The 115,343-nt window shown below is 47.4% G+C and carries 117 protein-coding genes, 8 tRNA genes and 1 riboswitch (1 of these 126 running past the window's edge); of the genes, 38 read left to right on the top strand and 87 right to left on the bottom strand.

From position 1 onward, the window contains the following. The 3 genes from HAP68_RS04645 to HAP68_RS04635 form a co-directional block, all read right to left on the bottom strand. Positions 1-381 carry the start of a metallophosphoesterase family protein gene (locus HAP68_RS04645; RefSeq protein WP_014304725.1) on the bottom strand. Its footprint begins 843 nt before the window's first position, so the window shows 381 of its 1,224 coding nt (coding positions 1-381); it begins with the start codon at positions 379-381; its stop codon lies off the left edge, out of view. A 110-nt stretch (positions 382-491) separates the two neighbouring features. Continuing rightward, complete coding sequence (locus HAP68_RS04640; protein WP_014304724.1) at positions 492-1,751, bottom strand: ABC transporter permease; 1,260 nt, start codon at positions 1,749-1,751, stop codon at positions 492-494. Further along, on the bottom strand, positions 1,744-2,640 hold the full coding sequence (locus HAP68_RS04635) for an ABC transporter ATP-binding protein (protein WP_003155257.1): 897 nt from the start codon (positions 2,638-2,640) through the stop codon (positions 1,744-1,746). Before HAP68_RS04635 ends, HAP68_RS04640 begins: the two co-directional genes overlap by 8 nt. Before the next feature lie 105 nt (positions 2,641-2,745). Between HAP68_RS04635 and HAP68_RS04630 the strand changes: the two genes are divergently transcribed. Beyond that, positions 2,746-2,931 (top strand): YhzD family protein, encoded by a 186-nt coding sequence (locus HAP68_RS04630; protein WP_003155259.1) that lies wholly within the window; start codon positions 2,746-2,748, stop codon positions 2,929-2,931. A gap of 24 nt (positions 2,932-2,955) precedes the next feature. Here HAP68_RS04630 and HAP68_RS04625 read toward each other — a convergent pair whose 3' ends face one another. Continuing rightward, entirely contained in the window at positions 2,956-3,723 is a 768-nt protein-coding gene (locus tag HAP68_RS04625) for an enoyl-CoA hydratase (RefSeq protein WP_007409232.1), read from the bottom strand. Between the two features lie 185 nt (positions 3,724-3,908). Between HAP68_RS04625 and HAP68_RS04620 the strand changes: the two genes are divergently transcribed. The 3 genes from HAP68_RS04620 to HAP68_RS04610 are packed head-to-tail and all read left to right on the top strand — an operon-like array spanning position 3,909 to position 6,009. Further along, positions 3,909-4,262, top strand: a complete 354-nt coding sequence (locus tag HAP68_RS04620) for a hypothetical protein (protein WP_007610381.1) — start codon at positions 3,909-3,911, stop codon at positions 4,260-4,262. A 27-nt stretch (positions 4,263-4,289) separates the two neighbouring features. Then, positions 4,290-4,787 carry a cation:proton antiporter regulatory subunit gene (locus HAP68_RS04615; protein ID WP_003155265.1) on the top strand — a complete coding sequence of 166 codons (498 nt, stop codon included), beginning with the start codon at positions 4,290-4,292 and terminating at the stop codon, positions 4,785-4,787. A gap of 7 nt (positions 4,788-4,794) precedes the next feature. Beyond that, positions 4,795-6,009 (top strand): cation:proton antiporter, encoded by a 1,215-nt coding sequence (locus HAP68_RS04610; RefSeq protein WP_024085079.1) that lies wholly within the window; start codon positions 4,795-4,797, stop codon positions 6,007-6,009. Between the two features lie 26 nt (positions 6,010-6,035). Here the strand turns inward: HAP68_RS04610 and HAP68_RS04605 are convergent, their stop codons facing one another. From HAP68_RS04605 to HAP68_RS04595, 3 genes are all read right to left on the bottom strand, one after another. Continuing rightward, positions 6,036-7,325, bottom strand: a complete 1,290-nt coding sequence (locus tag HAP68_RS04605) for a lysine N(6)-hydroxylase/L-ornithine N(5)-oxygenase family protein (RefSeq protein WP_024085078.1) — start codon at positions 7,323-7,325, stop codon at positions 6,036-6,038. 102 nt (positions 7,326-7,427) lie between these two features. Next, entirely contained in the window at positions 7,428-8,930 is a 1,503-nt protein-coding gene (locus tag HAP68_RS04600; RefSeq protein ID WP_003155268.1) for a coproporphyrinogen III oxidase, read from the bottom strand. A 112-nt stretch (positions 8,931-9,042) separates the two neighbouring features. Continuing rightward, the gene (locus HAP68_RS04595) at positions 9,043-9,909 is read right to left on the bottom strand and encodes a Cof-type HAD-IIB family hydrolase (protein ID WP_003155269.1); all 867 of its coding nucleotides are present in this window, start codon (positions 9,907-9,909) and stop codon (positions 9,043-9,045) included. A gap of 383 nt (positions 9,910-10,292) precedes the next feature. On the opposite strand from HAP68_RS04595, the gene HAP68_RS04590 reads away from it, so the two are divergent. Further along, positions 10,293-11,432 (top strand): DNA alkylation repair protein, encoded by a 1,140-nt coding sequence (locus tag HAP68_RS04590; RefSeq protein ID WP_079891867.1) that lies wholly within the window; start codon positions 10,293-10,295, stop codon positions 11,430-11,432. Positions 11,433-11,470: 38 nt separating this feature from the next. Here the strand turns inward: HAP68_RS04590 and HAP68_RS04585 are convergent, their stop codons facing one another. Continuing rightward, on the bottom strand, positions 11,471-11,821 hold the full coding sequence (locus HAP68_RS04585; protein ID WP_003155271.1) for a YlbF/YmcA family competence regulator: 351 nt from the start codon (positions 11,819-11,821) through the stop codon (positions 11,471-11,473). 85 nt (positions 11,822-11,906) lie between these two features. Next, positions 11,907-13,040 (bottom strand): DUF445 domain-containing protein, encoded by a 1,134-nt coding sequence (locus HAP68_RS04580; protein ID WP_003155272.1) that lies wholly within the window; start codon positions 13,038-13,040, stop codon positions 11,907-11,909. A 237-nt stretch (positions 13,041-13,277) separates the two neighbouring features. Here HAP68_RS04580 and HAP68_RS04575 point away from each other — a divergent pair, with 237 nt between their 5' ends. From HAP68_RS04575 to HAP68_RS04555, 6 genes are all read left to right on the top strand, one after another. Further along, complete coding sequence (locus HAP68_RS04575; RefSeq protein ID WP_014304716.1) at positions 13,278-14,369, top strand: YheC/YheD family endospore coat-associated protein; 1,092 nt, start codon at positions 13,278-13,280, stop codon at positions 14,367-14,369. Next, the gene (locus tag HAP68_RS04570; protein WP_003155277.1) at positions 14,359-15,717 is read left to right on the top strand and encodes a YheC/YheD family endospore coat-associated protein; all 1,359 of its coding nucleotides are present in this window, start codon (positions 14,359-14,361) and stop codon (positions 15,715-15,717) included. The genes HAP68_RS04575 and HAP68_RS04570 overlap by 11 nt, the downstream gene beginning before the upstream one ends. 82 nt (positions 15,718-15,799) lie before the next feature. Next, complete coding sequence (locus HAP68_RS04565) at positions 15,800-16,015, top strand: YheE family protein (RefSeq protein ID WP_012117190.1); 216 nt, start codon at positions 15,800-15,802, stop codon at positions 16,013-16,015. A 224-nt stretch (positions 16,016-16,239) separates the two neighbouring features. Continuing rightward, positions 16,240-16,446 (top strand): alpha/beta-type small acid-soluble spore protein, encoded by a 207-nt coding sequence (locus HAP68_RS04560; RefSeq protein ID WP_003155280.1) that lies wholly within the window; start codon positions 16,240-16,242, stop codon positions 16,444-16,446. Positions 16,447-16,546: 100 nt separating this feature from the next. Beyond that, entirely contained in the window at positions 16,547-16,672 is a 126-nt protein-coding gene (locus tag HAP68_RS19505; RefSeq protein WP_003155283.1) for a hypothetical protein, read from the top strand. Between the two features lie 28 nt (positions 16,673-16,700). After that, complete coding sequence (locus HAP68_RS04555) at positions 16,701-17,321, top strand: NAD(P)-dependent oxidoreductase (RefSeq protein WP_003155285.1); 621 nt, start codon at positions 16,701-16,703, stop codon at positions 17,319-17,321. A gap of 38 nt (positions 17,322-17,359) precedes the next feature. Here HAP68_RS04555 and bmrD read toward each other — a convergent pair whose 3' ends face one another. Both bmrD and bmrC read right to left on the bottom strand, forming a co-directional pair. Beyond that, on the bottom strand, positions 17,360-19,381 hold the full coding sequence (bmrD, locus tag HAP68_RS04550; RefSeq protein ID WP_024085076.1) for a multidrug resistance ABC transporter ATP-binding protein/permease BmrD: 2,022 nt from the start codon (positions 19,379-19,381) through the stop codon (positions 17,360-17,362). After that, positions 19,378-21,135 (bottom strand): multidrug ABC transporter ATP-binding protein BmrC, encoded by a 1,758-nt coding sequence (gene bmrC, locus HAP68_RS04545; protein WP_003155288.1) that lies wholly within the window; start codon positions 21,133-21,135, stop codon positions 19,378-19,380. The genes bmrD and bmrC overlap by 4 nt, the downstream gene beginning before the upstream one ends. Positions 21,136-21,555: 420 nt before the next feature. Here bmrC and HAP68_RS04540 point away from each other — a divergent pair, with 420 nt between their 5' ends. Then, entirely contained in the window at positions 21,556-22,056 is a 501-nt protein-coding gene (locus HAP68_RS04540) for a universal stress protein (protein WP_003155289.1), read from the top strand. A gap of 38 nt (positions 22,057-22,094) precedes the next feature. On the opposite strand, the gene HAP68_RS04535 is transcribed toward HAP68_RS04540, so the two are convergent. Continuing rightward, positions 22,095-22,646, bottom strand: a complete 552-nt coding sequence (locus HAP68_RS04535; RefSeq protein WP_003155290.1) for a hypothetical protein — start codon at positions 22,644-22,646, stop codon at positions 22,095-22,097. Between the two features lie 108 nt (positions 22,647-22,754). On the opposite strand from HAP68_RS04535, the gene HAP68_RS04530 reads away from it, so the two are divergent. Beyond that, entirely contained in the window at positions 22,755-23,339 is a 585-nt protein-coding gene (locus HAP68_RS04530; protein WP_015388489.1) for a TetR/AcrR family transcriptional regulator, read from the top strand. Between the two features lie 42 nt (positions 23,340-23,381). Here the strand turns inward: HAP68_RS04530 and dat are convergent, their stop codons facing one another. Continuing rightward, the gene (dat, locus tag HAP68_RS04525) at positions 23,382-24,233 is read right to left on the bottom strand and encodes a D-amino-acid transaminase (protein ID WP_003155292.1); all 852 of its coding nucleotides are present in this window, start codon (positions 24,231-24,233) and stop codon (positions 23,382-23,384) included. Positions 24,234-24,489: 256 nt separating this feature from the next. On the opposite strand from dat, the gene HAP68_RS04520 reads away from it, so the two are divergent. Then, positions 24,490-25,338 carry a polysaccharide deacetylase family protein gene (locus HAP68_RS04520; RefSeq protein ID WP_014304711.1) on the top strand — a complete coding sequence of 283 codons (849 nt, stop codon included), beginning with the start codon at positions 24,490-24,492 and terminating at the stop codon, positions 25,336-25,338. 33 nt (positions 25,339-25,371) lie between these two features. On the opposite strand, the gene HAP68_RS04515 is transcribed toward HAP68_RS04520, so the two are convergent. The 3 genes from HAP68_RS04515 to HAP68_RS04505 form a co-directional block, all read right to left on the bottom strand. After that, positions 25,372-26,142, bottom strand: coding sequence for an NAD-dependent protein deacylase (locus HAP68_RS04515; RefSeq protein WP_178091922.1), 771 nt, complete (start codon positions 26,140-26,142; stop codon positions 25,372-25,374). A gap of 24 nt (positions 26,143-26,166) precedes the next feature. Continuing rightward, positions 26,167-27,282 carry a mechanosensitive ion channel family protein gene (locus tag HAP68_RS04510; protein ID WP_003155296.1) on the bottom strand — a complete coding sequence of 372 codons (1,116 nt, stop codon included), beginning with the start codon at positions 27,280-27,282 and terminating at the stop codon, positions 26,167-26,169. A gap of 163 nt (positions 27,283-27,445) precedes the next feature. Then, the gene (locus tag HAP68_RS04505; RefSeq protein WP_003155299.1) at positions 27,446-27,550 is read right to left on the bottom strand and encodes a YhdX family protein; all 105 of its coding nucleotides are present in this window, start codon (positions 27,548-27,550) and stop codon (positions 27,446-27,448) included. Between the two features lie 169 nt (positions 27,551-27,719). Between HAP68_RS04505 and HAP68_RS04500 the strand changes: the two genes are divergently transcribed. The 3 genes from HAP68_RS04500 to crcB are packed head-to-tail and all read left to right on the top strand — an operon-like array spanning position 27,720 to position 29,190. Next, on the top strand, positions 27,720-28,436 hold the full coding sequence (locus HAP68_RS04500; RefSeq protein WP_024085074.1) for a glycerophosphodiester phosphodiesterase: 717 nt from the start codon (positions 27,720-27,722) through the stop codon (positions 28,434-28,436). Between the two features lies 1 nt (position 28,437). After that, positions 28,438-28,824 carry a fluoride efflux transporter FluC gene (locus HAP68_RS04495; RefSeq protein WP_024085073.1) on the top strand — a complete coding sequence of 129 codons (387 nt, stop codon included), beginning with the start codon at positions 28,438-28,440 and terminating at the stop codon, positions 28,822-28,824. Positions 28,825-28,830: 6 nt separating this feature from the next. Beyond that, positions 28,831-29,190, top strand: coding sequence for a fluoride efflux transporter CrcB (crcB, locus tag HAP68_RS04490; protein WP_024085072.1), 360 nt, complete (start codon positions 28,831-28,833; stop codon positions 29,188-29,190). Positions 29,191-29,203: 13 nt separating this feature from the next. Here the strand turns inward: crcB and HAP68_RS04485 are convergent, their stop codons facing one another. The 3 genes from HAP68_RS04485 to HAP68_RS04475 form a co-directional block, all read right to left on the bottom strand. After that, positions 29,204-30,592: a hemolysin family protein gene (locus HAP68_RS04485; RefSeq protein WP_003155303.1), complete on the bottom strand. Its 1,389-nt coding sequence runs from the start codon at positions 30,590-30,592 to the stop codon at positions 29,204-29,206. Positions 30,593-30,821: 229 nt separating this feature from the next. Continuing rightward, positions 30,822-32,066, bottom strand: coding sequence for a beta-ketoacyl synthase N-terminal-like domain-containing protein (locus HAP68_RS04480; protein WP_024085071.1), 1,245 nt, complete (start codon positions 32,064-32,066; stop codon positions 30,822-30,824). A 32-nt stretch (positions 32,067-32,098) separates the two neighbouring features. Continuing rightward, positions 32,099-33,283, bottom strand: a complete 1,185-nt coding sequence (locus tag HAP68_RS04475) for a pyridoxal phosphate-dependent aminotransferase (protein WP_003155305.1) — start codon at positions 33,281-33,283, stop codon at positions 32,099-32,101. Positions 33,284-33,462: 179 nt separating this feature from the next. On the opposite strand from HAP68_RS04475, the gene HAP68_RS04470 reads away from it, so the two are divergent. Both HAP68_RS04470 and HAP68_RS04465 read left to right on the top strand, forming a co-directional pair. Beyond that, positions 33,463-33,888 (top strand): MerR family transcriptional regulator, encoded by a 426-nt coding sequence (locus HAP68_RS04470; RefSeq protein ID WP_014304704.1) that lies wholly within the window; start codon positions 33,463-33,465, stop codon positions 33,886-33,888. 61 nt (positions 33,889-33,949) lie between these two features. Continuing rightward, positions 33,950-35,284: a hemolysin family protein gene (locus tag HAP68_RS04465; RefSeq protein WP_003155308.1), complete on the top strand. Its 1,335-nt coding sequence runs from the start codon at positions 33,950-33,952 to the stop codon at positions 35,282-35,284. A 45-nt stretch (positions 35,285-35,329) separates the two neighbouring features. On the opposite strand, the gene HAP68_RS04460 is transcribed toward HAP68_RS04465, so the two are convergent. Next, positions 35,330-35,929, bottom strand: coding sequence for a lysophospholipid acyltransferase family protein (locus tag HAP68_RS04460; RefSeq protein ID WP_003155309.1), 600 nt, complete (start codon positions 35,927-35,929; stop codon positions 35,330-35,332). 238 nt (positions 35,930-36,167) lie between these two features. Between HAP68_RS04460 and sigM the strand changes: the two genes are divergently transcribed. The 3 genes from sigM to HAP68_RS04445 are packed head-to-tail and all read left to right on the top strand — an operon-like array spanning position 36,168 to position 38,003. Then, positions 36,168-36,659 carry an RNA polymerase sigma factor SigM gene (gene sigM / locus HAP68_RS04455; RefSeq protein ID WP_003155312.1) on the top strand — a complete coding sequence of 164 codons (492 nt, stop codon included), beginning with the start codon at positions 36,168-36,170 and terminating at the stop codon, positions 36,657-36,659. Then, positions 36,649-37,725: an anti-sigma factor gene (locus tag HAP68_RS04450; protein ID WP_088005355.1), complete on the top strand. Its 1,077-nt coding sequence runs from the start codon at positions 36,649-36,651 to the stop codon at positions 37,723-37,725. The genes sigM and HAP68_RS04450 overlap by 11 nt, the downstream gene beginning before the upstream one ends. Continuing rightward, complete coding sequence (locus tag HAP68_RS04445; protein WP_003155315.1) at positions 37,713-38,003, top strand: anti-sigma-M factor; 291 nt, start codon at positions 37,713-37,715, stop codon at positions 38,001-38,003. Before HAP68_RS04450 ends, HAP68_RS04445 begins: the two co-directional genes overlap by 13 nt. 36 nt (positions 38,004-38,039) lie before the next feature. On the opposite strand, the gene HAP68_RS04440 is transcribed toward HAP68_RS04445, so the two are convergent. From HAP68_RS04440 to HAP68_RS04425, 4 genes are all read right to left on the bottom strand, one after another. After that, positions 38,040-39,395, bottom strand: a complete 1,356-nt coding sequence (locus HAP68_RS04440; RefSeq protein ID WP_024085070.1) for a sodium-dependent transporter — start codon at positions 39,393-39,395, stop codon at positions 38,040-38,042. Positions 39,396-39,509: 114 nt separating this feature from the next. Further along, complete coding sequence (gene bcaP, locus HAP68_RS04435) at positions 39,510-40,913, bottom strand: branched-chain amino acid transporter BcaP (RefSeq protein ID WP_014304702.1); 1,404 nt, start codon at positions 40,911-40,913, stop codon at positions 39,510-39,512. 330 nt (positions 40,914-41,243) lie between these two features. Further along, complete coding sequence (locus tag HAP68_RS04430; protein ID WP_024085069.1) at positions 41,244-42,113, bottom strand: SDR family oxidoreductase; 870 nt, start codon at positions 42,111-42,113, stop codon at positions 41,244-41,246. A gap of 79 nt (positions 42,114-42,192) precedes the next feature. After that, positions 42,193-43,296 (bottom strand): citrate synthase/methylcitrate synthase, encoded by a 1,104-nt coding sequence (locus HAP68_RS04425; protein ID WP_024085068.1) that lies wholly within the window; start codon positions 43,294-43,296, stop codon positions 42,193-42,195. A 109-nt stretch (positions 43,297-43,405) separates the two neighbouring features. Between HAP68_RS04425 and HAP68_RS04420 the strand changes: the two genes are divergently transcribed. After that, on the top strand, positions 43,406-44,281 hold the full coding sequence (locus tag HAP68_RS04420) for a LysR family transcriptional regulator (protein ID WP_003155320.1): 876 nt from the start codon (positions 43,406-43,408) through the stop codon (positions 44,279-44,281). 68 nt (positions 44,282-44,349) lie between these two features. On the opposite strand, the gene HAP68_RS04415 is transcribed toward HAP68_RS04420, so the two are convergent. Beyond that, positions 44,350-45,174 carry a C40 family peptidase gene (locus tag HAP68_RS04415; RefSeq protein WP_024085067.1) on the bottom strand — a complete coding sequence of 275 codons (825 nt, stop codon included), beginning with the start codon at positions 45,172-45,174 and terminating at the stop codon, positions 44,350-44,352. A gap of 458 nt (positions 45,175-45,632) precedes the next feature. Here HAP68_RS04415 and HAP68_RS04410 point away from each other — a divergent pair, with 458 nt between their 5' ends. Then, positions 45,633-47,012 (top strand): alkaline phosphatase, encoded by a 1,380-nt coding sequence (locus tag HAP68_RS04410; RefSeq protein WP_024085066.1) that lies wholly within the window; start codon positions 45,633-45,635, stop codon positions 47,010-47,012. 37 nt (positions 47,013-47,049) lie between these two features. Here the strand turns inward: HAP68_RS04410 and HAP68_RS04405 are convergent, their stop codons facing one another. Next, on the bottom strand, positions 47,050-48,456 hold the full coding sequence (locus tag HAP68_RS04405; protein ID WP_003155324.1) for a SpoVR family protein: 1,407 nt from the start codon (positions 48,454-48,456) through the stop codon (positions 47,050-47,052). 169 nt (positions 48,457-48,625) lie between these two features. On the opposite strand from HAP68_RS04405, the gene HAP68_RS04400 reads away from it, so the two are divergent. The 3 genes from HAP68_RS04400 (at position 48,626) to lytF (ending at position 52,339) form a co-directional block, all read left to right on the top strand. Next, positions 48,626-50,140, top strand: coding sequence for a mechanosensitive ion channel (locus tag HAP68_RS04400; RefSeq protein WP_024085065.1), 1,515 nt, complete (start codon positions 48,626-48,628; stop codon positions 50,138-50,140). A 131-nt stretch (positions 50,141-50,271) separates the two neighbouring features. Next, the gene (nsrR, locus tag HAP68_RS04395; RefSeq protein WP_003155328.1) at positions 50,272-50,706 is read left to right on the top strand and encodes a nitric oxide-sensing transcriptional repressor NsrR; all 435 of its coding nucleotides are present in this window, start codon (positions 50,272-50,274) and stop codon (positions 50,704-50,706) included. A gap of 178 nt (positions 50,707-50,884) precedes the next feature. Further along, positions 50,885-52,339 carry a peptidoglycan endopeptidase LytF gene (gene lytF / locus HAP68_RS04390; RefSeq protein ID WP_003155330.1) on the top strand — a complete coding sequence of 485 codons (1,455 nt, stop codon included), beginning with the start codon at positions 50,885-50,887 and terminating at the stop codon, positions 52,337-52,339. Between the two features lie 42 nt (positions 52,340-52,381). Here the strand turns inward: lytF and HAP68_RS04385 are convergent, their stop codons facing one another. Further along, positions 52,382-52,705, bottom strand: coding sequence for a DUF3889 domain-containing protein (locus HAP68_RS04385; RefSeq protein ID WP_003155332.1), 324 nt, complete (start codon positions 52,703-52,705; stop codon positions 52,382-52,384). Between the two features lie 191 nt (positions 52,706-52,896). On the opposite strand from HAP68_RS04385, the gene HAP68_RS04380 reads away from it, so the two are divergent. Beyond that, complete coding sequence (locus HAP68_RS04380) at positions 52,897-53,139, top strand: YhdB family protein (protein WP_003155335.1); 243 nt, start codon at positions 52,897-52,899, stop codon at positions 53,137-53,139. Between the two features lie 13 nt (positions 53,140-53,152). On the opposite strand, the gene HAP68_RS04375 is transcribed toward HAP68_RS04380, so the two are convergent. From HAP68_RS04375 to HAP68_RS04315, 13 genes are all read right to left on the bottom strand, one after another. After that, on the bottom strand, positions 53,153-53,677 hold the full coding sequence (locus HAP68_RS04375) for an NADPH-dependent FMN reductase (protein ID WP_024085064.1): 525 nt from the start codon (positions 53,675-53,677) through the stop codon (positions 53,153-53,155). Continuing rightward, complete coding sequence (locus HAP68_RS04370; protein ID WP_015388495.1) at positions 53,674-54,321, bottom strand: response regulator; 648 nt, start codon at positions 54,319-54,321, stop codon at positions 53,674-53,676. The genes HAP68_RS04375 and HAP68_RS04370 overlap by 4 nt, the downstream gene beginning before the upstream one ends. Beyond that, positions 54,321-55,457 (bottom strand): GAF domain-containing sensor histidine kinase, encoded by a 1,137-nt coding sequence (locus HAP68_RS04365; RefSeq protein WP_024085063.1) that lies wholly within the window; start codon positions 55,455-55,457, stop codon positions 54,321-54,323. The genes HAP68_RS04370 and HAP68_RS04365 overlap by 1 nt, the downstream gene beginning before the upstream one ends. Positions 55,458-55,602: 145 nt before the next feature. Further along, entirely contained in the window at positions 55,603-57,345 is a 1,743-nt protein-coding gene (locus tag HAP68_RS04360) for a phospho-sugar mutase (RefSeq protein WP_024085062.1), read from the bottom strand. Between the two features lie 139 nt (positions 57,346-57,484). Beyond that, entirely contained in the window at positions 57,485-59,152 is a 1,668-nt protein-coding gene (glpD, locus tag HAP68_RS04355; RefSeq protein ID WP_003155341.1) for a glycerol-3-phosphate dehydrogenase, read from the bottom strand. A gap of 138 nt (positions 59,153-59,290) precedes the next feature. Further along, complete coding sequence (glpK, locus tag HAP68_RS04350; RefSeq protein WP_014304694.1) at positions 59,291-60,781, bottom strand: glycerol kinase GlpK; 1,491 nt, start codon at positions 60,779-60,781, stop codon at positions 59,291-59,293. A gap of 16 nt (positions 60,782-60,797) precedes the next feature. After that, positions 60,798-61,625: an MIP/aquaporin family protein gene (locus HAP68_RS04345; protein ID WP_003155343.1), complete on the bottom strand. Its 828-nt coding sequence runs from the start codon at positions 61,623-61,625 to the stop codon at positions 60,798-60,800. 172 nt (positions 61,626-61,797) lie between these two features. Next, a complete protein-coding gene (locus tag HAP68_RS04340) occupies positions 61,798-62,373 on the bottom strand; it encodes a glycerol-3-phosphate responsive antiterminator (RefSeq protein WP_003155344.1) in 576 nt (191 codons plus the stop codon). Between the two features lie 16 nt (positions 62,374-62,389). Then, positions 62,390-63,742, bottom strand: coding sequence for an aspartate aminotransferase family protein (locus tag HAP68_RS04335; RefSeq protein ID WP_088005354.1), 1,353 nt, complete (start codon positions 63,740-63,742; stop codon positions 62,390-62,392). Between the two features lie 242 nt (positions 63,743-63,984). Then, positions 63,985-65,523, bottom strand: a complete 1,539-nt coding sequence (locus HAP68_RS04330; RefSeq protein ID WP_003155346.1) for a bifunctional GNAT family N-acetyltransferase/carbon-nitrogen hydrolase family protein — start codon at positions 65,521-65,523, stop codon at positions 63,985-63,987. Next, positions 65,516-66,205 (bottom strand): HAD family hydrolase, encoded by a 690-nt coding sequence (locus HAP68_RS04325; RefSeq protein ID WP_003155347.1) that lies wholly within the window; start codon positions 66,203-66,205, stop codon positions 65,516-65,518. The genes HAP68_RS04330 and HAP68_RS04325 overlap by 8 nt, the downstream gene beginning before the upstream one ends. Positions 66,206-66,332: 127 nt before the next feature. After that, positions 66,333-66,755 (bottom strand): CBS domain-containing protein, encoded by a 423-nt coding sequence (locus HAP68_RS04320; RefSeq protein WP_003155348.1) that lies wholly within the window; start codon positions 66,753-66,755, stop codon positions 66,333-66,335. Between the two features lie 130 nt (positions 66,756-66,885). Next, the gene (locus tag HAP68_RS04315; protein ID WP_007408448.1) at positions 66,886-67,281 is read right to left on the bottom strand and encodes a DUF5365 family protein; all 396 of its coding nucleotides are present in this window, start codon (positions 67,279-67,281) and stop codon (positions 66,886-66,888) included. A gap of 109 nt (positions 67,282-67,390) precedes the next feature. Here HAP68_RS04315 and HAP68_RS04310 point away from each other — a divergent pair, with 109 nt between their 5' ends. Beyond that, entirely contained in the window at positions 67,391-68,299 is a 909-nt protein-coding gene (locus tag HAP68_RS04310; RefSeq protein ID WP_003155350.1) for an RluA family pseudouridine synthase, read from the top strand. Here the strand turns inward: HAP68_RS04310 and HAP68_RS04305 are convergent. After that, positions 68,296-68,892, bottom strand: coding sequence for a class D sortase (locus HAP68_RS04305; protein ID WP_003155352.1), 597 nt, complete (start codon positions 68,890-68,892; stop codon positions 68,296-68,298). The genes HAP68_RS04310 and HAP68_RS04305 overlap by 4 nt on opposite strands. Continuing rightward, positions 68,889-70,943 (bottom strand): 5'-nucleotidase C-terminal domain-containing protein, encoded by a 2,055-nt coding sequence (locus HAP68_RS04300; protein WP_024085060.1) that lies wholly within the window; start codon positions 70,941-70,943, stop codon positions 68,889-68,891. Before HAP68_RS04300 ends, HAP68_RS04305 begins: the two co-directional genes overlap by 4 nt. Before the next feature lie 193 nt (positions 70,944-71,136). On the opposite strand from HAP68_RS04300, the gene HAP68_RS04295 reads away from it, so the two are divergent. After that, the gene (locus tag HAP68_RS04295; protein WP_014304688.1) at positions 71,137-71,802 is read left to right on the top strand and encodes a spore coat protein; all 666 of its coding nucleotides are present in this window, start codon (positions 71,137-71,139) and stop codon (positions 71,800-71,802) included. Here HAP68_RS04295 and HAP68_RS04290 read toward each other — a convergent pair. Both HAP68_RS04290 and HAP68_RS04285 read right to left on the bottom strand, forming a co-directional pair. Beyond that, positions 71,762-72,706: a hypothetical protein gene (locus tag HAP68_RS04290; protein ID WP_024085059.1), complete on the bottom strand. Its 945-nt coding sequence runs from the start codon at positions 72,704-72,706 to the stop codon at positions 71,762-71,764. The two genes, HAP68_RS04295 and HAP68_RS04290, sit on opposite strands and share 41 nt — an antisense overlap. Before the next feature lie 119 nt (positions 72,707-72,825). After that, the gene (locus HAP68_RS04285; RefSeq protein WP_024085058.1) at positions 72,826-73,365 is read right to left on the bottom strand and encodes a YhcN/YlaJ family sporulation lipoprotein; all 540 of its coding nucleotides are present in this window, start codon (positions 73,363-73,365) and stop codon (positions 72,826-72,828) included. 144 nt (positions 73,366-73,509) lie between these two features. Between HAP68_RS04285 and HAP68_RS04280 the strand changes: the two genes are divergently transcribed. Continuing rightward, positions 73,510-74,082 carry a hypothetical protein gene (locus HAP68_RS04280; protein ID WP_024085057.1) on the top strand — a complete coding sequence of 191 codons (573 nt, stop codon included), beginning with the start codon at positions 73,510-73,512 and terminating at the stop codon, positions 74,080-74,082. 68 nt (positions 74,083-74,150) lie between these two features. Here HAP68_RS04280 and HAP68_RS04275 read toward each other — a convergent pair whose 3' ends face one another. Next, positions 74,151-75,542 (bottom strand): L-cystine transporter, encoded by a 1,392-nt coding sequence (locus tag HAP68_RS04275; RefSeq protein ID WP_003155366.1) that lies wholly within the window; start codon positions 75,540-75,542, stop codon positions 74,151-74,153. 151 nt (positions 75,543-75,693) lie between these two features. Between HAP68_RS04275 and HAP68_RS04270 the strand changes: the two genes are divergently transcribed. Beyond that, positions 75,694-76,773, top strand: coding sequence for a GGDEF domain-containing protein (locus HAP68_RS04270; RefSeq protein ID WP_003155367.1), 1,080 nt, complete (start codon positions 75,694-75,696; stop codon positions 76,771-76,773). Between the two features lie 16 nt (positions 76,774-76,789). On the opposite strand, the gene HAP68_RS04265 is transcribed toward HAP68_RS04270, so the two are convergent. Then, positions 76,790-77,620 carry a MetQ/NlpA family ABC transporter substrate-binding protein gene (locus HAP68_RS04265; protein ID WP_024085056.1) on the bottom strand — a complete coding sequence of 277 codons (831 nt, stop codon included), beginning with the start codon at positions 77,618-77,620 and terminating at the stop codon, positions 76,790-76,792. Positions 77,621-78,001: 381 nt separating this feature from the next. On the opposite strand from HAP68_RS04265, the gene cspB reads away from it, so the two are divergent. Beyond that, the gene (gene cspB, locus HAP68_RS04260) at positions 78,002-78,202 is read left to right on the top strand and encodes a cold shock-like protein CspB (RefSeq protein ID WP_003155376.1); all 201 of its coding nucleotides are present in this window, start codon (positions 78,002-78,004) and stop codon (positions 78,200-78,202) included. A gap of 91 nt (positions 78,203-78,293) precedes the next feature. On the opposite strand, the gene HAP68_RS04255 is transcribed toward cspB, so the two are convergent. The 18 genes from HAP68_RS04255 to queG form a co-directional block, all read right to left on the bottom strand. Beyond that, on the bottom strand, positions 78,294-79,241 hold the full coding sequence (locus HAP68_RS04255) for an ABC transporter permease (protein ID WP_015388503.1): 948 nt from the start codon (positions 79,239-79,241) through the stop codon (positions 78,294-78,296). Further along, on the bottom strand, positions 79,234-80,151 hold the full coding sequence (locus HAP68_RS04250; RefSeq protein WP_024085055.1) for an ABC transporter ATP-binding protein: 918 nt from the start codon (positions 80,149-80,151) through the stop codon (positions 79,234-79,236). The genes HAP68_RS04255 and HAP68_RS04250 overlap by 8 nt, the downstream gene beginning before the upstream one ends. Further along, the gene (locus HAP68_RS04245) at positions 80,152-80,868 is read right to left on the bottom strand and encodes an ATP-binding cassette domain-containing protein (RefSeq protein ID WP_003155380.1); all 717 of its coding nucleotides are present in this window, start codon (positions 80,866-80,868) and stop codon (positions 80,152-80,154) included. Beyond that, complete coding sequence (locus HAP68_RS04240; protein ID WP_014304684.1) at positions 80,858-81,235, bottom strand: GntR family transcriptional regulator; 378 nt, start codon at positions 81,233-81,235, stop codon at positions 80,858-80,860. Before HAP68_RS04240 ends, HAP68_RS04245 begins: the two co-directional genes overlap by 11 nt. A gap of 2 nt (positions 81,236-81,237) precedes the next feature. Further along, a complete protein-coding gene (locus HAP68_RS04235) occupies positions 81,238-82,005 on the bottom strand; it encodes a hypothetical protein (RefSeq protein ID WP_024085054.1) in 768 nt (255 codons plus the stop codon). A gap of 118 nt (positions 82,006-82,123) precedes the next feature. After that, positions 82,124-82,495, bottom strand: a complete 372-nt coding sequence (locus HAP68_RS04230; RefSeq protein WP_003155385.1) for a hypothetical protein — start codon at positions 82,493-82,495, stop codon at positions 82,124-82,126. A 12-nt stretch (positions 82,496-82,507) separates the two neighbouring features. Further along, entirely contained in the window at positions 82,508-83,041 is a 534-nt protein-coding gene (locus tag HAP68_RS04225; protein ID WP_003155386.1) for an NAD(P)H-dependent oxidoreductase, read from the bottom strand. A gap of 24 nt (positions 83,042-83,065) precedes the next feature. Beyond that, entirely contained in the window at positions 83,066-84,661 is a 1,596-nt protein-coding gene (locus HAP68_RS04220) for an MFS transporter (RefSeq protein ID WP_003155387.1), read from the bottom strand. Positions 84,662-84,701: 40 nt separating this feature from the next. Beyond that, positions 84,702-85,367: an HlyD family secretion protein gene (locus HAP68_RS04215; protein WP_007610259.1), complete on the bottom strand. Its 666-nt coding sequence runs from the start codon at positions 85,365-85,367 to the stop codon at positions 84,702-84,704. 36 nt (positions 85,368-85,403) lie between these two features. Beyond that, positions 85,404-85,868 (bottom strand): MarR family transcriptional regulator, encoded by a 465-nt coding sequence (locus HAP68_RS04210; RefSeq protein ID WP_003155389.1) that lies wholly within the window; start codon positions 85,866-85,868, stop codon positions 85,404-85,406. A gap of 186 nt (positions 85,869-86,054) precedes the next feature. Further along, on the bottom strand, positions 86,055-87,233 hold the full coding sequence (gene yhbH, locus HAP68_RS04205) for a sporulation protein YhbH (RefSeq protein WP_003155390.1): 1,179 nt from the start codon (positions 87,231-87,233) through the stop codon (positions 86,055-86,057). A gap of 190 nt (positions 87,234-87,423) precedes the next feature. Next, positions 87,424-89,319: a serine/threonine protein kinase PrkA gene (gene prkA / locus HAP68_RS04200; RefSeq protein ID WP_003155391.1), complete on the bottom strand. Its 1,896-nt coding sequence runs from the start codon at positions 89,317-89,319 to the stop codon at positions 87,424-87,426. 358 nt (positions 89,320-89,677) lie between these two features. Further along, entirely contained in the window at positions 89,678-90,388 is a 711-nt protein-coding gene (locus HAP68_RS04195) for a hypothetical protein (RefSeq protein WP_015388509.1), read from the bottom strand. A gap of 11 nt (positions 90,389-90,399) precedes the next feature. Continuing rightward, positions 90,400-91,113: a polymer-forming cytoskeletal protein gene (locus HAP68_RS04190; RefSeq protein WP_024085053.1), complete on the bottom strand. Its 714-nt coding sequence runs from the start codon at positions 91,111-91,113 to the stop codon at positions 90,400-90,402. Next, positions 91,104-91,736, bottom strand: coding sequence for a YhbD family protein (locus HAP68_RS04185; RefSeq protein ID WP_024085052.1), 633 nt, complete (start codon positions 91,734-91,736; stop codon positions 91,104-91,106). The genes HAP68_RS04190 and HAP68_RS04185 overlap by 10 nt, the downstream gene beginning before the upstream one ends. Positions 91,737-91,874: 138 nt before the next feature. Continuing rightward, positions 91,875-92,357, bottom strand: a complete 483-nt coding sequence (gene trmL / locus HAP68_RS04180) for a tRNA (uridine(34)/cytosine(34)/5-carboxymethylaminomethyluridine(34)-2'-O)-methyltransferase TrmL (RefSeq protein WP_007610253.1) — start codon at positions 92,355-92,357, stop codon at positions 91,875-91,877. A 36-nt stretch (positions 92,358-92,393) separates the two neighbouring features. After that, entirely contained in the window at positions 92,394-93,305 is a 912-nt protein-coding gene (locus HAP68_RS04175; RefSeq protein ID WP_024085051.1) for an amidase domain-containing protein, read from the bottom strand. 76 nt (positions 93,306-93,381) lie between these two features. Further along, on the bottom strand, positions 93,382-94,542 hold the full coding sequence (queG, locus tag HAP68_RS04170) for a tRNA epoxyqueuosine(34) reductase QueG (protein WP_024085050.1): 1,161 nt from the start codon (positions 94,540-94,542) through the stop codon (positions 93,382-93,384). A gap of 84 nt (positions 94,543-94,626) precedes the next feature. Here queG and HAP68_RS04165 point away from each other — a divergent pair, with 84 nt between their 5' ends. Next, a complete protein-coding gene (locus HAP68_RS04165; protein ID WP_024085049.1) occupies positions 94,627-95,250 on the top strand; it encodes a hypothetical protein in 624 nt (207 codons plus the stop codon). Positions 95,251-95,339: 89 nt separating this feature from the next. Here HAP68_RS04165 and HAP68_RS04160 read toward each other — a convergent pair. Then, a tRNA-Gly gene (locus HAP68_RS04160) sits at positions 95,340-95,413 on the bottom strand. Positions 95,414-95,600: 187 nt separating this feature from the next. Between HAP68_RS04160 and HAP68_RS04155 the strand changes: the two genes are divergently transcribed. After that, on the top strand, positions 95,601-95,804 hold the full coding sequence (locus HAP68_RS04155; RefSeq protein WP_003155407.1) for a helix-turn-helix transcriptional regulator: 204 nt from the start codon (positions 95,601-95,603) through the stop codon (positions 95,802-95,804). After that, positions 95,801-96,268 (top strand): hypothetical protein, encoded by a 468-nt coding sequence (locus HAP68_RS04150; protein ID WP_024085048.1) that lies wholly within the window; start codon positions 95,801-95,803, stop codon positions 96,266-96,268. Before HAP68_RS04155 ends, HAP68_RS04150 begins: the two co-directional genes overlap by 4 nt. A 20-nt stretch (positions 96,269-96,288) precedes the next feature. Here HAP68_RS04150 and rpsN read toward each other — a convergent pair whose 3' ends face one another. The 6 genes from rpsN to HAP68_RS04120 form a co-directional block, all read right to left on the bottom strand. Further along, positions 96,289-96,558 carry a 30S ribosomal protein S14 gene (gene rpsN / locus HAP68_RS04145; protein WP_007610245.1) on the bottom strand — a complete coding sequence of 90 codons (270 nt, stop codon included), beginning with the start codon at positions 96,556-96,558 and terminating at the stop codon, positions 96,289-96,291. A gap of 174 nt (positions 96,559-96,732) precedes the next feature. Further along, complete coding sequence (gene ssuD / locus HAP68_RS04140; RefSeq protein ID WP_003155410.1) at positions 96,733-97,869, bottom strand: FMNH2-dependent alkanesulfonate monooxygenase; 1,137 nt, start codon at positions 97,867-97,869, stop codon at positions 96,733-96,735. Positions 97,870-97,893: 24 nt separating this feature from the next. Further along, on the bottom strand, positions 97,894-98,727 hold the full coding sequence (locus HAP68_RS04135; protein WP_003155411.1) for an ABC transporter permease: 834 nt from the start codon (positions 98,725-98,727) through the stop codon (positions 97,894-97,896). Then, entirely contained in the window at positions 98,727-99,716 is a 990-nt protein-coding gene (locus HAP68_RS04130; protein WP_024085046.1) for an aliphatic sulfonate ABC transporter substrate-binding protein, read from the bottom strand. The genes HAP68_RS04135 and HAP68_RS04130 overlap by 1 nt, the downstream gene beginning before the upstream one ends. A gap of 15 nt (positions 99,717-99,731) precedes the next feature. Continuing rightward, a complete protein-coding gene (locus HAP68_RS04125) occupies positions 99,732-100,499 on the bottom strand; it encodes an ABC transporter ATP-binding protein (protein WP_024085045.1) in 768 nt (255 codons plus the stop codon). Positions 100,500-100,721: 222 nt separating this feature from the next. Continuing rightward, positions 100,722-101,657: an amidohydrolase family protein gene (locus HAP68_RS04120; RefSeq protein WP_024085044.1), complete on the bottom strand. Its 936-nt coding sequence runs from the start codon at positions 101,655-101,657 to the stop codon at positions 100,722-100,724. A 256-nt stretch (positions 101,658-101,913) separates the two neighbouring features. On the opposite strand from HAP68_RS04120, the gene katA reads away from it, so the two are divergent. Then, on the top strand, positions 101,914-103,359 hold the full coding sequence (katA, locus tag HAP68_RS04115) for a catalase KatA (RefSeq protein WP_003155420.1): 1,446 nt from the start codon (positions 101,914-101,916) through the stop codon (positions 103,357-103,359). A 71-nt stretch (positions 103,360-103,430) separates the two neighbouring features. On the opposite strand, the gene HAP68_RS04110 is transcribed toward katA, so the two are convergent. The 6 genes from HAP68_RS04110 to HAP68_RS04085 all read right to left on the bottom strand — a co-directional run bounded on the left by HAP68_RS04110 (position 103,431) and on the right by HAP68_RS04085 (position 109,218). Next, a complete protein-coding gene (locus HAP68_RS04110; protein WP_024085043.1) occupies positions 103,431-104,396 on the bottom strand; it encodes an ABC transporter ATP-binding protein in 966 nt (321 codons plus the stop codon). Beyond that, positions 104,389-105,375 (bottom strand): ABC transporter ATP-binding protein, encoded by a 987-nt coding sequence (locus tag HAP68_RS04105; protein ID WP_014304667.1) that lies wholly within the window; start codon positions 105,373-105,375, stop codon positions 104,389-104,391. The genes HAP68_RS04110 and HAP68_RS04105 overlap by 8 nt, the downstream gene beginning before the upstream one ends. Next, on the bottom strand, positions 105,372-106,277 hold the full coding sequence (gene opp4C / locus HAP68_RS04100; RefSeq protein ID WP_003155427.1) for an oligopeptide ABC transporter permease: 906 nt from the start codon (positions 106,275-106,277) through the stop codon (positions 105,372-105,374). Before opp4C ends, HAP68_RS04105 begins: the two co-directional genes overlap by 4 nt. A 12-nt stretch (positions 106,278-106,289) precedes the next feature. Continuing rightward, positions 106,290-107,246, bottom strand: coding sequence for an ABC transporter permease (locus tag HAP68_RS04095; RefSeq protein WP_015388513.1), 957 nt, complete (start codon positions 107,244-107,246; stop codon positions 106,290-106,292). A 68-nt stretch (positions 107,247-107,314) separates the two neighbouring features. Then, a complete protein-coding gene (locus tag HAP68_RS04090; protein ID WP_024085042.1) occupies positions 107,315-109,036 on the bottom strand; it encodes an ABC transporter substrate-binding protein in 1,722 nt (573 codons plus the stop codon). 2 nt (positions 109,037-109,038) lie between these two features. Beyond that, positions 109,039-109,218, bottom strand: coding sequence for an FbpB family small basic protein (locus HAP68_RS04085; RefSeq protein ID WP_015388515.1), 180 nt, complete (start codon positions 109,216-109,218; stop codon positions 109,039-109,041). Positions 109,219-109,472: 254 nt separating this feature from the next. Here HAP68_RS04085 and HAP68_RS04080 point away from each other — a divergent pair, with 254 nt between their 5' ends. Next, the gene (locus tag HAP68_RS04080; RefSeq protein ID WP_003155432.1) at positions 109,473-110,828 is read left to right on the top strand and encodes an FAD-binding oxidoreductase; all 1,356 of its coding nucleotides are present in this window, start codon (positions 109,473-109,475) and stop codon (positions 110,826-110,828) included. Between the two features lie 40 nt (positions 110,829-110,868). On the opposite strand, the gene thiC is transcribed toward HAP68_RS04080, so the two are convergent. The 10 genes from thiC to HAP68_RS04030 all read right to left on the bottom strand — a co-directional run bounded on the left by thiC (position 110,869) and on the right by HAP68_RS04030 (position 115,260). Further along, the gene (gene thiC, locus HAP68_RS04075) at positions 110,869-112,641 is read right to left on the bottom strand and encodes a phosphomethylpyrimidine synthase ThiC (protein WP_003155433.1); all 1,773 of its coding nucleotides are present in this window, start codon (positions 112,639-112,641) and stop codon (positions 110,869-110,871) included. Positions 112,642-112,762: 121 nt separating this feature from the next. Further along, positions 112,763-112,873: riboswitch (TPP riboswitch) on the bottom strand. A gap of 49 nt (positions 112,874-112,922) precedes the next feature. Continuing rightward, positions 112,923-113,621 (bottom strand): Type 1 glutamine amidotransferase-like domain-containing protein, encoded by a 699-nt coding sequence (locus HAP68_RS04070; protein WP_024085041.1) that lies wholly within the window; start codon positions 113,619-113,621, stop codon positions 112,923-112,925. Positions 113,622-113,657: 36 nt separating this feature from the next. Then, complete coding sequence (locus HAP68_RS19755; protein WP_024085040.1) at positions 113,658-113,978, bottom strand: hypothetical protein; 321 nt, start codon at positions 113,976-113,978, stop codon at positions 113,658-113,660. A 393-nt stretch (positions 113,979-114,371) separates the two neighbouring features. Next, a tRNA-Leu gene (locus tag HAP68_RS04060) sits at positions 114,372-114,453 on the bottom strand. 246 nt (positions 114,454-114,699) lie between these two features. Continuing rightward, positions 114,700-114,788, bottom strand: a tRNA-Leu gene (locus HAP68_RS04055). A gap of 7 nt (positions 114,789-114,795) precedes the next feature. After that, positions 114,796-114,866: transfer RNA gene (locus HAP68_RS04050), tRNA-Cys, on the bottom strand. Positions 114,867-114,872: 6 nt separating this feature from the next. Continuing rightward, positions 114,873-114,947, bottom strand: a tRNA-Gly gene (locus tag HAP68_RS04045). 53 nt (positions 114,948-115,000) lie between these two features. Continuing rightward, positions 115,001-115,072, bottom strand: a tRNA-Gln gene (locus HAP68_RS04040). 9 nt (positions 115,073-115,081) lie between these two features. Continuing rightward, positions 115,082-115,157: transfer RNA gene (locus HAP68_RS04035), tRNA-His, on the bottom strand. A gap of 29 nt (positions 115,158-115,186) precedes the next feature. Next, positions 115,187-115,260, bottom strand: a tRNA-Trp gene (locus HAP68_RS04030). Positions 115,261-115,343 lie beyond the last annotated feature (83 nt).

The raw sequence follows: 115,343 nt of genomic DNA, 5'->3' as shown, positions 1-115,343 counted from the left end.
TTTAAAGAAAGATTTTTCCTCCGGTGTACCCGAGGTGAATATATGTACATTTTCCGGCCATTCAATCGGCGTCCACTTACCGCCCAAATGATCATGGTTGCCGAATATGACGAACACTTGGATACCCGCTTCCTGTAATCTCGTAAACTGTTTTCTCAAAAACAGCTGGGCTTTTAAACTTCTGTTGGCTTCGTCAAACAGATCCCCCGAAAGCAGCACGAAATCTGCCTGCTCCCGGAGTGCCCCGTCCGTCAGACGGCGGACGCTGTGAAATGTGCTTTCTTTAATACGCGCATATACCGGTTCAGGCAGATTCGAAATGCCGTAAAACGGGCTGTCCAGATGCAGGTCAGCGGCATGAATAAACGTCAGATCAGCCATCTCGCCCTCCCCTTTCTGCAGATTGAATTACCCTTATTTTAGCACCGTTTTTATACGAATGCACGTTCTGTAAAATAAAAAAACAGCCCGGCTGTTCCGGGCTGTTTCATTTATTTTTTGGAGATGCGCAGCGCTTGTTTGATCGCTTTGAATCCGCTGGCGTTTCCGTAAATCAAAACGCCGCCTTTGTAAATTTTCGCGCCGACCGCCGCAAAGATCACGATAGTGACCAGTGTCAGGGCGATCCCGGCCGCAGCCTGCCAAAACGGGATATCGAGCATCCCGACGCGTAAAAACATAATCATCGGCGTGAAAAACGGAATGTAAGATGTAACGGTAATAAAACCGGCGTCAGGATTGCCGATGCCGAACATGGCGATCATAAAACCTGCCACGACCAAAAAAACCATCGGCTGAATCGTCTGCTGTACATCCTCTATCCGGCTGACAACACTGCCGAGAAACGCGGCAAGCGTCGCGTAAAGAAAATAGCCGAGCAAATAGAAAATGACGGCATAGACTATCGTCGAGACGGGAACATCCGTAAAATTGAGGAATGCACTGATCGGCGACGACGCATCATTTTGAGGGTTCAGCTTCAGTGAGAGATAACCCGCTGCAATCAGCACTGCAAACTGTGTGATCCCCACGAGCGCGATACCGAACAGTTTGGCAAACATCTGCTGAATCGGCGGCATGCTTGAAATTAAAATTTCCATGACGCGGGACGATTTTTCCGTCGCCACTTCCATCGCAATCATGCTTGCGTACATGATAACTGAGAAGTAGATGACAAACAGCATGATGTATACAAGCCCCATTACCTGACCGAGCTCTTCCTCAGATTTCGCCCCTTTTTCCAGCGCGTCTTTACTGACTTCCGGCGGAGTGTAGAGGCTGCTGACTTTTTCTGCCGAAATGCCGAGCTTGGCGGTTTCGACAGCGGTTTTCGTCTGGGTTAAAGCCTGCTTGAGCAGTTTATACGCTGATTCATCAGAAATGGTCAGCGCCTTGTATGCTCCCGTTATCGTTCCTTTTTGATCCTGTCTGATGATAAACAGTCCGTCCCATTCACCGTCTTTGACACGCTTTACGGCATCTTTTTCGGACTCCTTCGTCTCCATTGCCTGCAGATCATTGTCTGTATCCGCCGCTTTAAGCTGTTTTGCAAACGCCGGGTACAGCCCGCCCGTTTCATCAATCACCGCGATTTGCTGCTTGCCGTCATCCGATTGAAACACGGAAATAATCGATTGCAGGTTGGTCACCGCTAATACTAATAAAACGGTAATGGCGGTCGAAATAATGAATGACTTTGTCGCGATTTTGTTTTTATATGTATGAAACAGCATAATCCAAAATTTATTCATATACGGCCCCCACCTTTTCTATAAAAATATCATGCAGTGACGGCTCTTCCAATTCGAACTTCCGTATAAAACCTTTCCCTTGCAGCGCCCGGAAAATATCCTGCGAAACCGGTTCATTCGCGACCTGCAGTCTGATTCCGTCATTTGTTTCCTTCCATTTCACGACACCTTCATGCGTTTTTAAAAAGCTGAGGTCATCATCTGAATGAACGGTGACATTTTTTTTGCCGAAAGACCGCTTAATGTCTTTCAGATTGCCTTGAACGACGGGTTTTCCCTTCTGGAGAATGCACAAATTCTCGCAAAGTTCTTCCACATGCTCCATTCGGTGGCTTGAAAAAACGATGGAAACGCCGCTGTTTTTCAAAGAAATAACCGCTTCTTTCAGCAGCTCGACATTCACCGGATCAAGACCGCTGAAAGGTTCATCGAGAATCAGCAGTTCAGGCTTATGCAGGACGGCCGAAATGAACTGGATTTTCTGCTGGTTTCCTTTTGACAGCTCTTCGACTTTCTTATTCTTGTAATCTGTAATGCCGAAGCGTTCGAGCCATGTCATGAGCTCTTTTTCCGCCTCTTTTTTGCTCATTCCTTTTAATCTCGCCAGATAGACAAGCTGGTCACTCACCTTCACTTTCGGATACAGCCCCCGTTCTTCCGGGAGATAGCCGATTTTTTCACTGATGGAATAATTGACCGGCTTCCCTTTCCAGGTGATATGCCCGTCAGTCAGGCTTAAAAGACCTAAAATCATCCGAAAGGTCGTCGTTTTTCCCGCGCCGTTTGCGCCGAGCAGCCCGAACATTTCCCTTTCAGGTATTTGCAGGTTCAAATTGTCAACAGCGGTAAAGCTGCCGAATGTTTTCGTTACATTTTCAATTGTAAGCACGAATCCAACTCCTTCCTTGACCCATTATATACTAATAATGGGTAAAAATTAATGGAGGATTTTAAATTCTTTATCCGAATATCATTCTATAAAGGGGGTGACATGATGGGACAATATGTATTGACCGCATTCCATGCGTCGGGAGAAACGCTGCTGGATGAACGGATCGAAGCAGATAATGAGGCGGAGGCGAAGGCCGCCGGAGAGGCTTTGTTAAAGGAAAAAAAGCTTGAGAACAGTACTCACCGCTTGGTAAATGAAGCCGGAAAGCTGATTTTATTCCACAGATAACAGAAGCTTTCCGGCTTCTGTATTTTACCGGTTAAATTGCGGCGTCCGTTTTTCTAAAAAGGCGCGGATGCCCTCTTTATGATCATCCGTTTTTCTCATATTTTCCTGGGCCTTTCGTTCAAGAGATAAAACGTCTTTTAACCGGCTGATATGGAGGCTCTGATAAATAGCCTTCGTTTCAATCATCGCTGACAGCGGCGCATGCAGCAATCGGTCGATATACGGTTGTGCCCCCTCCGCAGGGCCGCCGCTGAACAGCCCGTCGGCAAGCTTGAGCCGCACCGCTTTTTCAGCCGGCAATTTTTCACCGCTCCAAATCAGTTTTTTCGCTTCGATCTCACCGACGCGTCTCATTAATAAATAATGGCCTCCTCCGTCGGGAACCAATCCGATGCCGATGAAATTCATCGCGAGTCGGGCGTTTTCTTCGGCGAGCACCACATCGGCGCACAGCGCGAAACTCAGCCCGAGCCCCGCCGCGGCTCCGTGGATGGCGGCTATCACAATTTTTTTCATATCATAGAGCGTCAGCGTAATGGATTCAATCATTTTCATGAGCCGTTCATATTCTCCCGAATCATGATCCGACGTCATCATCTGGATATCACCGCCCGCGGAAAATCCCCGGCCTTCCCCCCGCAAGAGGACGATAAGCGCTTCGCTGTCGGCTGCCATAACGCATGCATTTTCCAATTCCCGGAGCATTTGTTCATTCAGCGCGTTGTAACTGTCAGGACGGTTCAGCACAATCTCTGCGATCTTTCCCTTTTCTTCATAACGAATATACTGCATGTTTACTCCCTCCTTGAATCCGCTTACATATTTTGTTCAAATGATATATTCCTTCCCCCGAAGCGAAACTCCTTTATTTTTCAAGGTCAACAGATACCGAAAAATGCATATCATTTGAAACTGAACATACATTTTTATATAGTGAAATTGATATACAAAACAAAAAGGGGGGAAAAACACCGATAATGAAATATGTGATACTCAGCTTGTTACTGAGCTTTTTTATGGTGCTGTTCCCCCCTTCGGATGTCGCTCTTCCTTCCCAATTGGTGACAGAAACAGACAGCCATGTACAAATTTCGGTCTACCCGCAGGAAACGGAATCGGCAAAGACGCCGGTTCAAACCAAAACCGCTCCGCAAGGCCTGTCAAAAGGATACGGTGCGTTATCCCGGATGATCTCCCTGTTATCTGTCAAACCTCTTGATCAATTCATTGATTCCACAATGGAAAGGACATGCGCCATTCCGATACAATACCAGTCAAATTACCTCCGGCATCAGACCATTTCTCATTGCCAATCTGTATTTACGGTGTAAAAACAGTATATTCCGGAGGGATTTTTTATGAATATTAAAGAAAACGATCTGCCCGGCATCGGGAAAAAATTCGAAATCGAAACGAGAAATCATGAAAAAATGACGATCATCATTCATGATGACGGCAGGCGGGAAATTTACAGATTTGATGACCGCGACCCTGATGAGCTTCTGGCAAGCATTTCACTTGATGATGCGGAAGCAAGACAGATTGCCGCGATTATCGGCGGGATGGTGTACAAACCGCAGGCGCTTGAATCGATTGAAATGGCGTTCAGCGATCTGATTATCGAATGGTTTAAAGTTGAAAAAGGGGCAAAAGCGGCAGGGCGGACGCTCGGCGAACTGGATGTGCGCCAAAACTATGACGTGACGGTTATCGCCATCATAAAGCATGACCAGAAAAAGTTTTTAAACCCGGGGGCTGATTCGCTCCTTGAAGCAAACGATACACTCGTCCTCTCAGGTGAAAGAAAGCATCTGAAAAAACTGATCCAAGACTTCCTCTCCAGAGACGGAGTGTGATCTGTTTATGGACCATCTCGTATTTGAAGTCGGTACGGCGTTAGTTCTTGTAGCCATTGCGAGTGTCATCGCCAATAAAATTAAATTCTCGATCATCCCCTTCCTGATCATTTTAGGAATGCTTGTCGGGCCGCACGCGCTCCAGGCGGGCATCATTGACCTGACGTTTATCGAAAGCCGGGAAGTGATTGAATTTTTCGGACGGATGGGCGTCCTGTTCCTCCTCTTTTACCTCGGGCTTGAATTCTCGGTCGGAAAATTAGTCAAATCCGGACGTTCAATCGCCGCCGGCGGAACGATTTATATTCTGATTAATTTCAGTTTAGGGCTGATCTACGGCTTTATCACGGGCTTTTCCTTTTTGGAAGTGCTTGTATTGGCGGGCGTCATCACGATATCATCAAGCGCCATTGTCGCAAAGGTGCTTGTCGACTTAAAGCGCACGGCCAATCCGGAAACGGAGCTGATTCTCGGCATCATTATGTTTGAGGATATCTTTCTGGCGGTTTACTTGTCCGTCGTTTCCGGGCTTGTTCTGGGAGACGCGACGTCTGTCGGGGGCGCGCTGATGTCAATCGTGATCGCTTTCGGCTATATGCTGCTGTTTTTCATTGCCGCCCGGAAATTGCCGCCTCTGCTGAACAAGCTGCTTGATATCCGTTCAAACGAGGTATTTGTCATCGTCATTTTCGCCGCGCTCTTTTTCATTGCCGGCTTTTCCGAAACGATTCATGTCGCTGAAGCGATCGGCGCGCTCTTGCTCGGGCTCGTGTTTTCGGAGACGGCCCATTCTGACAGGATTGAGCATCTTGTCGTGCCGTTCCGTGACTTTTTCGGGGCCATGTTTTTCTTCAGTTTCGGCCTCAGCATTGATCCGTTTTCACTCGGAGATGCGGTATGGCTCGCCCTCGGCGCCGTTCTGCTGACGATTGCCGGAAACTTTATCGCCGGCATGATCGCCGGGCGCCGGGCGGGGCTTTCTCATAAAGCATCGTCCAATATCGGGCTGACCATTGTGTCCCGCGGCGAATTCTCCATTATCGTCGCAAATCTCGGCATCGCCGGCGGCCTGTCCGCTTCACTTAAACCTTTCGCCGCCTTATATGTTTTGATACTGGCCATCTTCGGCCCTTTGCTCACGAAAGAATCGAAGCGGATATATCTCCTGCTGAACAGCGTATTCAAATGGAAGACGCCTGAAAAGAAGCCGCAGAAATCATAAAAAAAAACTGACCTCTTCATAAGAGGTCAGTTTTTTTGAGCGGGAAGAAATTGCTGAAAAGCCGTTTTTTTATTAATGGAGAAATGCTCTTTTCCCAGAATGGTATTGATGATTTTTTGGTTTCTGTAAACAGACAGCTTCAAATTCGTAGCGCCCGTTCCGTGAGCATGATCAAGATTCGTTAATGTGAAAAAATGATGCCGTCTGTCGTCCTTAAAGACAAGACGGGAATCGGCCGTCACTTTAAACCGTTTCTCATCCTCCCATTCGATATCGGGGGCGATTGCCGTAAACCATTCCGGAATATGAGGTTTAAAGCCGGTCGCCAATATCACTTTTTCTGAATCGGCCGTAAAAGTTTCATCCATCTGCCATTGATGAAAGCTCAGTACACAGCGCCCGTTTTGCTTTTCAATTTTTTCAAGCTCCGCCATCGGCTGAATATACACGTCAGGTGAACCTCCGCTGATCGATCTGTGATACAGGGCGTCGTAAATGGCGGCAAGTGTGTCAGAATCAATGCCGTGGCGCAGTCCGTCCAGCTCAGGGAGTGTGTTCAGCCGTTCTTTAAAAGGCAGGCGGTTAAAATATTCCACATAATCAGGTGTAAACATTTCCTGCCCGAGCTTGGCGGTTTCCAATTCTCGAAATCCGGCGGAGCGTGTCACCCATTGCAGCCGGCTGCGCCGGTATTGTTCATCATGCAATAAGTCAGAAAAGATCTCCGCGGCGCTCTGTCCGGAGCCGACCACTGTAATTGATTCGGCGCCGGCGAGCTCGTCTTTCCGGAACAAATATTCCGTGCTGACCATCGTGTCCTGACGCGCCCCGTCATCAATCTCTGCGGGAATAAGCGGTTCAGACCCCGTCCCCATGACGAAATGCTTCGTCTGATAGACACTGATGCTTCCGTCCTCAATGTTCTTGACGCTGACTTCATAATGTCCGCCGGCATTTTTCACGCCGATTACCTCTGAGCCGAAACGGCATGATTTGATTTCTGAAGCCGCCCAGCTCAAATAGTCGTTAAATTCCCGTCTCGGAATATCAAATTCATTAAACGTATAAAACCGGTACAGCCGGTCATGTTCATGGAGAAAGTTTAAAAACGTGTAGCGGCTTTTCGGATCGGCGAGCGTGACCAGGTCCGCCAGAAACGCCACCTGTAAATCCGTTTCTTTAATTAATAGACCGGGATGCCACGCAAATTCTTTCTTTTTATCGAAAAAAAGAGCGTCTGTTCCGGGTATATCCTCTAACAATGCGGCAAGCCCTAAATTAAACGGCCCGATTCCCGCTCCTATGACATCATACATTATTATGCACCTCTTGCGAATAACAGTCTGATGATCTTTTCCCGTTTTTACAGACGGTTAAACATAAAAAAACGGCACGCTGATTCCGTGCCGTTTTTGATATTATAATGCAGATTTGACGAACATCTCATCTAAGTATTTGATTTTCTCTTCTGTATAATGCTCGAATCGGTCATTATATGATTTCGGGTCTTTCGGATTGGCGAAGTGCGTGATTTTTCCGGTTTCCGGATGAATGAATTTGCTTGCCGCGCCGCAGCCGATACCGATAATCGTCTGCACTTCTTCCATAATCATAATGTTGTAGATGCTTTCCTGACCCGGGAAGGAGTAGCCGACATTTTCAAGGTTTCCGAGAATGTTTTTCTGCCGGTACAAGTAGTACGGCGTATAGCCGTGCTCTTTTGTCCAGCGGACGGCGTCATCCATCATGCGGGACACTTCCTGTCTGTCGGCAACTTTATACTTATGCTTGTTTCTCGTCATTTCTGACGCCCGTTTAAAAGAAAGCGTATGAACGGTCAAAGATTCAGGCATGAGCTTTTCCGTTTCTTCAAGACTGTGCCTGAACTCAGCCGTCCCTTCTCCCGGCAGGCCGATGATCAGGTCCATGTTGATATTATTCATGCCGTGTTTGCGGGAAAGATGGTATTTTTCGATGGTTTCTTCAACGGTATGGTGTCTGCCGATGGCCTTAAGCGTTTCGTTTTCATAAGATTGCGGGTTGATGCTGATTCTGTCAATCTTATACTTATTTAAAACGGCAAGCTTTTCCTCCGTAATCGTGTCGGGACGGCCCGCTTCAACGGTAATCTCCCTGATATTCGCGACATCCGGGAAAGAGCGGACCATTTCTTCATATAAAAGATCCATTTCTTCAGCGGTAATGCTTGTCGGCGTGCCGCCGCCGAAATAAATGGTCGTCACTTTGATATCATGCCGCTTCAGCCATTCTCCGATTTTCTGCATTTCATAGTGAAGCCCCCATAAAAAGGAGCCGACTCTTCCCGCCTGTCCTTGAATGGCATAAGCCGGAAACGTGCAGTAGGCGCATTTTGTCGGGCAGAACGGGATGCCGATATATATGCTGACTTCATCTTTGACCCGGTACAGATCGGGAACCGCAGCGAGCTGACGGTCGACAATCTCCTGCATCAGATTGATTTTTTCATCATGGATCAGATAATCTTTTTTCAGATCGGCATGCGCCTCTTCTTTTGTCAGGCCGCTCTGCAGCTTTTTATGAAGAAGTTTAGTAGGCCTGATGCCGGTTAAGATTCCCCATTTTTGTGTCATGCCCGTATGCGATTGAAGAAGATTTAAGTAGACATATGACAGCGTGTTTTTCACCTGTTTAAATACTTCTTTTTCGCTCCATCCGGCAAGAAGCGGTTTCGTGTGATGTTCCTTTTCGCCGGTTCCTTTGATTTCTCCGGATACCGACACGCTGTCTGCATCTTGAGAAATGGCAAGTGAGATGACGAGATCAGAGGGTTCCTCCGTTTCGCCGTACGTAAGAACACACTCTTCAAAAAATAAATTCGCGATGTTTTGCAGCGGACGATGCAGCCTGTCATCCGTTATGCCGTCTATTTTTATTTGCAATGTGATCACCTTATTTTTCAGATTCAAAACTTTCTTTAGTGTACAGAAAGAACAGGCTAAAATCAATCCGCGAAAAAGCCGCAGACCGGCCTTTCGCGTCTGCGGCTCTTGATTACGGCCGTTTCATATGGAACTTATCGAGAAAGCCTTTGCGGTGCTGCATGCGGAAATATTCCTTAATCATATAGGCGACTCCCTGTTCATCATTTGACCTTGTCACCCAGTCCGCTTTTCTTTTTAATTCATTTGAGGCATTCCCCATCGCGACGCCGAGACCGGCCAGCTCGATCATCGGCAGATCATCTTCCTGATGGCCGATAGCCACAACCTCTTCCATTGAAAGCCCGAGATCAGCGGCGACCATCGAAAGTCCGCTTTCTTTTGAAACCCCTTTAGGCACGATATTCAGTTTTTCTCCGTTGACGCGGATCACATCGACGGCCGGGAATGCTTTCATTATCGTATCCGTTATATCAGCCTGCAGGCCATCTTCAGCATGCACTTCAATGACGGGCGCTGAAACCGGCTCATCAAGGAGCAGGTCACTTAATGATTCGACAAACTGCACCGGATAAAAGATCGGGTCGGACGGATGAATCATCGTTTTCCCGACCAGATTGGAGTTCACTTTCTTCTTGTTACCGATCGAATATTTTTCGTGAAGAAGCCGGATATTGCATTGATAGCTTTCGAGCACCTGAACGATATTAAACGTGTGATCTTCTGATATTTTCTTTTCAAAAAACGGCTCATCTATTTTTTCAGAAATGTATGCGCCGCTGTGGGTAATCAATTTTGCATTCAGCTTTAATATTTTCGCCACTTTTTGAGCGGAGCGAAAATGGCGGTTTGTGACCAGTGTGACGTAAATCCCTTTTTTCTTGACGTATTCGATGGCATCCTTTGTCGTCTGATGAAGTTTGCCGTTGGAGCGAAGAAGCGCTCCGTCTATATTTAACGCCAGCATTTGTTTTGACACAGAGAAGTCCCCCTCCTTGATGACTGTACTTGTCATTAGGATATGACCCTGTCTCTTTGTTTAGAACAACCTTTTCTCCGCAGCAAAAAAGCCTGCCTCAAGCAGACTTTGAACTGTCGTTTTGTTGGGATACGATCGATTTGCTGCCTTCTCCCCAATGTGCATTTCTATTAACGAAATATATCAGGAACCCCTTATTTGACCGTTGATGCGCTCGTTTCACTTACTCTCTGTTGCTACCCCTTAACATACCAGGCAGTATAGGCGACCGTATCCTTAGATCATCTGTAAGTGTAGGCGCTTTCAGAGTTATTATCTCAATAATATTGTTAAAAAACAAGGGTTTTTTTAACTAAAAAAATCAGGGGAAATATCTGTGCTGAATGTATGATAAAGTTGAAAGGGAACGTATATTCGCATATAATAAAAGAAAAAAAGCGGTGACTGTCATGTCTCTATTAAAAGATATTTATAACGAAGAATTTGCAGAAGCACTTCTGCACAGAGTCAAATCGGCGTATCCGGCTTTTGAGCGGGACAAGTGCCGGGCGCTGATATTTCAGGAAGATTGGCCCGGACTGACGTTAAAACAGCGGATGCGCCGGATCACAGACTCTTTATATGAAACACTGCCGAAGGATTACATACGGGCGCTTGACGTCTTATATGAGACAGCTCCCCATTTCACAGGGCTCGCCGGGATTATTTTTCCCGATTATGTCCAACAGTACGGAACGGATCACTGGGAAGAATCAATGAAGGCGCTTCAGTTTTTCACTCGTTTTTCCACTTCCGAATTTGCGGTCCGCCCGTATATCAGGCTTGACCGGGAGCGGATGTTCAAAGAGTTCCTTTCCTGGACGGAGCATCCGGACGAACATGTCAGAAGGCTTGCCAGCGAGGGCTCAAGACCGCGCCTGCCGTGGGGAATCTCCATTCCGGCTCTTCTTGAAGATCCTTCTCCGATTCTCCCTGTTCTGGACCGCTTGATGCAGGATGACTCGTTATATGTCAGAAAAAGCGTGGCGAATAACCTGAATGACATCTCCAAAACCCATCCGGATCTTCTGGCACAGACCGCAGCCGAGCGGTTCGGAAGCTGTCCGCACACGGATTGGATTTTGAAGCACGCCTGCAGGACACTGTTAAAAAGAGGAGACAAACAGGCGCTTGCGATTTTCGGGTTTGAAGACGCCTCCCGGATTTCATTGGAACGTTTTACACTGAATTCGGAAACGGCCGCCATCGGAACAAGCATACATTTTTCTTTTCAGATCCGCTCAGCCGCCCGGCAAAAAGTCAGGGTTGAATACGCGATTGATTTTGTAAAGAAAAGGGGGCACCGCAGCCGCAAGGTGTTTAAGATGTCGGAGTCCGCCATGGATAACGGAGACGTAAAAGCCTTCAGCAAACATCATTCCCTTAAAGATTTAACCACCCGCAAGCATTATCGGGGAATTCACACTCTTTCTGTCATCATTAACGGAACGGTAAAAGGTTCGCTTGATTTTTCTGTTGAATAAAAAAACCCCTCCATTTCATAGATGGAGGGGTGTGGAGCTTATTGCGGGCTGCCGTAAAGCTCTTCAAGAGGTTTCATAATGATTTTGTTTAACTCGCCGATCAGCATGCTCATGCGCTGTTCCGCTTCCATCAGCTGAGAAATCAATTCATGCTGCTGTACGAGAGCAACCGTTTTTTGTGCCTGCTCTACCTCTTCCTGAGTGATTTCTTCACCTGACATCTGTTTCTGCTGCAGCTGCATCTGTACATTGCGGAAGTTATCAAACATGCGTTTTGCGGATTCATCTGCGTTTACTTGATCATAAAGCCCTCTCAGACGGCTGTATTCATCACTGTTTCGCAAAGCTTTTTCAAGATCATATGCTGCATCATAAAAATGAACTGCCATAGTAACCGCTCCTTTCTTCCTTTCGGACATACCACTCCACTATAACAGACTGCGGAGCGACTTTCATCATCGGCGTATGTTTTCCTTAGAAAAGAATGACAAACAAAGCCTGAATTGCTCCGATTATCCCGCCGAGCAGACCGCCTAAATACGTTATCATCTTAAATTCTCTCTTGGAAATCGACAGCACCATTTCTTCCAGCCGTTCAACGGGAAACTGATCAACCTGCTCTTTGACCACTTCCTCAAGACGCAGCCGTTTCAGCACATCCTCCAAATGAGCGGCAATACTGCCGAGTGCCGCATCAAGCAGCTTCGGCGCGTACGTCCCCGTAATCTCCCCTTCATAACGGGAGATGATGTCACCGAGCCGGCATTCGAAAAAGGGCGCGGTTTGAAGTGCGGCCAAAGCCCGCTTTTTCATGCTGAACAGCAGATCTTTCGCATTCCACTTTTCATCGGCCTCATAAAGTGTATAAGATTTGAGCTTGCCCCATTCTTGAGAAAGCAGATCAGCCAGAAGCTTTTTCGTTTCCTCATTGCGCAAAAACTTTAACAGCTCAGGCAGCACACGGTCTGCCAAGCTTGAATTGCCGAGGAACATCTGCACCATGCCGCCGAGCATCCCCCGGGAATTCAAAAAGTCGTCAATCATATTTCCGAGTCTGTCTTTCCCTTCTTCGCTCTCAAAATAATCAATGCTACGCTTCAGGATATAATCTGCGGCCAGCGGGATTTTTTCATCCAGCTTTTCCTGCAGCTCATCAGGAAGCCAGTCTTTGATGGCGCGGTGCTCATATTTCCGGTACAGGTCCGAAAGCTTTTCATCGGTAAAACGGTCAATCCAGGCATCCGTCTTTTCCTGCGGATTCCGAATGCCCGCGGCGGCCAAAGCTTCGTGCACCGTCATTTCGGAAGCGGCCATTTTTTGCGTGAATTGTTCGGCGAAAAGAAGCGCCTGGTTTTTAACGTTATCTGATAAAAGCCGCTTTTTTATTCCTTCCGGGGTTAAAAGGTGGTTCGTCACCATGAGCCCCATTTGTTTTGCCAATTCATCCCGTCTTTTCGGGATCAGCCCCGGCGTAAACGGAACCCGTTTTCCGAACAGGTAATACGGCCGGTACGGACGAAATAACATCTGAATGGCAAGATGATTCGTCACCGCGCCGATCGCGGCTCCGATCACGATCATAAATAGAAACGTTCCTGCTATGCCCATTCCTTTTCTTCTGCCTCCATCTTATGTTCTATTTTCTTGATGATATATCTATTCGTATTATAGAGGCTGGCGGGCATGCGGGCAAATGAAGAACCTGAATTGTTGTTTGTGAGGAATAAGGCAAGATGCTGTTTCGTACTCTTTACAGTAGATCATCTTTTATGATGCGCTTAGCATATTTATTGGATGGAAGGGCCGTTCCATCAGCGGCTTTTTGAATAAAGGGGGAGTAGTAATATGACAACACTCGGTTTTATGTCTGTATCCCGCCGGCACGAAGAAGATTACGCCGGGGAATTGGCTGAAAGAGCGCCTCAATATAATGTGCGCTTAGCCCGCTTTACACCGTTTGATATATTTCCGGATTCTTTGCGCGTGAAAGCGCTCGTCTATCACCCGCAAAGCGGAAAGTGGAACGAAACGGAAATCGATATTCCCGAATATATTTACGACCGCTGTTTTTACGGAAAATCCGCTGAAGCGCAAAAAGCCAAACCGATCGTCGAATGGCTGAAAAAATATCCGAAAACGGAATTTATCGGGCGGGGGCTTCCTGATAAATGGACGGTTACAGATGCGCTCCAAAAGCATCATCTGATCAGTCCCTATATTCCTGAAACGGCCGAAGTCAGCCGCTATGAACAGGTGCAATTATACTTAGCCAAGGAAAAAGCATGTATACTTAAGCCCGCTTTCGGCGCGGGAGGCAGAGGCATCATCCTGCTTGAAACAGGCAAAAAATCAATTACCGCCACTTACTATATCGGAAAAAACAAACAAACAAAATCATTTTCCAATCACGTGTCTTTTAAGTCTTGGTGCAAAAAAGTGCTGCAGCACCGCTATTTGCTTCAATCCTACTTAAATATCCAGGATAAAGAACGGCATCCGTGCGACATCCGCATTTTCATGCGCAAAACGGAGTCAGGCGTTTGGGAAACGGTCGGAAAAGCGGTCAGAAGGGGTTATCAGAACGGTCTTTTATCTCATTTGCCCGGAGGATCAGAACCGATTAAGTTTGACACATGGTTTGAGGAAATTCCGAGAAAGCAGCAGGCCGTTTTATTGGATGATGTCTTTTCGATCACCCAATCCGTTCCTTATTTCCTTGATGAACGGTTCGGACCGCTGTTTGAGCTGGGGCTCGATATTTGTTATGCCAAAGACGGACGCATCTGGCTTTTGGATGTCAATTCAAAGCCGGGACGGAAAGCTATTTTAAGCGTGGCTCCGGAGGCGAAAGAGGATTTGTATACGGGTCCGCTGAGACGCTTCCGCGAACTTCAGTCACAGGACAGCAGGAAGGGAGTATTACCGCGTGAATCATAAAGGGATGATTGTCGGCATCGATAAAAAAAGCAAAAATACGCTGTTTCTCCCCTCCTCCATGAAACGGGAAGGGCTTTTATCCGCTGCCTTCGGGACCAAGGTTGTCAAATGCCGTGTAGCCTTTTCTCAATCACTTGAAAAAAGCGCGCTCCTTTCTGAAGATTTGTTTGAGGAGCTGTTGATACCGTATAAAAGCCGGGCTGACTTTCTCATACACGGCCAGACGGTGCACATCGGACCGCTGATCGGCGTTTTCACAGCCGGGTTCACATCATCGCCGTCCCGCCCGTTAAGAGACCGTACAGCCTTCTTTTCCAAGATGCTCTCACTTCATGAACAGGCGAACGGATATTGTTTCGTTTTCGGAGCTCATCAGATCAACTGGGAAGAAGGCACCGTCCAAGCGCTGATTTATAAAGAAAACAGCTGGAAACGGACGTCCGTCCCGCTTCCGAATGTCGTATATGACAGGCTCCCGAGCCGAAAAACGGAAGGAGTTCCGCTTTTACAGCAGACAAAACAGAGGCTGATGAATGACTATCAGATTCCGTGGTTTAATCCGCAATTCTTTAATAAATGGGACATTCATAAGCTTCTGGAAAAAAACAGCCTCACCGCTTCACTCCTGCCAAAATCTGTCCTGCACCCGAATGCAGAGGCGTTAGAGACGTTATGCAACACATTTGACACCGTCTATATCAAACCTGCAGACGGCGCACTCGGAACGGGGATTTACAGGGTGGAAAAAACAGATGCCGGCTTATCTGTCAAACACACGAATGAGGAAAAAACGGTGGTGACGGCAGAGTATTCAGATGCGGCATCCTTCATGAAATCATTTAAAGAAAACAATGACCCGTCCGCATTTTTAATTCAGCAAGGCATTGACCTGATCCGGCTGGATGGACGCCCCGTCGATTTCAGGGTGCACACGAATAAAAACGCCGAGGGGAAATGGACAGTGACGGCCATTGCAGCAAAAATTTCCGGTGAAAACAGCATCACGACGCATCTGGCAACCGGCGGAGAAGTCAGGACGTTAGCTGAATTATACGGCGATCCGCGAGAGAGAGTCGGCATGATGCGGAAACTTTCCAAAGCCGCCTTGGCGGTCAGCCGCGTGTTAAATGAGCACATTGAAGGTTTTATCGGCGAAATCGGTTTTGACCTCGGCGTCGATCATTCAGGGAAAGTTTGGATGTTTGAAGCCAATTCCCGCCCCGGGCGCAGCATTTTTTCCCATCCGAAGCTGAGATCGGTCGATTACCTGACAAAACGGAGAAATTTTGAATACGCGTCCTATTTATCAGAACGGTCCATCACCGCCCCGGAAAAACTTTGGCGGTGAGGCTGTCTTTTTTGGGTTTTACCCGGGACAGGCACAGAATGATGAGCTACAATGAACAAGATCAACATTTCCTACAAGGAGCGTGAACGTCATGATTTCGCACTTCAGCTGGAAACCGTTATTCAAAAAAGAGAAACTGCCCGGATGGCGGATTTCATTTTACTGGCAGGGTACGCATTATGAAGGGATTTACCATAAGTCCGGTGACATTGAATGGGGACACACACATCCGGGAAAAGAAGAGCCGGCTCTCGTAAAAGAGCTGCACGAATTAATGCTTTATCACATATATGACTGAAAGCTAAAAGCTCAGCCGCATCAGGCTGGGCTTTTCTTTTTCCTTCCGCTATTTACCACCCGGTTTTCCGAATGAGATGCCGTTTGATTCACCATAATACGTAGTACAAAGCGGCAAACAGCATTGGGTGAAGCCGAGCTGGCAATGGTTTTCATTCCGAAAATCATCGGCTGGTGCAATTCCAGCAAACCCAACCATACTACTTAATAAAGGAGATCATACAAATGGCAAACAACAACTCTTCAAACCAACTATTAGTACCCGGCGCTGCTCAAGCAATCGACCAAATGAAATACGAAATTGCTTCTGAGTTCGGCGTAAACCTTGGCGGAGAAACAACTTCTCGTGCAAACGGTTCTGTCGGAGGAGAAATCACGAAACGTTTAGTATCTTTCGCACAGCAGAACATGGGCGGCCAAGGCGTACAATAACTCAATAAATGGCTTACAGAAGGCGCGGGATACCGCGTCTTCTTTTATGCCGTCACCCTTTTTTCCTATTCCACATACCCTAGGAAAAAGGAGGGAAAACATGTCATTCATTGCCTCAGTCAATTGGGAGCTGTTTCAGTTCGTAAGTGTTTCTTTGGTCAATGAATATGTTGCCCACCATTTCCCGTTTATTCACAGGCATTCTTTTCCCCGCTGCTTTGAATGATATAATGAGCGGCGAGGAGGTTTTTTACATGAACATCGCTTTACTCGGAGCAACGGGAAGAGTCGGACAGGCTTTTATAAAAGAAGCGCAGAAACATGGACACATGGAAATATTCGCTCTTGTCAGATCAGCCGGAACAGTCCTTCCCATTCCTGAAAAACAGATCATAACAGGGAATGCGAGGCGGCGGGAAGATGTCAGCCGATTGATTTCCAAAGCGGACACAGTCGTGAGCTGTCTCGGCACGGACGGTGACGATACCCTTTCAGCCGCTATGACCCATATAATAGACGGCATGAAACGGCATCATGTTCAGCGTCTGATTACGATCGGCACCGCGGGTATCCTTCAATCACGGCTTATGCCTGATCAATACCGTTTTGAATCGGCAGAATCAAAACGAAAATCAACAAGAGCCGCAAAGGAACACGCCCGCGTATACGAGATGCTGCTGGCAGAGGATCTTGACTGGACGATCATCTGCCCCACCTACCTTCCTGACGGAGACGCTGCCGGAGTTTACCGGTTCGAACAGGATCGCCTTCCTGAAGACGGCGCCGAAATCACAGTCGGAGACACGGCGCATTTTCTGTACCGCGAGCTGATCAGCCCGCAGTTTGTCAGAAAACGGGTGGGACTGGCTTACTGAATGAAAAAAGGGCGAATCTTTTGATTCACCCTTTCCGATTACACCGCGGATTTCGCCGTTCCTTTCTGTAATTCATACATTTGATGGTACTGCCCCTTTTGCGCCATTAATTCGTCATGGCTTCCCTTTTCAATGATGCGGCCCTTTTCCAGCACGAGAATCTGGTCTGCGTGTCTGATCGTGGAAAGCCGATGGGCGATAATAAATGTCGTGCGCCCTTCTTGAACGACTTGCAGCGCTTTTTGAATGACCGCTTCTGTTTCGGTGTCAATGTGCGCCGTCGCCTCATCCAAAATTAAAATGGCCGGATCGAACACAAGCGCTCTTGCAAAAGAAATCAGCTGACGCTGGCCTGAGGACAGTGTGCCGCCTTTTTCGGTGACGGACTCTCTGATGCCCTTCGGCAAAGATTGCAGAAGGCTTGCGGCGCCGACTTGGCGAAGCGCTTCTTCCGCCTGCTCCAGAGAAATACGCTGATCATCGAGTGTCACATTGGAGCCGATCGTGCCCGAGAAAAGATACGGGTCTTGCAGCACAATGCCCATATGCGACCTCAGCTCCTGCCTTGACATGCTGTATATGCTTTTACCGTCCAGCAGGATATCCCCTTTTTGGGCATCATAAAAACGGAACAGAAGATTCAGGATGGAGCTTTTGCCGGACCCCGTATGGCCGACGAGGGCGACCGTCTCCCCTTTTTCAGCTGTAAAGCTGATGTGTTTCAGCACCTCTTCTCCCTTTCGATATCCAAAAGAAACATCGCGGAATTCCACTGTCCCTTCCGCCTTTCTGTCTGCGGGAGCGCCTTCTTCTTCCGTTTCCTCCTCCTGTAAAAGCTCGAATACTCTGGCGGCAGAGACACGGGCCAATTCAAGCTTCGAAAATTGGTTGACAATCCCCGTAACCGGCTGGAACAAACGGTTTAAATAATCAACAAATGCATATAAAACACCGATCGAAACAATTCCGGCCGCACTCAGACTCGCGCCTCCGAAATACCAGATCAGCCCGACAAACGCCAGATTGCGCAACACATTGACAAGACTGTGGGACATGAGGGAATTTAAGGACAGCATTTTGTTTTTGTAGCGGAAATGAGCTTCATTCAATTCTTCAAATTCCTTCATCGTTTCCTTCTCGCGGCGGAACGCCTGAATAATCGGCATTCCTTGAATGGACTCGTTCATTTTCGCATTGATGTCACTGTTAATGGAACGGATTTTTTGATTGAAGACGGATGCGTATTTGCGGTACACAACCGACCAGATCATTAAAATCGGAATAATCAGAAGGCAAACGGCGGCCAGCCTGACGTCAAGCATAAACAGCGCCGTAAAAATGCCGAGCATATAAACGCCGCTTGTGATAAATGTCGACAGCACCGTTACATATAAATCCCTCACCGCTTCTGTGTCATTCGTAATACGGGCCACGACTTTTCCGGCAGGCAGATTATCAAAGTAGCGGATCGGCATTTTCTGAATGTGTGAAAATACATCCTGCCTCATGCGCTGTATGATCCGGTTCGCTCCCATCTGCAGCAGATAATGCTGACCGTAATGAAAACATACGGAAAACATGAGCAATCCCGCATAAATGGCGGTCAACGTCAGCAATCCTTTTATTTCCGGACGGTAAAATTCAAAAATCTCCTGTCTTGATAACGTAATGACGGGATATGACCTGCTTTCTTTACCGTTTGATATTGTCAGCCGGCCGTCAGACACCGAACGGTTTCCGTCAAAACTGACGGGACGGTCAACAAAATAGTAGCCCGCACCGACTTGATAAATGTGCGCCTCTCCGGTTTTATCCGCCCCCGGTTTGAGCCGGTCCTCCCTGACATAATCATGCCCCCGGAACCTGACGGCGCCCGGATCGTCCGCAGAGGCTTTAACCCATGTTTTTTCAATGCCGAGAATGTGGTCATCAATCATTTTTTTTCCGATAAACGGACCGGTCAGCTCAGTGCCGACCGCAATAATGAGCAGGACGACCGCCCATATCAGCAGCTTCTTATATTGAAGCGCGTAATTCCATAATCTTCTCCCGGTCTTCATGCGCCCGTCCCCCCTTCTTCAAGAGAGGACAGCTGCTGCCTCTCATATTGTTTTCGATACCAGCCGTTCTGCGCCAATAGCTCCCGGTGCGTGCCTCTTTCAGACACCCGGCCTTCGTCCATGACGAGAATGAGATCTGCGTGTTCAACTGCCGAGAGCCGGTGGGTGGTGATAATCGTTGTTTTATGCCGCCGTTTTTTACGGATGCTGTCAATGATGGCGGCTTCCGTTTTCGCGTCTACGGCAGAAAGCGAATCATCTAATATGAGAATATCAGGATCGGTCAAAAGCGCTCTCGCAATTGAGATGCGCTGCTTTTGTCCGCCCGAGAGCGCTACGCCCTTCTCGCCGACAAGCGTCTCAAGCCCGTCGGAAAGCATGCCGATATCGTTTTCAAAATGCGCATCTTTCAGCGCGCCGCCGATTTCCTCTTCGTTTGCATCCTGCCGTCCGTAAAGCAGATTCTCCTTTACAGTCTTAGAAAATAAAATATGATCCTGCGGCACATAGCCGATCCACCCGCGGAGCTCCTCAAGAGGGATCTCCTGAATCGGAACGCCTGTAAACGTGACCTCTCCCGCACCGGGCGGATATTCACGCAGCAGCTGCTTAATGATCGTCGTCTTTCCGCTTCCCGTCTTCCCGACGATGCCGAGTGTCTGCCCTTTTTCTACGGAAAAAGATACATCGGAAACCGCCGGTCCCGCTCCGCTCGGATACGTGAAAGTCACTTGTTCAAAAACAAGACGCCCGGGCTCCTTGATGCCGGCGGGGCGCTTGGGCCCGATCACGTCAGGCTCATAGGAAAGCGTCTCATTGACACGATCCAAGGAGGCATTGCCGCGCTGCATGATATTGATTAATTCTCCGATCGCAAACATCGGCCAGATCATCATTCCGAGGTACACGTTAAACGATACCAGCTCTCCCAGCGTCAGCCGGTTTTGAAAAACGAGATAAGCGCCGTAGCCGAGACCTATGAGATAGCTGAGGCCGACGAGAAGTTTCACAGTCGGTTCAAAAAGTGAATCGATAAACGCCACTTTCATATTTTTCTCATATACATCCGCCGTCATATCACCGAACCGGCTGACATCATTTTTTTCCTGCACAAATGCCCGGATGACCCGGACGCCGGATACCGACTCCAGCACCTTGTCATTTAATGATCCGAAAGCATCCTGCGCTTCCGTAAACCGCTCATGGATCTTTTTTCCATACAGGCTGACCGCAGCCGCCATTATCGGCAGCGGAATAATCGCGGCAAATGTCAGCTTCCAGCTGATGAGAAGCCCCATTGTCAAAAATATCGTCAGCATATACATCGTCGAATCAACGAGCGTTAAGACCCCGAAGCCCGTCGTCATACTGACGGCCTGCAGGTCATTTGTCCCCCGCGCCATTAAATCGCCCGTTCTGTATTTCTCGTAAAACGGCGGTGACATTTGAAGAAGCCTTCCCATCAGTTTTGACCGGAGAATTTTCTCCATGACATTCGCCCCGCCGAAAAGCTGATACATCCAAAAATAAGACAGTAAATAGACGGCTGCCGTTAATGCGAGAAAAACACATATGTAAAACAGCATCCCGCTTTTCGTAAACACGCCCGCCTTCATATCGTCTATCGCATTACCGAGAAGTTTAGGCGGAAACATCTCAATGACATTCACAATCAATAACAGAACAATCGCTGTCGTATAGCGCAGCCAATAGGCTTTAAAAAACCACGCGAGCTTTTTTAATACAGTAAACAAATACCGTCATCCCCTTTCATCAATCAGCCGCCCTCAAGCTTTTCCGGATTGTTTTTCATTGTTTTCGCTAATGCCGCCACATGCATCACACCTGTCTTTCTTTCATTTTTTTGTATAAAAAAAGACATGAAGCCTCAGCTCCATGCCTCTTATTATTATAAATAAGGTACAGACCCGCCGTTTATGCGCGACTGCCCCGTTTTTAAGCAAATGTTCAGAAAACGGAAGCTGTATGGAAGTCACGCCGGTATTCAGCTGAAGATGAGTTGACAAGCTTTAGTTTTGACATGATCCATACCTCCTTTTTCCTATATTGTTCCTTCATCATATAAATAAATCCTTTTTTTGTCAATGCGGGTTTTACATTTCTGCCGCACGGGTATTGTAAAACAAACCTTTTTTACTGAAAGGATGAGGCTGATGTTTCACGCAGACCGGTTGATAGCAGCTTTTGACGGAAGTGATGATAGTAAAAAAGCGCTTCAAAAAGCCATAGACCTTTCAAAGACGTTCCACGCGGATTTAACGGTCGTACATTCCCACAATGCAAAAGATACCCAGACGATTGTTGATCCCCCGAGGCCGGGAGCCGGGGCAACGTATATCGGCGGCGGGATTGCAAGCGTTCCTGACCCGCTCCAGGCGGAAAGAATCTCCCCTGATCCGATGATTTATGAAGACCGTACGGAAGAAATCGTGGCGGAAGCGAGAATGCTGATGAACGACAGCCAGATTGACGGGGATATCGACATTTTAGAAGGTGATCCCGCTGATGCCATTATCGAGCATGCCGACCGTATATCGGCGGATTTGATCGTCATGGGGAGCCGGGACCAGAACAGGCTGAAAAAACTTTTATTCGGAAGCGTCAGTGAAAAACTGTCATCGAAATCCGATATTCCCGTGCTGATCGTAAAATAATTCTTTCTGTAAAGCAGCTTAATCAAAAGCTGCTTTTTTTACAGCTCCCGGCTGTTTCTTCTTTTTTTCGGCATTACAAAAAAACTCGCCATGATCAAAAAATCGATGCACAATACGACAGACCAGCCCTTTAACAGTCCGCTGAGCGCTTCGGTGCGGGAAGCGTCCTGAATGAGAAATACCGTTCCGGCTAAAAGAACGCCGCCGATGACAAATGCTAATACATGTCTTCCCCATCCTTTTGCATAATGTTTGGCATAATCCAGTCCGTACCGCTTGACCGGTTTTGCCCCTTCCTTTACCACATAATAGCGGAACCGCTCATCCGCCCACTGAATCATGCTTTTTCCGAAGGCGACAGACACTCCGATATAAACGGCCGCCACTGCATGCGCCATAGTCGCCGCCGCCCCTCTGTATAAATCAGCTGCGGCCGCCAGAAACAGTACGGCATCCAATATAGGAATGAGAGCGAAAAAAAACATTCCGAGCTTTTGCCGCCTGAATATATAGCGCGCAGCCAATCCGAAGATGACAGCCGCCCAAAAAGCAGCCTCACAAATGACAATCAACCAAGCAATCGCGTTCAATCCGGTTCCCCCTTATCGTTTTCTAAAATGCATTGTATCACTGCTTTTTATTTAATACAACTGTATTACAAAATTGCAAGAAAAAATATTTCCTGTTACACTGGAACCATGCCTAAAATAATCGATCATGAAAAAAGAAGAAAACAAATAGCCGAAGCCACTTGGCGGACGATTTTGGAGCGGGGAATGGAAGGAGCGACAGTGAGAAACATCGCCCAAGAAGCGGGTCTTTCTTTAGGCGCGCTGAGGCACTATTTCACCACCCAGGATGAGCTTTTAGGGTATGCGATGACACTCGTAAAAGAAAAAGCGGCCGCCAGAATTAACGAAGTTGCCATGAAAGATCTGCCGCCGAAAGAAAAAGCGGTGCGTCTGATGCTTGAAATTATCCCGACAGATGAAGAAACGATGGCTGAAATGGAGGTGTGGTTCGCTTTCACAGCTTATGCCAGACATAAGGGAGAAGAGTTTCAACCCCAGCAGGACGGGATCTTGGCATATATCCGCGGCCTGATTGACTGGCTGGATGAAAATAAGCTTCTGAAACCGAATCTTGATAAAGAAACCGAAGCGGAGAAAATGTACGCTATCGCCGACGGATTGGCGCTGCATGCCATGCTTGAACCTGATCGTCTTTCAAAAGAGAAGATCTCCCGTGTACTCGTTCAGCATATCGAATCTCTTTTTATCTGACTGGAGCAAAAAGGCCGGATGTGTTCCGGCCTTTTTTTCAGCTTATGACTGAACGCCGAGCTCCTGCTGAATGTGCGACTGAAAAGCCTCCTGAATCGTTTTGGCTACAGGTCCCGGCGATCCGCTTCCGACCGGTTTTCCGTCAAGGGTTACGATCGGGATTAATTCAGACGTGGTTGACGAGATGAAAATTTCATCCGCATCTCTGAGTTCCTCTTCGGTAAGAGCCTTCTCCCGCACCTCAATCCCGTTTTCTTTCATCAGCTCTAACAGTTTCATCCGCGTAATGCCGTTTAAAATCAGCTCATTTGCAGGATGCGTCCGGACGGTGCCGTTTATGACGGCGTATACATTGGATGAGGTTCCTTCCGTGACCGCCCCGTCCCTTATCAGCACGGCTTCATAAGCGCCTGCTTCATAGGCTTTTTGTTTTATCATCACATTATACAGTAAATTCAGACTCTTAATGTCACACCTCAGCCAGCGTTTGTCTTCCGCCGTGATGGCCTGCGCTCCGGCTTTTTGTTCATTTTCCGGTTTTTTCACTGAAAAGGTGTATGCCGTCGTCTGCGGCTCCAATCCTTCGTCATACTGGTGCTTCCGCGGCGCCTTCCCTCTCGTCGTCTGTATATAGACCCCGCCGTCAATGAGTTTGTTTTCCTGTACGAGCTTTTGCAGATCCCATTCTATGTCCTCTGCGGAGAACGGCAGGGTGATGCCGATTTCTGCGGCGCTTCTGAAAAGACGGGCGATATGCTCACGCAGACCGAATAAGGCGCCGTTATACACTCTGATGACCTCATACACACCGTCACCGAATTGATATCCGCGGTCCTCAATATCAACTGCCGCTTCTTCACGATCAATCAACTGGCCGTTTACTAATGTCTTCATGTAAACCCTCCTAATCGTTATCTGCCGTGATGTGCATTCTCAGCTGTTATTGTCAACTATTCTATCATACTGAACGAGCCGGCTGCGGAGTTTATTTTTTTCTTAAAATCTTATTATTCGACATCTTTTCTATGTCTTTTCCAGTTTTGTTCCTGTATACTTGATTCGACATACATATGCTGTTAACTTATGGCACTTCGCAAGCCTCCGCTGTTATCGGCATTATGCAGAAACTTATGCTACTGGAGAGATTGTTATGCGCAACACAAAAGAAGGTGCTTCCCCTTCTCTGTTTTCATTGGCTTTTAAACTTACGAGTTTAGCAGTTTTGTGCGGACTGCTTCTGGTAATCGTCATAATGGGATATTCCGCTTCCGCCGCAAAAAACAAACAGGTCACCGTGACCGCAAACGGGCAGCTTCGGGATGAAGCAGAAAGCCTGCGGCTGAAAAATGATTCTCCCGACGTCTTAATGAAACATTTGCAGAAAGAGCGTGACCCAGGGAAAAAAACGGTATATTTAACCTTCGACGACGGGCCGTCTCCATATACTGAACAGCTGTTGAATGTATTGAAGGCAAATGGCGCAAAGGCCACTTTTTTTATGCTTGAACCGCGGATGAAAGCCTATAAGCATTCCGTGCAAAGAGCGAAGCAGGAAGGGATCGCGCTGGGCCTGCACGGCGTGACGCACGATAATCACCTGTTTTATCAAACACCGACATCACCGCTGAACGAAATGCAGCAGGGACGCGATACGCTCGAGACAATCACTGGAGTAAAAACGGATCTTGTCCGCACGCCTTACGGCAGTAAACCGTCATTGACGGATGCCCAGATTAAGAATCTCGAAAAAGACGGATTCGTGTACTGGGACTGGACGATAGACAGTGAAGACTGGAAGTACAAAAACGCGCGGTACGTGCCGGAAGTATTGAATCAGCTCGCATATTTGGAAAGCGTTCATACGAGCAGGCCGCATGTCATTTTAATGCACGATCTGCCTGCGACGGTGCACGCTTTACCGAGCCTGATCCAAAAACTGAAAGCTCAGGGCTACTCCTTTGATGTTCTGACGGATCAAATGATTCCCGTCCATGAATAAGAAAAGCCGGATCTGTATATGATCCGGCTTTTTTTATGTCGCGGCGCTGATCCGTTTTGCAAATTCACCGATCTTCTCATGGATGACAAGATCAAATAAATGGTCGCAATATGTCGGCTCTAGGTTAATGATCACTTGCTTCAAACCGGGAATCCGGCCCGCATCCTCAGGGACAAACCTTGCCGGCGCCACTTCAAGCGAAGTGCCGATCACAAGAAGAAGATCAGCTTTATCAAGCTTTTCATAAAGGGTTTCAAAATGCTGAACGAGATCGCCGAACAGCACGACATCCGTCTTTAATACGGTGCCGCATACCGCATGATCACCGATTTCGGCCGTACATTCCGGCACTTCGTCCTTCAGCAGATGAGAAAGCCCGTAGCGCGCTCCGCAGCGGGGGCATGCGGCGGTCTGAATTGAACCGTGAAGCTCATAGACACTGCTGCTTCCCGCTTTCTTATGCAGTCCGTCAATGTTCTGCGTGAAAATGTCTACCTGCTTTCCCCGCTTTTCAAGATCCGCCAAATACGTATGGCCGGCATTCGGCTCATAGCTTCCGCTCATTTTCATCTGAAAGAGCTGTTTGAATTTAGGCCAGAATTCACGCGGACGGCGTTCAAAGTATTCCCTGCTCATCGCTTCCATTCTGGAGGTGTCTTCGGTCCATATACCGCCCGCCGAACGAAAATCGGGAATGCCGGATTCCGTGCTCATTCCCGCTCCCGTCAGCACCAGGATACGTTCAGCCTGATTGATCAATGTTATAAACGCTTCCACTCTTCCACCGCCTTTTCTTTTTATCATATCATGAAAAAAGAACGGCGCCTGTTATGCCCGTTCTTTTTCTCCGGAATGATCCTTCACATGAACCGGATCATCGTGGCTCTTCTGTTTTACGAATACATTCTGGCCCGGATAGGCGAACTCCACGCCTTCCTCAGCAAAAATATCAATAATCCGGCGGTTGATATCCTGCCGCACGTCCAGGCTTTCCGCCCAGACGATGGTCTTTGTGTAAAAGTTGAAAAACAGATTGTAATAGCTGTCCGCAAACACGTCAAAGTTAACCATAATCGTATCATCATGCACGCCTTCATGTTCACGAAGCATTTCCCTGAGCCTTGTGATACACCGCTCTAAACGATCAATCGGCGTCGCATAAGAAACACGAACGGAAAACGTGACCTGGCGCTTCGTCATCCTCGTCCAGTTTGTGATGGCTTCCATGGACAGCGTTGAATTGGGTACGGTAACAAGCGCCCCCTGCGCCGTCCGGAACCTTGTGCTTCGGAATGTGATATCTTCAACGCCCCCCGTCACAGATGACGTCTCGACCCAGTCGCCGATCGTAAACGGCTTTTCCGTAATGATGATAATGCCGCCGAAAAAATTGCTGATCGTATCTTTAGCCGCAAGCGCGAAGGCCAAGCCGCCAAGTCCGAGTCCGGCCACGAACCCGTTTACATCATAATTGAATTCCTGCGCGATCACACTGACGCTGAGCGCGAGAATGACAAAGCGCAGCACCTTGGATAAAAACGGCGCCAAAATGTCATCCATATCAAGCTCAAAGCGCTGATTGACTTTATGAAATAAAAACGAAGACGCCGATGTCAGATTGCAAAGCCCCCAGGCGATCAGCGCTATGATCAAAGAGCGGTACATTTTTTTGACAATGTCCATCTGCCCGTCTAAAAACGGCGAATACTCAATCGCCAAAAACAGACCCAGCGCCACGAAAAACCATCTGGCCGGCTTGTCAAACGCTACGGCAATCTGTTTGAATATGTCGGTTTTCGGCTTGTTCGCCAATTTGTAAATGAGCTGAAAAAAGTATTTGACAAACAGTTTTCTCAAAACGAGAAAAGCCGCTAAAATTCCGATGCTGATACTGATCTGCAAAATATGGTCAAGAGTAAAAAAGCTCTGAAATTGTGTCATCATGGCATATGCTCCTTTGTCTTGTCGAAAATCTATTATACTAAAACATTCGGACATCAGCTTGTTTTAATGTCTTTAGGCAGCCTGAAAAACCCCGGCCTCAGAGCACAGCCGGGGTTTTTCACACATTCGTTCATCTTTCAGCCAGATACAACAGGGTCAGGCACTATTTCTTCTTTGATTGTGTCTGTTTCAGGAGAGTCGCTTTTTGGATTTCAGCATCGGTTTCGGCCTTAATTCTTTCTTCCACTTTCAATCTCCCTTTTCCCATGATCTCGCCTCCTTTTTGCCATTATAAATCATCACTGCGGATTGTAAACCGAAAAAAGCACTATCTTTATTCCAAAAAAATACTGTTTTGCACATTCACCAGTTTGAATCGCTGTGCATATACGAATCTGATATAATAACAGAAATGCCCATGAGGGGAGCTGACAAGCTTGTATACCATCGCTCATCGCGGCGCATCCGGTTACGCGCCCGAAAATACATTTGCGGCATTTGATATCGCTGCCGAAATGAACGCTGATTTCATTGAGCTTGACGTCCAGCTCACAAAAGACGGCCAGATTGTCGTCATCCATGATGACAAAGTCGACCGGACGACGAACGGCTCCGGTTTTGTAAAAGATTTTACGCTGAAGAAGCTGCAGTCTCTGGACGCCGGCAGCTGGTATGGGGCTGAGTTTAAAGGGGAGCGGATTCCCCTGCTCGAAGAGGTTCTGAAGCGTTATCATTCTGAAATCGGATTTTTAATTGAACTGAAAGGGCACGTTTCTCAAGTCGGTCTTGAAAAAGCAGTCGGCCAGCTGTTAAGCAGGTTTACCTTTTCCATTCACCCTATCGTTCAATCATTCAGTCTCAAGTCGATTCAGACCTTTCACGACATGTATCCGTCCGTTCCGACTGCAATTATCGCAAGACCCAGCTTCGGGATGTTTTCCAAAAGCCAGCTGGCCGCTTACAAATCAGCCGCAAATTATGTCAATATTAAATATACCCGCCTGAATCGGTTCTTGATTTCCACCGCTCACAAACACGGCCTGAAAGTATTTGCCTGGACGGTCAGAAATCACAAGACGGCCGAAAAGCTGCAAATGATGGCAGTTGACGGCATTGTAACTGATTTTCCGGATATTATTTCTAAGGATGGCTGATATGAAACAATACATCGCAATTTTTATCGGAGGCGCGCTTGGCGCATTGCTCCGCTTTGAAATGAGCGCGCACATTCACAGCGGATCTTTCCCGGGTGCCACTTTCCTCGAAAACGCGGCGGGAAGCCTTTTACTCGGTCTTATTACGGGTTATTTCATCATTCGGGCTAAACGCCCTCTTTTGACCGCCTTTTTAGGAACCGGTTTTTGCGGAGGTTTCACGACGATGTCAACCTTCGCAAAAGAAACCATTTTTCTGCTGCAATCGTCTCCCGCAGCGGCTTTTTGTTATGCTGCCGCGACTTTATTCGCTGGTCTTGCCCTTGCATACGCCGGCATTTTTTTGGGACGGCGGATTGCCCTTCACGCAGCCGGAAGGGGGGCATGATACGCCATGACGATTGTCCTGATGGTTATCGCGGCGGGTATCGGAGCGGTATTACGGTCTCTGCTGGGTAAGACAATTTCAGAAAGAACAAAAGGTTTTCCGATTCCGCTTGGAATGGCTGCGGTCAACCTGCTCGGCTCCTTCGGCCTCGGCATATTCACCGGCTTGGGTCTGGATAATCCTTCTGCCGGCGTCATCATCGCGACGGGCTTTTTCGGTGCGTTTACGACCTTTTCCACCTTCAGTATTGAAGCCGTGCAGCTGATGATGAACAACCGCATAAAGGAAAGCCTGCTCTACATCGCTGTTTCAGCAGCCGGAAGCCTTTTGGCGTTCTGGTGCGGCTTTGTAATGATATCCATTTAAAAAAACCTTGAGCTTATTTTTCGCTCAAGGTTGCGTTATGAAGCATGACCGTTTCCGGCACGGGCAGCGGGCGGTTTATTGTCCCCTGACCGCCCGGGCGGCCCTGTTCTTCTTTGAGTTCAAGCTGTTTAATAAACCGGCCGTCCATTTCTAATATGAGGGCAGTGTATCCCCCGATTTGTATCGACTCACCCGCACAAATGTCAATATTCCGTTTCAGCACAAGACCGCCGATCGTGTCGACTTCCTCTTCAATCTCTGCGCCGAGAAGATGATTCACCTGATCGATCCGAACCTTTCCGTCCAGCACATAATGGCGTTCGGACAGCTTTTGAATCTGCGGCTGTTCGTCCTCATCAAATTCGTCTCTGATATCGCCGACGATTTCTTCAAGTATGTCTTCGGTCGTCACAAGACCGGACGTTCCGCCGTATTCATCAGACAATATCGCCAAATGAATCCGTTCTCTCTGCATTTTTATCAGCAGGTCGTGTATCGGGATCGTCTCGATGACTTCAATCACCGGGCGGACGTAAGACATGATGGATACTTCCGCTTTTTCATCTTCTGTCATAAACAGCAGATCTGAAAAGAGATGCTTCGTATTGATCATGCCGATGACACTGTCTTTGTCCCCGTCCGTTACGGGCCAGCGCGTATATTTGTCTTTCAGCATCATATCAAGCATTTCCGGCACGTCCATATCAGTGGAAACAGCCGCGATTTCTTTTCTCGGGATCATGATCTCCTTGGCGATCCGATTATCAAAATCAAAAATTTTATTCACAAATGTATATTCAGACGGATTGATTTCTCCGTTTTTTAAACTTTCTGACAGCAGGATCCGCAACTCTTCTTCAGAGTGGGAGCCTTCATGCTCAGATGCCGGCTTTAATCCGGCCAAACCGGTCAGAATTCTCGCGGAGCCGTTCAGCACCCAAATAAACGGGAACATGAACACGTAAAATAACCGAAGCGGTCCGGCAATCCATAACGTCAGCTTTTCCGCTTTTTGAATCGCAACCGTTTTAGGCGCAAGCTCACCGACGACGACATGTAAAAACGTAATCAGCCCGTACGCCGCAGCAAAAGCAATCACATGCTCGGCTGAATCCGGCAGCCCCATACCTTGAAACACAGGATGAAGCATCCGCTCAAATGCAGGCTCTCCCAGTACGCCGAGCCCGATGGATGTGAGTGTAATGCCAAGCTGCGAGGCGGATAAATACTCATCAAGATCCGTAATGATACGCTTTGCGAGCACCGCCCGTCTGTTTCCTTCTGAGATGAGCTGATCGATTCTGGATCTCCTCACTCTGACGATCGCAAATTCACTCGCCACGAAAAATGCCGTTAACGCAATGAGCACACCGATTAAAATCAAACTGTCAATATCGTCCATTTCACCTTATCCCGAATTGAAGGATAAGGACGTCACCTCCTGATTTCATCGTTTTTTCTTAAGCGAGAGGAACGAAATGGGTGATTGACTACACAGAGGGCCCCATCCTGCCACCTCCTAAGTCAAAGCATGATTGTCATTTGTATAGTTTATTGTATCACAACTCCATTCTTTCATCATTTTCAGATTTTTCATCATATAAAAACAGCCTTCAAAAAGAAGGCTGCCGTTATCTGCTTCGGAAATGATTTTCTAAACAAAGCGCCGTATTAATCCCCCCGAATCCCATGCTTAAGCTTAACGCATGGTGTACGGTATGGGCGCTCGGCCCGTCGGTCACCCACTGAAATGAATCGTCAATCGGCTCCGTTAAGTTTCGGATCGGATGAAGCTTGTTTTCCCGCATTTGCAAGAGAACAGCAATGATTTCCACCGTTCCGGCCGCACTCAGACCGTGTCCGGTAATCGATTTTGTCGCATTAATCCGCGCGTGCGACAGGCCGCTTTCAGAAAGCGCCCGGCATTCAGTCTTATCTCCGATCGGCGAACCGGTGCCGTGCGGGTTGATGTAATCGATCTCTTTCGCTGAAAGACCGGCCCGCTCCAGCGCCTGGCGGATCACCGTCATTTCGCCCTCTGCTGAAGGATTCGGGTTGCGGTTCGCATCGGAAGCCATCCCCCAGCCCTTTAAGCCGGCCCACGATCGTGCGCCCCTCTCTTCGGCAGATTCAGCGCGTTCCAGCACAATCGCCCCGCACGCCTCTCCGAATATAAACCCGTCCGTATGCCGGTCAAACGGGCGGCAGGCTGCTTCAGGCCGTTCAGCGTATGTATCAGTACCCATCGCTCCCAAAGAACGGAGAGCGTGACACTCCATGTACGACAGATCGGCCAGCGCCCCGATCACGATGCACCGGTCAAACAGGCCTCCTATGATTCCTTGAGCAGCCTGGATAACCGCCGCCTGGCCGCTTGCCGACGCGCCGCCGACCGTAAAGGCCGGCCCTTTTATCCCGAATTGCTCCGTGCAAAGCCCCGACAAATCACTATCCATAAAAGAAAGCCCGTATGTCGGATTTACAAATTGCGGCGTTTCACCGTTTTTCTCAAAGGCCTGCAGCAATTCGCGCTGCGTCATATTCGACCCGCCGATGATCAGACCGGTGCGGCTGTGATCAGCGCCGTCTAATTGAGCGTCATGCCACGCTTCATATAAAGCGATAAGCGCCGTCTTTCCTGATAATGCGGCCCTTCGGTACAAGCGCTTCGACAGCGCGTCCGGCGGCGTTAATTCGCTAAGCTCCGCGCCGATAAACGAACTGCCTTTCTGCCGGCCGGGACGTTTCATCACATCAAAGGCGTGCCGCCCCTCCATGAGCGCATCGAGAAACGCCTCCTTGCCTTGTCCGACCGCGGTTAAGACTCCGATTCCTGTAATGCTGATGTCTGATGTGCCATTATTTCTCCTCGACATTTGTCCGTTCTCCCATCTTTATGTATTGGAAGCTATGAAGAAAAATCTTGATACAGTGCTTTGAAAATATCGCGCGACTGTCTGATCTGTTCCGAAGGCACGCTGAAAGATAATCGGAAATAGCCGCTTTTTCCAAATCCGCTGCCGGGTACGATCAATAGTCTGTATTTCTGTGCGGCATGCATGCAGAACGCCACCTCGTCTTCAATCGGTGATTTCGGAAAGACGAAAAAGCCTCCTTTCGGCATTTCAAATTCGAAGCCGGCTTCTGTGAGGATGTCCACCATAAGGTCTCTCCGCTTTCTGTAAGGTTCAGCGTCAATCGAAAGATCATCCATTTTCGCCACGGCGCGCTGCATCATGACCGGAGCGTTCACAAAGCCGAGCGTCCGGTTGCAGAAAACGAACGCATCCGTCAGAAGATCGCCCTCAGGCATTTGGGCGTCCGCCGCGATATACCCGAGCCTTTCCCCCGCAATGCCGAGATCTTTACTGAACGAACTGACTAAAATCACGCGGTGATACGCCTGAAACGGATTCGCCTGCTCTTCTCCGTAGATCAGCTGGCTGTACGGTTCATCAAATAAAATAAATATGCTTTGGCCGTTCCGCTCTTCGGCTTCTTTTAATAAGGCGCCCAATTCGTTAAGGTTTTTCTGGCTGAGCACAGTCCCCGTCGGATTATGCGGCGTATTAACGATCAGTCCTTTCGTACGGGGGGTGATCGCACCTTTAACCGCTTCAATATCAATCTCAAATGAGTCAGTCAGCGGGCAGATGACGGGTCTGCCGCGGTAATTTTCAACATACGCTTTATATTCCGCAAAATAAGGCGAAAGAAGGATGACTTCTTCCTCCGGGTTTAAAATGCTCTTCAGCGCGACATTCAGCGCCCCGCCGGCTCCGACCGTCATAACTGTATGCCTGGCGGAAATTTCTGTCTGAAACCGCTCTGACAAAAAGCGGGCAACCTTTTCTCTCGCCTCCGGAAGCCCTTGGTTTTGTATGTATCCGTGCCGTCCTGTTTCAGCCGCTTCGCATAGCGCCTTTTTAAATGTTTCAGGCGGCTCCGCAACCGGATTTCCTATCGAAAAGTCAAACACCTTATCGGCGCCGAACTCTTTTTTCAGCCGAGCGCCTTCATCAAATAGTTTGCGTATCCATGAACCTTTCTCCAGGTTCTGTGTCACTTCCCTTGATAAACCGGCCACTGTCATCTGTCCCTTCTGTCTTTTTCTGCCGTTTCTATTTACAATGATTATGAAAGATTTACATGGCGCAGTCAACGCTTTTTCAGACAGCCTGCCGCCCCGTTTCAGGAGAAAGACGGAAAACAATAAACTTGTGCAAACTCCCCTTCATATATTAAACTATTCTCATAACTATAACGTGATGGTTGGGGAGGGATTTAGATGGGGCTGAGACTTATCGCATCAGTGAATTAGCAGAGCTTGCCGGTGTAACGAAACGCACGGTGGATTACTACACAAACCTCGGGCTTTTAAAGCCTGACAGGTCTTGTTCGAACTATCGTTACTACGATACACTTGCACTTAATCGGTTAAAGTTTATAGTCGCTTGTAAAAAGCAGCGATTGGCCCTGTCTGATATAAAAGATCGACTGGAGAACCAGTTTCCCTCTTCAGCCCTGCCTGACGATGTTGGAAATCTGGCATCGGAAATTGATCATATGAATCAAAACATCTCCGGGATCTTGAATCGGTTTGAAAAGCTTGAACCAGAGGAGCGCGCCCAGCTGAAAAAAAGGCTGGCTCCTGAAAAGCTTGCAGTGCTTCAATCATTTATGCTGCTGTTAAGTTAAACCATTATCTTACTAACAGGAGGTGTTACCTTCATCTTCCCAAAAGGAGTGAAGGTTCTAATTGGACATTGTGAATTTGATTTTAGTCGCGGTTTTAATCGCGCTGACGGCATTTTTCGTAGCATCTGAGTTTGCGATAATCAGAATCAGAGGCTCACGGGTTGACCAGCTTATAGCAGAAGGAAATAAAGCCGCAATCGGTGTCAAAAAAGTGACCACGCATTTAGATGAGTATTTATCGGCGTGCCAGCTCGGCATAACATTGACTTCCATCGGTCTTGGTGTCTTAGGCGAATCAACGATTGAACGCTTGCTTCACCCGCTTTTCACAAAGATAAACGTACCAAGCTCATTATCGCATATTATTTCATTTATTCTCGCCTACGCGATCATTACATTCTTACACGTGGTCGTGGGAGAATTGGCGCCGAAAACAGTCGCCATCCAGAAAGCGGAAGCCGTTTCAATGCTGTTTTCGAAACCGCTCATTTGGTTTTACCGCATCATGTTCCCGTTTATCTGGCTTCTGAACAACTCCGCCCGTCTTTTAACGAAGACGTTCGGTCTGGAGACGGTGTCTGAAAATGAGCTTGCCCACTCTGAAGAAGAGCTGCGCATCATTTTATCGGAAAGCTATAAAAGCGGTGAAATCAACCAGTCTGAATTTAAATATGTGAACAAAATCTTTGAATTTGACGACAGACTTGCAAAAGAAATCATGATTCCGCGTACGGAAATCGTCAGTCTGCCGCATGATATCAAAATTTCTGAAATGATGGATATCATTCAGATTGAAAAATATACCCGGTACCCTGTCGAAGAGGGTGACAAAGATAATATTATCGGCGTTATTAACATTAAAGAAGTGCTGACCGCCTGCATCAGCGGCGAAGTATCAGTCGACTCGCCGATTACGGATTTTGTCAATCCGATCATCCATGTGATTGAGTCGGCACCGATTCACGATCTGCTTGTAAAAATGCAGAAGGAACGGGTTCATATGGCGATTCTGTCGGATGAATACGGCGGAACCGCGGGGCTTGTCACCGTTGAAGACATTATTGAAGAAATCGTCGGGGAAATCCGTGATGAATTTGATATCGATGAAATCAATGAAATCCGCAAACTCGGCGACGGCCATTACATGCTTGACGGCAAGGTCCTGATTGATCAAGTGAACGAACTCCTCGGCATCCATTTGGAAAATGACGAGGTCGACACCATCGGCGGCTGGTTCCTTACCCAGAAATACGACGTCGAACAATACGACTCGATTATCGAAGAAGGCTGTGAATTTATCATTAATGAAATTGACGGCCACCACGTCGCATATATCGAAGTGAAAAAACTGGCGTTTGATGAACTGCTGGAAACCGCCGAACAAAAAGAAGCATAACAAAAAAGCTTGCGCGTCTGATACAGACGGCAAGCTTTTTTCGTTTTACAGTTGTTCAAGTTTTTTCTCAAGCTCTTTAATTCTGGCATTCAGCTCTTCTGTCATGGCCGCAAGCCTCTCCTTCGGCGCAAGATCGGAAAAGTCCTCCAAAAAAATCGGCTCGCCGATGATAAGCCGCATTTTTCCCTTTTTAAACAGCGCTTTTCCAGTAGACGGCCCTTTATATGCGGCCGGAACGAGCGGCGCTTTCCCCATTTGGGCGATGGTCACGGCCCCTCTTTTCAGCGGGACGTCTTCAGAAGTTCTCGTGCCGCTCGGAAAAATCCCGACAATCTTCCCTTCCTTCAGAAGCTTAATCGGCGTTTTAATGCTGCTCGGACCCGGATTTTCACGATCAACCGGAAACGCGTGAATCTTCTTTAAAAAACTTCCGATCCACTTTTTCTGAAACAGCTCTTTTTTCGCCATATAATGAATCTGATGGGGCAATATCCCGACACCGAGCGTGAGGACGTCCACCCAGCCCGCATGCGTGCACGCGATAACGAATCCTTTATCAGACGGAAGATTCTCTTTATTGTATACTTTGACTCCTCCGCGCAGAGAAAGAATGAATTTGATGGCATTTGCACAAAACTTATACATAACGCACTTCCTTTGTTGTAATGATCAAAAGTGTTCTCTCTCTATTATAACAATATTTTTTATTACCTGGTACTAATAAATATATTTTTCCTCCGCCGATCTCTATCTTTTATGACGGATTTTGGGTACTATAGAGAAATGGTGTTTGATGAGGTGAAAATGAATTTAAGCCGTTTGCATGGAACGTGCAACTTTAAACCTTTCTTATGCGTGTATAACATAGAGGGGAGAAAAGGCAGTGACGATCGATGAAATTTACCAAATGTATATGAATGATGTTTACCGGTTCCTGCTCTCCATGACAAAAGACAAGCATCTCGCTGAAGATTTGCTGCAGGAAACCTTTATGAGGGCATACATACACATTCACTCCTACGACCACAGCAAAGTAAAGCCATGGCTTTTTCAAGTGGCGAGAAATGCGTTTATAGATTATGTCAGAAAACATAAAAAGGAAGTGACCATTTCCGATGACTTAATTGGGAGCCTTTTTCAGACGGCTGTTCAAAGCCCGGCTCATCAGATTGAAATCAAGGAAGTGCTGACAGGGTATATGTCCGAACTTCCCGACAATTATCGGGAGGCCTTAACACTGTATTATTTAAAAGAACTGAATTACAAAGAAGCATCCCATATTATGAATATTTCAGAGGCTAATTTTAAAAGTGTTTTATTTCGTGCCAGACAGCGGCTGAAAGCACTTTATAATAGAGGTGTTAATGATGAATGAAGAATTTAAAAAGCGTTTTTACCAATACAAAAATGGAGAAATGAGCGACCGGGAAATGGCCGCCTTTGAAGAAGAGCTGGAAAAGCTTGAAGTCTATCAGGAGTTGATTGAAAGCGAAATGCAGGACGACCGGGAATGGGACGTCGGCATCAGCCCGGAAAAACAGAAGGCCATTTTGTCATACGGAAAACGCAAATCGTATTTGCGGATTTCAGTTCTCGCCGTCATCTCCACCTTGATGATTTTGCCGCTTTGCACTTTGGGAAGCTACCTCTATTACGGTTTGGGAGGAAAAGAAAGCACCGGCAATCAATTAATGGAAACCGCAGCCGTGACGGTGGCGACCACCATGCCGAACGTACTCGTCGATACCTCCGGACTGAAAAGCCAGGTGAAGCTGTTTGGGATGAATACAGAGTTTCCGCTGCAAAAGCAGATCGGCACAAAAACGAAATCCGTCGGCGGAGAACGGATTGAAATGTTTTTAGATACGGTCAAATCGCCTGCCGTTAACTACTATGATCTAGACGCGGCACAGGCAAAGCATTATTTTGCCCATCCTTCCGGCTTAAAGGAACGCACGATTGACAAAGCCGGACAGACATTGAAAAAATTGCCTGAAGGAAGCGTGGCGGAGGTCTATCTTTCTTATGACCGGGCCTACCCTTCTTCTCAAGTATATTCAACTTTTAAAAAATACGATGTGAAGTTTTTATGGAACGCGGTCGAAACGGAGAAAAATCTGAAAGACAGTCCTTATGCCGAGCCGTTAGGATTTCCCGGGAAAGATTCCAAGATGGTGTCCTCTTTCGAAACGCAAGGACAGACAGACCGTGAACAATTTATCAATGCCCTTGAATTTATGTCCCGCCATAAAAAATGGGCGCATGCAATATCGAAACGCAAAGACATGAATCTTGGCAGCCGAATCGACTATGTTGAACATCACGGAATGAACGTATACGGCTCTGTCGTGACGGGGCCGACAAAAGAAATCGAACGTCTGCTGAAAAATAAAACAGTAAAAGCAGCAAACATCGGTGAGGTGGAATTATGGAATTGGTAAGAATTTTTAAAGAGCATAATGTTTTCGGCTGGATATCAGTCGGTACCGCGATTTTGTCGCTGCTGCTTTTGAACGTGGCAATCATCAGCAATGTGACTTTCTATTCTTATCAGATGCTGCCGTTTGCGATGGCCGCCGTGCCGTTCGGCATCATTGAGCTGTTTATTAAAAAAGGACGGACGGGCCCGGGACTGCTCGGTGTCATCCTCAACCTTTTCGTCATTGTTTGTGTATATACGATTGTTGCCGTTGATACGAATCTGCAATTCGGTTTTTAAACATAAAAACAGGCCCTTTTACGGGGGCCTGTTTTTTTAAAATGAAAGAACGCCGATTAAATGCAGCAATACGACGATGATAGCCAGCGGCACGAGATATTTCAGAAGGAAATACCACACCTGAAAGAAACGATAGCCGATGGCGGAACCGCTTTTCATCTCGGCGAACAGCTCCCGCTTCGGTATTTTCAGCGGGATGAAGATTGATATTAATAAAGCGCCGAGCGGAATCAGCACATTGCTCACTGTGAAATCCGCTAGATCAAAAAACGTTTTTCCGAACAAATGAACATCACCGAGCACACCGTATGATAAACACGACGGAATTCCGACTAAGAAAATGAGCAGACCGCTTGTCCACGACAGCTTCTTCCTTTTCGTTTCATCACCTTTCCCGACAGTCGCTACGATAATTTCCACCATCGAAAAGGCCGAAGTCAGCGCGGCAAAGAAAAAGACCGCCAGAAAGCTGATAAAAAACAGCGAGCCGAACGGCAGCCGGTCAAACACAGCCGGCAGTACGGTAAACAGCAGTGTAGGCCCTTCATCCGGTTTAAATCCGAACGAAAAAACCGCCGGAAAAATGGCCAGTCCCGCAAACAGCGTGACGAGCACATTCATCACAACAATGGAACCTGCCGATCCCGGAAGGTTTTGGGTTTTCGGCAGATACGAACTGTATGTCACCATGACCGAAACGCCGAGCGTTAATGTAAAGAACGCCTGTCCTAAAGCATATAGGATGGATTCCGGCGTCAAATCTTCAAAGTGCGGAACCAATAAAAATCTAATCCCCTCAACGGCATGATCGAGCGTGACTGATCGCAGCACAAGCAATAGAAACAGCACGAATAAAACCGGCATCAGCACCGCACTGACACGTTCAATCCCTTTCTGCACGCCTTTTGCGACGACCGCCACTGTCAAGATCATAAATACAAGCTGCGCGGCGAGAGTCTGGATCGGATTTTCAATGACCGTCCTGAACACCGTTCCGTACTGCTCCTGAGTGAGCCCGGATAAAGAACCCGTAACAGCTTTTAACACATAAAGCAAAATCCACCCGCCGACAACACTGTAAAAAGACAAAACTAAAAAACAGGCCGCCACACCCACATAACCCGTGAGGTGCCATACCGACTTCGGCGCGGCTTGTTTGTAGGCATCAATCGCATTTGTCTGGCTCCGTCTTCCGAAAATAAATTCACCGAGCAAAAGCGGATAGCCTAAAAGCACGGTAAAGAGGACGAATACAAGAAAAAAAGCGCCTCCTCCGTTCGTACCCGCTACGTAAGGGAACTTCCAAATGGCTCCCAGGCCGATCGCCGAACCGGCAGCGGCCATAATAAATCCTATTTTTGAGGCCCATTGAACCCTTTTTTGGTCAGACACGACTTTCCACTTCCCTTCCGCCCTATATTATCCCTTATTCACTGCGATAACTTAAGCCCATTTCAATATGTTTCATTATTCCGAAAAATAAAAAGGAGCGGCGGGTGCCGCTCCTTACAAATCCCCGTTTAATTTCGAATGCTTTCTCGAATATAAGAAATAAATCACCAGACCGATGATCAGCCAGATAAAGAAACGGAATATGGTGGTGGCGCCAAGGTTAATAATCAAAAATACGCAGAACAGAATGGACAATATCGGAATAAAGGGAACCCCCGGACATTTAAAAGCTCTCGGCAGATCAGGCTGTTTCTTTCTCAATACGATAACCGCCACTGAAATCAGGACAAACGCGGCAAGCGTGCCGATGTTCACCAGCTTCGCCAGCTCATCAAGCGGGACGAGCGAGCCGAGTAATGCCGACAGGATGCCGAACACCCATGTCACCACGTGCGGCGTTTTATGCTTCGGATGGACTTTTGAAAGCGCCCCCGGCACCAAACCGTCACGGGACATGGCAAACATCACCCTCGTCTGGCCGTACAGCATGACGAGCATCACCGTTGTCATTCCCAACACTGCGCCGATATCAATAATCCCGGCCACCCAATTCTGTCCGGCCATCTGCAGGACGAGAGACACGGGATGGTCAACGCCTTCAAAGCGGGCAAACGGAACGACGCCCGTCATAATCGCCGATACGGTCACATACAGCACGGTGCAGACGATTAATGAAAAGATAATTCCTTTCGGCAGATCCTTCGCCGGATTTTTCGTTTCTTCAGCGGCGGAAGAGACGGCGTCAAAACCGATAAAAGAGAAGAAAACGAGTGCCGCGGCACTGAAAACACCGCCGAACCCCATCGGTATAAACGGCTGCCAGTTGTGAGGTTTGACATATACGGCCGCAACGGCGATAAACAATAGAACAACCAGAACCTTCAAAATGACCATAATATTATTGACCCGCTTCGATTCCTTAATGCCTAAGTAGAGGAGGAATGTAATCGCAAGCACGATAACAAATGCGGGGAGATTAAAGAATGTGACCGTGCCTTTAATGGATCCCGGCGCGGCCGTTAATGCAGTCGGAAGATGAATGCCGAAGCCCGCCAAGAATGATTGAAAATAGCCGGACCAGCCGACCGAAACCGCGCTGACGGCGAGCATATATTCCAAGATTAAATCCCATCCGATGATAAATGCGAGAAGTTCACCCAGTGTCGCATAAGTAAACGTGTAGACGGAACCGGAAACCGGGACGCTTGAAGCAAATTCGGCATATGATAAAGCCGCAAATAAACACGCAAGAGCGGCGATGACAAATGAAACGGTCAGCCCCGGCCCCGCCGTGACAGCACCTGTTCCGGTTAATACAAAAATTCCCGTTCCGATGATGGCCCCTATCCCCAGAAGGGTCAAATCAAAGGCCCCTAACTCTCTTTTCAGCGACTTTTCCCCGCCCGTTGCGGCAAGCAGGTCCTGAATGCTTTTCTTTCTGAATATGCTCCCCTTCATCTGCTTCACTCCTTGTAAATCAATATATGTTAGAATATTCAGATAACAATAGCAATAATGACTAAATTCTTATTTTTCGCATGAAATGTTTCAGCACATCATTCCTTTCTCCTACATCATATTATAGCGAAAAATATAAAAATGAAAATAACTTTTTTGAAAATTCTATATATTACTTCAGTTTTCATAAAACAGAAATCAGCGGATTCTCCGCTGTGAAATATTAACATTAGTAATTCAGCTGGCGGCTTCTATTTTTTAAAAATCGTATTCATATGTAATCAAATAAAAATCCCGCCCTTTTTAAAAGTGCGGGATAAAACTTGCGTATTATGTTGAAATAAACCTGCCTCCATTTACGTGAATGGTCTGCCCAGTCATATAGGAAGATTCGTCTGAAGCCAGAAGCACATAAGCTCCTGCGTGTTCCGCAGGCTGTCCCGGTCTTCCCATCGGAGTGTCCAGACCGTGCTTTTCCACCTTTTCTTCAGTAAACGTTGCCGGAATCAGGGCGGTCCAGATCGGCCCGGGTGCCACCGCATTTACTCTGATCCCCTGATCGGCCAATGACATCGCCATTGAACGCGTAAAGGAAACGATGCCGCCTTTCGTGCACGAATAGTCGATCAATGATGTGTCTCCCTGATAAGCGGTAATCGACGTTGTATTAATGATGGCGCTCCCTCTTTTGAGATGAGGCAGCACGGCTTTTGTCATATGAAACATGGAAAACATGTTTGTACGGAATGTCTTCTCCAGCTGTTCAGCCGTAATATCAAGAATCCCGTTTTGCGGATGCTGCTCAGCCGCATTATTAACGAGAATATCTATTTTTCCGTAGTGATCTAAGACTTGCCGGACCGCCTTCTGACAATGCGCCTCATCACCGACGTCTCCCGGAATTAACAGGCAATCGGCCTGGTATTCTCTCGCACGCTTTTTCGTTCTCTCGGCATCGGCATGTTCGTCTAGGTACAGGATGGCAAGATCCGCCCCTTCCTTCGCGTAAGCGATCGCAGCCACTGCGCCGATGCCGCTGTCTCCGCCCGTAATAACGGCGACTTTTCCTTTTAATCTGCCCGACCCTTTTACATCCGGATCCTCCAAGAGCGGTTTTGGCTCCATGTCTGACTCAATGCCGGGCTGGCGGTTTTGCACCTGCGGCTTTTGTCCTTCCGTCTGTCTGTCCATCGGATTCATATTCTCACACTCCTGCAATTGGTATTACTGAGACGATACCACGCAGTGCGGGGAGTTAAACGGACAAATATGCCGGTAATTAAAGCTGCTGAGCCGTTTCGGGAAAAGCGCCGGTGTATTTCGCAGACGGTCTGTAAATCATGTTGTCAGCGGACTGTTCAAGCACATGTGCGCACCAGCCTGCCATTCTGCTTGCTGAAAAGGTCGGCGTAAATAAATCATTGTCGACATCAATGGCCTGCATCACAGCCGCTGCGTAAAACTCCACATTCGTATACAGCTTCCGTCCGGGCTTATATTGCTCTAACAAGCGGATGGCTTCCTTCTCCACATAAAGCGCCAAGTCAAGCGACGGATCATTTCCCGCCACTTCTTCAGCCTTTATGCGCAGCGCTTCCGCCCGCGGGTCTTTTGTTTTGTACACCCTGTGCCCGAAGCCCATCAGGCGTTCTCCCCTCATAAGCTTCGCTGTCAAATACGCTTCTGCATTTTCTTTTTCCCCGATGTCTTCAAGCATTTTCGTGACGCCTGAAGGCGCGCCTCCGTGCAGCGGCCCTTTCATCGTACCCAGTGCGGCAGTGACGGCAGACACTAAGTCCGATTCAGTCGAAACCGTGACTCTCGCTGAAAAAGTCGATGCATTCATCCCGTGTTCCATCGCCAGAATCATATACGTCTCAAGCGCTTTCTTTTGGGCTGCGGACGGCTGCCTGCCTGTCAGCATATACAAATAGTTTTCAACGTGTCCGTATCGCGCCTCGGGTGACAGCGCTTCCTGCCCTTGTTTACGGCGGTATCTGTACGCAATAATCGTCGGTGTGACGGCAATCAGTTTAATCGCTTCTTCCGGCTTGGGCGGATATGTAAATGAATCTGTGCCCAAACCTGAAACAGCCGTTCTCAGCACCGCCATGTCGTCCATTTCATCCGGAAGCGTTTCCAGTAAGCCGATCAAATGTTTCGGAAGCCCGCGCTCGGCTGCAAGTTCTTCCTGAAACGCAAGCAATTGCCGCTCATCAGGAAGCGCCCCGTTCAAAATGAGATACGCCGCTTCTTCAAAACTGAATTGCAATGCGATATCCTTCGCGTCATAGCCGCGATATATTAAATGCCCCTTTTCTCCGTCAATGTGGCTGATCGCCGTTTCTGCACAAGTAATCCCTTTCAATCCACGATAAATCAATTTCATTCCCCCTTATCCTCTTTCTGTTATTATAGTAAATATAATATTTAAAAAATAATGAATATTTTTAAGGGAATTAATTAAAACTTTTAATCAGAGGAGTGCATCTATGGATTTTAAATGGCTTCACACCTTCGTCACCGCGGCAAAATACGAGAATTTCAGAAAAACGGCGGAAACGCTTTTTTTATCTCAGCCGACCGTCACCGTTCATATAAAATTATTAGAGAAAGAAATCAGCTGCAAGCTGTTTCAGCGGAGCGGCCGGAAAATACAATTGACGGAAGAAGGAAAAGCATACGTGCCGTTTGCCATGAGACTTTTGGAAGACTATGAAAACAGCATGGCGGAGCTGCACAGGGTGCGCCAGGGCTACTCGCACACGCTGACACTCGCTGTTTCGCCGCTTATCGCCGACACCGTTCTCCCGTCTGTCATGAAGCGTTATACAGAGGACAATAAAGAAACCGAAATGACGGTTACCATTTTCGAATCGGAAGAAATCGCCTCTCAAATCAGAAACGGCTCAGCCGATATCGGACTGAGCTGCTTAAAGGTGCAATCATCTTCCCTCACTTGCCTCCCCCTGTACAATGACCCCGTTGTCCTCGTCGCGCCACCCGGCCGAAAACCCGGGACAGGGAAGGCGGATGAAGTGAAAGACCTGTTCGGACAATATCTGCTTTTGACCCATAACCATCCTGACTATTGGGATGATTTGCTCCGCCAGGTCAGAATACAGTTCCCTTTCGTCAGGACAATGAAGGTGACACAGACGCATATTACGAAACGATTTATTAAAGAGGGGCTGGGCGTCTCATTTCTGCCGCTGTCAGCGGTACGGTCCGAACTCGCCGCAGGCAGCATGATTGAAATTCCGTGCGAATTCGCCCAGATGCCGAGCGCGGGCGCGTACGCCATCGCCCTCTATGAAAATGAAAAAAAGAAAACCTTTTTAGATTTTTTATCCCATTTTCATTTTTAGGTGAAACAAATGGAGCTCTGCCCCGTCTAAATAAAAAACCCGTTCGGATGAACGGGTTTCTCTCACTGCTAGAATCTTTTCGCGCCCAGGTAGCGCGGTTTCCAGTAGCTGTTATTCAGATCACTTGTTGTGACGCCGTCAGAACCGGCATGGATGAACTTGTTGTTTCCGATGTATACACCCATGTGTGAAGGACCGGCTTGATATGTTGTAAAGAAGACGAAGTCTCCTCTTGACGGGCTGGACACGCTCTTCATTGAGCTCCAGTATCCCGCAGTGCTTGTTCTGCCGACACTCGTCTGTTTGTTTAACAGGTACCAGATAAATCCGCTGCAGTCAAAGCCGGAAGTCGTAGTTCCGCCCCATACATACGGCGTGCCGATTAAAGATTGCGCATCAGAAATCAGCTTGTTTACATTCAGGCTCGTCTGTGCAATATTATGGCTGGATGAAGGCTTCTTTGATGACGAAGATCCTGAAGACGCTGAACCGGAAGTTGATCCTTTTACTTTAAGCACTTGCCCGATGCGGATCAGGTCCGTTTTTAAACCGTTTAAACTTTTTAATTGGTTTACCGTCATTTTATATTTATTCGCAATTTTCCAAAGGCTGTCGCCTTTTACGACTTTATATGTAGACGATGATGACTTGCTGCCCGAATTTGAACCTGAAGATGATTTACCGTTGATCGAAAGCGTCTGACCGATGTAAATGATATCCGATTTTAATTTGTTCTCAGATTTAATGGAATTAATTGACGTTCCATACCGATTTGAAAGTCCCCATAATGTATCGCCTTTTTTTACCTTAATCGTTTGCGCAGACGCCGCGCCCGCAAACAAAGTCGTCCCCAAAACCACTGCCGTTGTTGCTGTAACAAGTTGCTTTTTCATATTTTCCTCCCTGAATGATTCTATCTATTTTATGTGTCTCTTTTTTAAAGTTTTTATCTGTTTCCTATTATAAGGTTCAATTTCCACTAGAAATAGACTTGACTTCCCGTGACAAATTTCTTACTAATTCGTTTTTGAAAAAAGTTTTTAAGGGTATTAAATATTTCAATTTGATTTCAAACGTGACGAAAAACGAGTCAATTTGTCATGTTTTTTTCCTGTGATCCTCGTATTTTGGAAAAACAAAGCAGTTTGCTTTCCAAATAACTCCTTGTTAAAAAAATCCTCGTCTTTTTCAAAAAAGTGAATGGTTTTCACTCTTTCTTGAAAACATAAGTTACACCGGAATTTACATTTCTAACAATGTTTCACCTGAAATTTACAGGAGGAACAGGCGCTCTTTACAAACACCCCCTACCATTAGACATGCAGACACGATTAAAGGAGGACGAGTGAGAATGAGTCTATTTAAACAGGTTCGATCAAAACTTCTGCCGGCGGCAGCCGTATCCGTGCTGACAGCCGGTCTGATTGCGGGCGCGGGGTTTCAGCACTCTGAACAGGCTGCGGCAAAAAAACAGCCTGACAAAAACGAGATCAGAAACGTCATCTTCATGGTCGGCGACGGAATGGGCGCACCCTATATGAACGCCTACCGTTCGGTCATTAACAAAGGAAAGCCTTCGGATGGTATGAAACTGACGGCATTCGACCCCAATCTCGCCGGTATGATGATGACTTATCCTGACGATCCTGATTCCAATATTACCGATTCCGCGGCGGCTGGCACGGCAATGGCTACGGGCGTGAAAACGTATAACGCGGCGATCGGAGTCGATAAAAAAGGAAAGCGGGTCAAATCTGTCCTCGAAGAAGCGAAACAAAGAGGGAAATCCACCGGACTTGTCGCAACTTCGGAGATTGCCCACGCCACCCCTGCGGCATTCGGAGCCCATAACAAATCCCGAAAGAATATGGATGAGATCGCAAGCAGCTACTTTGATGACCGCATCAACGGAAAACAAAAAGTCGATGTGCTCCTCGGAGGCGGCAAATCAAACTTTATCCGTAAAGACCGCAATGTAACAAAGGATTTCAAAAAAGCGGGATACAGCTATGTGACATCAAAACAGGAGCTGAAAAAGGACCGTAACAAGAAGGTTCTCGGCCTGTTTGCCGATGGCGGACTCGACAAAGCAATCGACCGGTCAAACGCTGTCCCTTCATTAGAAGACATGACAACAGCGGCGATCGACAGGCTGAACAAAAATAAAAAAGGGTTCTTCTTAATGGTCGAAGGAAGCCAAATAGACTGGGCGGGACATGACAACGATATAGTCGGCGCAATGAGTGAAATGAAGGATTTTGAAAAAGCGTATAAAGCAGCGATCGCATTTGCCAAAAAGGACAAACATACGCTTGTCGTTGCCACGGCTGATCATACCACCGGCGGATTGACGATCGGCGCGAATGACGATAAAAACTGGCATGTTGAACCGATTCTTGCCGCCAAAAAAACCCCGGCATTTATGGCTGACCAAATCAAAGCGGGCAAATCCGTATCTTCCGTGCTTGCGCGTTATACAGACCTGAAATGGTCAAAAGCGGAAATTAAACAGATCGAAACGGCCGCAAAACAGGATGCTGACAAGAGCGTCTACAAAGCGATCATTAAGCTTTTTAATGCGAAAACAAACAGCGGCTGGACAACCGGCGATCATACGGGCGAAGAAGTTCCCGTTTACGCATACGGTCCGGGAAGAGAGTCATTTACGGGGCTTTTAAACAACACGGACCAGGCCAAAAAGATCTTTCACATCCTGAAACACGGAAAATAAAAAAGGATGCGGGGATTTCCCCGCATCCTTTCTTCTTTTACAGATATCTCCGGTGCACTCCTTTGCCGTCATACGAAAACATCACTTCTCTGTCTTCAAGAACAGATTCGATGTGCACGCTCCTGCCCCACAGCTGGTGCAGATACGGCAGCACTTTCTCCAAATATTTCAGATCAAGCTCAATTCCCTCATACCAGTGTTTAATATAAAGCTCATTATTCTTCAGGTAATCCCCGTCATTGACGGTCAGATAAGGAAATCCCCCGTTGACCCGCATGTTCACGAGCTGGTCGCGCACGGCCTTCCATTCTTTGTCGATCACTTTATAGTCCCTGCCCTGCTTTTGGAATAAATACAAATCCTCACGCATCACGAGATCTTTCGTCAAATAATTGCGGATAAATGATATATCCGATTCAATTTCCCTGACCTCAAACATTTTCTCGCGTCCGGAACCGGGCTTTACTCCTGTTTTTTTCATTTCATCTGTCGGGTTGTCATAACGCTCTTCGATGTCTTCAAAAATTTTCAGCCCTAAATAATACGGGTTGATTCCCGTTTTTGACGGCTGAACGACGCCTGCGTTCAGCTTCGCAAATTCGATGGCTTCATCTGAAGTCAGGTCAAGCTCGCGGATAATCCGCTGATGCCAATAGGATGCCCAGCCTTCGTTCATGATTTTCGTTTCCAGCTGAGGCCAGAAATACAGCATTTCTTCTCTCATCATGGTTAAAATGTCACGCTGCCACGGTTCAAGCTCCCGCGAATGTTCCTCGATAAACAGCAGAATATCTTTTTCCGGACGGGGCGGAAACGGTTTTTTCCCTCTTTTCTTTTTCACCTGTTTCGGCTTATCCATTCCCCATAAATCATCGTAAGGCGATGGCGCGGTTTCTTCTTCGTCCTCCTCTTCGTCATCGACGCTCCACAGCAGCTTCGGCCTGACGAGCGACGGATCGATATGCTCCTGAATCGCCAGAATGGCATCTAAAAAGGACTCCACCTCTTTTATCCCGTGAATTCTTTCATAATGCTTAATCCGCTCCGCCGCAGCCGCCATACTCTCAACCATGTCCCGATTCGTATTTTGAAAGCGGCAGTTATTTTTGAAAAAATCACAATGGGCAAGAACATGGGCTACAATTAATTTATTTTGGATCAGCGAATTGCTGTCCAGCAAAAAAGCGTAGCAAGGGTTGGAATTAATGACAAGTTCATAAATTTTGCTCAAACCGAGATCATAGTGGAGTTTCATCTTATGAAATTGTTTGCCGAAACTCCAGTGGCTGAATCTCGTCGGCATGCCGTACGCGCCGAATGTATAAATAATTTCAGCCGGGCAAATTTCATATCTCATCGGGTAGAAATCAAGGCCGAAACCCTTCGCAATGTCGGTTATTTCCTCAATTGCCCGCTGTAAACCTTTTGTCTCCTCCGCGTTCAAGCGAATCCCCCCTACTTGGACTTATTTATAATGTATGACCCCTCCTCTCAAAAGATGAAATAACAGACCGGTTTCCGACTGAAAACTTTCGGCACATCCGCCCTGTTTGCTTTATATGTAAGTGGGTAAAACACACACCATACCCCAAAAAGAAAAGGAGCGATTCTACTTGAATACAGCAGACATGCTTACGACGTATCTCAGCAAACTCCCGAATCTGATCATTGCACTGCTCGTCCTGCTTATCGGCTGGGGCATTGCCAAAATCATTGAAAAAGCCGTATACAAAGGCCTGCAAAAAACCAAAATCGACGACAGGCTGTTCGCCGAAAAAAAGCCGGCGCGCTATTCCTCAGAAAAAGTCATCAGTAAAGTCATTTATTTTATCGCATTAATCATCGTTTTTATTCTATTCTTTAACATTCTGCATCTGACAACCGTGGCTTCGCCTTTTGTCAGCATGCTGTCGGCGATAACGGCGGCTGTGCCGAGCGTTTTAAAAGCCGGCTTGATTCTGCTCGTGGGCTGGGCGGCCGCTTCGCTTTTCAGCTATCTCGTCAAAAAAGCGGGCATGAAACTCGCTGAAAACGGCCGGCTCAGAAAATGGACAATGATGTCTGAAGAAGCGGAGATGAGCAGATCCGTTACGGCTGCTTCACGAATCGTTTTTTACTTCGTCTTGCTCTTGTTCCTGCCCGGCGTCTTGTCCGCTCTCCAGATCAGCGGAGTGTCAGGGCCGTTTACAAATATGATCCAAAGCGTTTTGTCCTTTATACCGAAATTATTCGCCGCGGCGCTGATTGTTTTAATCGGCTGGCTTGTTGCCCGTCTCGTCCGTGATATCGTCACAAACTTTCTGGCGAGTATCGGAACGGAAAGGCTCGCCGCACGTATGGGGCTTTCCATTTATCTGAAGGATACGAGCCTGTCGGCAATCATCGGAACGATTGTCTACGTGCTGATTTTCATTCCGGTGATCATCTCTGCGCTTGACCGGCTTAATGTGGCGGGTATTTCTGAACCGGCGTCAGCCATGCTGCACACGGTCTTCACAATGCTCCCTAATATCATCATCGGTATTGTGCTGATCATCGCCGGCATCTGGGTCGGAAAATGGGTCAGCAGCATTGTATCCGGGCTCCTGCACCGGGCCGGTTTCGACTCTCTTCTCGGTAAAATGGGCTTTGAACAGGCGGGCACCCCGAAGCTGACGCTTTCTCAGACGGTCGGCATGATTGTTCAGATCATCATCGTCCTGCTCTTTACGGCAGAGGCGCTGCAGCTTGTTCATCTCGAATTTCTCGTCGTTATCGCAACCGGTATTATCGCTTACCTGCCTAATGTTCTGGCCGCTGTATTTATTCTCGGAATCGGACTTTTGGCCGGACAGCTTGTCAGCAGGCTGCTTGCCGGCATGCTGAGCGGAAAGGAATTCAGATTCCTGGCGCCGCTTGCGAAATATACCATTATCACTCTCTCAATCTTTATGGCGCTGGATCAGCTCGGTGTCGCCGACACGATCGTAAATGCCGCGTTTATTCTGATTCTGGGCGGTTTCGCGCTTGCCTTCGGACTTTCATTCGGTCTTGGCGGAAAAGAATTTGCCTCCCGTTATCTCGCAAAATTGGATCGCAAAATTGAAAAACATCAATCGGCTGACGATCGTAAGCCGCCGATGTCTTAACGAAAAAAACGTGTGCTCAGAAGGAGCGCACGTTTTTTTTGAGTTAAGGGGGCAAATTCCTTTTTTTTCATTTTAGATTCATATATGATAGACTGTAACAGAAGCAAAATCTCTTTTTTCGAGGTCATTCTATGAAATTAACGAACTATACCGATTACTCTTTACGCGTTTTGATTTTTTTGGCTTCCAGACATTCCGACGAACTTTCCAACATAAAAGAAATCGCAGATACTTATTCCATCTCTAAAAACCACCTCATGAAAGTCATTTACCGTCTCGGCCAGCTCGGGTATGTCGAAACGATCCGGGGCCGGGGAGGCGGAATTCGATTAGGAATGACACCGGAAGACATAAACATTGGAGAAGTCGTTCGACATACAGAAGACGACTTTAACATCGTAGAATGCTTTGACTCCAAAAAAAATCTCTGTATCATATCTCCCGCCTGCAACTTAAAGAACCTTCTGAATGAAGCCCTGCAAGCTTACCTGGCCGTTTTAGACAAATATACGTTAAGGGATCTGGTCAAAAACAAAGAGGAGATTATGAGACTGCTCAGAAGCTGAAGGAATGTCCGCATTCCTTCTTTTTTTATGCCGGCATAAGAAAAAAGGACTATTTCTATTAATATGATAAACGATTGCAGACAAGTGCCGATATAAAGATTATCATTACTGATATCCTCACCTTGCGGCTGCAACGAATGGGGATAGAAAAATTATCGCAGGAAAAGGGAGATTCACTATGAAAAAAAAGGTAGCGGTCGGTTTGACTGCATCTGCGATCGTCGGGTCTGCGTTAGCTGTAACACCGGCAGAAGCACAAACGATTAAGGTCAAAAGCGGAGATTCATTATGGAAGCTTGCCCAAAACTACAATACAAGCGTGGATGCCATTACATCAGCGAATCATCTAAAATCCACCGTTCTTTCTATCGGGCAGACGCTCAACATTCCTAACGGCAAATCAGATTCCGGCAGCAAAAAGCCATCTTCAAAGAACAGCGGTACGACTAAAAGCGTCTATACAGTGAAAAGCGGAGACTCGCTGTGGCTGATCGCATCTGATTTTAAAATGTCCGTACAGGAACTGAAAAAATTGAACGGTCTGACAAGCGACTTAATCCGCGCCGGACAGAAGCTGCAAGTGACGGGGAAAGTTTCCTCAAGCACCGATCAGAAAAAAACCGCTCCTGGCAGTAGCTCAAACAGCAGCAAAAAGCAGTCATCATCTTCCGGGACCTATAAAGTAAAACTCGGCGATTCACTATGGAAAATCGCAAACAGCGTCAATATGACCATTGCGGAACTCAAAGTATTAAACAACTTAAAAACGGATACGATCTACGTAAACCAAGTCCTGAAAACAAAAGGAACGTCTTCTTCGGGAAACACGCCGTCAAAAGACAATTCAAACCAAAATCAAAACCAGACGCAAACGTCCTCCTATACAGTAAAAAGCGGAGACTCACTCTGGAAAATCGCAAACGCATACAATATGACGGTTCAGCAAATCAGAAGCATCAACAAACTGACGTCAGACATGCTGCGGGTCGGACAAGTGCTGAAGCTGACCAAAACGTCTTCTTCCGGCTCTTCGTCTTCACCGTCAGCTCCGAACCAGTCCGGAAATACAGGGAAAACCACTACATATACCGTGAAAAGCGGGGATTCTTTATGGGTGATCGCCCAAAAGTTCAATGTGACAGCCCAGCAGATCCGCGAGAAAAACAATCTGAAAACAGATGTTCTTCAAATCGGACAGAAACTGACGATTACCGGGCAGCAGACAAACACGACACCGAATCAGTCCGGCAGCACAGGCGGCACAGGTTCAACAAGCGCGAAGATTAATGTAATGATCGATGCCGCAAAAGCTCAGCTGGGCGTACCGTATGTATGGGGCGGAACGACGCCGAGAGGCTTTGACTGCAGCGGTTTCATTTATTACGTTCTCAATAAGGTCACTTCTGTATCCAGACTTTCAGCCGCAGGCTACTGGAATACAATGACATCAGTCAGCCAGCCGGCGGTCGGTGACTTTGTCTTTTTCTCAACTTATAAAGCCGGACCTTCCCACGTCGGTATTTATCTCGGGAACGGCCAGTTTATTAATGCCAACGATTCGGGTGTCGTTATTTCCAGCATGAACAATTCCTATTGGAAACAGCGCTACCTCGGCGCAAAACGTTTCTTCTGATATCTGATAAGCTGTACGGCCTCATAAGGCTGTGCAGCTTTTTTACAGTCTGAAAATATTGATGCTGATCACGTGTTTTGTTACGGGATGGAAATACACTTCAGCACGGGATGAAAACGTTTCTTTTGCGGTTTGCACCGTTACGCGAAACACGTCTTTCGTCTGTTCCCGGTTCACTTTTGTACGGCCCATGTACGAATAATCGGTAAGCTCGGCCCCTTTGTATTCACGTTCAAGCTGGTTCCATGCGAGCTGTTCCCATTTTTCAACTGACGGATCGAGGTGTTCTGTATGCCCTTTTTCAGCGATAGAGGCAATGAGAATGCCGCAAAACAAGAGGGCAAGCGCAAATGGAAGGGATTTCATCTTTATGTTCTCCTGAGTCGTTTTTTGTCAATCTTAGCGTGTCCAAAGAAGAGACGGATATGCGGTTTTATTTTATGTCTCCCTCATATTGCTATGCCGCAGTGATAAGGACACCAAGTTTTCCCCCGTTGCATCCGGGCTTCGGCGGCATAAACTAACGGAGAACTTCTCATTGAAAGGAGAAGCGTAAGATGGATCATGCCGATTATGATAAAGCCTTGTATTACACACACCGGTCTCAATGGGACAATTTATTAATTCTGATGGTTCGTACAAAAGATGATTTATTATCAAAGCGTATTGAGCACTTTCTGCACGCGTATCATTTCGAATATGATCATGCCGTGCTTGAAAAAGAGCTGTATTCCCTTCTCGGGTATATTGATCATGCGACAGAGCTCGCTTATGAAGATCAATTAGCCATGCTGACATAAAACAATCCCGGCGTCAGACGCCGGGATTTCTTGTGTTTGTGAACATATTCAGCTCTTCGATCATGTCTTTCAGGCTGACCGCCATATCCTCAGATACGGTCCGGCGCTCCATGTCGATGTGAATCGGGTCTAAGACCAGCTGTTTCGGGATGACATTTGCATAGACGCCCCGCATGACCGTCCGCATATTCGCCAGCGCATTCATGCCTCCTTTTCCTCCGCCCGCCGCGGCAATGATGGCCACCGGTTTGTATGCCCAGTGATCGCTGCTTAAAAAATCGATGGCGTTTTTTAAAGCGCCGCTCATGCCGCTGTGATACTCGGGAGATAATAAGACGACGGCCGCTGACTTTTTCACCTGCCGCCTTAACTTTCGCACTGAAGGCAGCTCGTTCTGTTCTTCTTCACCGTTATAAAGCGGCAGTTCACTTTCGCTCAAATCAATAAAATCGGTATGAAACCGATCTCTGATATAAGAAGCGGCAATTCTCGTCCGCCCGTTTTTTCTCGGTGTGCCGCTGATCACTAATATGCTCATGATTTTACCGCCTTTCCCAAAACATTATATTTTACCGCATACAATGCCGCCTGCGTCCGATCGGAAAGATTCAGCTTTGACAGCAGATTGGACACGTGGGTCTTCACTGTTTTTTCTGAAATAAACAGGGCCGCCGCAATTTCCTTATTGCTTTTTCCTTTGGCTATTTCTTGAAGAACATCTTTTTCACGGGGGGTCAGCTGATAATATTTTTCCTTATCCTGATCATCCTGAACCATATGGGTCAGCACGTGAGGCACAATATCCGCCGACAGCCGGTAACGTCCGGAATACACTTCCCGGAGCGTTTTCACTAAATCATCGGGCTGAGCGTCTTTCAGCTGATACGCTTTTGCGCCGGCTTTAAGGGCGGGAATGACGTGCTCCTGATCAGAATAGCTCGTCAAAACGACGATACTGATGTCCGGAAATCGTTCAGCCGCAATTTTTGCCGCTTCTATGCCGTCCATATCAGGCATTGATAAATCCATCAGAATGATGTCCGGCTCCGTCTTTTCAGCTTGCTGAAGCGCTTCAGCACCGGTGGACGCCTCACCGACAACTTCAATGTCTTCCTGAGTGGCGAAGAAATAGCGCAGTCCTTTGCGGACAACATGATGATCATCAGCAATCACAATTTTCATCAATCAGACCTCCCGTCCCGAAACGGAAGCCGAACGGAGACAACCGTTCCGGCGCCAAGCTCGGATTGCAATGTAAAGCGGCCTCCGATCGCTTCAGCCCGCGCTTTCATGCCGGCCACGCCGAGCGATGGGAGCACAGCATGCGTATCAGCGCTGAAGCCCGCTCCGCGGTCGCTAATGTGAAGCTCAGCGTAACCCGGCTTTTTAACGGCGGAAATGATAACCCGGTCCGTTCCCGCATGCTTTTTACAGTTATTCAAGGCTTCCTGGGCGATCCGCAAAAGCGCGTGTTCCTGTTCATCCGTAAGCTCCAGCTCATCCTCCGCTTCACAAACGGCTTCCAGGCCGATAAGAGCGGCGTAGCTTTTGATCGACGCATACAGCCCTTTCGTTAAACTTTCCGGCTTCAGCTGCCAAATGAGCGCCCTCATTTCTGTTAGCGCATCCTGAGACAGCTCTTGAATAAACGTAATCATCTGCCGGAGCCGATGATCATCTGTAAAGCTCTTTGCGGCTTTTGCCGTTAAGCTCACGGAAAACAGCATCTGATTGACGGAATCATGCAGCTCTTGCGCAAGTCTGCTTCGTTCCATCAACAGGGCGTTCTGCTGCTCAAATTCGGCCAATTTCATCCGCTGAATCGCCGTTCCGATTTGAAATGCAACCGCTTCAAGCAGATGCAGTTCTTCTTCGTTGAAAAATGTCTTTTCGCTTGCGGCGACGTTTAATAAACCGAACTTCCGGCCGCCGTCCTCAAGCGGTACGGTCGCATGATGGGTAATGCCCTCCGTATCGCGGCAGTTCGTCGTCTGTTCCGCAAATTCAATCCGTTTACAATTCATTATGTTTACGGCCTTTGTCAATCCGCCATTGCTGAATTTGGTCAGACAATAGCATTCCCCGCTGCACATGAGTGCATTTTCCCGCTGACCGAGAGCAGGCGGTAAATAAGCGGATGCTGCGAGCGTATAAGACCCGTCCGGCTCAATCAGAAAAATCCACCCTGTCTGCAGCCCGGTCAGGCTGAGCAGTTCGCGGAGCACTTTATCAAGCGCTTCCTTTAAATCGTGGTTTTGGTTTAACGTTTCCGCAATCGCTTTTAACGTTTTTAACGTTTCTACCGTCGTTTTCGTCAATTTCCCTCACTCCGGCCAATCAGAATTATCCATATTATATCAATTCTTTTCTGTATATTCCTTTGTTTTCAGCATGAATTTTCCTCATACTTTCGGATGAGGCGTATAAAAAAACCGCCGGATGTCGCTTCCGGCGGTTTGTTGTTTATTTCGTTTTTTCCACTATGTCATCCACCGTTTTCATGACTGCTTCAGATAATGCGGCAAGACGCTGTTCGCTGTCTTGTAAAGAAGTTCCCTTCACGGCGAAATAGAACTTCACTTTCGGCTCCGTTCCTGATGGACGAAGGCAGAACCAAGAGCCGTCTTCAAGGAAATATTTCAAGACATTTGACTTCGGCAGATCAATATCTTCTTCATGATGATCGGCAAATACAGTCCGTTTTCCCGTTGAATAGTCTTCAGCCTGCATGATTTGTTTTCCGGCCATCTGCTTCGGCGGATCGTTTCGGAATGAAGTCAGGATAGCGGAAATCTGCTCTGCTCCCTGTTTCCCTTTTAACGTCAATGACTTCAAGCCTTCACGGTAATATCCGTATTCTTTAAAAATGGACAGCAGCGCGTCATAAAGCGACATGCCCTGCTTTTTATAAAAGGCGCATACCTCGACGGCTAACAGCGCAGCCTGGATCGCGTCTTTGTCACGCGCGAAATCGCCGATTAAGTAGCCGTAGCTTTCTTCATACCCGAACTGGAACGTGTATTGGCCTGATTTTTCATATTCTTTGATCTTTTCACCGATAAATTTGAAGCCTGTCAGCGTGTCAACCGTATCTAATCCGAACGATGAAGCGACAGCGCGGCCCAATTCGCTCGTGACAATCGTTTTCATGACGACACCGTTTTCAGGAAGGGTGCCCTGTTTTTTCTTCTCGGAAAGCAGGTAATGCAATAAAAGCGCGCCTGTCTGGTTCCCCGTCAGCACTGTGTACTTGCCTTCGCTGTTTTTTACGGCAATGCCGAGACGGTCGGCATCCGGGTCCGTAGCGACAAGAATATCGGCATTTTGTTCTTCTCCGAGCTTAATGGCATATTCGAATGCCGCGTGCTCTTCCGGATTCGGCGATTTGACGGTTGAAAAATCCGGGTCCGGCAGCTCTTGCTCCTTTACGACGGTGACGTTTTTGTAACCGAGTGCTTCAAGACCGCGGCGCACCGGTTTATTTGCCGTGCCGTGAAGCGGAGTAAACACGACGCTGACATCCACTTCATCCGAAAGCTCGGGATGTACGGAGATGGAAGTCAGTTTTTCAGTATACGGTTTATCAATTTCTTCACCGATTATTTTAATCAAACCTTTTTCTTTCAGCGACTGTTCATCTTCAACTTGAATCGTTAATTCATTTTCTATGGCATTCACTTCCGCAATGACGATGTCCGCTTCTTTCGGCGGCAGCTGTGCGCCGTCATCGCCATACACTTTATATCCGTTATATTCAGGCGGGTTATGGCTGGCCGTCACGACGATGCCGGCATAAGCGTTCAGCTTTCTCACCGCAAAAGACAGCTCAGGCGTCGGGCGGAGCTCATCAAAGACGTATGTTTGAATGCCTTGGGAAGCAAGGGTTTTTGCAGCTTCCATCGCAAACTCAGGAGATTTATGACGGGAGTCGTATGCGATCGCAACCCCTCTTTTTTTCGCGTCTTCCCCCTGTTTCGCGATATACGCCGCAAGTCCGGCGGATGCTTTGCGGACCGTGTAAATGTTCATTCTGTTCGTACCCGGCCCGATTTCTCCTCTCATGCCTCCTGTTCCGAACTCAAGATTTTTGTAGAAAAAATCTTCCAGCATCTGCTCGTTTCCTTCTGCGTCCGCCAATAATTTTTTCAATTCTGAATCTAATTGTTCGGCCTGATTCCAGCGTTCGTAACTCTTACTCCAACTCATGTTCGTCCTCCTATAATTTCAGCTTATGACCATATTTTAATATGAAGCGGCTGCCCGTGTCACTTGATAACTTAACCAAATGCTTTATGTAAAAAGATAAAAGAAGGGCTCATGCCTTTTCGGCACAGCCCTCCGGTTATTATTGTTCGAGCGGAACAACCGCGTCGTGCAGCAGCGTATTTAACCACTCAGTGTGTTTTTCTTTCGTTTCGTCATTCCATTGGAATCGGTCGCTCATGTAATCAATCACGGCCGTTTTATACGTTTGCACCCATTTGATGTCGAAGAACAGTCTTCCCGTTCTGCGGACGAAGAAATCGGCAGGTGTCGCAGCCATTTCTTCTTCGATGCTGTAAGCTGCTTCAGCCAAAATGTGAACCGGAATCTGGCGTTTTTCCGCTTCGTCTTTCAGTCCTTCAATCCGGCTGAATACATTTTCAACGTTAGAGCCGTATCTGATGGCTAACTGCTTAGCGGTTTCCTGTGATAAACCGATTTTCAAGCCGTCTTTTGTCTTTGCTTCCACAAATGACTCGAAGTTTTTAGAGCCGCCGACATGTCCGCCGGAAATCGGCATCGTCTTCGTCTTGCAGCCGCCGAAGTCCTGGCCGCCCTCTTCTTTCAAGCGGTCGCGGACAAGATCGACAATGTGCTCAGCCATTTTACGGTAGCCCGTCAGTTTTCCTCCGGCGATCGTAATCAGGCCTGATTGAGATGTCCAGATTTCATCTTTACGGGAGATCTCAGACGGGTCTTTCCCTTCTTCGTGAATAAGCGGTCTGAGGCCGGCCCAGCTTGATTCAATATCGTCCGCCGTAATGTTCAGTTCCGGGAACATATAATTGATGGAGCTGACGACATAATCGCGATCCTGCACCGTCATGCGTGGGTGCTCAAGTTTTTGTTTGTAAACCGTATCGGTCGTACCCACGTATGTTTTTCCTTCACGCGGAATGGCGAACACCATCCGGCCGTCCGGCGTATCAAAGTACACCGCCTGTTTAAGCGGGAATACGGATTGGTCGAATACGAGATGGACCCCTTTTGTGTGCTGGAGATGTTTTCCGCTTTTGCTGTGGTCTTTTTCTCTCAGCTCGTCGACCCACGGACCTGTCGCATTGACGATTTTTTTGGCGTACACTTTGTATTCCTTGCCTGACAGCAGATCTTCAATTAAAACGCCGACAACTTTTCCTTTTTCATAAAGCAGTTCTTTCACTTTAGAATAGTTGACAGGCTCAGCACCGAATTTAACGGCTTCTTTCATGACTTCAATCGTCAGTCTCGCATCGTCCGTCCGGTACTCTACATAATAGCCTCCGCCTTTTAAGCCGTCTTTTTTGACGAGCGGCTCTTTTTGCAGCGTTTCTTTAGCAGACAGCATGCTTCTGCGCTCTGATTTTTTTACTCCCGCTAAATAGTCATACACACGCAGGCCGATTGAAGTAGAGAATGAACCGAACGTGCCGCCTTTATGAAACGGCAGCAGCATCCATTCCGGCGTCGTGACGTGCGGGCCGTTTTCGTACACGATGGCGCGTTCCTTACCGACTTCAGCCACCATTTTGACTTCAAATTGCTTCAGATAACGCAAACCGCCGTGGACAAGCTTTGTGGATCGGCTTGATGTGCCGGCCGCGAAATCCTGCATTTCGCTCAAAGCGACTTTCATTCCCCTTGAAGCAGCGTCAAGCGCCGTACCGGCACCCGTAATACCTCCGCCTATAATAAACAGATCGTATGTTTTTTTAGTCATGTCTTCCAGCATATGATCCCGTTCCAAACTTGAAAATTGGTGATTCATCATTACGCTTCCTCCTTGTTGTCACGGTATAGAAAAAGAGACCACAACAGCCAAAGCGCATGTCATCACTTTGGTGCTGTGGTCTCTCCTCATCTCAGGACCGTTCCTATTAACTTGTTTTCAGTATACCATAATTTTATCTTATTTAAAAGCCATAGCTGCATTTACTGCTTTTTTCCATCCGCCGTACAATTCAACGCGTTTTTCATCTTCCATTTCCGGTTTGAATTGCTTATCAAGGTTCCACTGATCGGCGATTTCAGTGCTGTCCTTCCAGTAGCCGACAGCGATTCCGGCTAAATACGCGGCACCGAGCGCAGTCGTTTCATTAATTTCCGGACGTTCGACCGGCACATCAAGCAAGTCGCTCTGGAACTGCATGAGGAAGTTATTTTTTACCGCTCCGCCGTCTACACGCAATGTTTTTAAAGAGATGCCTGAATCAGCCTCCATGGCATCAAGCACATCTTTCGCCTGATATGCGAGAGATTCAAGCGTGGCACGGATAAAATGCTCCTTCGTCGTTCCGCGTGTCAGGCCGAAAACTGAGCCGCGCACGTCACTGTCCCAGTACGGTGTGCCCAATCCGACGAAAGCGGGCACGACATAAACACCGTCAGCGGAATCCACACGCTCTGCGTATGTCTCGCTTTCTTTCGAATCCTGGAACATCCGCATGCCGTCTCTCAGCCATTGGATGGCAGAACCTGCGACAAAGATGCTTCCTTCCAGCGCATACTCGACTTTTCCGTCTAATCCCCAGGCGATTGTCGTCAGAAGGCCGTGATCAGAAGTGATGGCTTTTTCTCCGGTATTCATCAGCATAAAGCAGCCTGTGCCGTATGTGTTTTTCCCCATGCCTTCTTCAAAGCACGCCTGACCGAACAGCGCAGACTGCTGGTCTCCGGCCGCTCCCGCAATCGGAATATTTTTACCGAAGAAATGATAATCAACCGTTTTCGCGTACACATGAGAAGACGGTTTCACTTCCGGCAGCATGGATTTCGGCACGCCTAAAATATCAAGCAGCTCGTCATCCCATTTTAATTCATGAATATTAAACATCAGCGTTCTTGAAGCGTTGGAATAATCCGTTACGTGCGCCGCGCCTCCGGACATTTTCCAGATGAGCCATGAATCAATCGTTCCGAACAGAAGATTTCCGTTTTCCGCTTTTTCCCGCGCGCCTTCTACATTGTCAAGAATCCATTTGACTTTCGTTCCTGAGAAATAAGGGTCGATCAAAAGTCCCGTTTTTTCTCTGAATGTATCATTATATCCTTTTTCACGAAGCTCTTCGCAAATGCCGGATGTTTGTCTCGATTGCCACACAATCGCATTGTATACCGGCTTTCCGGTATCTTTATCCCATACGACCGTCGTTTCCCTTTGGTTCGTGATGCCGATGCCGGCAATTTGATCAGCGCTGATTCCGGACTCGGAAATCACAGTCGCAATAACGGCGAGCACCGATCCCCAGATTTCGTTCGCATTGTGCTCCACCCAGCCCGGCTGAGGGAAATGCTGTGTGAATTCCTTTTGAGCGGAATGCACGATTTTTCCTTCTTTATTAAAAAGAATCGCTCTTGAACTTGTTGTGCCTTGGTCAATTGATAAAATATAGGTCTCCATGATGCCGCTCTCCTTTTTAAATATATTCAGAATTTGATAATGTTTTCTGTGATTGAGATTTCTTGGTATAAATATAGAGTATGAAAAGCACTACAACCATTATAACGCTTACAAACCAAAAGCTAGGTGTCACATTTCCTTTAAACGCGGCATTGTAAAATACGCCGCCGAACGCACCGCCCATGATCGGACCGATTACGGGAATCCAGGCATATTTCCAATTTGACGGCCCTTTTTTCGGGATCGGCAGAAAGGCGTGAGCGATTCTCGGCCCCAAATCCCGCGCAGGGTTGATCGCATATCCGGTCGTCCCTCCAAGAGAAATCCCGATGGCAACGATGAGGAATCCGACAATCAGCGGGTTCAGCCCTTTTGTAAATTCATTCGCTCCGATTGCCAAAATGCCGAGCACAAGCACAAACGTACCAATGACTTCACTTATCATATTCCCAAATGTATGAGGAATACTCGGGCCGGTCGAGAAAACGCCCAGTTTAGCGGCCGGATCATCCGTCGCCTTCCAATGCGGCAGATAATGAAGGTACACAACAACCGCACCGATCATTGCTCCGATCATCTGTCCCGCAATATAAACAGGGACGTCTTTCCAAGGAAAGCTGCCTTCAAGCGCAAGGCCTATCGTTAAAGCCGGATTCAAGTGAGCGCCGCTGATGCTGCCGACGGCATATGCCGCCATGGCTACTCCCAATCCCCAGCCGAATACAATAACAATCCATCCGGATTGGTATGAAAGCGATTTCTTTAAGTTGACTCCCGCACAAACGCCGCCGCCGAAAATAACAAGCAGCATTGTACCGATTACTTCTCCCCAAAATGCTGTCATCATCATTCCTCCTAAATGACAAAATAGCAGGTTTGACAGAGTTATAGAGAATAAAAAACCCACAACAAACCGCTTTACGCTTTATTGCTTCCGTAAAGAGCTGTTGTGGGTCTCCGGGTCTCCATCACATAGTATTAACCTAGGTCTATTGTAACAATGGGTGTAAGCGGTGTCAATCTTTTTTTGTCATAGAATGTTCATATTTAGCCCATAGTTCGGTGTCTGAAGTCGTCACGGCCGTTGCTCCTGCCTGCAAGGCGTTTTCAACGTCCTGCTCCGTGCGGATAAAGCCGCCGGCAAAAATCGGAATCCCCGTCATTTCTTTAATTTCTCTGATTAAAGTCGGAACGATGCCCGGGAGAACCTCGATAAAGTCAGGCTTATGCTTTCCGACGAATTCCATGCTTTTCTCCATGGCGCTCGTATCCAAGAGAAACAGACGCTGGATCGCGTATATTTTCTTTTGTTTCGCTTTGACGATGACGGCGGATCTCGTCGAAATGATGCCCGCGGGCCGGATGTCCTGACAAATAAACTCCGCACCGTATTCGTCATGCTTAATGCCGTGAATTAAATCGACGTGAACCATCAGAAGTTTTCCGTGTTTTTTCGCTTCATTCACGACACCTTTTAATTGACCGAGGTGTATATCTAAAATGACGCCGTATAAGAACGGACTCTCTAAAAATGCATCGAATTGCTTCATGTTCCGGATAGCCGGTAGAATCTTCTGGTTGTGAAAACTCATGTTTTACTCCTTTACTTTAAAAATCAATGCTCAGCACGCTTTCCTTGACGGTCGAAATGATGAAAGAGAGCTCCTCGTCGGACAGGCAAAAAGGCGGAGATAGCTGAATGACATTATTATATCCCGCTACAGTATCACCATTTTTCCCGACAAGCAGGCCTTTTTCTCTGCACGCGGTGATGACGTGCTGCACAAGAGCGGCATCAGCGGGTTCCTTCGTGATTTTGTCCTTGACGAGCTCAATGCCGGCAAGAAGGCCTTTGCCCCGTACATCGCCGACCGCCGGATGTTCTTTGAGCGGCTCAAGCTCACGGAGCAGCCGTTCTCCAAGCTCCCGGGAGCGGGCGATCAGATTTTCGTCCTCCATCAATTGCAGGTTTTTCAAAGCAAGGGCGCAGGCTGCCGGATTGCCTCCGAATGTATTCACGTGCCGGAAGCGGCCGTACGGCTCACCGCCCGAATACGCCTCAAAAATCTCCCGTTTTACTGCCGTTGCCGACAGCGGCAGATAAGCGCTCGTAATGCCTTTTGCCATTGTGACGATGTCCGGTGAAACGCCGTAATGCTGAAATCCGAACGGCTCTCCCGTGCGGCCGAAACCGCAAATGACTTCATCACTGATCAGAAGCGCGCCGTGGCGGCGGCAAATGTCCTCTACCTTTGCCATATACCCGTCCGGGGGCATCAGTATCCCTCCGCCTGTAATAATCGGTTCCATAATCACGCCGGCAATCGTTTCGCTTAACTCCCACGTCATGATCCGGTCGATTTCATGCGCGCTTTCCAATGTGACGGCATCGCCGGGATTCCGATAAAGATCAGGCGGCGCCGCGTGCAAAAAACCTTGTGAGAGCGGCTCATATTTATATTTTCTCTGCGCCTGGCCGGTAGCGGCGAGCGCCCCCATCGTATTGCCGTGATAGCCTCTGTACCGGGAGATGAATTTGAAGCGGCTGTGATCGCCGTTTTCAATGTGGTATTGGCGGGCAATTTTGAACGCGGTTTCATTTGCTTCCGATCCGCTGTTGGAAAAGAAGATTACATAATCGCCGCCGAGCCATTCATTCAGTTTTTCCGCAAGCTCAATCGCGGGTTGATGGCTTTGGGTCAGCGGATAATAAGGAAGCTCCTTCAATTGGCTGTAAGCCGCATCGGCAAGCTCCTTTCTCCCGTATCCGATATTGACGCACCACAATCCTGACATGCCGTCCAAATACCGTCTGCCGTCAATGTCCGTAACCCAGGCGCCTTCCCCTTTTTGGACGATTATGCTGTCATCCGGCTCCGCCCCTTTCATCGCGTGCCAAATCAGCTCTTTATCCTTTTGTTTGAGTGACTGATTTTTTTGTACATGTTCCACACCGCTCATCTCCCTTTCAATATCATTGCACTGTATCGAAAGCTGCCCGGCTTCTGACGCCGATTCTCATGGTGAAGTTTTCCTCTTAATAAGAATATAAAGGCGCGGCATGGGCGAGTCAATAAAGCGGCGGCAATTAAAAAAACGCTTTCTCCCAGAAAGCGAAAGGGCTACAAGAGCATATCCCGAAACCGGGGCCGGTGCAAGTGTTTTTATAAAAAAACCCGCCCTTAAGCGGAGCGGGCGTTTTTTTATTTCAGATGCGTAATCCGGTAAATGTCTTTGCGCCGGTCTTTCAGCTGGCGCACGGTTCCGTTTTCACGCTGCCTTCTTAAGATTTCAAGGTCCACGTCCCCGATCACGACCATTTCGATATTCGGATTCGTTTCACCGACGATTCCGTCTCTGGCGAATTCAAAATCAGACGGAGCAAAAATGGCTGACTGCGCGTATTGAATATCCATATTTTCTGTTTGCGGCAGGTTTCCGACCGTACCTGAGATGACGGTGTAAATTTGGTTTTCAACCGCTCTCGCCTGAGAGCAGTACCTTACGCGCAAATAGCCTTGGCGGTCTTCAGTGCAGAATGGCGTAAAGATAATTTTCGCCCCTTGATCCGCGGCAATTCTCGCAAGCTCCGGAAATTCGATATCGTAACAGATCTGAATGGCGATCTTTCCGCAGTCCGTATCAAATACGCGCACCCTGTCTCCGGCGCTGATGCCCCACCATTTCCGCTCATTCGGCGTAATGTGAAGCTTATATTGTTTTTCAATCGTGCCGTCACGTCTGAATAAGTAGGCGATGTTATAAATTTTCCCCTCTTCTTCAACGAAGTGGGAGCCGCCGATAATGTTCACATTATATTTCACCGCGAGATCTGTAAAGAGGCTGATATAGTCCTCGGTATATTCGGTAATCCTCTGAATGGCCAGACTCGGAGAACGCTCCTCGAGAAATGACATGAGCTGCGTCGTGAAAATCTCCGGAAATACCGCGAAATCAGATCTCGCGTCGGAAGCCACATCGACATAATATTCAACCTGATTGGCAAATTCCTCGAAGGAGTAAATCTTTTTCATTTCATATTGAATGACGCAGATGCGCACCGGAAATGCCGATTTGTAATAGCGCTTTGACTGCGGCAGATAATCGACATTGTTCCATTCCATTAATGTCGCATATTTAATGGACGCGGTGTCATCCGGGAGATAATTCGGATTGATCCGCATGAGCGTAAATCCGTTCATCAGCTGGAAAGAAAGCACCGGATCATAAATCTGATGGCGCGTCACCTGTTCGACATAAGCTCTCGCCGTCATTTCTTCCGCGTACTTATGATAATTCGGAATCCGCCCGCCGATAATGATGCTTTTCAGATTCAATCGTCTCGCCAAGTCTTTTCTCGCCTCATACAGCCGGTGTCCGATTTTCATCCGCCTGTATTCCGGGTGAACCATTACCTCAATCCCGTACAGATTCAATCCGTCCGGGTTGTGGTTCGTGATATAACCGTCGTCTGTAATGTCCTGCCACGTGTGGCGGTCATCATATTCATCGAAATTGATGATCAGGCTTGAGCATGAACCGATAATTTCCCCTTCATACTCGGCGCAAAACTGACCTTCCGGAAAGTGCGCGAGATGGCTGATTAAATGCTCAGGCTCCCACGGCTCCATCCCCGGAAAACAATCCTTTTGCAGCTCAATAATTTTGTTGATATCTTTCTCTTCCATATTCCGTATGACCATTTTCTTTTCAAAACGGGTCAGATCAAGTTTCTCAGACAATGCTGCTTCCCCCTGCCGGTTCGTTTTGATCGTTCAATCGCTGTAAGAGTAATTCAAGTTCCATTTCCGCCATCGATTCCAGTCTGTGATCGTATTCTTCAAATAACAGGGCGCTCGTTACCTTATTCGGCACGATGACACATTTCATGCCGGCGCGTTTGGCTGCGATTGAGCCGTTGACCGAATCCTCAAAGGCAAGACATTCAGAAGGTTCAACGCCTAAATGTTCCGCAGCTTTCAGATAGAGCTCCGGATTGGGCTTCACTTCTTCTACGTCGTCAGCCGTCTGAATCACTTCAAATTCATCAAACAGGCCTAATTCCTTCAGATGGCCCGACACCCATTTAAAATCTGAGCTGGAAGCGAGCCCCACCTTCAATCCTAATTCTTTTGCCGCGGCTAAATAAGCCTCCACTCCGGGACGCGCCGTTTCCGTCTTCATCCGCTGTTCGAAGCGCCCGCGCCTGATCGCCGTCAGTTCATCATGATCGAGCTTTCTTCCCAGCTGCTCCTCTAAATATGCGAACGGCTTAAACCCCGCCGCCGTTCCGATCACTTTTCCCCAGACGGATAAAGGCAATGTTGAACCGTGTTCCTCAAACATTTCCTGCAGCACTTCATATTCATGGGTTTCTGTATCTAAAATTAACCCGTCAAAATCAAAGATTAATGCTTTTATCAATGGTTACAGCTCCTTTAGCTAAACGTACTGACCTATGTATACACTATACCGTGAATTTCTTTTGCATTCAAAATGTAACATTCTCACGGAAAGAAGAGCCTGCATGAGTGCAAGCTCTCTTCATCCGTTACTGTGTGTTTTGACTGGAAATATTGGAAAGAGCCGCTCCCGCAGACTCATTTGAACGCTGATCGACCGCTAAGTCTCCAAGCGCAACGATCCCGACCAGATGATTTTGATCGACAATGGGAAGGCGGCGGATTTGGTGTTGGGCCATCAGATGTGACGCCTCTTCAAGACTCATTTCCGGGTTTCCGGATACAACTTGAGAAGACATCACGTGTGAAACAGGTGTTTGGCCGTCGCGGCCTTGAGCCGTTGTTCTCAATGCGATATCACGGTCTGTCAGCATTCCTTTTAATTCCCCTCCGTCAACGACGGGAATTGCTCCGACATTATGCTGGTGCATCAGCGCAGCCGCTTCCTGGATCGTTTGGTTGGGAGAAACGGTAGCCACGTGGGTAGTCATTGATTGTTTGATTGAACTCATTGTAAAGCACCCCTTTCGCATTTTATTATGCTCGGGGATTTGACTCATTATAAAGGGAGTTAGAGGAAAGAAATTGTGGTATCATGTCAAGGAAGCAAAAAAGAGCCTGTCAAAAGGCTCTTTATACCCGTCAGATCAGCCTTCTGTGACCGCAGGCTTCTGATCCGGCCCCTGTCTCGAAATCATCATAGGTAAAGGGAAAATTCATTCCGCATTCATTCAGCAAAGCGCAATTTTTATCAAACAGCGCCCGCTCTTTGACGTCATATACGGGGTGCGGCTTTGACAGCATGATATGTACCGTTTGCAGACAAGCCATAATTTGAAACGCTTCTTTTAAAGTTCCTTGGTAACGTTGGTTTTGTAAAGACAATACGCCCCTTTTTTTAAAGCGCTGAATTTCCAGTTCGGAGAAATAAAGAGGAAAGACATTTTGAAACAATTCAGAGGAAAGCTCTTGTATCGCGCTTTCTTGTCCGTCAGTCGCTGCGTTCACAATTCTCACATCAATCACCTTTCTTGCCATGTGAATATCCTTAATCTTTATCAAGAATAGCATAGAAAAAAACGCGAAAGCTAAGGTAAGTGTTTCCTATTGAAACAGCCGCTTTCCGCTTGAAAAGGAGCTTTATGATATGAAACAAAATGACCGCGGTCTGGAACTCCTGATTACGGAAAAACACGCCGGACAATGGCTGTTTTCAGTCCTGAAATCTGAATTCCAGGCGTCAAAACCCGTGATAACGGAATGGATGAACCAAAAAAGCATTCAGGTGAATCGGACATCCCCGAAAAACAACATCATACTGAAAACCGGAGACCGCTTATTCATTGATCTTCAGGAAAAAACGGGTTCTTCGGTAATTCCTGAATACGGAGAGCCGGACATTTTATTTGAGGACAGTCATATGCTGATTGCAAATAAGCCGGCGGGAATGCCGACTCATCCAAATGAAGAGGGTCAGACCGGAACCCTCAGCAACCTGATCGCTTACCATTTTCAAATCAACGGCGAACAAGCGAAAGTGCGCCACGTTCACCGTCTTGACCGTGACACGTCAGGCGCGGTCGTTTTCGCGAAACACCGCCTGGCCCATGCAATCCTTGACCGTCAGCTCGAAACCAAAACATTAAAACGCACCTATATCGCCGCGGCGGAAGGAAAAGTCACGCCGAAAAAAGGCACGGTTGACTCGCCGATCGGCCGCGACAGGTCACATTCCGTCAGACGGCGCGTCTCACCCGGCGGACAAGCCGCCGTCACCCATTACAAAGTGAAAGGCTATCATCCCGGTGCGCAGCTTACATTGGCAGAGCTTGAACTGGAAACCGGGAGAACACATCAAATCAGGGTGCATATGGCAAGCATCGGCCATCCGTTGGCGGGCGATGACCTGTACGGCGGAAGCAGGGCGCTGTTTCACAGGCAGGCGCTTCACGCCAAAAAAGTCAGTGTCGTCCATCCGATCTCAGGAGAAGAAATCGTTGCCGAGGCGCCGATGCCGGCTGATCTTGCTCATTTTACCGAAACGTATTTTTCTTAAACCGGGTCGGCATATATAATATATCGTTTCGGCGCATTTCCAATGTAAGAAAACGGATAGCAAGTGGTCAGGATCAGTTCCTCCCGCTTGTGTTGAAGGGTGATGACAGACGTATCATCCCGGCTGACGATTTTTGTACGGCTGATTTTATAAGAAAACGTGCCGTAAGACAAAATCACGTTCAGTCTGTCTCCTTTTTTCAGTTCGCCGGTCCGGCGGAACACCGTGTCCCTGTGGCCGGATAACACAATTTGGCCGTGATCGCCAGGATAATAGCTGTCCTTATAATGTCCGACGCCTTTTGCTAAATCATCTGCGTCAGTCCCTTCGACGATCGGGAGCTCAGCGTCAATTTCAGGGATTTCTAAAATGCCGCTTGCCTCACCCGTTTCGGGGTGAAATTCTTTTTTGCGCTGTGCCTGCACAGCGCTTTTTGTTTCGTTCTTTTCCAAGACAGGTTCTGTTGCTTTTTTTGCTTCTTCAAGCGATTGGTTCGTTTTCATATGTGAATCAATGATCTTCCAGCTACCGTAACATGTGATGATAACACCTGCGATGATGACGAGAAGCGGAATATGTTTCAGTTTGTTCATCGTGTGCGGGTTCCCCTTTTCTTTCTGAAAAGCCAATATACGCCGGCACCCGTGATCACCAGGCCGGCCAATGCCGTCTGATGGCTGCCCGCTGAAGTATCAGGCAATGGGCGGCCTTTTTGTGTGCCGCTTTCAGTCTGTTCTGTGCTTTGTTCCGAATCTGCGGCAGACGCCGTATGGGATTCGGGAATTGACTGCACTGTATCAGATGCTGCTTCTTTTACGACAGGACGTTCAGGTTTTTTGGTTTGATCAGGCTGTTCTGCTGCATCCGGTTTTTTAGCGGGTTTTTCCGTTTGAGGTTTTTCTCCTTTATCAGGCCCGGTGCTGCCCGGTGTTTCCCCGCTTCCCGGCTGATTGCCGGTGTCATCAGGTGTTTCGGCGGCTGATGCCGTGCGGATGCGGCCGTCGGTTTGATAAGAAATCGGTGCGGAAAAGCTTTTGACATAGTCTACTGTCGCTTCCAAATCCTCAGGCCCCGTCACCGGATTCTTGCCGAGTTTCCCGATCGGACCGTATTTTGCCCCCGATGCCGTCGCCATAAATTGATTGACTGTTACTGTATATCCTTTTTCGGGCTGTATGTCTGTACCGTCCGCCATTTTCATATCCGCCGCTTGTCCGGTTTCCGGGTTCCATGTATAGGAAAATCCGCTGATGCTGTAATCCGGTCCGTACACCGGAGAAATTTGCGCGTTGATGATCTCCCGCAAATCTTTTCCTTTGATTTCAAGCTTCGTCAGCACATTGCCGAACGGCTGTACATTATAAAGATCTCCCCATGTGATCGGCCCTTTTTTTATGCCGTCCCGGATGCCTCCCCCATTCATAAGCGCAAAATCGGATTTCATCTTCGCTTTCATACCGTCGGCAATCAGATTTCCGAGCGCCGTGTCGCCGTCATTTGAATACCCGCCTGTTATATCATGGGCCGCTTCCCCGACCGCTTCGCTGATAATCGGTTTCACTTTCTCTTCATATTTGCTTAATTTGCCTGCCGCATCCGGATCAGGCTTGATTTTACTTTGATCGATATATTGGATTTCCGCTGATTTTTTCACGATATCCTTCGACTCTTTATCTAGTTCGAGATCGGCGATTCCGATTGCTTTTCCGTATTCAAATGCCTGCACGATCAGCTTGCCGTTGATTTCTCCGTTTACGACTTTATGATTGTGCGCGGCGAAAATCACGTCAATCTCTGAGTCTGTTCCGCTTGCAAGCTTTGCGGATTCTCCCGTGATGGCTGAGCCATTTTGTTCAGCAGACATATGGGCGAGCACGGCGATTGCTTTAATTCCTTTTTTCTTCAGGTCTGCGGCGGCGTCATTGACGGCCTTTACCTCATCCGTAAACGTAATATTTTTAATTCCGTCCGGGATGACCATGCCTGCCGCCGATCTGGTTACAACCCCGATAAATGCGACCGGAATTCCGGAAACGTATTTGATTTTATACGGCGGCAGAAAGGACTCCCCTGACTTCAATTTACAGTTGGCGCAGACGAGCGGGAAATCTTGGCCGTCATAACCGCTTGTCCCCTTACCGTCCGGATGCTCTCCTCCATTGATGATCCGTTTAAGCTCATTCGTTCCTTCATCGAATTCGTGATTGCCGACAGTTCCGACATCAAAACCGATGTCTTCCATCAATTCTACTGTCGGTTCATCCTGAAAAAGGGCTGACACGGGAGAGCTGCCCCCGATCATATCGCCCGCATGCACGACAAAGGCGTGTTCTTTCTCGGCCTTCGCCTTTTTAATGTACGCGGCGGCGTAGTCCATCCGTCCGAAAGTGCCATCCGGTTTACCGTCTCCGTTAAGGTCAAGCTCATATTGCTGATCAATTTTTCCGTGCAGGTCATTCATGCTGATGATTCTGAGCGGGATACGGCCGGAGTCTTCAGTCTGCCGTTCTTTATACGCTTTATCCGTTCCAGCTTCATTCAGTGATCCGGCTTGTCCGATTGCTTCCGCATCTTTCACGCTGAACATCATAAAACAAACCGTCAGCAAACAGCACGAAAGACGCAAACCCCTTTTTTTCTTCATTCATTCCCCCCCCTGTCTTCTAAGAAATACGTTAGCTTATTTTCTTAAAAATCACATCACTTTTTTGTAAAGATTGTCTTCGCTGGCGCAAAATAGTAAATAATCCCCACGTAACGAAATAAGTCTTGATGTATAACGGATCGGCTTTTTTCACATCTTAAATGTGATTTGACATGAAGGAGGAAAACAACCAGTGGAACAGCAGCAGAATCAGCAGCAGCCGCCAGTAAATCAGGGGATTCCGGGTTCACCGCAAGTGAATCACGGAGGACATGAGCTTTTCGATATGCATGAAGTGCTGGCCGGAACAGTCGGCGTTTTGGATCAATTTATGATGCTCAGACAGTTTATACAGGATCAGCAGCTGGCCGACATTCTTGACCGCCAGTATCAATTCATTCTCGGACTCTATAATCTGACGGCAGAATGCTTTAAGACCGGCCAAAAGCCTTCTCAGGAAACGTCGACATATATGATGGAGGAACAGAACCAGGCCGTCTACGGTATAAAACCGACTCAGCCGAAAAAACCGAATCAATCATTAAATGATGTCAAAGATCTCGGAATAAGCGGCCATATGCTCGGCCTGATTAAAGCTCAAGCTTCTCTCTTGACGATGAGCTCGCTTGAAATGACCAATCCCGTCACAAGAAGAGTGCTCTCCGCCCAAATTCAGCAATATGTCGAAATGGCGTATGAAATCTTCTTATACCAAAACAAACACGGTTATTATCAGGTTCCTCAGCTCAATGCACAAGATATGCAGACCATGCTGAATTCATTTGCGCCGGCGCAGGGACAGCCGCAAATGCCTCCGATTAAAGGACAAATGGGACAGCAGCAGCAAAACCTCCATTAATGAAAAAAACGGCGTTGGAAAGCTGACTCTCCAATGCCGTTTTCTTTTTTTCATATGCTTTTGTGAAATCATGTTCAAATTGTTTCAGGCTTTCTTTCGTAGCTGCTTCAAAGCCTTTTTCAAAATCCTGTGTTTCGGCGGTTTTATTGATAATGGTTAAGATAATGCCTTCTCCGAATGTTTCGGTTAAATCCTTTATCATATAGAAACTTTGCAAATAAACATCCGTTTCATATTCCATACGCGATTTCTGCCATTTTCGGTCGGTCGTTAATTGATCAAACGGCACGACGGAAAATGCAATCGGATCAATGACCACATCATAATGCGCAACCCACTCGCTCAGCCCCTCATGAAACCAAAGCGGAAATACAGACGTATCCGTCCCCAATTGCCGCGCTTTTTGATGAAATGCGTAGTGTGTATATTCATGTATAATCAATTGCTTATACATGAAAACGGCCAGCTCATCTTTTTTCAAAAGCTGTTTTTTCTCTTCTGGCAAGAGCCCCATCATCTGCTCCTGCTCTGAATAAAAACCGACTACATTTTTCAATCCTGAGTATTGCTCCATTTCAGCTTCATCCGAAAAGAAAATGAGTTCAAGAGGCGCCGCTCCTTTATAACCGACAATGATTTGGTTGATACGCTTTGCGTGGTCCAGCGTAAGCTTGGTCAGATCCAAGAGCGGCTTTTCATCCGCCGTATAGTAAATCGCTGTATGTTTGTAAATTTCTTTATTCATGTGTTCAGTCACTTGTTCCTTCGTCGGAACAGAGCGGCTGTTTTGGCCTGACAGGACGTACATCATACTTACTGAAACGGCTGAACTGACAGCCAATATGACAAGGACTCCGCACAGGATCAGAGTGAATGCCGCCCGTTTCCCCATGCCGTCACGCAAACAAGCTCCCCTCCCCGATCCTTTAATTTTCATCTCATTCTTTACTTTATGCTCAGGAGCGCTGGGTCGTGACGGAGATAAAATAAAAAAGCCGCAGCAAATGCGGCTTTTCCATTCATTTATTTATTGGGGTTGGGGAATACACGCTGCACCATTTGGCCGAATTCATCAAACAGTCCGGATACCGGGTGGCCGTTTTGGATTCGTTTTCCGTAGCCTTGCATACGTTCAACGAAGTCCGGGTTTGCTGATACATATACAGTCCGGACATTTTTATCGGCTGATTTCACCTTATCGGTAATCTTATTTTTCAAATGGTTGGCGATGGCGCCTTTTTGTCCGTTTGTCAGAACAACGGCTACATAAGCGCTGTTTCCGGCAACGATCACAGTCGCATTTTTAACTTCTTTTAAATCAGTCACCTTGTCGGCGGCTTTATCAGCCACTCTCAGGTTACGGTTGTCATTGTGATCGGTGTTTTGGTTATGACGGTTCACTGTATTCATATTTGTCGCACCGTCGTTAGGCGTGTTGCGGTAATTTACATTCTGGGTGCGGTTGTCATTTCGTTTTCCTTCTCCCTGGTTCCCCATACTGCACCCTGCGGTAATCAGCATCGGCAGAAGAAGGGCAGAAATAACTGCTTGTTTTTTTATCATGTGAATTCCTCCTTTCTCACTTTACGTATAGGTTTTTCTATTCGGCGGGATTTATGCACGCCGTTTGCATTCTGAACGGTTTGGATAAATATCAGAAGGATAGGGAAAGGTAAGCGTAATCAATTGAATGAGGAGGGATTTAACTTGTTCAGACAAAAAAGCGGCATCAGCCCGACAGCGCTGCTGATCGGATCATCGATTCTGATTGCAGCTTTATCACCCGAAATCCGCCGGAAAATCTCCGGAATGGTTTCAGGCCGAATGCAGCATAAAGATGGTACACACTCCATGCAGCCTGCTGACCTGATTCAACAGGCTTTCAGCGGGGAATCCGGCGGACAGCAGCACACGGACAAAGCACGGCATTCACAAACAGGCTCCATGCAGCCTGCCGAGCTGATCAAACAGGCTTTCGGCGGGGAATCCGGCGGACAGCAGCACACGGACAAAGCACGGCATTCACAAACAGGCTCCGTGCAGCCTGCCGAGCTGATCAAACAGGCTTTCGGCGGGGAATCCGGCGGACAGCAGCATGAGCAGACTTCCCGCAATCACTCCGGCTCATCCCATACGGACGGACAGGCAGACAGCAGTAAAGAAACTCCGCCGAAGCTTCACTATACCGAGCCGATTCACTTCGAAGAAAGCGCGGTAAATGTTTTAAATGACAGCACCGTGATGAATATGCTGGAAGAAATTGAACCCGGAAATCATTAGAAACGAAAAAATCCTTCATTCGTTCAACGATGAAGGATTTTTCGTTTTAGCGCTATCTGCTTTTTTTATTAGGCCTCTTCAGCTTCAATGACGATTGAGGAATCATTGTACACCGCGGTATCGGTTTCCTTCGTCATTTTACTTGTTAACAGCCCTGCGGTCATACTGCCGCTGACATTTAAGGCGGTACGCCCCATGTCAATTAACGGCTCAATTGAAATGAGCAGCCCGGCAAGCGCGACAGGCATGTTCAAAGCGGATAGGACGAGCAGAGCCGCAAATGTCGCGCCGCCCCCCACGCCTGCTACACCGAATGAACTGATTGCCACGATGGCGATGACGGAGATGATAAATCCCGGTTCAAACGGGTTTTGCCCTACTGTCGGCGCAATCATCATCGCGAGCATCGCCGGGTAAATGCCGGCACAGCCGTTTTGACCGATCGATAAACCGAATGAACCGGCGAAGTTCGCAATTCCTTCAGGGACGCCCATACTTTTTTGCGTTTTAATATTAAGCGGCAAAGCCCCTGCGCTTGAACGGGACGTAAACGCAAACACCATGACAGGAAATGCTTTTTTCACGTATGTGATCGGATTTAAACCGCTGAACGTAATCAGCAGCAGGTGAATGATAAACATGACGATAAGCGCGGCGTATGAAGCGATCACAAACATCCCCAGTTTCGCAATGCTGTCGATGTCGCTTGTCGCGATCGTCTTTGTCATAATCGCCAATACCCCGTAAGGCGTCAATCTTAAAATTAACGTCACGACGCGCATAATAATCGCGTATACCGCATCGACAATTCCGCTGAACGTCGCAGCGTGCTCCGGCTGCTTCCGTTTCACGCCCAGAAAAGCGATGCCGAGGAAAGCGGCGAAAATAACGACTCCGATGGTGGAAGTCGGTCTGGCTCCCGTGAAATCAAGAAACGGATTTCCCGGCAGAAGCTCAACGATTTGCTGAGGCAGCGTTTTGGCCGTCATATCCTCAGATTTTTGCTGCAGCTCCTGGCCTCTTGATAACTCGGTGCTTCCCTGGTCGATATGGACGGCTTTCAGATCAAAAGAAAGCGCCGAAACAATTCCGACTGCCGCGGCAATTGCTGTCGTGGCGATCAAAATTCCGATGATCAGTCCGCTGATTTTCCCGATGTTATGGGTCAGTTTCAGCTTCGTAAATGCGCCGAGAATAGAAATAAAGACTAGCGGCATGACGATCATCTGAAGCAATTTGACATAACCGCCGCCGGCGATATTAAACCAATCGGCCGTTTGTGTCACGATATGTGATGCCGGCCCGTAAATCAATTGCAGTGCAAAACCGAATACAATGCCTAGTCCGAGCGCGGTAAAGACACGTTTAGAAAAGGAAACGTGTTTTTTTTGCATGACAAACAGACCTGCTATAAGCAAAAGCATAATAAAAACATGTAAGACTACAAATAAATTCTCCAAAACAGGTAAACACTCCCTTGCTCATTATCCTTTAACACTATATTATATCAATTCCGATCGGTCAAGTAAGGATTGACAATATATGTATTTTTATTGATTTTTCTCTTTTCTTTCCACCCTTTCTCTAGTAACTTATATAAGGGTGATTGTTATGCTGAAGGAACTGTTTCTTAATTTAACGATTTTAATCACATTTAATTATCTGTTCACCCTTCTTTTTAAAGAGTCGCTTTCGTATAAAGAAGACCGTCCGATGTTTCAATTACTGAAGGGGACGGTCTGCGGGCTTTTAGGGGTTTTTCTGATTGCTTTCGGCTTTTCTTACTCCGATTCCATCATTGATCTCAGAAATATCCCCATTATCATCGCCGCTCTTTACGGAGGCTGGGTGTCTACGGCAGCCGCCTTTGCGATTATCGTCGCAGGCCGTATCCTGATCAATTTCAATGCAAGCGCCATTTTTTCCATCGCCGCCGTCGGGGTTATTGCGATACTTTCTGCGGCCGTCCTCAGAGGAAAAAAGCCGGATCATAAAATGGCGTTCGTTATGCTGCTTTTTTCAAATGTTATTTTCACCTTGACGCTGCTGTTTCTTATGCCTGAACAGCCTGCCGGGGCCCTCGTTTATTATTGGCTCATTTCCATCTTGGGCGGAATGCTGTCACTGTATATCATCAAACACGAAGCCGATGCCCGCGTTTTGTTCAAGCAATACAAGTTTCAAGCGAATTATGATTTTCTGACGGGGATTTTTAATAAGAGAAAATTCGAGGAAGTCTCGCGCGTTCTGTACGATCGGACGTCTCAATCCCCCTCGTCTCAGCTCGCGCTTATTTATTTGGATATTGATCACTTTAAGCAGATCAATGATCAATACGGCCATTATGAAGGGGACCAAGTGCTGAAGGAACTGGGGGCGCGCCTGAGGTTCTTACTCAGCAGTTCTCATACGTCAGCCCGCATCGGCGGGGAAGAATTTGCCGTGCTTATGCCCAATTGCACGTATACAAAAGGGCTTCACCTCGCAGAGGAAATCAGGCACACGATTGACGCGAACCCGATTCTGCTGACGAGCGGAGATACAATTCCCGTGACCGTTTCCCTCGGCATCGCGCATTATCCGACAAATACACCGGACCCTCAGACATTGCCCCTGATCGCGGACCGGATGCTGTACAAAGCGAAAACATCAGGGCGCAATCAAGTGTGCAGCACTGAAAAAAAAGAATGATCGCCCGAAGAGGAAATCATTCTTTCTTTTCAGTGAGAAAGCCGCCCCTCAGGAAAACGGGAATCAGGCTGCCCTCATATTCTTTTTCAATCAACGCCGCGGTATCATCTGATTGATACAAAGACAGGAGTTTTTGCATCCGTACATCATCTTTATCCTCAGCTCTGACGGCGATCAGATGAATATACGCTTCCTTCATTTGCGCCGATCGGATCAGCGCGTCCTTCTCCGCATGAAATCCTGCTTTTTTCGCCTCGCTTTGACTGAGAACTGCTGCGTCAGCATGTTCCGCCGCCTGATAGGCGTTCTTTTTTGTTTCCGTTTTTAAGGTCAGATGCTTCGGGTTGTCCTTGATCATATCCGTTGAACCCGTACCGCTGAATCCCTTTTTCAATGTAATCAGTCCGGCCTCCTGCATGAGAAAAAGCGCCCTGCCGAAGGCCGCCGCTTCATCAGGCACGGCAATGACCGCTCCGTCCGGTATATCCTTCAGCCGTTTATGTTGCTTGGAATACACCCCCAGCGATGCCGCATATGTCGTTCCTAAAGGAGCCAGCTTCTTTTTCACGTGAGGCGGCAAAGATTTAAAATTAGTAACGGATTGAAACGCATTGGCGTCGAGATCCCCGCCGGCAAGTGCCAGATCAGCCTCAGCATAATCCGAAAACGTTACCAAAGAAAGCTGCAATCCTTCCTCACCGGCTTTTTTCGCGACAAACTCCCAGATCGATTGATCAGATTCATTGATTCCGATAGTAATGGTCCGGTTCCCGTCAGGATAATCGCATGAAGTAAGTGACATGATCAAAATGAAAAGAAACAGACTGTTTATAAGCCGCAGATTCAAGTTGACCTACTCCCTATCTATTTTTATGTACAGAAGCTGCACCATGGTATTCGGGCTCATGATTACATACAATACCGATTAAAAAAAGGGTTGTCAATTGCTTCCTTAAGAGGCTGCAAAGCGGTTTTTATCAGCTGCAAATGGGCTGTTCTGGTCTCAAATCAGATTTCCGTATCAGAGCGTTTTCCTCTTAAAACATGTTATTTCGAAAAAAGTTACATTTAGCAGTTGTTTTTTCTTCGGATTACTGGTAGAGTAAAGGTAATTATTTTTGTTCGAACTATCTTTAAGAAGAAAGTTTTGTAAGAGTTTTCGTCTTGGAAGTTTGTTTTAGAGCAAGAATAGTGAATTTAAGCGTTTGTCGCTTTAGGAGGAAATTTCATGTTAGAAGGTAAAGTAAAATGGTTCAACTCTGAAAAAGGATTCGGATTCATCGAAGTAGAAGGTCAAGACGATGTATTCGTTCACTTCTCTGCTATTCAAGGCGAAGGCTTCAAAACTTTAGAAGAAGGCCAATCTGTTTCTTTCGAAATCGTTGAAGGAAACCGCGGACCACAAGCTGCTAACGTAACAAAAGCATAAATTGTTTAAAAAACCTGCCGGTGTACGCCGGCAGGTTTTTTTTCATCTAAAACGAAAAGCTGTTTTGCAAAGGCAAAACAGCTTTTATATATCAGGTGGCAATATCCCGTTTTAAGAAGACGCCGAATGCAAGCGCCAGAAAAATAACGAAGTAAATCACAAGCATCACAACCGAAAATGTCATCGTCATCCCCTCTACTAAAGGAGTCCCGTTCATATATTGCGACAAATCCGTGTTCGCAAATAAAATATATTTGGTCCATTCAAATTTCGCAGCAAGAAATACCGTCGCCGTGTTCCCCATAACCAATAGAAAAATAGAAAATCCGACCGCTAATGAGCTGTTCCGGAATACCGCAGACAGCATAAACGCCATCGTCGCAAGCATAAAAGCGGAGACAGATTCATAGACATATGTTTTAGCGAGGAAAGCGATGATATTTTGCTCAAAAACATGGCCGTCTTTGTATACGAGATGAACATCAGCCGCAGTATCTCCGCCTGTACCGAAAAAGACCAATCCCAACAGAGCGGAGCCGGCAAATAAAATCACAAGCATCAGCAGTCCGAACAGCAGCACTGTCATATATTTAGAAAGCAAAATCTGAAAACGGCTGAGCGGACGGATGGCCAGCAGCTTGATCGTCCCCCAGTTGAACTCATTCGCCACGATGCCTGCGGCAATGATAATCGTAAACAGCCCGGTCAAAACAGTCATCATCGAAGAATCAGATACGTATGACCACACTGTGTACCCTGTATCCTCGGGGATGTTATGATCCATACGGTATTGATTTATCGCGACATTCTGTTTCAGGTTATCAATGAGCGTCTGATTTCCGGTTTCCTTCATCTGCTGTTTCATTTCTTTGTTTTCAGCCTGGAGCTCCTGTTTCCAATTCGGATTGGCTTCGTTCGAGGTGAAATGGTTTGACAGAAGCGCAAAACCGATCATCGAAACGCCTAAAATCACAATCATAGCCCACGTCCCGACGCGGCTGAAAATTTTAATCCATTCATTATAGATCAGCTTAAACATATTGAACCTCCTCTTTCGTCCCGCCGGTAATTTCCAAGAAACGGTCTTCCAAAGATTTTGTCATGATTTTCACTTCATATAAGCGGATTTTTTCACGGACGAGCAATGATATCACATCAGGCACTTCCTGTTTGGACAGCTGGATCTCAATGCCGTTTGTCTTCTTCACACAGTCAAACTGACTCAAAACGGCAAGAGCCTCTTCTCTTTGTTCAATATGGAAGAAGTATGTATCTTTATCCTCTTTTCCTTCATCCCTTACTTTTTGAATATCGACAAGCTCTCCTTTTTGCAGAATGCCGATTCGATCGCACATTAGCTCCATTTCTGACAGAAGATGGCTTGAGACGATGACAGCCATTCCTTTTTCACGTGTCAGCTTTTTCAGATGGTCCCTGATTTCTCTGATGCCGGCGGGATCGAGGCCGTTTGTCGGCTCATCCAGAATCAGCACCTTAGGATTATGCAGCAGGCTTTGGGCGAGGCCGAGACGCTGTCTCATTCCGAGAGAGTAGGTTTTTACTTTGTCATGTATTCTGTCCTGCAACCCGACGAGCTCGATGACCTCATCTATTTTTTCTTTCGTAACGCCTTTTACCATCCTTGCGTACTGCTGTAAATTTTTATAGCCGCTCAGGAATTTGTACAGCTCCGGGTTTTCCACGATGGCTCCGACGTGCCTGACCGCTTTTGCATAGTTTTTCGTAATGGATTCCCCGCAGATTACGATGTCTCCCTGAGACAGTTTCATTAATCCGACCATCATTCTGATCGTAGTGGTTTTCCCCGCTCCGTTCGGCCCTAAAAATCCAAACACTTCGCCCGCCCGGACGGAGAAGCTCAAGTCATGAATAATCGTTCGTCCTTTTATCGTTTTCTTTACCTGTTGCAGTTCTAATACCGTTTCCAATTAGAATCCCCCTTCTATTTCGTGCGCCTGCATGACGTTTCTATACCATTGCAGCACGGACATTCCTTCCTGTTCCCGAATTTCTTCGACCTCGCGCCGTTCAGCGATTTTCCCTTTTATGAAAACCATCACTTCGTCTAACAGCGTCTCAATCTCGCCGATCTCATGCGTGGCGATGACGACGATCTGGCTGTCAAAATCAATATAAGATACGAGACTGTTGACAATCGACTCCCTGACCGCCGGATCAAGACCCGAAAACGGCTCATCCAGCAGAATGACCGATGCTTTTCTCGACAGGGCCAAAACGATTTTCAGCCTGCCCCGGCTGCCTTTGGACAGCTCTTTTAACTTCTGCTTCGCTGAAAGATTCATTTCCGCTAATAGGTTATGTGCTTTTTCCAGCTGAAAATCCGGGAATTGCGAATGATAAAACGTGAGCATATCACCGACGGTCGTCCGGGCGGAAAACATATCATGTTCGGTTAAATAAGCCGTACGAAACAGCATGTTCCTGCTTACTTTGCACTCTCCCATCCGGACGGCGCCCGATGTCGGAAAAGCAAGCCCTGCAAGCATTTTAAGCGTTGTTGATTTACCGCTTCCGTTCGGCCCTAAAATTCCGTAGATTTTACCCGGAGACAATGAAAATGATACATCGCTGACCGCGATCCTGCGGCCGTATTTTTTTGTTACGCGTTCAAAATCAAGATTCATCGTTTGCTTCCTCCGCATATTGTTTGATCCCCTCGAGCATTTCCTCAGGAGATAACCCCAGCTCCGCCATTTCCTGAATAAAGCGTTTGAAAACGTCTTTTGTCAGCCTGTCTTTCAGCTCGGCTTTCAGATCGGATCTTTCCGCTATAAAGGTTCCCTGTCCTCTTCTCGTCTCCACGATCCCCAGCCTTTCCATTTCACTGTACGTTCTTTGTATCGTGTTCGGATTCACTTTCATCTGTACGGCCATCTCCCTTACGGACGGCAGTTTGTCCCCCGGTGAAAGCTCACTTCGGATCAGCCGGTAATATATACGATCGGCAATCTGCAGATAAATGGGCTTGGATGACTGAAATTCATTCTCCATCATTACACCTCAACCTTTCGATTCAGCAGCATAGAGGCCAGCGCGAGACAGAGCGCTGCAAGCACGATCACTGCCAGAAAGCTGAAAAGCGAAATGTGGACGGCTTTCAGCTCCATCGTCCATCCGGACAATTTCGTATAATGAAAATGAAAATTCGCATACACTTTTACCGGCCATAAATCATGTTGAGATGAAGTGAAAGGCGTAATGATTTTATCGTCAATATAGGTCCAGACAAACGCAAGCACGATGCAGATCACCCAACGGAGGACGGGAAAATGTTTTAATGAGTGAAAAACAGTCCAAAATACGGCCACGATCACAGATAAGTACGCTGAACTGATCAGCAGGTAAGCATTCAGCCCGGTTAATGTGCCGGCCAGGGGAATGGTGTGTTCCAGCACTCCTTTTGCAGAAAGCATCCGGTACATCCAAATGCCGTAACCGGTCAGCGCCAGCTGCCCGATCAACTGATACAGCAGTGAGGCCGTCAGCTTGGAAGCCAGCAGATAAAATCCCCCATTCGGATTGTAAAGCCACAGCTGGTTTTTTCCTTCTTTATGAAGGTGATAATACATAAAAAGCGGCGCTACAAGAAATTGAAAAAACCCCATTGCCGTAAAAAAGCCGAAAATGACGAGCGGTTCTTTCTGACGGGCAGCGATGACGTGGGCTGCAAACGCCCAGCAAATCATGCCGCAAAGCCACACCGCGAGCCAAATCCATGAAACTTTCGCATCTTTTTTCAGCAAACCTAAAAACGATGTCATTCTTTCTCTCTCCATTCGGATCAAGTGTATGAGTAACATAGTACACTAGATCATCACGTATTACAATATCTTCAATAAAAAAAGACAAATCCGCTCTTACGCGGATTTGCCTTTTAAATTACTTCTTTTTGTTTTTTAAGGAGAGCAGCGCATCACGATAGCTGCTATCCTGCATTTTGCCGCCGCTATCAGGATCGTTTGGTTCCTGATCCGTCTCAGAAGTCTTAAACTTCTGAAGCGCCTGACGGTACACATCATCGCCCATTGTATTCTTTTTCTCACGGGGAGATTCAGATTTTACAACGACGGGAGCATGCTCGGCTGAGCGCTCCTCGGCCGGATCATGCTTTTCCGGCTGTTCGGCTGTAGTGCCGATCGCTTCTCTCTTTTCTTCTTTGACATCCTGTCCTGCAGAAGTGCTGCGGACATTGAATGTGATAAGAAGTGCAATCACAATGACAGCAGCAATAACCGCTATAATAATGGCCATATAACCCTCTCCTTACTGTCGTCCGGCAGTTAGATTACCAGTGACCTGGCTGACACGTCTGCCAAGCGCACGGCCTAATTGAAGGCCTTCTTCCGTCATCAGCACATCGCTGTCAACCGGGCATGTGACGCCCGCGCCGTAGTAAGAGCCGTACAGCGCGTTTTCAGGAACGTTGCCGGGAAGACCGACAACAATCATGCCTTGGTGAAACATAGGAGTGATCAGATTGTGCATGGTCATTTCTAATCCGCCGTGTGTTGTCGCCGTCGTACAGAATACAGCGCCGACTTTATCAATCAGCTCGCCTTCAGCCCACAGATAGCCGAGCCTGTCGATCCACGCTTTTAAGCCTGAACTGATGGTGCCAAAGTGACCCGGGCATCCCCAGATAATGGCATCCATGTCTTTCAGCTTGCGGATGTCTGCTTGATCGACATGGTCGATCAGGACTTCAGCCTCAGCGTTTTCTCGTGCGCCTTCGGCAATGGCTTCAGCAAGATGTTTTGTGTGTTCGCCTTCACTATCGTACACTACGTAAATTTTCATTCAGGAAACCTCCCATTCAGATGATTAAGATTCCTTCACTTCTTTAGGGGCCGGAAGCAATGACAGCTCCTCTTTTTTCTTCGCCCGCTGTTTGTCTTTCCGTACGTCACGCAAGAACAGGCTCAGGACTACGCCGATAACCGCAAAGATCGTCGCCCACATAAACGCGTCATTAATCCCCATAACGTTGGAATTAAGTGAAGCTGTTTTGTAGAGATATGAATAAACGGTTTGTTTCGCCGCATCAAGCGACATGTTCATGTTGACCATTAAATTCGAAACCGCGCTTTGGAACGACTGCATGAAGCTTGGATCAGCCGTGCTTGTTTTATCCGCAATCTGCGAATAATGCATTGTCGTACGGTTCGTATAAATCGTTGTGATCAAACTTGTTCCGATTGATCCGCTGATCTGGCGGAGCGTGTTGCTCATCGCCGTGCCGTGGCTGTTCAACCGTGCCGGAAGCTGGTTCATTCCGGCTGTCATAACAGGCATCATTAACAGTGACATACCGAATGCGCGGATGGCATAGACAAGCATGATGTGCGTGTAAGGTGTGTCAATTGTCAATTTTGTGTACTGGAATGTCGTTGCGACCGTGATGACCAGCCCGATAATCGCAAGCGGTCTCGGACCGATTTTGTCAAACAGAATACCGGAAATCGGCGACATGATCAGCATGACAATCGCGCCCGGCAATAGCAAGAGACCCGATTGCAGCGCCGTAAAGCCGACTAAGTTCTGCAGGTAAATCGGAAGCAGGAACATTCCTGTGTAAAGCGCAACGGTAATAATGATATTAATGACACTGGAAAGTGAGAAAATATCATATTTAAATACCCGGAAGTCAAGCATCGGTTTTTCAGAGCGCAATTGCTGAATGACAAACGCGGCAATCGCGATGACACCGACAATGACGGTAGACAGCACGATCGGATCTCCCCAGCCGTCGCTGCCCGCTTCACTGACTCCGTAAAGCAATGAGGCGAATCCGACAATAGATAGAATCGCACCCAAGCTGTCGAGTTTGATTTTTTGCGGTTCCACCAAGTTCTTAAAGAGGAAAAACGCTATGATAATAACGATTGCCCCGATCGGAACAAGGCCGTAGAACATAATGCGCCATGTGTAATGCTCGATGATCCAGCCGGATAGAGTCGGTCCGACCGCCGGAGCAAACATCATCGCAAGACCGAAAATCCCCATTCCTTTCCCCCTGCTTTCAGGCGGGAAGATAAGCAGAATGGTTGTCATGACCAGCGGCTGCAGGATACCGCCGCCGACCGCCTGAATTAACCGGCCGATCAGCATGGTTGAGAAGTTAGGCGCGATTCCGCAGACTAACGTTCCCGCTGTAAAACAGAACATGGCTACGAGAAAGAGGCTTCTCTGTCCGAACCGGGTGATTAAGAACGCAGATAACGGAATCAAAACACCGTTGACCAGCATGTATCCGGTCGTAAGCCACTGAATCGTCGTCGCACTCACACCGAACTCGGTCATTAAGTGCGGCATCGCCACGTTAAGAAGCGTTTGGTTCAAGATCGCCAGGAATAACCCGGCCATAAGCACAATAAGCAATGTTTTAGGACTTTTTACTTGATTATCTGATTTAGCCACCTAAGACAACCTCCCTTCATGGTTTGATGACTGATCTGTATTATTCAGAGATTTTTACAGATGCGTTCATACCAGGAAGCACCTTGTCAGATGGGTTGCTGAGTGAAATTTTAACAGGAACTTTTTGCGTTACTTTAGTGTAGTTGCCGCTTGAGTTTGAAGAAGGCAGCATATCAAATGTTGAATTTGTCGCATAACCGATTTCTTCTACTGTTCCGTCAAATGTTGTATTAGGATCGCCGTCAACAATTACGTCTACTTTGTTTCCTACTTCAATGTCTCTAATGTCTGTTTCTTTAATGTTTGCAGTGATGTAAAGGTGTTTCATGTCAATTTCCTGGGCAATTGTCGTACCGGCTTGCACCATTTGGCCGTTTTTCACTTCGTTTTTCACGATTGTTCCATCCATGATGGCTTTTACGTCAGCATTTTGCTGTCCTTTAATTTTTGCAACAACGTCGTTTTTGCTTACTTCTTTCCCCTCATCAAGGTTCCAGTCAGTTACTTTACCCGCAGCAGGAGCTGTGATAGCAGCCATGTCGCCGGCAACTTTCGCTTCATCGGTTTTTACATAGTGTGTGCTTTGATAATAGTAGTAAGCACCTCCGCCTATAATTGCAAGAACAACAATCAAACCGATAATGTTGGTCAGAATTAAACGTCCTCTGTTCATTTTGTTTTCTCCTTTCGTTTCTTCCTCTATCATTTTGTGGAATGATGATAAAAATATGTGGGGATTTTTTTATTTTCCGTTTTTCACTGCACATCCGTTTGCAAGCTTCGTTAAACTTTCCGCAAGCTTGCGCAGGTACTGCAGTTCAGCGGTATTGAGCTGCCGGTATAAGACCGCCGCTTTTTCGGCATATTGAACAGCAGCTTTCTTTAGAAGTTCTTCCCCCTCTTCGGTTAACTGAATCATAACAACACGCCGGTCGTCGTGATAGTCGCTCCGAACCATTAGGCGGCGCTTATACAGAATATCGGTCATTCTCGTGACAGACGCCGGTTTCAGATCAAGCGACAAAGCCAGCCTTGAAAGCTGCGTGCTTTTGCTCTTATGTATTTTGAACATCAGCAGATACTGCAGCACTGTAATATCAAAAGGTTCAAGCACTGTCTCCAGAATCATTTTCTGCTTTTTGTAAATCGATCTGGAAGTATCAAACAGTTGTTCAAAACTGAGCAAAGCGAGCTCTGATTCAATCACCGTATTTTCACCTCATTCCCTTAATAATAGTTCACAAGATAAAATATTAATAAATGAAAGAAGGTTTGTAAAGAGAAAAGTTTCATTTTTTAAGGATTTTTTTTATGCCGTTTTTTCTCTTTATTTTTAATTTAAAAAAGCCGGATGAAGAACCGCGGCCGCACGATTCTTCACTCGGCTTTATATTTAATACGATGCTTTGCTTATACCGGCTTCCTCATTTTTAAAAAAGCTTTTCAGCGCTTGAAATACGTCCGATTTCTGTTTCAGGATGTAGTATTTAAATTTATCATCTTTGACATTTTTATAGGCGGACATGAGAGTGGAATGCCTGTTATATTGATTGACCTCACCGTAACAGAACAGATTCGATTTTTTCATGATGTCATTGACGAGCTTTACGCACCGGGCGTTATCCGAAGTCAGGTTATCCCCGTCTGAAAAATGAAACGGATAGATGTTGTAGCGGGCGGGGTCATATTTTTCATCAATTAATTCAAGAGACTTCCGGTAAACGGAGGAACAGATGGTGCCTCCGCTCTCGCCTTTCGAGAAAAAATCTTCTTCCGACACAACCTTCGCTTCCGTATGGTGGGCGATAAATTCGATATCAACCGTTTCATACTTTGTCCGTAAAAATCGTGTCATCCAAAAAAAGAAACTCCTCGCCATATACTTTTCCCATACGCCCATCGAACCGCTTGTATCCATCATGGCTAAAACGACAGCTTTCGATTCCGGCTTCGTCACATCATTCCATGTTTTGTATTTCAGATCTTCCGGATAAATAGGGTAAAACGACGGCTTGCCTGTCATGGCGTTTCGTTTATAGGCCGACAGCATCGTCCTTTTCTTATCGATATTCCCTGTCAGCCCGGTTTTCCGGATATCATTGAACTCGATATCGGTATGGACGATATTGTCCCTTTCCTTTTGCTGCAGATTCGGCAGTTCTAATTCCTGAAACAGCGCTTCTTCCAGATCCATCAATGAAACTTCCGCTTCATAATAATCCTCGCCTGCCTGATCGCCTGCTCCCTGGCCTTTTCCGGCGCCCTGCTTTTTATCTGCGCCGTCTCTTGCGACGATATCGCCGACTTCGCTGTCGCCGTCGCCTTGGCCGACATGTTTATTTTTATCATAGTTATAACGGATTTTATATTCATCAAGCGAACGAATCGGGATTTTCACAACATCTTTTCCGTTGGACATAATAATGCTTTCCTCAGTGACAAGGTCCGGAAGGTTGTTTTTTATCGCTTCCTGCACTTTCTTTTGGTGGCGCTGCTGGTCGTCAAAGCCTTTGCGATGGAGGGACCAGTCTTCCTCTGAAATCAAAAAATTTCCGCTGTCATTACGGGACATGAATTCCCCTCCTTAACCGTTATGGTCGTTTTACATGTGTATTCCGGCTTGGTCCTGTTTATGAAACAAGTCCGGCGAAAAGATTTATTTTTATCTTATGCCGGCCGGACTCTCCAATTGACAAACAATTGCGAAAAACAGACAAAAGAACCCGTCCTTTTACAGACGGGCCTCTCAATGAAATCAAATATCAGCGGTTTAACAAGCTTCCGACATACTTCAGCAGTTCATTAGCGCTAGTCGAATTATAGCCGTGTTCATCTATTAACCTTGCCACTACCTCATTGACCTTTTTAAGCTGCTGTTCATCCGGCGTTTTGGTGGAGGTCGTAATTTTCACTACATCTTTTAAGTCTGCGAACAGCTTTTTCTGAATCGCTTCGCGGAGTCTTTCGTGCGAATTATAGTCAAAGCGTTTTCCTTTTCTTGCATAGGCGGATATGCGGATTAAGATTTCTTCGCGGAACGCTTTTTTGGCGTTTTCTGAAATGCCGATCTGCTCTTCAATGGATCTCATCAGTTTTTCGTCAGGATTCATTTCTTCACCCGTCAGCGGATCGCGAAGCTTATTTTTATTGCAGTACGCTTCCACATTATCTAAATAATTGTCCATGAGAGTTTTCGCGGATTCTTCATATGAATAAACGAACGCCTTCTGCACTTCCTTTTTGGCGATGTCATCGTACTCTTTCCTGGCGGCGGAAATAAAATTCATATACCGCTCTTTGTCCTCGGCGGAGATGGACGGATGCTGGTCGAGTCCTTCTTTTAAGGAACGCAGCACGTCAAGCGAATTGATGGATTCCATATTTTTTCTGATAATCGTTGAGGAAATGCGGTTGATGACATAGCGCGGGTCGATACCGCTCATTCCTTCATCATGGAATTCCTTCTTCATATCCTCCAGATCAACGGAATTGTAACCTTCAACGCTTTCTCCGTCATAGAGCCTCATTTTTTTGACGAGATCAATATCAGAGCGGTTCGGTTCCTTCAGCCGGGTCAAAATAGAAAACATCGCGGCCACTTTTAATGTATGGGGGGCGATGTGTACGTCAGAAACATCACTTTCAGAAATCATTTTTTCATAAATCCGTTCTTCCTCTGACACCTTTAAATTATAAGGAACAGGCATCACGATGATCCTGGAGTGAAGGGCTTCGTTTTTCTTATTGGCAATAAACGAGCGGTACTCCGTTTCGTTCGTATGCGCAACAACCAATTCGTCGGCTGAGATGAGCGCAAACCGTCCGGCTTTGAAATTCCCTTCCTGCGTGAGTGACAGAAGGTGCCACAGAAATTTTTCATCGCATTTCAGCATTTCCTGAAATTCCATCATTCCGCGGTTCGCTTTATTTAATTCACCGTCAAACCGATAAGCGCGCGGATCTGATTCCGAACCGTATTCGGCAATCGTCGAAAAATCAATGCTCCCCGTCAAATCGGCGATATCCTGTGATTTCGGGTCAGACGGGCTGAAGGTTCCGATTCCGGTACGTTTATCCTCCGAGAAGAATATACGTTCAACTTTAACATCCTCAATTCTGCCGCCGTATTCTTCTTCAAGCCGCATGACATTAAGCGGAGAAAGGCTGCCCTCAATTCTGATGCCGTATTCTCGGTAGAAGTCGTCGCGCAGATGATGGGGAATGAGATGGAGAGGATCTTCATGCATCGGGCAGCCTTTAATGGCGTAAACAGCGCCGTTATCTGTCAATGAGTAGGCTTCAAGCCCTTTTTTCAGCATGGTGACAAGAGTTGACTTTCCGCCGCTGACAGGTCCCATCAACAGTAAAATCCGTTTTCTTACATCGAGCCGCTTGGCAGCCGGGTGAAAGTATTCCTCCACGAGCCGTTCCAGAGATTCCTCAAGGCCGAACAGCTCCCTCGAGAAAAAGCTGTATGTCTTTTTCCCGTCATCCTCCTCGATTCCGCTGTCTTTTATCATATTAAAAACGCGAGAATGAGCAGACTGCGCGACCAATGGATTTTCTTTTATGATCTCCAAATAATCAGCGAACGTCCCTTCCCATTTGAGACGCTGCTCTTCCTCTCTGTACTTTTCAATTTTCTTTAATATATCCATAAGAACCTCCTCTATCATGGTTAATGCACTAGAAATAAGGTACTTTGTTACAATCTATGCGGTGACGTGATAATACATGCTTTTCGTTTCTTAAAAATAAAGACGTTATAAGGCCGTCATTGACAAGGGTCCGGTGCACCGTTCATAATGAAAGAAATACAGTTTCATCCAGACTCGGACATCAAATGGAAAAGCAAAGAGGAGGAGACATGATGAAAACGATCATTTTACTTGGGGTCATTCTCACTTTTTTAGTATCCATTTTTACTGCGGGTTACGACAGCAAACCTGAAAACAAATAACGGCAAAAGGGTGCTCTTTATGAAGAGCACCCTTTCCTGTACAACATAACAATGTTTCATATTTGAATATGTTCTTGGACAGTTGATTTTTCATGAGACTTGCAGCTTGTTTGATACTCGATTTTTCCGATTTTGCAGCCCGGGCCGATTTCCACACGCTTCCCTCTGACGATGTCCGCTTCCGTGTATTCGAGGTAAATTGCGTCTCCTTCGATCAATTCAGCAGAAAGCATGCCGGCTTTCCGTTTAAGAAAACCGGGTTTCCGTCTGACGGTGATCGATGTGCCGCCGATTTCTTTCACGCGGCTTCGGTCATAACGCAAATGGATGTTTACGTCCCCTGCGTTTAACAATCCCGCCACATTGATACATCCTGTTACATGAAGCAGCTCCGTCTCGCAATCGCCGCCGACGGTGAGACTGCCTTTTATATGACACTGTTCCCCCGCGGCCCCGCCGCCAATTTCAGCAAGTCCTTTCAGCCTCATCCTGGCAAAACGCATGGAGCCGCCGACTTTCAATGTGCCGATCACATTTGCTGAATGTGCTGATAAATCTCCTGCAACTTCATGCTCTCCGAAAATTTTCAGCCTGTTGATCTCGGCATCTCCGAGAAAAAGTCCCGTGCCGAATATCCGGCAGCGTTCGCTTTGAAGTCCTTCGCCGACAGTTCCTTCCCCTTTAATGCTTACATTTTGGTAGGAACCGCCGGAAGCGTGTCCGGCTCCGTACATTTTTAAATGACTCAATTTTTTTGTCGTTTCCATTGCAGCTCCTCCTATCGTTTCACGACTTTGTTAACCAAAGCGGTAGGATCACATGTAAAATCGCCGCTGTATTCCACCGTCCCAATGGTGCAGCCCGCGCCGATCCGCACATGATTTCCGCGGACTGTCTTCGCGTTCGTGTCCGCCAATTCAATGATGTCACCCTCAATCAGCTCTGCTGTCAGCACCGGGGCCGGCATCAGCTTAAAACGCGTAAGCACGCTCTTTCTGCTCATCACTTTCAAATGGCGGCAGCCGATTTCTTTCACATGGCTTTCTCCCGCCGCCAGCTTCATACTGACTTCATCGGCATTCAGCAGGCCGCCGATCTTGCATTTGCCTTCCGAACGGAACGTCTCTGTCTCGCAATCGCCTTCAATCCCGGCTTTCCCGGATATGAAAATATCATCAGCTTTCACACCGCCGCCGAAAGACGAAAATCCCGCAACGTTCAGCCGCTCCGTTTTGACATCACCTTTAATGACACCCGTTCCGTTGATACGGATGGATTCAGCTTCGGCACTGCCGGAAATTTTCCCCGAACCGCTGATTGTCAGCGTTTGCGTCTTGACATGTCCGTCTGTTTTTCCGCTGCCGTTAAACAAAAGGCTCGTGCACTCCACATCACCTGACACCGTGCCGCTCCCGTTGATCTCCACTGTATGAAAACGGCCTCCTTTTGAACTTCCCGAACCGTTAATGATTAATTTATCTGTTACTTCCATTGATGGTCCTCCTGCATCCATTTCGCTTTTAATTCTTCCGATGCCGCAGCAAGCGCCACCCGTTCAACCACTTTGACAGTCGGTTCAAATAAAATATGTTCCGCGTCTGCGATGAAGCACGTCGTTACGCCGAGCTTTCGGAGCATGACAAGCTCCGTATTCGCTTTCAGCTCGGAAGCCTCATACGTCTTCAGCACCCCCGCCGCCAATTTTCCTTCCTCAAGGCTGATATTGCCCGATTGCAAAAGCCCTTCAAGCACATATAAAGACAGCAGCGCGCGGGACGTGAATGTCACGCCGTCTTCGCCATAAACTTGCAGCGCGGCTTTTGAAATCAGTCCCTTTTGAAGCAGTTCCGCAGACGTTATATTGACATCAGTCATTTGCGGAGACAGCATTTCTCTCATTTCATCCAGAGACAGATTTTCTTTCATTTCCTGTATTTTTGAGATGCGTTTTAATATTTCCGCTCTCGGAAAAAATGTTTCCTGGCCTGTAAACGTCGATTTTCGGATAAACCATTCTTCAGGAATTAAATTTTTCCGTTTCCACCGGTACAGCTGCCCGTATGAAATTGATGTTTCTTCCAGCAATTCTTTTTTAGAAATCAGTTGTTCCTCCATGAATCCAGCTCCTTCGATGAACGTATTGTAACATAACACTGTTACGTTGTTAAGCCTGGAAATATAAAAATGCCGTAAACCGCTGCTGCCCGTCCTTTTTTATTCAATAAAAAAACGCCCGGATGCGGGCGTTTTTTCTCACGTCAAATCTCTGTAATTTTGCTGGCGCAGCGCTTCATATACAAGAATCGCGGCCGTGTTGGACAGATTTAATGATCTCACATGCTCGGTCATCGGCAGACGCAGGCAGCGGTCCATATTGTTTTCGATCAATTCTTTCGGAAGTCCGCTCGTTTCTCTGCCGAATACGAAGAAAAAGTCTTCCTCCGTATTTGAGTAATCAAATGATGTGTGCGGCTTTTGACCGAATTTTGTAATGAAGAAAAACTTTCCGTTCTCATATGCTTCAAATAACTCTTCCAATGAATCATGATATACGACGTTGACGAACTCCCAATAATCGAGTCCGGCGCGCTTCAGCATTTTATCATCGGTTGAGAATCCGAGCGGGCGGATCAAATGAAGCGTTGTGTCTGTTGCCGCACAAGTACGTGCGATATTTCCCGTATTGGCCGGGATTTCAGGTTGATATAAAACGACATGTAATGCCACGATGTTCACCTCTGTTTTTTATTCCGCCCACCATTATATCATTAATTACTCTTTTGTCGTATCATCCGTAATATGAAAAAACGCATATCTGATGGAAGGAGTATACGCCGTTGAATCCTCATATGACCAATATCTCATCCTGCTGTCATACGTTTGGGCATTGACGAGCGGCATATTGCTTTTATCTTTTGCGACCACGATCGCCGTATGATTAAAACGGCCGTCTCCTTCAAAATCATAGCAAATGATATCTCCGGGCATCAGTTCTTCAGCTCTTGATACTTGCACCGCGCGAAGTCCTGCCTTGGATTGGGCCAGATACATCTTCATCGAATGCGCGACCGTCCAGCTGTAACTCCACGAGCTTGCCTTCATCCACCAGCCTGAGCCTCTGTTCGGATGCCCCCGCATCGGTGCTTTTCCGGCATGTAAACATTGGGAAATAAAATTGGTGCAATTATCGCTGAAATTTTTATAAGCGGGGTTTCGTTTATTCCAAAACTTCTCCGCGTACTGCACGGCAGCCAGACGGTCGTATTGAAACGCCCGCCCGAGATCTTCCCGTTCACTCCGCTCATATTCAATTACGCTGTTTCCGTCAGAAAATCCAGCCGGTTTTTTCTTTACTTCCCGGTCTTTAATCAAAAGCTCATCATAGAGAAATGCAGTCCGTTCCTCAATCTGCTCTTCTAAGTAAAGGTGTCCGTCATGCTCCTTGCACAAATATTCGAAATGAATCGTGTACATGACACATAACGTGCCGTCGTCCTCAAGACTGCTTTTGACAATGACGGCCTTTGCCTTCGCTTTCACGATATCAACTTTCCGTTTTTCAAACAGCTCTTTTTTTCTCGTCAGGACCTCAAGATCGCCGGCCTGCCCATTCTGCCTCATCTCAGTTCCGTTGATTAAATAATGAAGCCGGGCCTCCGCTAAATCTTCAATAATATGCTTCAAGCGCTCCACCCACCATACGATTTTATAAAGAAAAAACACTTGAACTCCGGCCAAGTGCTTTTTCTCTATACATATGTCAGGACCGGCCGGTTTTAGTCTTCTCAGAAACCGATAACAGCTCCAGTCCCTTTTCAATTTCCCGTATGGCGTCCTCATCCTGCTCCTTTTGAAGCGCTTTTTCTAATTCCTCCGTATAATCAGGATCACCGATTTTCCCGATGGCCCAGGCGGCCGTACCCCTGATGACGGGGCGCGGATCTTGGTGCATCAAGGCCGTTAATTCCGGAAGAGACGAGGCATCTTTAAAATGAGCCAAAGCTAAAATCGCATTCCGCTGTATCGGCTTCTTGCCGCGCCATGATCCCGATACATGTCCGAATTTTTCTTTGAATTCGCGGTTGCTTATGGTCAAAAGCGGCTTTAACAGCGGCTTTGCGATTTCCGGATCAGGCTCCATCTGCGGATGAAGATGAAAATCTTTCCCCTTATTAATCGGACAGACCGTCTGGCACGTGTCACAGCCATACAGACGGTTTCCGATTTTCGTGCGGAACTCATCCGGCAAAAATCCCTTTGTCTGGGTCAGGAACGAAATACAGCGCTGGGCGTTAAGCTGTCCGGGATTGACGAGGGCGCCGGTCGGACACGCGTCTAGACATTTTGTGCACGTACCGCACATATCTTCAATCGGCACATCCGGTTCAAAGGGCAGATTGGTGATCATTTCAGCCAGATAGACGTAAGAACCGTATTCAGGCGTGGTGATCATGCAGTTTTTGGCGCTGAAGCCGATTCCCGCCCGTTCAGCCACGGCCCTGTCGGACAATTCTCCTGTATCCACCATTGACTTTGTGCGGATATCCTCATGTTTGCTTTGGAGAAAATTCTCCAGCAGATCAAGCTTTTCCCGCAGCACATCATGATAATCCTTCCCCCAGGAAGCTCTGCAAAAAATGCCGCGCCGCCCGTCCCTCGTGCTCCTCGGCGCATCTTTCATTTTGGAAGGATAAGCAAGGGCGATGGCGACGATTGATTTGGCTTTCGGGAGAAGCAAAGACGGAGTAACCCGTTTTTCAATATCCGGCTCTTCAAAACCGGATAAATAGCCGAGTGATTCCTGAAGAATCAGCCGGTCCCGCAGACTGTCGAACGTATCAGCCGTTGTAAACCCGATTTTGTCGACTCCGATGCTTTTGGCGTATTCGATTAATTCCTCTTTCAGTTTATGAATATTCATTTTTTGCACAGCCTCCTTTCTTTGTGATCAGGCTCCCGCACGGGTATAATAGAGTTTTATCATCCCGAAATGGAGTGAACACACTTGAACATCAGTTTAGATCCACTTATTGCTGAACGGGTGCCGGGGATCAAAGCGGCAGCCGTCTTATATGAACAGATCGAAGTCGGGCCCGCTCCGCAAATGCTGAAAGGCCGCCTCCGTTTATTTCAAGAATCTCTTTACTTTGATTATGCTGACGGCGGTATAGATGAGCAGCCTTTTGTTAAAGAGTGGGCGCGTATAATGGAACAGCTCAGTCCCGCCTTTTCAGGACAAGAAACGCCGATGGAGCTTATGCTCGGCGATATTTCCCGGGAACGATTCATTGAAAGTGTGAATTCAGCCCATGATACCATACTTTTTTTCTCCTTGAAATATTCATTGCCTATCATGGCGTATGACGCCGCAGAAATAGATGAACCGATTTCGATTACAATCGGAGAAAAAGAACACGTACTTGCTTTTTCCGACTTTGGCGGCATTTTCGGCGGCCTTACCGGACATATCAATACCCGCCCTGTAACAACCGGCACAAAGAAAATGCTGCAGCTGATCTTTTTCCCGCCTTCATTTCATGCCGACGCGGCGGATGAGCTGCTATCATCCTTAACCAAAATGTTTGAACAAATTCACGGAGGCACACATACCGTCTCTTGGCTTTCATAAAAAGACACGCCTTCGTGTCTTTTTTCACATAAAAAAACGCAATACTTCGTTTATCAGAGAAACGAAACACTGCGTTAATAACGTATGTATGGAGCGGGTGATGAGAATCGAACTCACGACATCAGCTTGGAAGGCTGAGGTTTTACCACTAAACTACACCCGCATCAAAGTTTTTGTCAGTACCGATTTGATGTTTCTAATATTACATGTATATTTTTTTTTCGTCAAGGGAATGTTAAAAAATTTGTCGAAAAAAATTCTTTTTTTGTCCACATGTTAAGTTGGGTTTACATTTTGTTAAGAATCTCATACAATATAAAAAAGAAGAAAACTTGAGGTACGCCCTGATGATGAAAAATAAAGTAAAAGAGCTGAGAGCCAGATTCGGCTATTCTCAGGAAACGCTCGGAAAAGAAGCCGGAGCCACCAGACAGACGATTGCAGCGATTGAAAAAGGAGATTATGTGCCTTCACTCTTATTGGCGCTTAACATCTGCCGGGCTTTCTCACTGCCGATGGAGGAAGTTTTCTGGCTGGAGGAGGAGAAAAAATGAGTTTGAAAAGAAAAGCGTGTTTTCACCTTGCACTCTACGGATTGGCCTGCTGGACGCTTATTTCCTTTATGGAAGCGGCGCCGCGGATCGCTCAGTTTTTCCAAACGGAGGGGAGCGGTGCATTTGAGCTGAATATCACTCCGTTTCTGCTGTTTACCGTTTGTGCCGCATTGTATATCTATGCCGAAAAGAAAAAACGAAACGGCAAAAAGCATAGGCTAGTCCCCGATGAATTTGAGGAACAGGATGAAAGAGAACGAATGATGACGGCTAAAGCTTGCCGTTCCTCGTATATCGCCGTTTACTTTTCATTGCCGGCCGCAGCCGTTCTGCTTTTGTTTTATCCGCTGATTCAGCCGCATCTTCCTTTTTTTCCGATTCTTTTGATTTTTATTCTGATGATGATTCAGCATTTGGCTTATGTTTTCACTTTTCATAAGCACGGCAAAAACTCCGGTTCATGACAGATCCGGAGTTTTTTACATTACCAGCTCGCTTTTTTCACCCCGGGAATCCGGCCTTTATGGGCCAGCTCCCTGAATGCGATTCTGGACAGTTTAAATTTTCTCATATATCCGCGGGGCCGCCCCGTCACCGTACAGCGGTTATGAAGCCTGGCCGGAGCAGAATCACGCGGCAGTTTGCTCAGCGCTTCCCAGTCGCCTTTTGCCTTTAATTCTCTTCGGATGTCCGCATATTGTTCAACAAGCTTCTGCCGCTTGAGCTCTTTGATTACTTTTGATTTTTTTGCCATTTCAGCACTCCTAACAAATCGTAATAATTACGTTTTGTATCATATCATCCATATGAGCATCGTGCAAGCTAAGCGCTTAAAAAGGCGGGTGAATACCCGCCTTCACTGCCGGCATTTCCCCGGAAATGAAACCGCAGAAAGCACCCGCCGTCAATGATCCGCCTTGCGACGTCATCAGACTGTCGCTTTATTTCCTCTTGCAAAATGGTCGTTTCCCATTGCTTCACCCAATCTGCGCTCAAGCTTTTTAGTCCGCTCATTCTGAAACGGCAGAAGCGGAAACACGAGTTCAGCCAGATAATAAGCTTCTTCCAGATGCGGATAGCCTGAAAAGATAAACGACTCAATGCCGAGTGCCTGATACTCTAAAATTCGATCAGCGACAGTCTGCGGATCACCGACAAGCGCCGTGCCCGCTCCGCCTCTGACCAGTCCGATGCCGGCCCAGAGATTCGGGCTGATCTCAAGCTTCGAGCGGTCACCGTTATGAAGATCGGCCATCCGTTTTTGTCCCGATGAATCAGCGCGCCGGAGCGCAGCCTGCGCTTTCGCAATTGTCTCTTCGTCTAAGTGGCTGATTAATCGTTCAGCCGCTTCCCATGCCTCTTCCTCAGTCTCCCGGATAATCACGTGAAGTCTGATGCCAAAACGCATCGTCCTTCCTTCCTTCGCAGCCTGTTTTTTAACGGTTTCAATCTTTTCTTTTACCTGCTCCGGCGGCTCTCCCCATGTTAAATAGACATCTGTATGTTTCGCAGCAGCCTCAATTCCCGCTTGTGATGAACCGCCGAAATATAATGGCGGATGCGGAGACTGTTTTGGCGGAAACAGGAGGTTGCTGTTTTCCACTTTGATATGGTCCCCTTCATATGTCACCGTTTCGCCCCGCATGAGTCCGCGCCAGACGGTTAAAAATTCTTCAGTCGCCTTATAACGTTCATCGTGGCTGATAAACATGCCGTCTCCCGCCAGTTCATAAGGATCTCCGCCCGCTACGACATTTACGAGCAAACGGCCGTCTGACAGCCGGTCCATTGTCGACGCCATTCTCGCGGCGACAGACGGCTGCATCAGTCCCGGACGGACCGCCACTAAAAATTTCAAGTCACTCGTTTCCCCCGCTAAAGCGGCAGCCGTCAGCCACGGGTCTTCACATGATCTCCCCGTCGGTAGCAGAACCCCCGTATACCCGAGTCTGTCCGCCGCCTGTGCCACTTGCTTAAAATAAAGATGATCCGCCGTTCTCCCTCCCGTTTGCGTCCCTAAATACCGGCCGTCACCATGCGTCGGAATAAACCAAAGAATCTCCATATGAATCTCTCCTTTTTTAATAGGTTACCCTTCATAACTGTTCCGCCATTTTAATAGTTTCCGTTCGAGCATTCTGACCAATGCATCTGTCAGCTTGCCGACAGCCGCAAAAATGATAATGCCGACAAACACCTTATTTGTCTGTGAGAATTGCCTGGCATCCATAATCATATAACCGACGCCCTCGCTCGATCCCATCAGTTCCGCCACCACGAGACCGAGCCACGCAATGCCTAGGGAGAGCCTGATACCGAGCAGGATATTCGGCAGAGATGCCGGAAGAATTAATTTCGTCATCTGCTGATACCAATTAAATTCCAGCACCCGCGCGACGTCAAACAGCTTCGCGTCCACACTGCGGAGTCCGAGAAACGTATTAATGTACACGGGGAAAAAAGCCCCCAATGCGATCAGCAGAATTTTAGATGTCTCATCAAATCCGAACCACAAAATGAACAGAGGAGTCACGGCCAAGTGCGGAACCGTCCTGAGCATTTGCAGAGACGGATCAAGATATGCTTCCGTCCGCTTTGAGAAACCGACCAGCAGCCCGAAAACAAGTCCGAGGCCCGCGCCAAGCAGAAATCCGGCAGCCGCCCGGTATAAACTGATCTCTAAATGACCCCAAAGCTCACCTGAAAGAAGAAGTTCCTGAAACGTCTGCAAGATGACGACAGGCGACGGGAGCACCGCGGCCGAGACGATGCCCAGACTTGCGATAAACTGCCATACTGCGATGACCGCAGCCGGGAGTACAATCCCTTTCATCCATTGGTATGAATACTTCCGGGATCTTGCCAGAGCTTTCTTTTCTGATTGGCTTATTGCGCCGGCAGCCGTTGATGCTTCTGCTTTCATTACTTGCCATCCCCCGTTTCAAGCGCTTTTTTAATAAATGAATTGTCGACAACGTCTTTTACATGAATTTTCTTATGAATCGCTTTTGTTCGATATTGAAAATCAGCGGTTTCCTGCTGGGCTTTGACAATATCATCATCGATCGGTTCATTGAGAGGCTCAGTATTGTTAAGCACGTTTCTGACGACTTTCGGATCAAGATGTTTGATTTTCGCATATAAGGAGACGGCTTCATCTTTGTGTTCCTTTTGCCATGTAACTGCTTTATTGAACACTTTCAGAAAACGGACAACCTCATCCGGGTGTTCTTTGGAAAATCCCGTTCTGACTAATGTGAAACCGGGAGAATATAAATCTGTGCTTTCTCCGTTCGCCAATATTTCCGCCCCGTGCTGCAGCGTTTCAATCGACAAATACGGCTCCCAAATGGACCATGCGTCAACTGATTTGTTTTCAAAAGCGGAAACCGCCTCATCGGGCTGAAGCTGGATGATGGTGACGTCATCGGCGGAAAGCCCCGCTTTATCTAAAGCTTTATAGAGAAAATCAAAGCCGCTGCTGCCTTTGGCTACGGCGATTTTTTTACCTTTCAATTCTATCAGGCTCTGAATCCCGCTGCCCTTGTTTACGAGAATGCCGTTTGCCTTTAACCCGTCCTGAGACAGCCCGATCTCTTTAAAATCAATTCCCGCCGCCTGACCGGAAATGACCGGTGAATTGCCGACCTGGGAAAAATCAAGCTTATCGGCGGCAAGACCTTCAAATTGCGGAGGACCGCTTTGGAATTCGACCCATTTTACTTTTATTCCGTCTTTTTTGAAGGCCTCTTCAAACCAGCCTTTTTCCTTGGCAATGAGAAGCGGGCTTAAACTCTGCTGGATGCCGATCCGGATTTCTTTCACCGTTTTCCCGCCCCCTCCTGTCCCGTCTGCACTGCATCCGGCTGACATCATGACTGCTGCGGCTAAAAGAATGATGATTTTTTTCACTTCGCTTCGTCCCTTCTATATTCCGGACCCATCCGCAAACCGGAGGTTTTCCGTTTTCTCAAATTCAGAAAGCACCTTCTGCCGGACGGCCTGAAAATCCGCTGACGTCCGATTGCGCGGATGCGGAAGCTGAATCGGCATCAGGCTGTGCAGCCGGCCGGGCTTTGCCCTGAGGATCGCCAGCTTATCGCCTAAATAGACGGATTCATCAATATCATGCGTGACAAGAATCATCGTCGTTTTTTTCTCGCGCCATATATCAAGCAGCACATCCTGCAAATGTTTTCTCGTAAAAGCGTCAAGCGCCCCGAACGGTTCATCTAAAAGCAGCACCTCCGGCTCACGCAAAAGGGCTCTGGCGATGGCAACCCGCTGCGACATGCCGCCGGATAATTCGCGCGGATAAGCGTTCTCCGCTCCCTGCAGCCTGACAACCTCAATCAGATCATCCACTTTTTTCCGAACGGCCGGGTCGTTCATATTGAGATCGGCAGCGATGTTTTGTTTTACCGTCAGCCAGGGAAACAGCCGGTGCTCCTGAAAGATAAATCCCTGCCGGATGCCCGGTCCCGACACATTGCGGCCGTTTATTGCGACAGAGCCTTTATAATCGGTATCAAGACCGGCAATCAATTTTAAAAGCGTGCTTTTGCCGCATCCGCTCGGTCCGATGACAGTCAAAAATTCTCCCGATGCAATTGACAGCTCAATATCATTCAGCACCGGCGTTTTCCGGCCTTCATGCTCAAAAGCTTTTTCTTGTATGCTGATGGTTACAGCCATCTGTCTTCCCCTCTCTTTCTGCCGCATGCGATCGAAAAACAAAAAGGCCCCATCTCCGATTGCTTGCAGAGATGGGAGCCTTCGGCGGTCCGATCGGCAACCCGTTTGTTTTTAAATTTGAATATCATGTTAATTCAAATTATTCCGACTTGTCAACTGTTTTTTGTATGAATTAAAAATGCGCCTTCCGGCATAAACCTGCCAAAGAGCGCATCGGCTGTATCACGTATTTACTTCCTTTTCTTTCCGGGCGATTTTCAATAATGTCCGCGCGTTGTTGCCGAAAATGTTTTCTATATCTTCTTCCCGCATATTGATTTCCCGGCAGGTCCTCACCTGCTCCTGAAGATATCTGTATACATATCCTCTCGGAAATCCGTTCGAATCCGTCCCGAAGATGATCCGTTCAGCACCGATTAATTCAGATGTCTTTCGAAACAGAATTTCCAAATCAAGCGGGTACGGCATCCACCTCATCCACTGATTTGAGCCGGACGTGTCAATATACACATTCGGGCAGCTCCAGCACAGCTGCAGCAGTTCCTGATAATATCCGGCGCCGAAATGCGGAATGATGAACGGTATATCAGCATACTCTCTCGCGACGCGATAGATGGAGAGCGGGTTGATGTTGCGATGGCTGACAATGCCACCCGCTCTCCCTAAAAGTCCGAAGTGAATTAATACAGGCAGTCTTTTGTCAGCCAGATACGTCCACAGCTTTTTCAGCGACGGATCATGAAACTCGATGTCTGTCAGCGGCCCGAACAGTTTATATCCTTTCAGACCGAGCTCTTCAACCGCTCTTTTCAGCTCCTCATACGCATCCTTTTGTTCCAAAGGATGATATGCAAATCCGGTAAACCTCGCGGGATTGGCTTGAATAAACGCCGCCATCCGGTCATTGCTCTCTGCTGTTAAAAAATTCAGCACGTCAATGCCGTACTTATCTAATTCTTTCTCCCATCTTGTCATCAAAGCGATTTCGCCGTCATCGCCATCAACATCATGCGGATCAGGAAAATCCCAAGTGAGATTCATTCTTTCCGACCGCTCCCGGTTATAATCGGAAAATGTCTTATCGTTTTTGCCGAAATTAAGGCTGTACGGCAGATGACCGTGAATATCGACTGGTTTAAAATGCTGCCTGAAAAGCATACAATCGCCGCCTCCCTTACCGCCTGACAATAAAAAAAGGCCCTTATCCAGTGAAGAATAAGAGCCTCTTGTGTCCAAGTCAGCGGTTTCTATTTTTTCTCATATTAAACCCATTATTCCCGTCAGTCAAGTGTGTTATTAAACCCATACCTTCTTTTCGATAATAAAAATAATTATTTTATAATCATTATAAAATAATATTGACTTTTTACTGATAGGTGATATTATGTTCTTATAAATTTAAAGAGGTGATCACATGAGTTCAAATAAATTGACAACCAGCTGGGGCGCTCCTGTCGGAGATAACCAAAACTCAATGACGGCCGGCGATCGCGGTCCTGCTTTAATACAAGACGTCCATCTGCTTGAGAAATTGGCGCACTTTAACAGAGAACGCGTTCCGGAGCGTGTCGTTCACGCAAAAGGCGCGGGCGCACACGGTTATTTTGAAGTCACAAATGACGTTACAAAATATACGAAAGCTGCATTTCTGTCAGAAGTCGGTAAACGCACGCCGCTTTTCATCCGTTTCTCAACCGTTGCGGGCGAACTGGGCTCTAGTGACACAGTGCGCGACCCGCGCGGATTTGCCGTTAAATTTTATACAGAAGAAGGAAACTACGACATCGTCGGAAACAATACACCCGTGTTCTTCATCCGCGATGCCATCAAGTTCCCTGACTTTATCCATACACAAAAAAGAGATCCGAGAACACATCTGAAAAATCCGACGGCCGTTTGGGATTTCTGGTCTTTGTCACCCGAATCCCTGCACCAGGTAACCATTCTGATGTCAGACCGGGGCATTCCGGCGACTCTTCGCCATATGCACGGATTCGGAAGCCATACATTTAAATGGACAAATGATAAAGGCGAAGGCGTCTGGATTAAATATCACTTTAAAACAGAGCAAGGCGTGAAAAACCTTGATGTTAATACAGCCGCAAAAATCGCAGGCGAAAATCCCGATTACCATACGGAAGATTTGTTCAATGCGATTGAAAACGGCGATTTCCCCGCATGGAAATTATATGTTCAAATCATGCCGTTAGAAGATGCAAACACATATCGCTTTGATCCGTTTGACGTCACAAAAGTATGGTCTCAAAAAGACTATCCGCTGATCGAAGTCGGCCGCATGGTTCTGAACCGCAATCCGGAAAATTACTTTGCGGAAGTAGAACAGGCGACGTTCTCTCCCGGCACATTAGTGCCCGGCGTCGACGTCTCACCTGACAAAATGCTTCAAGGCCGGTTGTTCGCATACCATGACGCGCATCGCTACCGTGTCGGCGCGAACCATCAGGCGCTGCCGATCAACCGTTCCCGCAATGAAGTGAAAAACTATCAGCGTGACGGACAAATGCGTTTTGATGATAACGGCGGCCGCTCCGTCTATTACGAGCCTAACAGCTTCGGCGGCCCGAAAGAGTCACCTGAAGATAAACAGGCGGCATACCCTGTATCAGGTTTCGCTGACAGTGTAAGCTATAATCATCATGATCATTACACACAAGCCGGCGACCTGTACCGCCTGATGAGCGAGGAAGAGCGCGCGCGCCTTGTCGCCAATATCGTCAGTGCGATGAAACCTGTGGAAAAAGAAGAAATTAAGCTGCGCCAGATCGGCCACTTCTACAAGGCTGATCCTGAATACGGCAGACGCGTTGCCGAAGGACTCGGACTGCCGTCACCAAAATAACATCAAAAAACCTGCCGGTCTGCCCGGCAGGTTTTTTATGTTCATTATCAATAAAACCGTTTTTTTCTCAATTACACGAAGTGGCATGCCGCAAAATGATGAAGCCCTTTTTCTGACAGCGCCGGACTTTTCTCAGCACATATCTTCTTGGCTGCCGGACATCTCGTTCGGAATTTACAGCCTGAAGGCGGATCAGAGGGGCTCGGTATATCACCCTTTAAAATTATCCGCTCCCTTTTCGATCCGGGATCAGGAACAGGCACGGCTGATAACAGCGCTTTCGTATAAGGGTGAAGCGGCCGTGAAAAGAGCTCCTCCTTTGACGCATATTCCACAATCGTCCCTAAATACATAATGGCGACCTTCGTACATAAGTGCTCCACCACGCTTAAATCATGAGAAATGAACAAATATGACAGCCCGTGCTGTTTTTGAAGGCTGCTGAACAAATTGATCATCTGCGCCTGGATGGAGACATCTAACGCCGCCACGGGTTCATCCATAATGATAAATTGCGGCTTGAGCGCCATCGCTCTTGCAATCACGATCCGCTGCCGCTGCCCTCCGGAAAATTCATGCGGATATCGGTCGATAAAGTTTGCGGAAAGTCCGCAGGCTTCAAGAACCTCCGCCGCTTTATCACGCGCATTCCGCTTCACCGCCAATTGATGCTCGATCATCGCTTCACCGATGGCTTCTCCAATCCGGCGCCGGGGATTTAAAGAACTGAACGGATCTTGAAAGATGAGCTGCGCTTCCGATCTGAAAGTTTTGAGCTCGCGCCGGCTCATCCGAAACACATCACGCCCCTGAAAAAACACCTCTCCCCCTGTTTTCTCATGAAGCCTCAAAATGGTCTTGCCGATTGATGACTTTCCGCTGCCCGATTCTCCCGCTAAGCCGAACACTTCTCCCTTTCCTATCGTAAAACTGACACCGTCAACCGCTTTTACGGGTTTTTTATGAGTCTTTCTCATCCCCCCATGCTCCTCGTAATATTTTTTCAGCCCCTTGACCTCCAGCAACACATCACTCATCTGCTTTCTCCTCTCTGTAAAGCCAGCACGCCGCCTGATGCCCCTTCCCGAATTCAGTAAAATGCGGGCTCGATCTCCGGCATATTTCCGTGCTGTGTTCACATCGCTCCGCAAAATAACAAGACGATCCCGACAGGTCCGCAAGCTCGGGGACCTGCCCCGGAATGGTGTACAGCGTCTCCCTTTTTTGACCGATAACCGGCTTGGCCGCGAGCAGCCCTTTCGTATACGGATGCTTCGGATCAGAAAACAGCTCTGCAACCGGTCCTTCCTCCACAATTTTTCCCGCATACATGACAATCACAAAATCAGCCATTTCAGCAACCACGCCAAGGTCATGAGTAATGAATAAAATAGACGTGCGAAATTGCTTTTTCATATCCCGCAATAAATCCAATATCTGCGCCTGAATGGTTACGTCAAGCGCTGTCGTCGGCTCGTCGGCAATGATCAGTTTCGGATCGCAGCTTAGCGCGACAGCCGTCATGATGCGCTGCAGCATGCCGCCGCTCAGCTCATGAGGATATCGGTGCATAACCTGCTCGGCATTCGGGATCTCCACTAACGTGATCAGTTCAACGGCTCTCCGCCATGCCTCTTTCTTACTCAGCAACAAATGTTCGCGAATCGGTTCGGTCAGCTGCTCACCGATTGTAAACACCGGATTCAAAGATGTCATCGGTTCCTGAAAAATCATCCCGATTTCGCTTCCGCGGATTTTCTGCATGTCTTTTGGTTTCAGTTCCAACAGGTTCTGTCCGGAAAAATGCACCGCTCCCCGTTCGATTCTCCCCGTCTCGGGAATAAGCTGCATAATGGACAATGACGCCATGCTTTTCCCGCAGCCGGACTCTCCTACAATACAAACCGTTTCCTCCTCATGTATCGTAAAGCTGACATCGTCCACGGCCTTTACCGCGCCCTCCTCTGTATAAAAAGCCGTTTCCAAATGCCTCACTTCTAAAAGCGGTTTTTTCATTTCATTTTCACCTGCCGTTTTACCTTAGGATCAAAAGCGTCTCTTAAACCGTCTCCAAGCAGATGAATCGCCACAACGGTCAGAAAAATGGCCGTTCCCGGCGGAATCCACAGCCACGGGCGGAGTGTAAAATCCATAAAATGATTCGCCGCTTCCATCATGTTTCCCCAAGAAGGTGTCGGCGGAGCAACGCCAAGCCCGAGAAAACTCAGCGCAGATTCACTCAGCATCGCTCCCGCCACATGCAAAGTCGCCGCTACCAGTAATAACGGCAATGTGTTGGGAAGCAAATGATAGAGGATTTTCCGTTTATCACTAAGCCCCAAAACTTCCGCGGCCATCATAAACGGCTGCTCCTTCAGCGACAAAATCTGTCCGCGTACAAGCCGCGCCAAACCGGGCCATCCGATCAGGCTTAACATCATCATAATCAGGTACATTCTGTATTCAGAAGGCACTTTCCACTCCGACATCACCGCAGCCAAAATCAAAAGCAGCGGCAGGCCCGGGATGGACATGAGCATATCAGCAATGCGCATAATGATCATATCAGCGGCTCCCCGATAAAACCCGGCCGCAGCCCCGAGTAAAGAGCCGATGACAAGCGACAGCACCATTGAAGCAAGCCCCACGGTCAGAGAAATCTGCCCCGCCAGCATCAGCCTCGTCAGCACATCTCTCCCGTACTGGTCGGTGCCCAGCCAGTGATGGATTCCCGGATGCTGATTGGCATTTGAAATATCCGTCCGATCTGTTATGTACGGAGAAAAAGACGGCCCGATAAAGCACAATAAAAACATAAAACATAAGAAAAGAAGACTGATGACCGTCAGCTTATGCTGCAGCAGGCGGCGGTACGTCTGCTTCCAAAGAGAAGGCGGCACCTCTTTTTGTTTTTTCATTCCGAACACCCCCTATTTCAGTCTGACCCGCGGATCAACCGCGGCATAAGCGATATCCGCCAAGAAGTTCCCTACAATCGTTAAACAAGACAAAAACAAGGTAAACGCCATCAAAACCGGATAATCACGATAATGCACAGATTCAAGCTGAATACGTCCGACACCCGGCCACCCGAAAATCTGTTCAATAATGATGGCTCCGGAAAAGAGTCCCGGCAGTTCAAAAGCAAGCAGGGTGATGGCCGGAATAAGCGCGTTTTTCAACGCATGTTTCCAGATGACGGTGCGCTCTTTCAATCCCTTCGCTCTCGCCGTTCTGATATAATCCTGTCTGATCACGTCCAGCATGCCGGAGCGGAAATACCTTGTCAGCGAGCCGATGCCGAGCATAGATAAAATCACGACCGGAAGAATCATATGTCTGGCGGCTTCAAGCACATACGAAAAACCTGTACTCGTGCTGCCGGTATCAATCATCCCGCCGACGGGGAATATTTTCAAATCCACCCCAAACCACTTAATAAACAGAAGGCTGATAAAAAAAGACGGAAACGCCATGGAAGCAAAAACAAGAAACGTCACGATCCCGTCAAACCATGAGTATTTCCTGACAGCGGATATGACACCCGTTATCATCGCGGCTGACCATGTGACAAGCAACGCCAAAGACGCGACAAAAAACGAATTCCAGACATATTTCCGAAGCAGTGACAGGACGTTCTCCTGATATTTCAAAGAAAACCCAAAATCTCCGCTGAGCACATTTCCGAGCCATGTCACATAACGCTGCCAAATCGGCTGATCCAGCCCGTAAAGCGCTTTTAACTCCTTCGCTCTTTCCGGAGTCAGGTTTACATTGGAATCAATATAGTCGCCCGGCAGCATGGCGAATAAGAAAAAAATAATAAAGGACGTACCGAATAAGATCACAAGCATTTGAATGAATCGTTCTGCGGCATACCGTTTCATAAAAAGCCCCTCCTTTCCGCTGAAAGGGCAAAATTCCCAGGATGCATCGGGTATTTTGCCCAACCGTTCTATTGAATTGAGACATTTGAGAGACTTGAACTGATTCCAGAATAATTGTCAGACTCAAGCCCTTTTATTTTTCCGCTGACCGCCCTTGCGCTCTGACGGTAATGAATCAGAATGTAAGGCGGGTTCTCCCCGAGCTCCCGGTACAGCTGGTGATAAATTTCTTTTCTTTTGCTGATATCAAGCGTGCCGGCTCCTTTCTCTATCAGCCGGTCCGCTTTCGGATTGGAATACCCCGTCACATTATTGGGATGGCCGGAAGCCAGCTTTTCCACCGTGTCATTCGGATCAAGGATCTGCGAGGTGGAAACGGCGGCAAGGTCATATTGTTTGTCATTGATTTTCGCTACTTCTGTATTAAAATCCATCACTTCCGGTTTTAATGAGATTCCGATGTCCGCATAATTTTCTTTCGCTATCGGGATGAAATCATCATCCGCTTTAGATGTGTAATAGCTGATTTCAAGCTTTTTGCCGTTTTTTTCACGTACACCGTCTTTGCCCGTTTTCCAGCCTGCTTCATCAAGAAGCTTTTTGGCTTTTTCAGGGTTAAACGCATACCGATTGACACCTTTGTCATCATAAGCCCACGAAACCGGAGACACCGGAACATTCGCGACCTCTCCGTAGCGTTTAAAGCGGACATCGACGATTTTTTGACGGTCAAGTCCGTAAATAAGCGCCTGGGACACTTTCTTATCTTGAAAAGGCGGACGCTTGTGATTGACGTACACAAGCCCGTAATCATTCACGACAGATACGCTTATATTCGCAAAACCGAGACTTTTTAAATGCTGAACCGTATCATCATCAGGTGAGAAAGAAGCGTAATCAAGGTCACCCGTTTCAAACAGCTGAAGGGAAGTTGACGGATCGATAATTTTATAAATCAGCTTTTCCGTTTTCGGTTTTCCGGCATAATAGTGTTCATTAGCCTGATAGCGTATTTCCTGTCCCGGAAGGTATTCTGTAAATTGATAAGGCCCCGCTCCGAGCGGTTTGGCATAAAGCTCTTTTAAATAGTCCAGTTTGCCGAATTGATATTTCTTCCCGTAGTAGGCTTCTGACAGCATCTGCCCGCCCAAAAGAAGCAGCGACTTCGCACTGACTTTCTCAGTCGTGATTTGAATGGTTCTGTCATCAAGGACGCGAATGCCCTCTATCGTCTTTGCCTTTCCTTCTTTGTAAGCCTTACCGCCTTTAATATAAGCCGTGGTGATATCTTCATAGCCCGCGTATGCAGGATCATGCAGCAGTGTTAAAGTGAATGCGGCATCCTTTGCGGTCAGCGGTGAACCGTCGCTGAAAACGAGATTTTTTCTTAAACGGAACGTGTATGTAAGCTGATCTTTGGAAATTTTCCAGCTTTCCGCAAGAGCCGGGGCAGGCTTCCCCGTTTTATCCAGTTTGACTAACGGTTCAAAAATAGGATCTGTCGCATTTCCATCCCAGCCGTTTTCGTAAAAGTACGGCAGAAACACGCCGCCCGGCGCGGAAATCCCAGCAACAAAAGTGTCAGTTCTGGCTTTCGATTTAGCGGGAATCGCCGCCGGATGAGAAGCTTTAAATTCCTTTGTCTTGACATGAGTGATACGTGTTTCTTCCTTTTTATCAGCCGCAGATGACGGTTCTTCCCCGGCACTCCCTAACGCGCACCCTGATAACATGATGGATACCGACAGCGCGATTACCGTTGTTTTCAACCTCCATTTTCTCTCCTTCATCTTTATCGAACCCCCGCATGCTTTTCATCTATCTTTATATAAATCTGCTCCATCTGTTCCTCATTTCTCATAATCTCCCGTTTGTTTTTCTCTACAAGCAGTTCGAAATTCAATGTGTGTTTTCTGTACTTTTTCCGCTTTTTTCTCTTTTTGCGCACATGTGATACCTTTTTTAACGCCACTTTTCATCCCTCCGCTTTTCATTTAATGACTTTCACGCAAAAAAGGCCCTTATCTGTTTAATAGATAAGAGCCTTCGGTGATCCGATCAGCCATCGTTTGGAAATATGTAATGATTATGTTAATTCATACAATCCCTACCTGTCAACTATAATTTAAAATATCGTGTCCTTCCGGGGGTTTTCCTCATACACTCTCTCATTTTTCCGCATATGCTAGAAAACATAGCAGATTACAAGTGAAAGTGAGTGAGAATGTGGAAAAGACAACATTGAGCGGTCGCATCGTCAAAAAAGATGACCCGGACTATAATGCCGCAAGAACCAATTTCAATTTAAGCCTGCAAAGATATCCAGACATCATTGTGTTTTGCCAAAACAAACATGACGCCCTCAATGCGGTGAGATGGGCACGTGAGAACAATGTGCCTTTCCGTATCAGAGGCGGAAGACACAGCTACGAAAATTTTTCCCTGTTAAATGACGGACTAGTCATTGATCTCAGTGAAATGAAGAAAATAAGAGTAAATGAGGATAAGCGGCTGGTCTCGATTGAAGCGGGAGCCGAATTAGGGGAAGTCTACCGGACACTCTGGCGGTACGGCTTGACCCTTCCTGCGGGAACCATTGCGAATGTGGGAATCACGGGGCTGACGCTCGGGGGAGGAATCGGATATTTAACAAGGACTGCCGGACTTACTTGCGATCGTCTCCTCCAGCTCGAAATGATCATAGCGGACGAAAAAGCGGGTGCTGACTTGATCACAGTCAACCGCTCAAAGCACTCTGATCTATTTTGGGCATCTCAGGGCGGAGGGGGAGGCAACTTCGGCATTGTCACATCCATGATGTTTAAAGCCGTGCCGATCTCGTGCGTGTCTGTTTTTTCTGTCACTTGGGGCTGGGATGATTTCGAGGAAGTATTTAATACGTGGCAGCGCTGGGCTCCATTTACAGACAACCGGCTTACCTCATCAATTCAGTTTTGGCCTAAGGAAGTCAACCGCATAGAAGCGCTCGGTCAATTTACCGGGACAAAAGAGGAGCTGAAAGAACTGCTGGCTCCGTTAATGAAAGCGGGAAAACCGACAAGCGGCATGGTCAAGACAGTGCCATTTATTAAAGCGGCAGCCTTTTTTAACAGCCCGGGAGGCAATCAGCCGCAAAAGATGAAGCGGTCAGGATCCTTTATTGAAAAACCATTATCAACACGCGCAATATCCACTTTAAAGCGCTATTTAGAGCACGCTCCGAACGAAAACGCCAGTGTCTGGCAGCAATCTCTCGGCGGGGCGGCCGGACGGATCGCTCCAGACCAAACGGCATTCTACTATCGCAACGCAATCATTGCCCAAGAATATATTACAACTTGGACATCTGCTGAAGAAGAAAGACAAAATGTCCGCTGGATCGAAGGACTGAGAACGTCCCTATCAAGAGAAACGATGGGAGATTATGTGAATTGGCCTGATAGAGAAATCAGAAACTGGCTGCAAACGTATTACGGAGAAAATGTTCACCGCCTCCGTCAAGTCAAAACGAAATATGATCCGGAAAATATATTCCGCTTCGAGCAGAGCATTCCGCCGCTTCGCCGTTCACCGTTTTTCTAAAAAAGATGAAGATGGATACACTCCATCTTCATCTTTTCTTTTATTGATATAAGCGGCTTCCCTTCTCTGCAAACTCTTTTGCTTTTTCTTTCAGCCCTTCATTGACGGCCTCGTCTTCAGTAAGTCCGTTTTCCTTCGCATAATCACGAATATCCTGAGAAATTCTCATGCTGCAGAACTTCGGGCCGCACATCGAACAGAAGTGAGCCGTTTTTGCGCCTTCAGCCGGCAGTGTTTCATCATGATATTCCATTGCTCTTTCAGGATCAAGCGACAAATGAAATTGATCACGCCACCGGAATTCAAACCGCGCCTTAGACAGAGCATCGTCACGGATCTGTGCACCCGGATGCCCTTTAGCAAGGTCTGCGGCATGTGCCGCGATTTTGTACGTAATGACGCCTTCTCTTACATCATCACGATTCGGCAGCCCCAAATGCTCCTTCGGCGTGACATAGCAAAGCATCGCCGTCCCGTACCAGCCGATCATCGCCGCGCCGATTGCTGAAGTAATGTGGTCATAGCCCGGAGCGATATCCGTCGTTAATGGGCCGAGCGTGTAAAAAGGCGCCTCTTTACAAATTTCCAGCTGCTTGTCCATGTTTTCCTTAATTTTATGCATCGGCACATGACCCGGTCCTTCGATCATCACTTGCACATCGTGCTTCCACGCAATCTCCGTCAATTCTCCGAGAGTCTCCAATTCCGCAAACTGCGCTTCATCATTGGCATCCGCAATTGAACCCGGACGAAGCCCGTCACCAAGTGAAAAAGCGATATCATAGGTCTTCATGATTTCACAAATTTCTTCAAAATGCGTGTACAGAAAGCTTTCCTGATGATGAGCCAGGCACCATTGCGCCATAATCGCCCCGCCGCGGGATACGATTCCCGTCGTGCGTTTAGCCGTTAACGGGACGTAACGAAGCAGTACGCCGGCATGGATGGTGAAATAATCCACGCCCTGCTCCGCCTGCTCAATCAATGTGTCACGATAAATGTCCCACGTTAAATCCTCGGCAATGCCATTAACTTTTTCAAGCGCCTGATAAATCGGCACCGTCCCCACAGGCACGGGGCAGTTGCGGATAATCCATTCACGCGTCGTATGAATGTCTTTTCCCGTGGATAAATCCATCATCGTATCGGCGCCCCAGCGAATCGCCCACGTCATTTTTTCGACTTCTTCTTCGATAGAAGATGTAACAGCCGAGTTGCCGATATTGGCATTAATTTTCACATGAAAATTCCGGCCGATAATCATCGGCTCGCTTTCCGGGTGGTTGACGTTAGAAGGAATAATCGCCCGGCCGCTGGCTACCTCGTCTCTGACAAATTCGGGAGACACATGCTCGCGAATTGCGATAAACTCCATTTCCGGCGTAATGATGCCTTTTCTCGCATAATGCAATTGTGTTACATTTTTCCCCGGCTTGGCCCGAAGCGGTTTCCGCTGCAGGCCGGGGTATTCGGCGGTACTGCCCTCTTTTTTATAGCCGTTGTCTTCAGGTCTCACGGTCCGTCCGTTATATTCTTCTACATCTCCGCGCCCGGTAATCCACTTTGTGCGGAGCGCCCCCAGACCTTCATGAATATCAATCTGTACATCCGGGTCTGTATACGGTCCGCTCGTATCATAAACACGGACCGGCGCATTCTCCTCTTCCCCGAATGCCCCCGTAGTCGCACTCAGGCTGATTTCCCGCATCGGCACTCGTATGTCGGGCGAAGAACCTTCTGCATAAACCTTTTTACTGCCGGAAAAACTCGACATAATGGAAATGTTCGCTTGCTGTACTGATTGATTTTGCATACAAATCTCTCCTTTATCATTTGAATAACAGAACCAAGCTCAGCACCAGCACAAAAAAACCGGGTTCAAAGAAGAACCCGGTTTTGCAGTCAGAAAGAAACTATTATTGTTTTCCTCAACAATAATAAAACCTTTACTTCCCCACGCTGGTACGAACCAGATCAGGTCCAAAGGGTTAAGAAGCCGCCGCTTCTCTCTCAGCCCGCTCAGACGGGCACCCCCAGTAACTATTGATTTCGCTCTCATCGTAACATAAGTTGTGTACAAAAAAAAGCATATTATCAAAATTCAGATAACGGAATGGTCATAAGCTCTGTTTCCCGAACGCCTTCTTCGGTATTAAAAACCCGATAACCCTTTGCGGTTTCCCGGGATGAGACAGCCCGGAACAGCTGACCGTCTTTATAATGAAGCGCAGCGCCGTCATCAGCGGCATAGCCCTCCCTGAGTTTCTTTTCAGAAATCAGACGGTGATACACCGGCCGGCGCTCCGATTCTCCGTCATAGTGCGGACAAAAGCTGCCCGGCAAAAATCCTAAAGCTGTTAACTCTCGCAAATCCCCCGCTGAATCCGTCACCCCTTCTTCATACCAGCAAATCGCTCCAGCGCTGAGACCCGCTAAGATGATGCCGTTTTCCCAAGCCTCACGAAGAATAAGGTCAAGCCCCCACTCTTTCCATAAGACAAGCATATTGCGCGTATTTCCGCCGCCGACATATATAATATCTTTCTTCATGAGAAAGGATCTGAGATCAGAACCCGGCGGTTTAAACAGCGACAAGTGATCCGGCTCACACCGCAGCTTTTGAAAGGCCTGATAAAACCTGCCGGTATATTTCTCCGAATCTCCGCTTGCCGTCGGCAAAAAACAAACTTTCGGCTTTGACCGCGCCGACTGCTCTAAAATATACTGATCCAGCACAAGATGATCCGGCTCCATGGAAAACCCCCCGCCGCCCATTGCAATAATCTGCTTCAATGTCATCACTTCTTTTTTCTCAAGTATAACAGCTCATTAAAAAGGCGTTATCCCAATTTCGGATAACGCCTTCAAAAAGTATTTGTTATCTGAAAAATACGCACCGTATAACACAACGGAGATCCCCCCGGCGTTAATCGCCGGAACAAGCTTCGAACGGGCATACTTCACAACATCGATCCCCAACACCGTATTATCACTGAGGGGAGAAGCAAACCAAATGTTCCGCTCGCTAATAATAAGCTGGTATGTAATTGAACCGCCAGCGTTACGCCGAGCGCCCCAAGTCCCCCAGAATGAACCGATAAAATGAGATATAACAGCCCCCAGTATAAAAAGAGACAGCGCAATAAACATATGAGGGATCCATGATTAAATGAAAAGTAACATATTTCGATAATCCCAGATTTTCAGCTACTGCTGTTACGGCCCAAATCAGCGATAACATAATAATAACATTGATCAATTCGTTTCCGCCCTTAATAAAATGGGTAACAAGCTCGCCTGCAGGAAAGCGCTGAAACATAAAAAGAGCAAATACTGCAATAACCGCTGCTAATAATGCGCGCTTTTGAATGGCCGCCCCACCAGCTGAGAAACAGTGTTAATCCCGATCGGAATGATTTAACTCCACGGCCGAATCGGTGTTTCCTTTTCAGCTCCTCCTGCTGCAGGTATCATGTTTTCACAAGCCTTGGAGATATTTTTATACAACAAAAAAGGCTTCTACAATATGTAGAAGCCTTTGTATACCGGTGGCCGGGGTCGAACCGGCACTCCAGAAGGAACACGATTTTGAGTCGTGCGCGTCTGCCAATTCCGCCACACCGGCATATAATGCGTCGTGTTCAACCGACGTATATAAATATAACATGCATTCTATAAAGAGTCAATGGTTTTAGTAAAGTTTTTTCAAATGGTAATGCAGTATATACGATACAAGCAAGAAACTTATATTGATAGTCTTCACGCTTTTATTATATAAAAAAAGCGACCTGCAATATGCAAATCACTCTCATATATGTTTTATAATAAGAAAATTGATGACCAATTTAACATAATTCGCTCAAAGTTAAATTGGTGCCGAGGGCCGGACTTGAACCGGCACGGTAGTCACCTACCGCAGGATTTTAAGTCCTGTGTGTCTGCCAATTCCACCACCCCGGCAATAGAAAGGCGACACCCGGATTCGAACCGGGGATAAAGGTTTTGCAGACCTCTGCCTTACCACTTGGCTATGCCGCCGTAATTTGGAGCGGAAGACGGGATTCGAACCCGCGACCCCCACCTTGGCAAGGTGATGTTCTACCACTGAACTACTTCCGCAACATGTAAAAGAACTTAATACATCTTATGCTGTTGTTTTCAAAAAAATGCAACTGGGCTAGCTGGATTCGAACCAACGCATGACGGAGTCAAAGTCCGTTGCCTTACCGCTTGGCTATAGCCCAATGATAATATGGGGCGATTGATGGGAATCGAACCCACGAGTGCCAGAGCCACAATCTGGTGCGTTAACCACTTCGCCACAACCGCCATAATCTGAAGATGAATAAATAATATAGTGGCAGGGGCAGTAGGAATCGAACCCACACCGGAGGTTTTGGAGACCTCTGTTCTACCGTTAAACTATGCCCCTATTTATAAAATGGTGGAGGGGGGCAGATTCGAACTGCCGAACCCTGAGGGAGCGGATTTACAGTCCGCCGCGTTTAGCCACTT

Origin of the sequence: Bacillus sp. Bvel1, from assembly GCF_014872755.1 — a bacterium.
In the GTDB taxonomy this organism is placed as follows: Bacteria; Bacillota; Bacilli; order Bacillales; family Bacillaceae; genus Bacillus; species Bacillus velezensis.
Note: the sequence above shows the minus strand (reverse complement) of the source record. Positions and strands in the feature narration are given on the sequence as shown.

Bases quoted from the DNA above. Each gene is read 5' to 3' on its own strand.
- opp4C (WP_003155427.1), bottom strand. From the start codon at position 106,277: ATGAAAAAACAAAAAGAGGTGCCGCCTTCTCTTTGGAAGCAGACGTAC.
- HAP68_RS04125 (WP_024085045.1), bottom strand. From the start codon at position 100,499: ATGGCTGTAACCATCAGCATACAAGAAAAAGCTTTTGAGCATGAAGGC.
- HAP68_RS04225 (WP_003155386.1), bottom strand. From the start codon at position 83,041: ATGAAAATTTACGTAGTGTACGATAGTGAAGGCGAACACACAAAACAT.
- HAP68_RS04375 (WP_024085064.1), bottom strand. From the start codon at position 53,677: ATGAGCATATTAGTGATCAGCGGCACACCGAGAAAAAACGGGCGGACG.
- HAP68_RS04560 (WP_003155280.1), top strand. From the start codon at position 16,240: ATGGCAAACAACAACTCTTCAAACCAACTATTAGTACCCGGCGCTGCT.
- HAP68_RS04270 (WP_003155367.1), top strand. From the start codon at position 75,694: ATGCTGAAGGAACTGTTTCTTAATTTAACGATTTTAATCACATTTAAT.
- ssuD (WP_003155410.1), bottom strand. From the start codon at position 97,869: ATGGAGATTCTTTGGTTTATTCCGACGCATGGTGACGGCCGGTATTTA.
- glpK (WP_014304694.1), bottom strand. From the start codon at position 60,781: ATGGAGACCTATATTTTATCAATTGACCAAGGCACAACAAGTTCAAGA.
- HAP68_RS04485 (WP_003155303.1), bottom strand. From the start codon at position 30,592: ATGGACGATATTGACAGTTTGATTTTAATCGGTGTGCTCATTGCGTTA.
- HAP68_RS04625 (WP_007409232.1), bottom strand. From the start codon at position 3,723: ATGCAGTATATTCGTTATGAAGAAAAGGGAAAGATCGCAGAGATTGTG.
- HAP68_RS19755 (WP_024085040.1), bottom strand. From the start codon at position 113,978: ATGTTTATTGCGCTGTCTCTTTTTATACTGGGGGCTGTTATATCTCAT.
- HAP68_RS04335 (WP_088005354.1), bottom strand. From the start codon at position 63,742: ATGAGCGGTGTGGAACATGTACAAAAAAATCAGTCACTCAAACAAAAG.
- HAP68_RS04555 (WP_003155285.1), top strand. From the start codon at position 16,701: ATGAACATCGCTTTACTCGGAGCAACGGGAAGAGTCGGACAGGCTTTT.
- nsrR (WP_003155328.1), top strand. From the start codon at position 50,272: ATGAAATTAACGAACTATACCGATTACTCTTTACGCGTTTTGATTTTT.
- HAP68_RS04540 (WP_003155289.1), top strand. From the start codon at position 21,556: ATGTTTCACGCAGACCGGTTGATAGCAGCTTTTGACGGAAGTGATGAT.
- HAP68_RS04505 (WP_003155299.1), bottom strand. From the start codon at position 27,550: ATGGGAAAAGGGAGATTGAAAGTGGAAGAAAGAATTAAGGCCGAAACC.
- HAP68_RS04430 (WP_024085069.1), bottom strand. From the start codon at position 42,113: ATGAATCCGATGGACAGACAGACGGAAGGACAAAAGCCGCAGGTGCAA.
- HAP68_RS04315 (WP_007408448.1), bottom strand. From the start codon at position 67,281: ATGGCAAGAAAGGTGATTGATGTGAGAATTGTGAACGCAGCGACTGAC.
- HAP68_RS04245 (WP_003155380.1), bottom strand. From the start codon at position 80,868: ATGAATCTTGATTTTGAACGCGTAACAAAAAAATACGGCCGCAGGATC.
- thiC (WP_003155433.1), bottom strand. From the start codon at position 112,641: ATGCAAAATCAATCAGTACAGCAAGCGAACATTTCCATTATGTCGAGT.
- HAP68_RS04305 (WP_003155352.1), bottom strand. From the start codon at position 68,892: ATGAACAAACTGAAACATATTCCGCTTCTCGTCATCATCGCAGGTGTT.
- HAP68_RS04300 (WP_024085060.1), bottom strand. From the start codon at position 70,943: ATGAAGAAAAAAAGGGGTTTGCGTCTTTCGTGCTGTTTGCTGACGGTT.
- cspB (WP_003155376.1), top strand. From the start codon at position 78,002: ATGTTAGAAGGTAAAGTAAAATGGTTCAACTCTGAAAAAGGATTCGGA.
- HAP68_RS04450 (WP_088005355.1), top strand. From the start codon at position 36,649: ATGATGAATGAAGAATTTAAAAAGCGTTTTTACCAATACAAAAATGGA.
- HAP68_RS04460 (WP_003155309.1), bottom strand. From the start codon at position 35,929: ATGTATAAGTTTTGTGCAAATGCCATCAAATTCATTCTTTCTCTGCGC.
- HAP68_RS04105 (WP_014304667.1), bottom strand. From the start codon at position 105,375: ATGAAAAAACCGCTTTTAGAAGTGAGGCATTTGGAAACGGCTTTTTAT.
- HAP68_RS04615 (WP_003155265.1), top strand. From the start codon at position 4,290: ATGAATATTAAAGAAAACGATCTGCCCGGCATCGGGAAAAAATTCGAA.
- HAP68_RS04630 (WP_003155259.1), top strand. From the start codon at position 2,746: ATGGGACAATATGTATTGACCGCATTCCATGCGTCGGGAGAAACGCTG.
- queG (WP_024085050.1), bottom strand. From the start codon at position 94,542: ATGAATATTCATAAACTGAAAGAGGAATTAATCGAATACGCCAAAAGC.
- HAP68_RS04380 (WP_003155335.1), top strand. From the start codon at position 52,897: ATGGATCATGCCGATTATGATAAAGCCTTGTATTACACACACCGGTCT.
- HAP68_RS04215 (WP_007610259.1), bottom strand. From the start codon at position 85,367: ATGATAGAGGAAGAAACGAAAGGAGAAAACAAAATGAACAGAGGACGT.
- HAP68_RS04515 (WP_178091922.1), bottom strand. From the start codon at position 26,142: ATGATAAAAAGAAAAGGCGGTGGAAGAGTGGAAGCGTTTATAACATTG.
- HAP68_RS04285 (WP_024085058.1), bottom strand. From the start codon at position 73,365: ATGATAAAAAAACAAGCAGTTATTTCTGCCCTTCTTCTGCCGATGCTG.
- dat (WP_003155292.1), bottom strand. From the start codon at position 24,233: ATGAAGACATTAGTAAACGGCCAGTTGATTGATCGTGAAGAAGCGGCA.
- HAP68_RS04510 (WP_003155296.1), bottom strand. From the start codon at position 27,282: ATGATGACACAATTTCAGAGCTTTTTTACTCTTGACCATATTTTGCAG.
- bcaP (WP_014304702.1), bottom strand. From the start codon at position 40,913: ATGAAGGGGAGCATATTCAGAAAGAAAAGCATTCAGGACCTGCTTGCC.
- HAP68_RS04585 (WP_003155271.1), bottom strand. From the start codon at position 11,821: ATGGCAGTTCATTTTTATGATGCAGCATATGATCTTGAAAAAGCTTTG.
- HAP68_RS04155 (WP_003155407.1), top strand. From the start codon at position 95,601: ATGAAAAATAAAGTAAAAGAGCTGAGAGCCAGATTCGGCTATTCTCAG.
- HAP68_RS04135 (WP_003155411.1), bottom strand. From the start codon at position 98,727: ATGAAAGCAGAAGCATCAACGGCTGCCGGCGCAATAAGCCAATCAGAA.
- crcB (WP_024085072.1), top strand. From the start codon at position 28,831: ATGACGATTGTCCTGATGGTTATCGCGGCGGGTATCGGAGCGGTATTA.
- HAP68_RS04185 (WP_024085052.1), bottom strand. From the start codon at position 91,736: ATGGAGGAACAACTGATTTCTAAAAAAGAATTGCTGGAAGAAACATCA.
- HAP68_RS04190 (WP_024085053.1), bottom strand. From the start codon at position 91,113: ATGGAAGTAACAGATAAATTAATCATTAACGGTTCGGGAAGTTCAAAA.
- HAP68_RS04090 (WP_024085042.1), bottom strand. From the start codon at position 109,036: ATGAAGGAGAGAAAATGGAGGTTGAAAACAACGGTAATCGCGCTGTCG.
- HAP68_RS04255 (WP_015388503.1), bottom strand. From the start codon at position 79,241: ATGTTTAAGCTGATCTATAATGAATGGATTAAAATTTTCAGCCGCGTC.
- HAP68_RS04195 (WP_015388509.1), bottom strand. From the start codon at position 90,388: ATGGAAACGACAAAAAAATTGAGTCATTTAAAAATGTACGGAGCCGGA.
- HAP68_RS04530 (WP_015388489.1), top strand. From the start codon at position 22,755: ATGCCTAAAATAATCGATCATGAAAAAAGAAGAAAACAAATAGCCGAA.
- HAP68_RS04410 (WP_024085066.1), top strand. From the start codon at position 45,633: ATGAGTCTATTTAAACAGGTTCGATCAAAACTTCTGCCGGCGGCAGCC.
- HAP68_RS04095 (WP_015388513.1), bottom strand. From the start codon at position 107,246: ATGAAACGGTATGCCGCAGAACGATTCATTCAAATGCTTGTGATCTTA.
- HAP68_RS04340 (WP_003155344.1), bottom strand. From the start codon at position 62,373: ATGAGTTTTCACAACCAGAAGATTCTACCGGCTATCCGGAACATGAAG.
- HAP68_RS04605 (WP_024085078.1), bottom strand. From the start codon at position 7,325: ATGTATGATGTCATAGGAGCGGGAATCGGGCCGTTTAATTTAGGGCTT.
- HAP68_RS04370 (WP_015388495.1), bottom strand. From the start codon at position 54,321: ATGAAAATTGTGATTGCTGATGATCATCATGTTGTCCGCAAAGGACTG.
- lytF (WP_003155330.1), top strand. From the start codon at position 50,885: ATGAAAAAAAAGGTAGCGGTCGGTTTGACTGCATCTGCGATCGTCGGG.
- HAP68_RS04120 (WP_024085044.1), bottom strand. From the start codon at position 101,657: ATGCTTTTCAGGCAGCATTTTAAACCAGTCGATATTCACGGTCATCTG.
- HAP68_RS04345 (WP_003155343.1), bottom strand. From the start codon at position 61,625: ATGACAGCATTTTGGGGAGAAGTAATCGGTACAATGCTGCTTGTTATT.
- HAP68_RS04310 (WP_003155350.1), top strand. From the start codon at position 67,391: ATGAAACAAAATGACCGCGGTCTGGAACTCCTGATTACGGAAAAACAC.
- yhbH (WP_003155390.1), bottom strand. From the start codon at position 87,233: ATGTCCCGTAATGACAGCGGAAATTTTTTGATTTCAGAGGAAGACTGG.
- HAP68_RS04620 (WP_007610381.1), top strand. From the start codon at position 3,909: ATGAAATATGTGATACTCAGCTTGTTACTGAGCTTTTTTATGGTGCTG.
- HAP68_RS04445 (WP_003155315.1), top strand. From the start codon at position 37,713: ATGGAATTGGTAAGAATTTTTAAAGAGCATAATGTTTTCGGCTGGATA.
- HAP68_RS04150 (WP_024085048.1), top strand. From the start codon at position 95,801: ATGAGTTTGAAAAGAAAAGCGTGTTTTCACCTTGCACTCTACGGATTG.
- HAP68_RS04385 (WP_003155332.1), bottom strand. From the start codon at position 52,705: ATGAAATCCCTTCCATTTGCGCTTGCCCTCTTGTTTTGCGGCATTCTC.
- HAP68_RS04415 (WP_024085067.1), bottom strand. From the start codon at position 45,174: ATGAAAAAGCAACTTGTTACAGCAACAACGGCAGTGGTTTTGGGGACG.
- HAP68_RS04110 (WP_024085043.1), bottom strand. From the start codon at position 104,396: ATGAGTGATGTGTTGCTGGAGGTCAAGGGGCTGAAAAAATATTACGAG.
- HAP68_RS04590 (WP_079891867.1), top strand. From the start codon at position 10,293: ATGTATGATAAAGTTGAAAGGGAACGTATATTCGCATATAATAAAAGA.
- HAP68_RS04575 (WP_014304716.1), top strand. From the start codon at position 13,278: ATGACAACACTCGGTTTTATGTCTGTATCCCGCCGGCACGAAGAAGAT.
- katA (WP_003155420.1), top strand. From the start codon at position 101,914: ATGAGTTCAAATAAATTGACAACCAGCTGGGGCGCTCCTGTCGGAGAT.
- HAP68_RS04240 (WP_014304684.1), bottom strand. From the start codon at position 81,235: ATGGAGAATGAATTTCAGTCATCCAAGCCCATTTATCTGCAGATTGCC.
- HAP68_RS04360 (WP_024085062.1), bottom strand. From the start codon at position 57,345: ATGAGTTGGAGTAAGAGTTACGAACGCTGGAATCAGGCCGAACAATTA.
- HAP68_RS19505 (WP_003155283.1), top strand. From the start codon at position 16,547: ATGTCATTCATTGCCTCAGTCAATTGGGAGCTGTTTCAGTTCGTAAGT.
- HAP68_RS04480 (WP_024085071.1), bottom strand. From the start codon at position 32,066: ATGTCGAGGAGAAATAATGGCACATCAGACATCAGCATTACAGGAATC.
- rpsN (WP_007610245.1), bottom strand. From the start codon at position 96,558: ATGGCAAAAAAATCAAAAGTAATCAAAGAGCTCAAGCGGCAGAAGCTT.
- prkA (WP_003155391.1), bottom strand. From the start codon at position 89,319: ATGGATATATTAAAGAAAATTGAAAAGTACAGAGAGGAAGAGCAGCGT.
- HAP68_RS04230 (WP_003155385.1), bottom strand. From the start codon at position 82,495: ATGGCCATTATTATAGCGGTTATTGCTGCTGTCATTGTGATTGCACTT.
- HAP68_RS04235 (WP_024085054.1), bottom strand. From the start codon at position 82,005: ATGACATCGTTTTTAGGTTTGCTGAAAAAAGATGCGAAAGTTTCATGG.
- HAP68_RS04320 (WP_003155348.1), bottom strand. From the start codon at position 66,755: ATGAGTTCAATCAAACAATCAATGACTACCCACGTGGCTACCGTTTCT.
- bmrD (WP_024085076.1), bottom strand. From the start codon at position 19,381: ATGAAGACCGGGAGAAGATTATGGAATTACGCGCTTCAATATAAGAAG.
- HAP68_RS04610 (WP_024085079.1), top strand. From the start codon at position 4,795: ATGGACCATCTCGTATTTGAAGTCGGTACGGCGTTAGTTCTTGTAGCC.
- HAP68_RS04495 (WP_024085073.1), top strand. From the start codon at position 28,438: ATGAAACAATACATCGCAATTTTTATCGGAGGCGCGCTTGGCGCATTG.
- glpD (WP_003155341.1), bottom strand. From the start codon at position 59,152: ATGATGAATCACCAATTTTCAAGTTTGGAACGGGATCATATGCTGGAA.
- HAP68_RS04420 (WP_003155320.1), top strand. From the start codon at position 43,406: ATGGATTTTAAATGGCTTCACACCTTCGTCACCGCGGCAAAATACGAG.
- HAP68_RS04520 (WP_014304711.1), top strand. From the start codon at position 24,490: ATGCGCAACACAAAAGAAGGTGCTTCCCCTTCTCTGTTTTCATTGGCT.
- HAP68_RS04580 (WP_003155272.1), bottom strand. From the start codon at position 13,040: ATGGGCATAGCAGGAACGTTTCTATTTATGATCGTGATCGGAGCCGCG.
- HAP68_RS04475 (WP_003155305.1), bottom strand. From the start codon at position 33,283: ATGACAGTGGCCGGTTTATCAAGGGAAGTGACACAGAACCTGGAGAAA.
- HAP68_RS04640 (WP_014304724.1), bottom strand. From the start codon at position 1,751: ATGAATAAATTTTGGATTATGCTGTTTCATACATATAAAAACAAAATC.